The sequence below is a fragment of the Variovorax sp. J31P207 genome (assembly GCF_030316965.1).
Lineage (GTDB): Bacteria > Pseudomonadota > Gammaproteobacteria > Burkholderiales > Burkholderiaceae_C > Variovorax > Variovorax ginsengisoli_B.
In genome coordinates this window covers 165,113-277,326 of the sequence record NZ_JASZYN010000002.1, presented here as the reverse complement: position 1 = coordinate 277,326, position 112,214 = coordinate 165,113, and the positions used below count along the sequence as shown (strand labels likewise).

Below are 112,214 nucleotides of genomic sequence, written 5' to 3'. Positions count from 1 at the left end.
CGGGAGGCATCGATCGCGGCCCGGTAGTTGGGATCGCTCTCGGTGTGGGTGATGATGCTGCTCATCATCTTCACCGCCTCGACCGGGTAGCGGCCGCTGGCCGACTCGGCGGAGAGCATGACGGCATCGGCGCCTTCGTAGATGGCCGTCGCCACGTCGGAGGCCTCGGCCCGCGTGGGCACCGGCGCGGCGACCATCGACTCCAGCATCTGCGTCGCCACGATGACCGGCTTGCCGGCGCGCCGGCAGGCCCGGATGATCCGCTTCTGGATCGCCGGCACCTGCTCCGCCGGCATCTCGACGCCGAGGTCGCCGCGCGCCACCATCACCGCATCGGCCTCGGCCACGATGGCGTCCAGCGATGCGATCGCGGCGGGCTTCTCGAGCTTGGCGACGATGCCGGCGCGGCCGTCGACGATCTGGCGGACCTCGATCACGTCCTCGGGCCGCTGCACGAAGGACAGCGCCACCCAGTCGATGCCCAAGCCGAGGCCGAAGGCCAGGTCGGCCCGGTCCTTGTCGGTCATCGCCGACAGCGGCAGCACCACGCCCGGCACGTTGACGCCCTTGCGGTCCGACAGCGTGCCGCCGTTGACCACGCGGGTGTCGGCGAAGTCCTGGCCGAAGCCCTCGACCCGCAGCCGCAGCCGTCCGTCGTCGAGCAGCAGCTCGGTGCCGGTCTCCAGCGCGGCGAAGATCTCCGGGTGGGGCAGCGCGACCCGCTCGATGTTGCCGGGCGACCGGGTGTCGAGGTCGAGCCGGAACGGCTGGCCTTCGACCAGCTCGACCGGCCCGCCGGGGAAGGTGCCGATGCGCAGCTTCGGTCCCTGCAGGTCGAGCAGCACGCCGACCGGGCGGCCGCTGTCGCGCTCGATCTCTCGGATCAGAGCGAGCCGGCGCTGGTGGTCTTCGTGCGTGCCGTGGCTGAAGTTCAGCCTGAAGACATCGGCGCCGGCATCGAACAGCGCCTGGATCGTCCGGCGGTCGTCGCTGGCCGGCCCGAGGGTGGCCACGATCTTGGCCTGCTTGCTTCTTCTCATCTCAGTTTCTCCTGGATGCGCGGTCGGATGCATCGGCCGCAGGATTGCGCCCAGCGATCACGATCGCGCGAAAGTCGTTCACGTTGGTCAGGGTCGGTCCGGTCACCACCGCGTCGCCGAGCGCTTCGAAGAAGCCGTGCCCGTCGTTGTCGTCGAGCCGTTCACGCGGCTTCATGCCCGCTGCCCAGGCGCGCGCCAGGGTGTCGGGCGCGAGCAGCGCGCCGGCGATCTCCTCCTGGCCGTCGACGCCGTCGGTGTCGCCCGCGATGGCATGGATGCCGGCTTCGCCGTCGAGCGCGATGCCCAGGGCCAGCAGGAACTCGACGTTGCGCCCGCCGCGGCCCCGGCCGCGCACGGTCACGGTGGTCTCGCCGCCGGACAGCAGCACGCAGGGCGCGGCCACCGGCTGCCCGCGGCGCGCGACCTGCAGCGCGATGCCGGCCAGGGTCCGGGCGACGTCGCGCGCCTCCCCCTCGATCGCGTCGCCGAGGATGAAGGGCCGCAGGCCGGCCGCGCGCGCCACCTCGGCGGCGGCTTCGAGCGCCATCTGCGGCGTCGCGACGAAGCGCGTCTCGATCTCCGGCAGGCGCGGATCGCCGGGCTTGAGCGTCTCGCCTTCGCCGCTCTCCAGCAGCGCGAGCGCCCGCGGCGGAATGTCGATGCCATGTCTGCGCAGGATCTCGAGCGCGTCGCCGCAGGTGCTCGGGTCGGCCACCGTGGGGCCCGAGGCGATGTCGACCGGATCGTCGCCGGGCACGTCCGACAGCAGCAGGTTCACGACCCGCGCCGGCCGGCAGGCCGCGGCCAGCCGGCCGCCCTTGATCGCCGACAGGTGGCGGCGCACGCAGTTCATCTCCGAGATCGGGGCGCCGCTGGCGAGCAGCGCGCGGTTCAGCGCCTGCTTGTCGGCCAGCGTGAGGCCGGGCAGCGCCAGCGGCATCAGCGAGGAGCCGCCGCCGGAGATCAGGCACAGCACCAGGTCGTCGGCCGTGAGCCCTTCGACCTGCCGCAGCATGCGGCGTGCGGCCAGCTCGCCCGCCGCGTCCGGCACCGGATGCGCGGCTTCGACGATCTCGATGCGGCGGCAGGGCACCGCGTAGCCGTAGCGTGTCACCACGAGACCGGACAGCGGTCCCTGCCAATGGTCCTCGACCGCGCGGGCCATCGCCGCCGACGCCTTGCCGGCGCCGATCACCACCAGCCGGCCCTTGGGGGGCGCGGGCAGATGGCGCGGCACGCACAGCGCGGGCTGCGCGGCCGCCACCGCGGCGTCGAACATGGCGCGCATCAGCTGGCGGGTCGCGGTGTCGTTCATGGCGGGGCTCCGTGCCGGGGCATCAGGCGGCGATGCGGACATCGGCGGGCGCGCGCAGCGGCTTGACGTTGGAGTCGTCCGGCTCCTCGTACAGGTCTTCGAGCCGTTCGGGCTCCGCCCGGCCGTCGAGCACCTGCGCCAGCCGCGGGCGGTCGACCGCGCCGACCCAGCGCGCGATGGCCACCGTGCCCACGGCATTGCCGATCGTGTTGGTGATCGCGCGGGCCTCCGACATGAAGCGGTCCACGCCGAGCAGCAGCACCATGCCGGCGACCGGGATCTTGCCCATCGAGGCCAGCGTGGCGGCCAGCGTGATGAACCCCGACCCGGTGACGCCGGCCGAACCCTTGGAGGTCAGCAGCAGCACGCCGAGGATCACGAACTGGTCGGTCATCGACAGCGGCGTGTTGGTCGCCTGGGCGATGAAGATCGCCGCCATCGTGTAGTAGATGCACTGGCCGTCGGGGTTGAAGGTCAGGCCGGCAGGCACGACCAGGCCGACCACCGGCTTCGACACGCCCGCGTGCTCCAGCTTGCGCATCAACTGCGGCACCACCGATTCGGACGAACTGGTGCCGAGCACCGTGAACAGCTCGTCCTTGATGTATTTCAGGAACTTCCACAGGCTGAAGCCCGAAAGGCGTGCGATGCCGCCGAGCACCAGCGTCACGAACAGGAAGCAGGTGAGGTACATCGTGCCCATCAGCTTGCCGAGCGAGAGCACCGAGCCGAGGCCGTACTTGCCGACCGTGAACGCCATGGCGCCGAAGGCGGCCAGCGGCGCCAGCCGCATGATCATCCCGACCACCGAGAAGATGCCGTGCGTGAACGAGTCGAGGAAGTCCACCACGGGCTTGGCGCGCGGCCCGATGTGCGAGAGGGCGACACCGAACATCGTTGCGAAGACCAGGATCTGCAGGATGTCGTTCTTCGCCAGGGCATCGACGATGCTGATCGGCACCAGGTGCATGACGAACTCGATGAAGCCTTCCGGCTTCGCGGCCGCCGCCGTGTAGCTGGCGATGGCCTTGGCGTCGAGCTGGGAGGCGTCGATGTTCATGCCCCGGCCCGGACCGACCACGTTCACGACCACCAGCCCGAGCAGCAGGGCGAAGGTCGACAGCAGCTCGAAATAGATCAGCGCCCGGACGCCGACCCGGCCGAGCTCCTTCATGTTCTCCATGCGGGCGATGCCCAGGACCACGGTGGCGAAGATGATCGGCGCGAACACCATCTTGATCAGCTTGATGAAGATGTCGCCGAGCGGCTTGAAGTCGCTGGCGAGGTTCGGTTGGAAGAAGCCAAGCGCGACGCCGGCAAACACGCCGATCAGCACTTGCACGTAGAGTTTTCCCAAGAAGCGGCGCATGGTTTGTCTCCTGGCGTTGGGTGGGCGCGAGCGGGCCCCGGCAGCTCTGGCGGCTGCTTCGGAACCTGGGTCGGCGCGCGGCGCCGGACCCGGATCAATGAAGGGGAGGAGCGAGCCCGGCGCCTGCCGGGGCCCGGTGGGGCCTCAGGCCGCCTTGCGCTGCGACGCCGCGAGCACCTGGCCGCAGACCGCCTGGGTCACGTCGGCGGTGGTGGCCTTGCCGCCGAGGTCGCGGGTGTGCAGGCTCTTGTCGGCGGTGACCGTCTCGATCGCCGCCATGACGCGCTTGGCGGCGTCGAATTCGCCCAGGTGCTCGAGCAGCATCACGACCGACCAGAAGGTGCCGACCGGGTTCGCCAGGCCCTTGCCCATGATGTCGAAGGCCGAGCCGTGGATCGGCTCGAACATCGACGGGTAGCGGCGCTCCGGGTCGATGTTGCCGGTCGGCGCGATGCCCAGGCTGCCGGCCAGCGCGGCCGCGAGGTCGCTCAGGATGTCGGCATGCAGGTTGGTGGCGACGATGGTGTCGAGCGAAGCGGGGTTGTTGACCATGCGGGCGGTCGATGCGTCGACCAGTTCCTTGTCCCACTTCACATCGGGGAACTCCTTCGAGACCTGCAAGGCGATCTCATCCCACATCACCATCGCGTGGCGCTGGGCGTTGCTCTTGGTGATCACGGTGAGCTGCTTGCGGGGGCGCGACTGGGCCAGCTTGAAGGCGAAGCGCATGATGCGCTCGACGCCGGCGCGGGTCATCATCGAGACGTCGGTGGCGGCCTCGATCGGATGGCCCTGGTGGACCCGGCCGCCGACGCCGGCGTACTCGCCTTCGGAGTTCTCGCGGACGATGACCCAGTTGAGGTCGTCGGGCCCGCAGCGCTTGAGCGGGCCGTCGATGCCGGGCAGGATGCGGGTCGGGCGCACGTTGGCGTACTGGTCGAAGCCCTGGCAGATCTTCAGGCGCAGGCCCCACAGCGTGATGTGGTCGGGGATGTGCGGGTCGCCGGCCGAGCCGAACAGGATGGCGTCCTTGTCGCGCAGTGCGTTCAGGCCGTCGTCCGGCATCATCACGCCGTGCTCGCGGAAGTAGTCGCCGCCCCAGTCGAAGTTCTCGAACTCGAACTGGAACTTGTCGCTGGCCGAGGCCAGTGCGGCCAGCACCTGCTGGCCGGCGGGAACGACTTCCTTGCCGATGCCGTCGCCGGGGATGGTCGCGATCTTGTACGTCTTCATGGCTTGTCTCCTGGAGGGTTGGGTAGGGGGTAGGCGTACTGTAGGAACTCGACGGGGCATTGGATCGGGGCTAAAGTGAATCCATCATTTACCTGAATTCAACAATCAGCGGCCCATGACACCCGGCATCCAACCTGCAGACCTCGGCTTCTTCTCGACCCTTGCCGGCGCGGGGAGCCTCAGCGCGGCGGCACGCGAGCTCGGCATCACCACGCCCGCGGTGAGCAAGCACCTGGCGCTGATGGAGTCCCGCCTGGGCGTGGCGCTGGTCAACCGGACCACGCGCCGGATGAGCCTGACCCCCGAAGGCGAGCTGTACCTGGAGCACGCCCGGCGCATCCTCGGCGAGATCGATGGCATGGCGGAGATCCTCGGGGTGGCCAAGGCCACGCCGAAGGGCCTGCTGCGGGTCAACGCGACGCTGGGCTTCGGCCGCAGCCATGTGGCGCCGATCATCTCGAAGTTCGTGCGCAAGCACCCCGAGGTCCAGGTGCAGCTGCAGCTGTCGGTGAATCCACCGGCCCTGACCGAAGACTTGTTCGACATCTGCATCCGCTTCGGCGCGCCGCCGGATTCGCGGGTGATCGCCCGGCAGCTGGCGCCCAACCGGAGGCTGCTGTGCGCTGCGCCGGCCTACCTCGCGAAGCATGGCATTCCGAAGGTGCCGAACGACCTCGCCAAGCACAACTGCATCGGGATCCGGCAGGGCGAAGAGGCCTACGGCGTCTGGCGGCTGGCGAGCGGCCGGGGCCGCAGCGCGACCACCGAGTCGGTCAGGACCCGGGGCAACCTGACCACCAACGACGGCGAGATCGCGGTCAGCTGGGCGCTCGATGGCCACGGCATCCTGATGCGGGCCGAATGGGACATCGAACGCTACCTGCGCAACGGCCGGCTGGTGCAGGTGCTGCCCCATTGCTACACGCCGGACGCGGACATCTACGCCGTGTATCCGCAGCGCCACCAGCTGGCGGCGCGGGTGCGGGCCTTCGTGGATTTCGCGGCGCTCGTGCTTCAGCAGCCCAGGGCGTCGGCGTCGCCGGCGGCTGCCTGAGCACGACGCCGGCCTTCCAACTCGGCGAGCCTTGACACCCGCCCCTGTTGCCATCGACACTTTTTTGCCGACAGCTGTCGCGAGGAGATGCAACCATGAGGCTCAAGCTCGTTTATGGCGACCAAGGCCCCGATGTCGTCGCGCTTCAGCAGGCCCTGCTGGCCGCGGGCTTCAACCCCGGCGTCATCGATGGCGACTTCGGTACCGGCACTTTCAACGCGGTGTCCGCGTTCCAGCAAGCCAAGGGACTGCTCGCCGACGGCATCGCAGGGCCCCGAACCCTCCATGCCCTGGGCCTGGCCGAGTCCGCGGACCTGCCCGACGCCACCGGCGACATGAGCGTCCAGGTCGCCTCGCTGATGCTGCCCGGTGCGCCGCTCGCGAACATCAAGACCCATCTGCCGGTCATCCTGGCTTCGCTCCGCGCCTTCGAGATCCCGGACCGGACCATGGTGCTCATGGCCATCGCCACCATCCGTGCCGAGACGGCGGGCTGCGCGCCGATCAGCGAAGGCATCAGCGCATTCAACACCTCCCCCACCGGGCATCCCTTCGATCTCTACGACCACCGCAGCGACCTCGGCAACCAGGGCCCGCCCGATGGCGCGCTGTTCAAGGGGCGCGGCTTCGTGCAGCTCACGGGCCGCTCGAACTACCTGCGCTACGGGCCACGGCTGCCCACCCCCGTGGACCTGGCGAACAAACCCGAACTGGCGAACACGGCCACCGTCGCGGCCGACTTGCTGAGCCTGTTCCTGGCCGACCGGGAGCTGCAGATCAAGGATGCGATCCTGCACGGAAACTTCCAGGCGGCGCGGCGCCTGGTCAACGGTGGCCTGCACGGTTGGGAGCAGTTCGAGACCTCCTTCAAGAAGGGCGACATGGCCATGCCCCGCTGAGAGACGAGCCCGCCATGCGAACTTCCTGCCTGGTTGCCGCTCTCGCCCTGGCGACCTGCGTCTGCGCCCATGCGGACCGGACCGAGTACGCGTTCCGCTGGGACCCGGCGCAGGGCGGGCCGGCGACGGCGCAGCAGGCGGCCAGGCAACTCGGTATTTACGACGACAAACCCAAGCAGTTCGTGGTCCGCTACCTCGACGTCCGGCGACCCGCGGGGCTGCCCGACGACAGCTACGGCGCGGTGGCGCGCGAGCGGACCGACGATGACGGGCCGGAGTCGATGTACAAGGTGCGAGCCCCTGGGTCCAAGGCGGCCAGGAAGCTGCTGTCGACATGGTCCTGCCCCCTGGCCGGCCCGAAGCGCGAGAGCAAGCTGGAGGTGGATGTGAACTGGGCGGTCGACGAAGAGGCGGACGCCGCGCCGACGCCGCACGAAGCCATCTCCTTCAGCTGTTCCGTCGAGGCCGCCGCCGATGCGGCCTTCCCGCCGGCCACCGGCATGGTGCCCAAGCCCTGCGTCAACCACGTTCGCCGGTTCAAATCGCAGGACGACTGGAAAGTCGAGGAGTGGCTGCTTCCGACCGGCAAGCGGGTCGTCGAGCTTTCGTTCACCGCGAAGAAGGGAAGCCCCGCGCACCGCAGCGCCTTCCAGCAACGGGTGGACGCGCTGCGCGAGGCCGGCGCGCGTCCGCTGGCGGACTCGAAGACCTTGCTCGGCAGTACCTGCCCGGCCTGACCGTCAGCGCCGGCCGGCCCCTGGCTCAAGTGGCGTAGGCATCCTTGCCCGACGCCTTCCTGGCCCGCAACTCGCGCAGCATCTCGCGCTCCGACATGCCTTGCGACCAATCGGGACGCAGCTGGTAGTGCGGCATGTCGACGAAGCTTTCCCACTGGCCGCCCCATTCGAGGCCGATGTCCATGCCGATCGCACCCACCGTGGCGTAGAGCGGGCTGTCGCCAAGGTAGTCCTTGCCGCGGAACACCCCGACGTCGAAGGCGATGCCGAAGTTGTGGTTGGACTCGCCGCCCTTCGCATTGGTCACGGGCCGCCTGTTCTTTTCCTTGGTGCGGCCGATCGCGAACAGGGCGTCCTGCTCGGCATAGGTCCGCGTGCCGCTGAGGATCTTGATCTCGATGTTGGCGGCCGCCGCGCGCTCGACCAGCATCCTCGCGTAGGGCGCGACTTGCGGGTGCAGCGTGGCGATGGTCTTCTCGCTGCGCTCGTCCGCCTTGCCCGCGAAGGCGGCCGATTTCGGCACCGGCTTGCCGACGATCTTCTCGTGGATGGCCCGCCATGTCTCGGGACCCGGATTGCCATCGACCGAAACCCCCAGCGCCGCCTGGACGCTTCGGACCACCGCATTGATGTTCATGCACGACCTCCTGGGCAGAGAGGGCGAGCTTAGGCAGAACGGCGCGATGCGCAATACCGCGTTCGCCAGATGTCCGTTGTCTTATCCGGCTGCGGCCTCCCGCAGCGTCGACATGTCGATCACGAAGCGGTACTTGACGTCGCTCACGAGCATGCGCTCGTAGGCGTCGTTGATCTGCGCCATGCGGATCGTCTCGATGTCCGAGACGATGCCGTGCTCGGCGCAGAAGTCGAGCATCTCCTGGGTCTCGGCGATACCGCCGATCAGCGAGCCCGCCAGCCGGCGCCGCTTGGTGATGAGCGCGAAGACGCCGGGCGAGGGATGCGGCGTGCCGGGGGCGCCGACCAAGGTCATGGTGCCGTCGAGCTTGAGCAGCGCGAGGAACGGGTCGAGGTCGTGCGACACCGCGACGGTGTTGAGGATGAAATCGAAACTGTTGCCGTGCGCGGCCATCTCGTCGGCGTTGCGCGAGACCACGACCTCGCTGGCGCCGAGCCGGCGGCCATCGTCGGCCTTGCCGGGCGAGGTGGTGAACAGCACCACTTGGGCCCCGAGCGCCGCCGCGATCTTCACGCCCATGTGGCCGAGCCCGCCGAGGCCGACGATGCCGACCTTCTGGCCCGGCCCGACCTTCCACTGGCGCAGCGGCGAGTAGGTGGTGATGCCGGCGCACAGCAGCGGCGCCACGGCCGCGAGGTCCTTTTCGTCGTGCTTCACGTGCAGCACGAACTTCTCGAAGACCACGATATGGTCGGAATAGCCGCCCAGCGTGTTGGCCCGCGACACCTGCTCCTGGCTGTCGTAGGTGCCGGTCATGCCGTTGTCGCAATACTGCTCCAGGCCGTCGGCGCAGGGCTGGCAATGCTGGCAGCTGTCGACCATGCAGCCGACGCCGACCAGGTCGCCGACCTTGAACCTGGAGACCTCGTTGCCGATGGCGCGCACGCGGCCGACGATCTCGTGGCCGGGCACGCAGGGGTAGGCTGCAGGCCCCCATTCGCTGCGTGCCGTGTGCAGATCGGAGTGGCAGACACCGCAATACAGGATGTCGATCGCGACGTCCCGGGCCGTCGGGGTCCGGCGCTCGAAGGTGAAGGGGGCGAGCGGGCTGGTGGCGGACCGGGCCGCGTAGGCATGGGCGAGTGTCATGGCGTGTCGGGGAGGCGGAGTGGCCGGGAGCCGAAGCATGGGCCGCCGGCACGCACTTGTCGAGATGGCCGATCTCGCAGGGAGCAGCCTAAGCTGTCGCAGAATGCGGATGCAGGAAATTGGGGCATTTGGACTAACTTTGTGATGAATCTAGTTTTCCTGGCCTAGGCCCTTGCGAAGAACATCAGGCTGTCGCATCCCGCGAATCGTCAGTCACAACCAAGGAAAACCTCATGTCCGCGCAAAACCTCTCTTCCGTCGCCGTCCACGTCGTGGGCCAATACCACGAAGCCGGCAAGACCCTCGTCGGCGCCTGGCGCAGCGGCGCACGCCGCCTGCTCGATGGCGCCGCGTCGCGCTACGGCCAGATGCAGAAGGTGACCGATTTCCTCGCCAACCGCCTCGACGTCGACACCGGCCGCGTGGTGCAGGTGCTCGACCGCATGGCCGAAGCCGGCACCAAGGGCATCGAGACCGTGGCCGACCGCGCGGCCCGGATCGAGTCGCCGATCGCGACCTCCCTGTTGAGCACGTTCAGCGCCATCAACCTGCCGATCGCCAACGTGCATGCGCAGATCGCCGACAAGATTGCCGAGGGCGCCAAGAAGCTCGAGACGCGCGTGGCCGACGCCGAAGAAGCCGCAGCCGAGCAAGCCCCGGCAGCGAAGGGCGGGGCCGTGGCCGTCGCCAAGACCTCCCGCCGCGCCAGCCGCAAGGCCGCCTGATCCCCGGGGACCGAAGGATGGCGACCCGCAAGGACTCGGCGCTGCCGAAGAAGCCGGCGCCGGCCAGGAAGCCAGCCGCGCCTCGCAGGAAGGCGAGCGCGGCGGCGCCCCCCACCGAAACCACCGGCAAGCCCGCCGGCGCCGAAGGCCTGCTGCGCGCGGGCCTGAAGGCGCTGGGCAACGTCGGCACCGACGTCGTCAAGCGCCACACCCACGTGATCGAGGGCCTGCTCGGCATCCAGAAGACCGATGCCGGCGGCGCCCGGCCCGCGGCCGGGTTCCCGGGCCTGGACAGCTTCGGCATCCGCAAGTTCGAGGACGTGTTCGACCAGCGCGTGGCGAGCGCACTGCAGCGCCTGGGCATGCCGAGCGCCGAAGAACTCCAGGCCTTGCGCGACGAGGTGAGGCAGCTGCGCGAGCAGCTCGATGCGGCGAAGCCGGCCACCCGGCGCAAGCGCTGACCCCCGATCCCGAGCGCCGTCCTTCATCGCCCGTGGCCAGTCCCAACACCCGCGACCGCATCCTGCTGACCAGCCTCGCGCTGTTCAATGCGGAAGGCCTGGCGGCCGTGTCGACGCACAAGATCGCGGCCGAAATGGGCATCAGCCCCGGCAACCTGCACTACCACTTCAAGGCCAAGCAGCTGATCGTCGAACGGCTGTTCATGCGCTTCGAGCAGCGGCTCGGGCTGCTGAACGGGTCGACCGCCGCCGTCGCCGCGATCGACGACCTGTGGCTGGCGCTGCACCTGCGCTTCGAAGCCATCGACGAATACCGCTTCGTCTACCGCGACATGGCCTTCCTGGCCGCCGAATACCCCGCCCTGGGACAGCGGGCCCAGGACCTCACGGCGCAGAACCTGCTTGCCGCACAGTCCCTGTGCGAGGGGCTGGTGGCCTCGGGCGTGATCCAGACCAGCGCCGAGCAGGCGCGCATCCTCGCCCTGCAGATCGTCTTCACCACCACCTGCTGGCTGTCGTTCGAGCGCCTGGTGCCGGGGCGGGAGGCAGCGGCGCAGGCCGACCCCGGATTGGCGGCCTTCTACACGCTCACGCTGATCTCGCCCTACGTGTCCAGTGACTCGCGGGCCTACCTCGACTACCTGCGGGGCAAGTACCTCGGCTAGCACCGATGTGAGGACCCGCTCTTCCGGCGTACGCCGTACGGGGGACGATAAATATCGCCAGACAGGCTATACCTGCCATCACTGCAATCGGCATGTGATGGTGCGAGGTGGTCTATGGTCCAGCTGTTCGTCAGCCACATCTCCGAAGAAAAAGACGTCGCGATCCTCCTCAAGGACATGATGGAGGAGGACTTCCTCGGCATGGTCGAGTTCTTCGCGTCCTCGGACGTGGGCACCATCGAACTCGGCGTGCAATGGCTCGAGGCCGTCGAGGGCGCGATCGCGAAGGCGGACGCCGTGATCGTGCTGTGCAGCAAGGCATCGGTCCAGCGGCCCTGGGTCCAGTTCGAAATCGGTGCGGCATGGATGAAAGGCCTGCCGATCATCCCGGTCTGCCATTCGGGCATGAATCCCACCGACCTCGCAACGCCATTGAAGGACTACGAGGGCGCGGACCTCGGCACCGGCGACGGGCTGCTGGCCCTCTACCAGATGATCGGCCGCCGCTTGAAGCTGCAGAGGACGCCGGTCCCGGGGGCTGCCTGGCTGGCCCGGCTGGCCGAACTCCTGAGCCTGCCGCAGGACGACTGCGTCCAGTTCGAGTACTACATGGACATCGTCCTGCCTGCCCCCGGGCGCCTTGGCGGGCCCTCCCTGCCGGACAACGCCGTCGTCGAGATGGGCGCCGACACCAAGAGGCTCTTCGGCCTCATTTCCCGGGGCAGCCTGACCTGGAAGAGCGTCGTGGAGGCGGTGGCGCCCTCGCTCGACAAGCGATGGCTGACCGAGCTGCAGAAGAGCGTCTATCTGGCGAGCAACGACCGCGAGTTCGTGCCGATCCAGGCCGTCTTCCATGCGGGCGGCACCAAGGGGTCGTTCCAGCCGCAGCTGGCCAAGCTCGAAGTGTTCAGGCGGGGCGCGCGTCGCTTTCACGTCCATCTCGTGCCCACCGTCGTCGCGCCCCTGTTCGACGTGCCGGGCGACCTCGGCCTGCTCGTGACCTTGCTGCGCCTGGGTCTTCGCTTCCGCTACGAGGCGATCGAAAACTACTGGAAGATGTCGAGGGGCTTCAAGCCGGACAAGGGAAGGCTCGACGCGCTGCGCTGCGCCATCGAAGTCATCGAGACCGACGCCCGGTCGCGCGGCGCCCAGAATTTCGAGCCGGGGGAAGTCGTCGCGCTGTTCGAACCCGGCGCCGACCAGGACGAGATGAGGGCGATCCAGGCAACCTGGGAAACCGTCCGGGCCACGCTGTTCCAGGAGCCGCCTCCGACCGCAGCCGACATGGACGATGCCATCGAGGCGCTGGCGACGATGAATCTGCGCTTCATGCATCTCGGAACGAAGCGCTTCCATGAAATGGTGAATGTGCTGTGGGCGCGGCAGGCCCGGCCGGCCCGGCCGGTCCCGCTCGCCGCCTAGGCCGCTTCCGGCGCAGGCAGCACGGCGGTCAACGCGAAATCGACCAGGTGGAGCCAGGTGGTCTCGAAGCTCATGATGTCGTGGTGGTTGGAGCCGGCGATGGTCTGCACGCTGACGGGCGTCGGCCAGGCCGCGATCAGCTTCTGCGAACGCTCATGCAGGACGACGTCGTCGCTTTCGGCCAGCAGCACCTGGGTCTTCGCCGCGACCTCCCTGGAGTGCGCCAGGGAGTTGAACTGGTGGCGCAGCAGCAGGGACAGGGGCACCAGCGGATAGCGCCGCTTTGCCACTTCCAGCATCGAGTCGTAGGGCGTGACCAGCTGCAGGCTCGAGAAATCCTGCCGCGCCACGAGCTGGATCGCCACGCCCGTCCCCAGGCTGCGCCCGACCACGTGCAGGCGGGTCTGCGGGAAGGCCCGGCGCAAGTGGCCGGCGAACTGGCGCGCGTCTTGAACGGACGCCACCTCGGAGGGGTCGCCCTGCGAATCCGCCACGCCCCGGTAGTTGAGCGCCGCGAACCCGAAGCCCGCCGGAAGCCAGTGCAGCGCCTGCGCCGTGGCGCGGACGTCTTCGCCGCGGCCGGCGAAGTAGATGAACAGGTCCTGCATGGCAGGCTCGCCCTCGGGGTGGTAGACATAGCCCCGAACCATCCCGCCCGGCACCGCGTGGGAGTAGGCGGAGAAGTCGTCGGTCAGGTGGACCACCGGATGCTTGCGGGCGTCGAACATGATGTGTCCCTGGCGTGTCGCCAGCAGGCCCCAGTAGGCGGCGATGCTCCCCAGGGCGGCGGCCGAGGCCGACAATGCGATGCGGGCGGCTCTGGATGCCAAGTGTCGACCTGGCTAGAAGGCGCTCTTGGTGCAGCCGCCGTCGACGCGCAGCGCCGCGCCCGTGGTCCCGGAAGACAGCGGGCTGGCGATGTAGGCCACCAGCGAGGCGATCTCCTGCGGCGTTTCGAAGCGCCGGATGAGCGAGGTGGGCCGCACCTTCTCGAAGAACTCCCGCTCGTAGGCCTCGAAGGACTTGCCGTCGGCCTTGGCCAGCGCCTCGACGAACTCGCCCACGCCGCGCGACCGGGTCGGCCCCGGCAGGACGCTGTTGACGGTGATGCCGGTGCCCGCGACCGCCTCGGCCAAGCCGCGCGAGACGGCCAGCTGCGCCGTCTTCGTCATGCCGTAGTGAATCATCTCGGCCGGAATCTGGACCGCGCTCTCGCTGGAGATGAAGATGATGCGGCCCCAGTCCGCGCGCCGCATCGCGGGCAGCACCAGGCGCGCCAGGCGGACGCCGCTCAGCACGTTGACGTCGAAGAAGCGCGTCCAGTCCTCGTCCGGGATCTCCTCGAAGGGCTTGGGCTCGAAGATGCCGAGGTTGTTGACCAGGATCTCGATGCCGGGGTGCCGGGCCACCAGGGCCTCCGCGGCGGCGGCCGTGCCCAGGTCGCCGGCGAAGCCGATGACCTCGCCGCCGTCCGCCGCCTCGATCTGGGCGACCGCCGCGTCCACCGAGGCCTGCGAACGCCCGTTGACGATCACCCGGGCGCCCTCGGCCGCCAGGGCCTGCGCGATGGCGTGCCCGATGCCGGCCGTGCTGCCGGAGACCAGGGCCAGCCGGCCCGTGAGTTGGAGATTCATGCCTTGTGCCTTTCAGGAATTCGACCAGCGCCGCCGGATGGTGCGGCAGCGCCGGCTCTGGGCGCAGAGCGTAGGCGAATCGGAGGCCGGCGTCGAGCGACGGGCAGGCCCGTCGTCGCGTCGGCGCCGGCAGCGAGCGGATGCTTCGATGCCAGCAGGCCGAACAGATCCTTGGGGTCGGCGGCATTCGCCACCAGCTCGATCGCCTCGCCGAAGCCGAGTTCCGCGGCCTTCTCGCCCATGAACGCCAGGGCGGCGAAATCCTCGAGCGCGAAGCCGACCGAGTCGAACACCGTGACCTCCGAGGGGCCGCGCCGGCCGGGCCGGTGCCCGGCCAGCACCTGCCAGAACTCGGTCACGGCGAAATCGGCCGGCAGCTGCTGGATCTCGCCTTCGATCCGCGACTGCGGCTCGAACTCCACGAACACCGAGCCCATCTCGAGCACGCCGCGGTGCAGCTCGATCTTGCCGGGGCAGTCGCCGCCGACGGCGTTGAGGTGCATGCCGGGCTCGATCATGTCGGGCGTGAGGATGGCCGCGCGGGTCTTGTCGGCGGTGGCCGTGGTCACGATGTCGGCACCGCGCACCGCTTCGGCGGTGCTCGCGCAGACCTCGAGCCGCAGGCCCTGGCCGGCCAGGTTGGCCACCAGCTTGGCGGTGGCGGCGGGGTCGGTGTCGTAGAGGCTCAGCACCTCGATGCCGACCAGGTCGCGGAACGCCAGCGCCTGGAATTCGGCCTGTGCGCCATTGCCGATCAGGGCCATCCGGCGGCTGCCGGGCCGCGCCAGGCTGCGCGCGGCGAGCGCCGACATCGCCGCGGTCCGGATCGCCGTGGTCAGCGTCAGCTCGGACAACAGCCGGGGCATGCCGGTGCGGACGTCGGCGAGCACGCCGAAGGCCATCACCGTGGGCAGCCCGAGGCGGTGGTTGCCCGGGTGCCCGTTCACGTACTTGAAGGCGAACTGCGACGTGTCGGCGATCGGCATCAGTTCGATGACGCCGAGTTCGGAATGGCAGGCGAGCCGCGCGCTCTTGTCGAATTCGTTCCAGCGCAGGAACTCGCGGCGGATGCGCTCGGCCACGCCGGCGATGCACGCCGGCAGGCCCAGGCGCCGGACCAGCCGGATCATCTCCGGGGCGCTGAGGTAGAGGGTGGTGGGATGGGATGGGCGGGTCATGGCAAGGTCCCGGGTGAATGCACACCCAGTGTCCCCGGCCCGCATGTCAACCGATAGCTTCGAGGATGTCGCGTTCGCCTTGCGTTGTTGCCGAAGTGGCACTGTGGATTGACGTTTTGCTGGTTGCCGGCACCCGGTTGCAGGCGATATGGACCTTAATGTCGTCCGATGACTTGGCGAAATATTGATAAGTTGTACGACAACAGATAACCTCTGCAGCGAACAACCACCCACCAGGAGACGATCCATGCCATCGCGCACCACGCGGCCCCGCGCCATCACCCTGCTGGCGGGCGCCGCCCTTCTGTGGCTGGCGGCCGCTGGCCAGGCCGCCACCTTCGTCTATGTGGCGAACGCCGATAGCCAGGACATTTCGGTGCTCGAACTCGACCGGGCCCAGGGGCTGCTCAAGCCGGTGGACACCGTCGCGGTGGCCGGGACCGTGATGCCGATGGCGGTCAGCCCGGACAAGCGTTTCCTGTACGCGGCCCTGCGCTCCCAGCCGTTCAGGGTCGCCAGCTTCGCCATCGACGGCGCCAGCGGCCGGCTGCGCAAGCTGGGCGAGGCGCCCCTGGCCGACAGCATGGCCAACATCGACGTCGATGCCACCGGCCGCTGGCTGTTCGCCGCGTCCTACCCGGGTCACAAGATCACGGTCAATTCGATCGGCCAGGACGGTGCGGTCGGCGCCGTGCAGCAACTGATCCCGACGGCGCCCAATGCCCATGCGATCCATGCCGACGCCACCAACCGCTTCGTGCTGGCGACCAGCCTGGGTGGCGACAACCTTTCGGTCTGGCGCCTCGATGCCGAGAAGGGGGTGCTTACATCAAGCGATCCGGCGCTGGTCCCGGCGGGGCCGAAGTCGGGGCCGCGGCATTTCGTCTGGGACCAGGGGCAGCGCTTCCTCTACCTGGTGAACGAAGTCGACGCTTCGCTGTACGTCTATGCCTGGGACGGCGCGCGCGGGACGCTGCGCGAACTGCAGCGGACCACGACCCTGCCGGCCGGCTTCACCGGCAAGCCCTGGGCGGCGGACCTGCACCTGACGCCCGACGGCAAGCTCCTCTATGCGTCCGAGCGCACCAGCAGCACGCTGTCGGCGTTCCGGGTCGATCCCGCCAGCGGCCTGCTGCAGCCGCTCGGCCAGACGCCGACCGAGAAGACGCCGCGCGGGTTCGCCATCGATTCGAGCGGCCGCTGGCTGGTGGCCGCCGGGCAGGACTCCCACAGCGTGTCGGTGCACGCGATCGATGCGGCGAGCGGCGCGCTGGGCGCCCCGAAGCGCCTTGCCGTCGGCAAGAACCCGAACTGGATCCAGATCGTCGACCTGCCCTGATTCGCAGCGGCGGGCCCGCTGCGCCCGCCCTCAGATGTGAAGCGCAGCCAGGGCGCCGACGACCACACCGATGCCGGCGACCGCCAGCATGCCCCACTCCAGCCACTTCTTGCGCGTCAGCAGTGCCATCGCGGCGAGCGCGATCGACACCTGGAGCGCGGTGGTGGCCTGGGCCCAGCGGTGGTGCTGGTGCATCTGCTGCTCGGACTGCCGGTCCCAGTCGAGGGCGTCCTTCTCGAGCTGCTGGGCGACCAGCAGGATTTCCGCCTTCTCCTGCTCGTAGCGGCCGACCTTGGTTTGCAGCGCCGGCTTGCGCTCGTCCGGGGCCAGGTCGCGCGCGAACTCGGCCAGCGCCTGCTTGGTGCTCTTGGCCTGGTAGAAATTCCACTGGTTCGACGCCTCGGTCTTCTTGATGCCGGCGTTGTTCTTGTAGAGCCCCGCGTTGGCCTGGGTGTGGCCGCCCATGTAGGCGAAGATCGCGCCCACGGTGGCGATGACCGCGGTGCACACCGCGATCTGGCTGGTCATGCTCTTGCCCCCGCCGCCATGCGCCGGGTCCGGGGCGTGCCCGCCTTGCGAGCTCGCGTGTTCCAACTCGTGGTCGTGCGGGCCGTGCACGTGAAAGCCGTTGCCTGACATAAGGTCTCCAGATGGGGAATAGAAAATTGGCGCGCCGCGAGTATGCCGAAGTGGCGGGCTCACTTGGGGCCGGGCCGCTCCGGCGCCTCGGCATCGTCTTCCCAGTCTTCCCACGCCACCGGATGGCTGCGCAGGTAGGTCCGCACCGCCTCGCCGATCGTCGGGTAGAAAGTCTCGGCGCCCAGTCGCGCGAAAAGACCGAAGCGCTTGAGCTTGTCCTTGACCGGGTCCTTCATCTCCGCGAAGCAGAGCTCGATGTTCTCGGCCAGCAGGCTGTCGTCGAGTTCCGCCACGATGTCGGCGGCCGTCACGTCGACGCTGGTGACTGGTTCGGCGGCGACCACGACCCAGCGCACCGGTGTCGGCGAGCTCGCCACCGCGGCGAGCACCTGGTCGCGAAACAGCTCGGCGTTGGCGAAGAACAGCGGTGCATCCCAGCGGAACAGCACCAGGCCCGGGATGCGGGCCGCCTCCGGATAGCGGGTGATGTCGTGGTAGCCCTTGATGCGGTCGACCCGCCCGAGCACCGCCGAATGAGGCCGCCAGCCATCCCAGAGGAATTCGATCACCGCGATGGCGACCGCGATGCCGATGCCGGGAATCGCGCCGAACAGCGCGACACCGGCGAAGCAGACCATCGACAGCCAGAACTCCCACTGCTGGATGCGGTAGATGCGCCGCAGGTCGGTGACCTCGAAGAGGCCGATGGCCGCCGCGATGACCACGGCGGCGAGCGCCGCGCTCGGCAGGTGGTGCAGCAGGTTGGGCGCCCACATCAGCAGCGCCGCGATGGCGAGGGCGCCGACCACGCCGGTGAGTTGCGTGCGCGCCCCGGCGGCCTCGGCCACCGGCGTGCGCGACGCACTGCTGCTGATCGGCATGCCCTGGAAGAAGCCGGTCGCGAGGTTGGCGACGCCGAGGCCGATCATTTCCTGGTTCGGGGCTGGCGGCATGTGCATCCGGGCCGCATACACGCGCGAGAGCACGCTGGTGTCGGCGAAGGACACCAGTGCCACGGCGAGGCCGCCGAGCAGCACCGGGCCCACGTCGGCCATGCCGATGATCGGCAGCGCCGGCCTGGGCAGGCCCTGGGGCAGGTCGCCGAGCACCGAGATGCCGGCCCGTGCCGCCAGGTCGAACACCGCCGCCGCCGCCGTGGCGGCCACCACCGCCAGCAGCACGGAGGGAAAGCGTGGCAGGCGCTGCAGCAGCAGGATGCCCACCAGCGTGCCCGCGCCGATGGCCAGGGCGGTGCCGTTCCACTGCCCGGACAGCAGGCCCTGCGCAAAGGCCCAGAGCTGGCGATGCGGTCCTTCGGCCTCGACCGAGAAGCCGAACAGCTTCGGCAGCTGGCTCACGATCACCGTGAGCGCGATCCCGTTCATGTAGCCGTAGCGGATCGGCTTCGAGAGCAGTTCGGTGACGAAGCCGAGTCTGGCGATGCCGGCACCGATGCAGACCACGCCGGAGACGACCGCCATCGCGCTGGCCAGCGCGACCGCGCGCATCGGGTCGCCCGCGGCAAGCGGCGCCACGACCGCGAGGATCAGGGCTGCGAGGGCCGAGTCCGGGCCCAGCACGAGGATCCGGCTGGGTCCGAACAGGGCGTAGGCGAGCAGCGGGACGATGGTCGCGTAGAGCCCGTAGATGCCGCCGATGCCCGAGGCCTCGGCATAGGCGATGCCGACCGGAACCAGCATGGTGGTGAGCACCAGGCCGGCCGTGAGGTCGTGGCGCAGCCAGGCGAACTCGTAGGCGCGCAGCGTGCGCCAGCCTGGAAGCCAGCGCAGCGGTGCTGCGGCGTCGGTGGGCTTGGGAACGGGCGTCACGACGGTTCTCCCGGTCTGGCGGCGATCCGATTGTCGGGCACGGCGCCATGGTTCCACTGGAAACGCATCGCCTCGATGAAGCGCTTGAGCTTCGGCGGCTGGAGCCGCGATTGCGGATACACCAGGTGCACCGGCAGCGTGGCCGCCTGCCATTGCGGCACCAGCTGGACCAGCCGGCCCTCGGCCAGGTCCTCGGCCAGCAGCCAGGTCGACCCCACGCACACGCCCAGCCCCATCACGGCGGCGCTGCGCAAGGCGTAGAGGCTGTCGGTGCTCAGGCGCGGGCGCATGGCGACGCGGCAGGCCTCGCCGGTTCCGACGTGCGACAGCAGGATCTCGGTGCGGTAGAAGGTGCGCAGCGCGAGCCATGGCAGCGCCGCGAGTTCGCGCGCGTGGGTGGGTGCGGGCGCGCCTTGGAGCACCGAGGGGGCGGCCACGACGATGCGCGGCACCTCGGTGAGCTTGATGGCGACGACGCCCAGGTCGCTCACTTCCCCGACCTGGATCGCGCAGTCGACGCCCTCGGCGATGAAGTCCGGCCGCCGGTCGTGCAGCAGCCATTCGACGCTGACGCGGGGATGCTTGCGCAGGTAGTCGGCCAGGGGCCCGACCAGCAGCTGCTGGCCGAAGGCGTGCGGTGCCACCACGCGCAGCATGCCCTCCGGCTCGTCGTCGTCGCCGCGCAGGTCCGACTCGAAGGCCTGCCAGCTCTCGATCAGCTCCCGGGCGCGCTCGACGCAGCGCTCGCCGTCTTCGGTCAGTTTCATGGCATGGGTCGAGCGGCGCAGCAGGCGCACGCCCAGCAGGCGCTCCAGCGCCTGCAGCCGGCGGCTGACCGTCGGCTGCGTGGTCCGCATCTGGGCCGCGGCGGCCGACAGGCTGCCCGCCTCGACGATCTGCACGAAGGTCTTCATCAGCTCGATGCGGTCGGACGAGGCGGCCGCGGGCGCTGGCAGCGGGGCAAAGGCTTGCATACGCGAATCGTATAACTATTGTGCGTTCGCTACGGCTACCAAAGCGGTCTCGATGCCTTCAAACTTCGATGCATTCAAGAAATCAAGGGTTTTCACCATGTCTTCCATTCAAACAGTGCATGCGAACGCAGCGCCCCGCCCGGCGGCGCCAGCCGACCGGCTGCCCGCGTCGCTGGTGCTGCTGCTGGCCACCGGCGCCGGGCTGGCGGCGGCGTCGATCTACTACAGCCAGCCGATGCTCGGCGTGCTGGGTGCCGACATCGGCGCCTCGACCCGCGCCGTCGGCTTCATGCCAACCTTGACGCAGCTGGGCTATGCGCTGGGCATCCTGCTGCTGGCGCCGCTCGGCGACCGCTTCGATCGCCGCCGCATCATCCTCGCCAAGGCGGCCGTGCTGTGTGCGGCCCTGCTGCTGGCCGGCGCCGCGCCGGGCATCGGCTGGCTGCTGGTCGCCAGCCTCGCGATCGGCCTGTCGGCCTCGATGGCGCAGGACATCGTCCCGGCCGCCGCCACGCTGGCGCCCGAATCGCACCGCGGCAAGGTGGTCGGCATGGTGATGACCGGGCTGCTGCTGGGCATCCTGCTGTCGCGGGTGGTGAGCGGATTCGTGGCCGAGCATTTCGGCTGGCGCTCGATGTTCGTGGTGGCCGCGGCCAGCATCGCGCTGGTCGGCGGCGCTGCCTGGCGCGGGCTGCCGCGCTTCCGGCCGACGACCCAGCTGGCCTATGGCGCGCTGCTGGGTTCGCTGGCCGCGCTGTGGCGGCGCCACGGCGCCCTGCGCCGCGCCACTGTGGCACAGGGCCTGCTGGCGATCGGCTTCAGTGCCTTCTGGTCGACCCTGGCCGTGATGCTGCATGGCGCGCCCTTCCACCTCGGCAGCGCCGCCGCCGGCGCCTTCGGCCTGGCCGGTGCCGCCGGCGCGCTGGCGGCGCCGCTCGCCGGCCGGCTGGCCGACCGCCGCGGGCCCGAACTGGTGACCCGCCTCGGCGCCGGCTTGGTGGTGCTGTCGTTCGCGGCCATGGCGCTGATGCCGCTGCTGTCGACACCGGCGCGGCTCTGGCTGCTGGCGGCCAGCGCGGTCGGCTTCGACCTGGGCGTGCAGGCCGCGCTGATCGCGCACCAGACCATCGTCTACGGCATCGACCCGGCGGCGCGCAGCCGGCTCAACGCGGTGCTGTTCACCGGCATGTTCATCGGCATGGCGATCGGCTCGGCGCTGGCTGCGCTGGTGCTGCCGACCTGGGGCTGGCTGGGCGTGACCGTGCTGGCGACCGTCTCCGCCCTGGCGGCGCTCGGCGTGCGGCTCAGCGCACCCGCGCACCTGGCGCGATCGTCGGCGGCGCCGCGTTGAGGGTCTCGATCGCAAAGCCGGCGGCCGCCTTGTAGCGGGCCATGAAGGCCTCCCGCTCGGCCGCCGGAATGACCTGGTCGATGTCGTCGAAGACCCCGCCGCAGCGTTCGTCGACCAGGCCCAGGATGCCGAAGGGACCGGCGCCGCGGTTGCGCAGCACCAGCGCCGAGATGTCGGCGCAGAGCTTCTCGTCGTAGGCCTGCAGCGCGGCGGGGGTCACGCCGTGGGCCAGCAGCGCCGCACCGAGCACCCGTGCATCGACGATCGCCTGGCTGGCGCCGTTGGAGCCCACCGGGTACATCACGTGGGCGGCATCGCCGAGCAGCGCCACGCTGCCGTCGACCCAGCTGGGCACCGGGTCGCGGTCGATCATCGGGTACTCGAAGACCTCCGAGGCGCCGCGCAGCATGGCGGGCACGTCGAGCCAGTCGTAGTTCCAGCCCTCGAAGTGATGGATGAAATCGTCGACCGCAACCCGGCGGTTCCAGTCGCCCTGGGTCCAGCCCTTGGCGTTGTCGACCGTGATCTCGGCGATCCAGTTGATGGTGGCCAGGCCGGTGGCCGGGTCGGGCGCAGAGATCGGGTAGAGCACCACCCGGTGCCGCAGCGAGCCGACGCCGACGAAGGACGCGCCGCTGCGGATCGGCACGCCTTGCGTGGTGCCGCGCCAGAGGATCGCGCCGCCCCACTGGATGGGCGGCTGCGCGGGGTGCATCTGCGCCCGCACCGCCGAGTGCAGGCCGTCGGCGCCCACCAGCAGGCGCCCTTCGACTTCGAGCCGACGGCCATCGCGGGTGTCGACGAAGGCGGTGACGCCGGCGGCGTCGTTGCGGTATCCGCTGACCTTGTGGCCCAGGCGGATCGCATCGGCGCCGAGCCGTTCGAGCGCCGCCCGGTACAGCAGCATCTGCAGCTGGCCGCGGTGCACCGAGTACTGCGGCCAGCGGTAGCCCGCCAGCAGGCCGCGCGGCTCGGCATAGATGTCATTGCCGTTGCGGCCGACCAGGGCCCACTCGCGGGCCTGGATGCCGATGGTGTCGAGCAGCCTGGCGTCCAGTCCGAGGTCGTACAGCTCGCGCACGGCATTGGGCTGCAGGTTGATGCCGACGCCCAGCGGCTGCAGCTCGGGCACGGCCTCGAAGACGATGCAAGGCACGCCGATCTGGTGCAGCGTGAGGGCGAGCGCGATGCCGCCGATGCCGCCGCCGGCGATCAGCACGGGGCGGGTGTCCGTATCCGGTGAATCAGTCATGGCGCGGATTGTCGGGGAGGCCGGGGGGCTGACGCTTTTCAATCCAGTCCCGTGCAGCCTCCGGCGTGGGGATCGGCCAGCTTCCCGGCATCCACGATCCGGTCGTAGGTCGCCGCGTCGATGACGCCCAGCGACAGGGCCGCGGCGCGCGGCGTGATCCGCTGCTCGAGCGCCAGGGCGGTGATCCGCGCCACCTGGTCGTAGCCCAGGTGCGGGTTCAGCGCCGTCACCGACAGCAAGGCGTTCTCGACGTTGGCGGCCAGGCGCGCGGGCTCCGCCTCGATGCCCTGGACCAGCCGCCGGGCGAACACGCTCGACGCATCGGCGAGCACGCGGATCGACTGCAGCAGGTTGGCGATCAGCACCGGCTTGGCGACGTTCAGTTCGAAGTTGCCCGACGCGTTGGCCAGGGTGATCGTCGCGTGGTTGCCCACGGCCTGCATGCAGGCCTGCGCCAGCACCTCGGCGATGGTCGGGTTGCGCTTGCCCGGCATGATCGAACTCGTGAGGCCGTCGTCCGGGATCTTCAGCTCCCCCAGGCCGCAGCGCGGGCCGGAGCCGAGCCAGCGCAGGTCGTTGGCGATCTTCTGCAGCGAGGTCGCCAGCACGTTCAATGCGCCCGAGACCTCGACCAGGGCGTCGTGCGCGGCCATGCCCTCGAATTTCGATGCATTGGGCGAGAAGCCGAAGCCGGTGAGTGCGCCGACCTCCTCGCAGAAGAACACATCGAAATCCGGCGGTGCGTTCAAGCCCGTGCCGGCCGCCGTGCCGCCCTGCGGCAGCGACAGCAGGCGCGGCATGGTGGCGTCGATCCGGTCGATCCCGTGCCCGACCTGGCGGGCGAAGGTGTCGAAGCTCTGGCCCATCGTCATCGGCACCGCGTCCATCAGGTGCGTGCGCGCGATCTTCACGACATCGGCGAAGGCCTCGGCACGCTCGCGCAGGCTGTCGCGCAGCAAGGCGAGCGACGGCTTCAGCCGCTGCTCGAGCTCCAGCACCGTCGCCAGGTGCATGACGGTCGGGAAGCTGTCGTTCGAAGACTGCGAGGCATTGACGTGATCGTTCGGATGCACCGGCGACCTGGTGCCCAGTGGCTGCCCCAGCAATTCGTTGGCCCGATTCGCGATCACCTCGTTCGCGTTCATGTTCGTCTGCGTGCCCGAACCGGTCTGCCAGATCGTGAGCGGGAAGTGCGCATCGAAGCGGCCATCGCGCAACTCGCCCGCAGCCGTCTGAATCGCTTCGGCCAGCGCCGCCGGCAGCGCGCCGCAACGCCGGTTGGCACGCGCGGCCGCCATCTTCTGCAGCCCGAAGGCCCGGATCAGGCAAGCGGGGAAGCGCTCCTCGCCGATCTCGAAGACGCCGAGCGCGCGCTGGGTCTGCGCGCCCCAGTAGCGCTCGGCAGGAATCTCGACCGGACCGAAGGCGTCGCGCTCGATGCGCGGGCTGTCGCTGCGTGGGGCGCCCATGCTCAATCCAGCGAGATGTTGGTCTTGGCCGCGACCGACTTCCAGCGCGCGACCTCGCTCTCGGTGTGCTTGCCCAGTGCCGCGCCGGTGTATTGGTCGGCCGGCAGCATCTGGATCGCCTGCTCGGCCATCTTGTCGGTGAAGGCGCGGTCGGCCATGACCTTCTGGTAGGCCGCCTGCACCTTGTCGAGCACCGGCTGGGGCGTGCCCTTGGGGGCATAGATGCCGTACCAGGTCGAGGCCTCGAAGTTCGGCAGCACGGTTTCCGCGAGCGTCGGGACGTCCTTGAGCTGGGGCAGCCTGACCTTGGAGGTCACCGCCAGCGGGCGCACCTTGGCCTCCCTGATCTGCGGCAGCGCCGTGTTGGTCTGGTCGAAGATGCCGTCCACCTGTCCGCCGATGACATCGATCAGCGCCGGCCCGGCGCCCTTGTAAGGCACCTGGGAGACCTTGATGCCCGCCGACGAAGCGAACAGCGCGGCGATCAGGTGCGAGCTGGAGCCGACGCCCGCATTGCTGATGAACAGCTTGTCCGGGTTGGCGCGGCCGAAGTCGACCAGCGCCTTGATGTCCTTGGCCGGATGGTCCTTGCGGACCATCAGCACCAGAGGCGTGTCCGGGAAACGGAACACCGGCGCGAAGTCCTTGACCGGGTCGTAGCTGAGCTTCTTGTACAGGGCCGGCGCGGCGCCCATGTAGCCCATGTGGCCGACCAGCATGGTGTAGCCGTCGGGCGCGGCGCGCGCCGCCTTGGCCGCGCCGACCGTGCCGCCTGCGCCGGGCGTGTTGTCGATGATGATCGGCTGCCCCAGTTCGCGGGCCACGCGTTCGGCGATGTGGCGCGCCAGCGCATCGGTCGGCCCGCCGGCCGCGAACGGGACGATCCAGGTGACGGGCTTGGCCGGGTAGCCCTGAGCCAGCGCGCTGCCTGCAACGAAGCTCAGGGCAAGCGCGGCGAGTTTCCAGTTCGACTTCATGACGAATTCCTTCAGGGTGAATGAGTTCAGCGGGCGGGGATCGGCGCCTGCATGTCGATGCCGGTGGGATGGGGATTGGTGTCCTTCATGTCTTCCGGCAGCAGGTTGCCGTCGGCCAGTTGCGCATCTGCTGCGGCGATGTCCGGATGGCGCTCGGGATACAGGTGTCGCTCGGCGACCTTCGGGTCGAAGGTGCCCGACCATTTCGCAACCACCACGACCGCCACGCTGTTGCCGATCGTGTTGCAGGTGGCGATCGCCATCGACAGGAAGCGGTAGACGCCGAAGATCACCGCCAGGCCCTCGACCGGAAGGATCCCCGTCGAGGTCACGGTGGCCGCGAAGACCACGAACGAGCCGCCCGACACCGTGGCCGCGCCCTTGGAGGTCAGCAGCATCAGCAGCAGGATGCCGATCTGGTGGTCGATCGAGAGCGGAACGCCGTAGGCGTGCGAGATGAACATCACGCCCATCGCCATGAAGAGCGAGGTGCCGTCGAGATTGAAGGCGTAGCCGGTCGGCAGCACCAGGCCGACCGTCTGCTTGGCGCAGCCCAGGCGCTCGAGCTTGATCAGCAGGCGCGGCAGCGCGCTTTCGGACGAGGCCGTGCCGAGCACGATCAGGATCTCGTCCTTGATGTAGCGCAGGAAGCGCCACAGGCTGAAGCCCGCGAGCTTCGCGATGAGCCCCATCACGACCGCGATGAACAGGAACACCACCGCGTAGAAGCTCAGCACGAGTTGCGCGAGTGCGATCAGCACGGCCGAGCCGTTGCTGCCGACCGAGTACGCGACCGCGCCGAAGGTGCCGATCGGCGCCAGCTTCATCACGAGGTTGATGAACGAGAACAGCACCTCGGAGATGTAGTCCAGGCCACCGTTGATTCTTTCGCGTCGACCTTCGGGGATCGCGAGGATGCCGATGCCGACCATGACGGCCAGCACCACGACCTGCAGCAGCTCGCCCTTGGCGAAGGCGCCGACGAAGTTGTCGGGAACGATGTGCGCCATGAACTCCAGGAAGCCCTGGGGTGCGGCGGCCTTCGCCGCCGGCGCGGCAGCGCCCGCAGCGACGGTGGTCATGCCCTTGCCGATGCCGAGCAGGTTGCCCGCCAGCAGCCCGACCACCAGCGCGATCGTGGAGATGACCTCGAAATACAGGATGGCGCGCCAGCCGACGCGGCCGGCGCTCTTCACGTCGCCGGCCGAGGCGATGCCATGCACGATGGTGAGGAACACCAGCGGCGCAACGCCTGCCTTGATCAGCGACAGGAACATGTCGCCGAGCAGCTTGAGCTGCGATGCGAAGCTGGGGAAGGCGAAGCCGACCACGATGCCGAGGATCAGCGAGATCAGCACCTGGGTTCCGAGCTTTCGATACCAGGGCAGCTTCCGGGGCAGGGCGAGGGCGCCCGCGTCGGCGGTGGATGCGTGTGTCATGTTGTCTCTCTCCCCTCGCCTCAGGCGCTGACTTCGGCCGACAGCGCCAGCGCGCGGTCCACCATCTGCGGCGCGAGGCCGAGGTAGTTGGCCGGATCGGTGAGGCGGTCGATGGTGGCGCGGTCGAAGTGCTGCGTGACTTCGGGCAGTGCCGCGAGCGCCTCCGACAAGGTGCCGCCCTTCTCGTTCACGGTGCGGCAGGCGTCGTAGACCACGTCGTGCGCCTGCTGCCGGCCGATGTGCGGCGCCATGCCCATCATCACGGCCTCGGCCACGATCAGGCCCCTGGTGATGCCCAGGTTGTGCGCCATGCGGGCCTCGTCCACGATCAGCCCGCCGAGCGCGAACTTGGCCTGGTGCAGGGCGCCCGAGCTGAGGATGAAGCTTTCGGGGATCGCAATCCATTCGGCGTGCCACGGACCGGTGGCGCGCTCGAAGTCCTGCACCATCGCATCGACCATCAGCCCGGCGTGCTGGCGCACCGCCTTGGAGGCCGCCAGCATCAGCTCGCTGGAGATCGGATTGCGCTTTTGCGGCATCGTGCTCGACGCGCCGCGACCCTTGACGAAGGGCTCGTAGACCTCGGCGAACTCGGTCGACGCCATGATCATGATGTCGAGCGCGATCTTGCCGAGCGAGCCGGTGACCAGCGCCAGCAGGTTCACCGCTTCGGCGAAGCCGTCGCGCGCCACGTGCCAAGTCGTCGCCGGCACGCCCAGCTTCAGTTCCTCGGCCATCGCCTTCTGGACCTCGAAGCCCTTGTCGCCGAGCGAGGCCAGCGTGCCGGCGGCACCCGCGAACTCGACCACCGCCACGCGCGGGCGCAGTTCGGCCAGGCGCTGCTGGTGGCGGTCGAACATCGCGAGCCAGATCGCGACCTTGTAGCCGAAGGTCACGGGCAGCGCCTGCTGCAGATGGGTGCGGCCGGCCATCGGCGTGTCGCGGTGCTTCTTCGCCAGCGAGGCGAGGATGGCGCGCAGCTCGCGGATGTCGCCCTCGATGCTGTCGAGCGCGTCGCGCACCTGCAGCGCCACGGCCGTGTCCATGATGTCCTGCGTGGTCGCGCCCCAGTGCACGTAGCGGCCGGCGTCGCCGCACATCTCGACCAGCTGGTGCACCAGCGGCAGGATCGGATAGCCGACGATGTCCGTCTCTTCGCGCATGTGGTCGAAGTCGATGCGCTCGAGTTTCGATTCGCGTGCGATCACCTCGGCCGCAGCGGCCGGAATCACGCCGACGCGCGCCTCGGCCTTCGCCAGCGCCACTTCGACGTCGATGTAGCGCTGGATGAGCGCGCCATCGGAGAAAATCTGCCGCATCTTCCGGGTGCCGAAGGCATCTCGGAACAGGATGGAATCAACGACGGTGCTGGCCATGGGAAACGAAGGAGTCGACATGCATGCCTCTTGAAGTGGGGAGAGATGAACATTAATATGTTCGGACATATGCAACTCTAATATGTTCGGACATAACTTCAATTCGGGGTTTACCCTTAAGCCATGAACGCCACTCTTGAACCGGCTCCGCAGAAGGCCAACTTCGCGAACATCGCCCGCCACCTGACCGAGGCGATCTCCTCGGGGCACTTCAGCGTGGGCGCACTGCTGCCCACGGAACTCGAGTTGTGCAAGCACTACGGCACGAGCCGGCACACCGTGCGGGCGGCGCTGGCCGAATTGCAGCAGCTCGGCCTTGTCTCGCGGCGCAAGAACGTGGGCACGCGGGTCATCTCGGCGAAGCCGCGGGCCGGCTTTCGTCCGTCGCTGGCATCGGTCGACGATCTGGTCCAGTTCGGCGAAGAGCACCTGCGCGTGGTGCAGTCGATCGCGCCCGAGACGGTGTCAGGCGACCTGGCGAAGGAATTGGGCTGTGGTGAGGGGAGCGCCTGGCTGCGGATCTCGACCTTGCGCATGGTCGGCGACGAGACGGCGATGCCGATCGGCTGGACCGACGTCTACATCGACCCCAGCTACGCCGAGATCGGGGACCTCGTGCAGGCATCGCCCGACGCCCTGATCAGCTCATTGATCGCGGAGCGCTATGACCGGCAGATCGCCGAGATCCGCCAGGACATCCGGGCCTTCGCGATCACCGACGGCGCCATGGCCCGCAAGCTCCAGGTCGAGGTGGGCGCATCCGCGCTGAAGATCCTGCGGCAATACTTCGATGCGGAGGGCGAGGTGTTCGAGATCTCGGTCTCGGTGCATCCGGCGGACCGGTTCTCGGTGTCGATGCGGTTGACCAGGTAGAGCAGGGCGCCGCTTGGCCCTGCAAGTCCTGGCCGGGTCGAGCGGATCGCGCGAGCAGGAGGTGGGCTACGGCCGCGCCAGGCGGGTCAGCGCACGAACGTCCGCCGCCTGGCCCAGCGACCAGCACGCCGCCAGCAGTTCGGAAGTCCGCCCGGCGCCGAGGATGCCGTCCGACAGGCCGTGGAACTTGCGCTCCAGGTCGGCGTCGCTCATCGGGCGCTGCAGCGAGCCGATCGCGTGTTCGACGAACACGTGCTCGCGGCGGCCGTCTGTCAGCACGGCGGTCACGTCGGCGCTGGCTTCGTCGATGCTGTCGTCCACCGTGGCCACGACCTTGCGGCGCAATGCGACGACGTCGGGGCGGTTCACGATGTCGTCGGCGAATTCCTCTTCTGCCGCGCGGCCGAACACCAGCCCGGCCGCACAGCCGTGGTAGACGCTGAACTTGCCCTGCAGGCCATCGGCCGGCTCCTTCTTGCCGGTGAGTTCGAGCACCAGCGAGTGCACCTTGAGCTCGATGCGCTCGATCTGCTCGGGCTTGACGCCGCGCTCGCGCAGCTGCACGCAGGCATCGATGCTCGGGTGGATCACGATGCCGCACGCAAAGGGCTTGTAGCTGTTGAAGGAGATTTCGAAGCGCTCGCCGAGTTCATCGGTCACTTCGTTCCATGCGTACTTGGTGGACACCACCTGGGCCCAGCCGCGCGGTGCCTCGATCGCCTTCGGGCTCGCGGTGTAGCCATGCCTGGCCATCAGCGCGGCCATCAGGCCGGCGCGTGCCGCGCCGCCGGGATGGAAGGGCTTGGTCATGGTGCCGAACTGCTCGCGGAGGCCGACCGGCTGCGACGCGGCGATGCCCAGCGCCATCGCCGTGCGGTCGGCGTCCAGGCCGAGCAGGCGCGCGCAGGCCGCGGCCGCGCCCAGCATGCCGGTGGTGCCGGTGATGTGCCAGCCGCGGTCGTAGTGATCTGGATAGACGGTGTTGCCCAGGCGGCAGGCGACGTCGATGCCGAGCACCAGCGCGTCGAGCACGGCACGGCCGCTGGCGCCGCTGCGCTCGGCCAGTGCCAGCACCGCCGAAGCCACCGGGCCGGCCGGATGGATGATGGTCTTGAGGTGCGTGTCGTCGAAGTCGAAGGTGTGCGAGCTGATGCCGTTGAGCATCGCCGCGTTCGCGATGTCGACCTGTTCGGCGCGGCCCAGCACGCTGGCTTGCGGCGCGGGCTGCAGTTCCTGCACCGCGGCCAGCGCCGCTTCGACGGCCTCGTGGCGCGCGGCGCCGACGGCGCAGCCCAGCCAGTTGAGGAAGGTGCGGTGGGCCTCGTGGTCCACCGCGTCGCTCCAGCCGCGCGAGGCGTGGCCGGCCACGTACTCGGCCAGGATGCGGGTGACGGGAGGGGCGTTGTGGTCGGCTGCGACCTGGGTGTTGCGTGCCATGTGAAAGTTCTTGCTGGAAGGTTGGAGAGAAAACGGAAGGTGCGGCGCGCCAGGCCCTAGCTGTCGAGTTCGATGTTGCGGTCGCGGGCCAGCTTGGTCCAGCGCGCGATGTCGGCCCGGATGTAGTCGGCGAATTGCTGAGGGCTCATCGGCATCGGCTCGACGGCCTCGACCGACAGCTTCTCGCGGAGGTCCGGCGCCTTGAGCACCGTGTTCAATGATTCGTTGAGCTGGCGCACCACCTCGGCCGGCATGCCGGCCGGGCCGACCACGCCGTACCACTGCATGGCGTCGAAGCCCTTGAGGCCCAGTTCCTCGAGCGTCGGCACGTCCGGCACCGCGGGATGGCGCTTCGCGCCCGTGACGGCCAGAGCGCGCACCCGCCCCGACTTGAGGTGCGGCATCGCCGCGGCGAGGCCCGGGAACATGGCCTGGGTCTGCCCGCCCATGAGGTCGGTGAAGGCGGGCGCGATGCCGCGATAGGGCACATGCACCATGAACACCCCGACCTGCTGCTTGAACAGTTCCATCGTCAGGTGGGTGAGCGAGCCGGCGCCGGAAGAGCCGTAGCTGACCTTGCTCGGATTGGCCTTCACGTAGGCGACGAACTGCTTGAAGTCCTTGGCCGGCACGTCGGCGTTGACGACCAGCACATTGGGTGTGCCGCCGATCATGCCGATCGGGGTGAAGTCCTTGACCGCGTCGTAGGGCAGGCGCCGGGTGGCCGGGGCCGTGCCGTGGGTCGCGACGTAGCCCTGCATCAGCGTGTAGCCGTCGGCGGGCGCGCGCGCCGTGTTCTGCGACGCGATCACGCCGCCGCCGCCGGCCTGGTTGTCCACCACGAAGGTCTGGTTCAGCACCTTGCCCCAGCGTTCGGTCACGGTGCGCCCGATCATGTCGCTGCCGCCGCCGGCGGACACCGGGACGATGTAGCGGATCGGCTTGTTCGGATAGCCCTGGGCGTGGGCCAGGCCATGCACCCCGATCAGGGTCGGGGGCAGCGCGAGGACGAAGGTGCGTCGTTTCATTTGTCTTGTCTCCTGGTTGTCTTGAAGGGCGAGCTCAGCCGGTCAGGCCCGAAAGCCGGATGTAGGCATCGCCGACGTGGCGCGCCATCAGCCTTTCGCAGCGGGCGACATCGCCATCGCGCAGCGCCCTGGCGATCGCCACGTGCTCGGCGATGGAGGCGCGCATGCCCATGTCCTGCGAAAGATTCTTCAGGCGCGAGAGGTGCAGCTTCTGCACCACGCCGCGATAGGTGTCGGCCAGCGCGTGGTTGCCGGCGGCCTCGACGATGGCCCAGTGGAAGTTCAGGTTCTCGCGGTAGTAGCACTGCACGTCGCGGGCCGCGAAGGCGGCGTTCATGTCGGCGATCGAGGCATCGAGCGCATCGGCGAGCGCGATGCGGGCCGCGTCGCCCAGCCGCGCGGCGCGGCGGCCGGCGAAGCCGTCGAGCAGCCCGCGCATCTCGTACAAGTCCCGCAGCTCAGCCGCATCCGGCTCGCGCACGAACACGCCGGCGTGCTTGCGGGCCACGACCAGGCCCGTGCTCTCGAGTTCGCGCAGCGCCTCGCGCACCGGCACCCGGGAAACGCCCAGGCGCGCCGCGATGTCGGGCTCGTTGATGCGTTGGCCGGCCGGCAGCTCGCCGCTCAGGATCATGGCCAGCATGTCATCGCGGACCAGCTTGGCGAGGGGAATGTCGCGCACGGCCGACAGCGGGTCGGTAGGGAGTTCGGAGAGCCAGGGCAGCATGCGAAAGTCCGTTGTGATGTGGATATCGTATACGAACCAATTCTAAAATGTCCACCACTTTATAAAAAGTGTTGACACTTCGTCGAGGGATATCAACAATCCAGCGCATCCAAAGGCCCTCCAGGTTCATTCCGAATGCCCCATCTGCCTGCCTCATCCGCCCTGCAACGCTTCCGCGTGATCGACCTGACCCAGGTTCGTGCCGGTCCCACCGCCTGCCGCCAATTGGCCGACTGGGGGGCCGACGTCATCCAGGTCCAGATGCCCGAGCACATGCGCGGCGACGACACCCTGGGCGGGCAGGACGGCTCCGACTACCAGTACACGCACCGCAACAAGCGCTCCATCACGCTCGATCTCAAGCAGGCCGATGGCATCGCGACCCTCCAGCGCCTGATCGCGAAAGCCGACGTGGTGGTCGAGAACTTCCGCCCGGACGTGAAATTCCGCCTGGGCATCGACTACGAGACGCTGGCGGCGGACAACCCGCGCCTGGTCTACGCCAGCATCTCCGGCTTCGGCCAGTCGGGCCCGCTGGCGACGCGTCCGGGCTTCGACCAGATCGCGCAGGGCATGGGCGGCCTGATGTCGGTCACGGGCCTGCCGGGCGACGGCCCCATGCGCGTCGGCATTCCGATCGCCGACCTGTGCGCCGGCATCTTCGCGGCGCAGGGCATCCTGGTCGCCCTGCTGGAGCGCGAGACCTCCGGCAAGGGGCAGTGGCTGCACACCTCGCTGCTGGAGTCGATGGTCTACATGATGGATTTCCAGACCTCGCGCTACCTGATCGACGGTGAAGTCGGCCACCAGGCGGGCAATTTCCATCCGACCAGCATTCCGACCGGCGTCTACAAGGCCCGCGACGGCTACCTGAACATTGCCGTGTTCGGCTCCAAGATCTGGGAGCGCTTCTGCCACATCCTCGGCGCGCCCGAATGGATCACCGACGAGCGCTACCACGACAAGCCCTCGCGCTCGGTCCACCGCGACGCGCTCAACGCCGAGATCGACCGGCGTCTCGCGGCGCACGACCGCAGCCACTGGATCGCGCAGTTCAATGCCGGCGGCGTCGCCTGCGGCCTCATCAGCGACATGCGCGAGGTCTTCGCCGAGCCGCAGATCGAACACCTGGGCATGGTGAAGGAGGTGGTGTCGGCGCGGCTCGGCCGGCAGCGGCTGGTCGGCCAGCCGATGCAGCTGGAGCGCACCCCCAGCACCATCGCCCGCGCGGCCCCGCGCCGTGGCGAACACACCGAGGAAGTCCTGCGCGAACTGGGCATCGGCGCGGACGACCTGGTCCGCATGCAAGCGAACGGAGTTTTCTGACATGACCCATCCCACCTACGCATCCGCCACCGAGCGGGTCCAGACCTGGCTCGACGGCAGCACGCTGCACATCCGCTTCAACAACCCGGCACGGCACAACGCGCTGTCGGTCGACATGTGGGAGGCCGTGCCGCCGCTGCTGCGCCTGGCGCAGGACGACGACCGGGTGCGCCTGGTCGTCTTCTCGGGCGCCGGCGAGAAGGCCTTCGTGTCGGGCGCCGACATCTCGCAGTTCGAGGACATGCGCGCCGCGCGCGAGGCCGTGACCCGCTACGAGGCGATGGCCGAGGAAGCGCTGATGAGCATCCACGACTTCCCGAAGCCGACGCTGGCCTGCATCCGCGGCTGGTGCATCGGCGGCGGCGTGAACGTGGCGATCAGCTGCGACATCCGCATCGCGGCGGACGACGCGGTGTTCTCGATCCCGGCCGCGCGGCTGGGGCTGGGCTACCGCTATTCGGCGATGAAGAACCTGGTCGACCTGATCGGCCCCGGCGCGGCCAAGGACCTCTTCTTCACCGCGCGCCGGATCGACGCCGCGGAAGCGAAGGCGCTCGGCCTCGTGACCCGCGTCGCCACGGTGGCGGGGCTAGCCGCGCTGCTGGCCGAGTACACGCAGGCGCTGGCCGACAACGCCCCGCTGACCGTGGCGGCCGGCAAGGCCATCACCCGCGAGATCCTGAAGCCCTCGCCGGATCTGGACCAGGCCCTGTGCGCGGCCCTGATCCGCGGCTGCTTCGAGAGCGCCGACTACACCGAGGGCCGCACCGCCTTCATGCAGAAGCGCAAGCCGGTCTTCACGGGCCGCTAGCACCGAACAAAAAACCAGGAGATCCAACGATGCAGTCCTACTGGATGCAGATGACCGACGCGGCGACCGTGCTGGAAATGCGCGAGACGGCGCCGCCGAAACCCGGCCCGCAGCAGCTGCTGCTGCGGATGCACGCGGCGTCGCTCAATCGCGGCGAGTTCGTGGCCGGCCACGGCCTGCACGGCCAGCCCGGCAGCTGGAAGGCGATCGGCGGCGAGGGCGCCGGCGAGGTCGTCGCCGTCGGGGCCGGCGTCACGCGCTTCAGGCCGGGCGATGCCGTCATGGGCCGCTGTTCCGGCGCGTTCTCGGAGTACGCGCTGATGGAAGAGATCGAGGCGATGGCCAAGCCGGCCAGCCTGTCGTGGGAAGAAGCCGCCTGCGTCGCGCTGACCTTCCTGGTGTCCTACGACATGCTGGTGCTGCAGGGGCGCCTCCAGTCCGGCGAGTGGGTGCTGATCAATGGCGTGTCGTCCGGCGTCGGGGTGGCTTCCCTGCAGCTGGCCAAGCTGCTGGGTGCGAAGGTGATCGGCACCTCGGGCTCGGAGGACAAGCTGGCGCGGCTGAAGCCGCTGGGCCTGGATCTCGCCCTCTGCACGCGCGCCCCCGACTTCGGCGCCGCGGTGATGCAGGCGACCGAACAACACGGCGCCGACCTGGTCATCAACACGGTCGGCGGCACGGTCTTCGCGGAGAACATCCGGGCGATGGCCTTCGAGGGCCGGCTGGCCACGGTCGGCTATGTCGATGGCGTGGTGCAGGCCGAGCTCGACCTCGCGGCGCTGCACGCGAAGCGGCTCACGCTGTTCGGCGTCTCGAACAAGCTGCGCAGCAAGGCGCAGCGCGCGGCGGCGATCCCCGCCTTCGTGCGGGAGGTGCTGCCGCACATCGCCGCCGGCCGCATCCGGCCGCAGATCGACCGGGTCTGCGACTTCGCGCAGCTGAAGGAAGCCAAGGCGACGATGGAGAGCGGCGGCCATGTCGGGAAGATCGTGCTGCGCATGCCGGCCGCGGCCTGAGCCCAAGAACGACAAAAGGAGACAAGACATGGACATCAAGAAGATCGCCCTGGCGCTTGGCCTGTGCGCCGTGGGCAGCGTCGCCTGGTCGCAGCCCGGGGACTACCCGAGCAAGCCGATCCGCCTGGTCATCGGCTTCGCCCCCGGCGGCGCCGCCGACTACGTGGCCCGGGCCATGAGCGTGGCCTTCGGCAAGGCGCTCGGCCAGCCGGTGGTGGTCGATAACAAGCCGGGCAACGGATCGAGCATCGCGGCGGAACTGGTGGCCAAGTCGCCGGCCGACGGCTACACCTTGCTGATCGCCAGCCCGAGCAGCATCTCGGTCAACCCGGCGCTCAATCCCAAGCTGGCCTACACGGCGCGCGACCTCGCGGCCGTGACGAAGATGACCACCTCGCCGCTGGTGCTCGCGGTCAATCCCGCCACCGGCATCCGCTCGGTCACCGACCTGATCGCGGCGGCGAAGAAGGAGCCGGGCAAGCTCAACTACTCGACCTCGGGCAACGGTTCGGCGCCGCACCTGGGGGCCGCGCTGTTCAGCCAGATCACCGGCGCGGAGATGACCCACGTCCCCTACCGCGGCGGCAGCCTGGCGATCCAGTCGGTGATGGCGGGCGACACCCAGCTCACCTTCGGCACCTCGCCCTCGGTGCTGCCGATGGCCAACGCCGGTCGGCTGCTGGCGCTGGCCGTGAGCACCCGCGAGCGCTCACCGCTGGTGCCCGGGCTGCCGGGCATGAAGGAGGCGGGCCTGCCCGACTACAACCTCGAGTTCTGGTATGGCATGTTCGTGCCCGCCGGCACCCCGCCGGCCATCGTGCAGAAGATCTTCAAGGCGACCATCGCCGCGATGGAGGACCCGGCGGTCAAGGCATCGCTGGCGCGCGACGGCACCGAGGTGTCGCTGTCGGCCTCGCCGGAGCAGTTCAACAGCTTCCTGGCCGAGGACGGCAAGTTCTGGGTCAAGCTGGTCAAAACCGCCAACGTCAAGGTGGAGTAATAGTGCCCCCACGCTCCCCACTGCGTGTGGTCGCTGCCCCCCAGGGGGGCCGCAGTCCGCCTTGGGGCGGCCCGGCGGCGGACTCGCATTGGCCGTGCAGGTAGGATTTGCCCATGCCAACTCCTTCCTCCAGCCCCCGCGGCGCCGGCCTGTCGCATGCCATCGTGAGCGAGCTCAAGCAGCTGATCTACAGCGGCGAGTTCAAGCCCGGCGAGCGCCTCAACGAGGCGGCGCTGGCGCTGCGCATGGGCACCAGCCGCGGTCCGATCCGCGAGGCGATCAAGGTGCTGGCCGGACTGGGCCTGGTGACCGCGGTCGCCAACCGCGGCGTGTTCGTGCGGCAACTCTCGCTGCGCGAGATGCTCGAGATCTACGAATTGCGCGCGCTGGTGTTCGGCTACGCGGCCGACCGGGCCTGCGAGCATTTCACCGAAGAGCACAGGAAGCAGATGGAGGCGCTGCTCGACGCCATGGATGCCGCCTGCGACGCGGAGGACGGCACGCTCTACTACGAGCTCAACCTGCAGTTCCATTCGCTGATCCTCGAGATCTCGAACAACCGGCGCGCCCACCAGGCCTACGACGACTACGTGAAGGAACTGCACCTGGTGCGCCGCAAGTACTTCAACGCGCCGGGCAACATGCGGCGCTCGAATGCCGAGCACCGGGCGATCTTCGAAGCCATCGTGGCATCGAACAAGGCCCGCGCCCGCGCCGCCGCGGAGCGCCATGTGCATGCCGGCAGGGCGCGGCTGCTGGCGAATTTCGAAGAGCCGCTGCAGGGCGCCTGAGCCTGCGCAGCGCATCGACCATCCGGAGCCGATCATGAAAACAATCACCCGTCGACTCGTCCTGGCCCAGGCCGGCCTGCTCGCCATCGGGGGCCTGAAACCCGCGGGCGCCGCCGAGGCCTTCCCCTCCAGGCCCCTGAAGATCTACGTCGGCTACAGCGCTGGCGGCGCGGTCGACGCGATCGCGCGCTCGGTCGGCCAGCGGATGGCGGCCATCCTCGGCCAGCCCGTGGTGGTCGAGAACAAGCCGGGCGCCGGCACCAACATCGCGGTGAAGTCGCTGATCGGCAGTCCGCCCGACGGCTACACCCTGCTGCTGGCGGCGAATGCGCTGGCGGTCAACCCGTCGCTGTTCCAGCCGCCGCCCTACGACCTGGAGCGCGACCTGACGCCGGTGGCCCTGGTCGGCCGGGTGCCGGTGGTGTTCGCGGTGCGCGAGGGCTCGGAGTTCAAGACCCTGCAGCAGATGGTGACCGCCGCCAGGGCGAAGCCGGGCGCGGTCACCGTGGCGACGCCGGGCAACGGCTCGACGCCGCACCTGGCCATGGAGCTGTTCCAGCACACGGCCGGCCTGTCGCTGCGCCATGTGCCCTACAAGGGCGGTGCGCCCGCGCTGACCGACCTGCTTGGCGGCCATGTCGACGTGGTGGCGGTCAACGCGCTCGAGGCCCTGCCCCTGGCCAAGGGCGGCAAGCTGCGAGTGCTGGCCGTGATGAGCGCCGAGCATTCCGCGGTGCTGCCGGGCGTGCCGACGGTCGCGGAGTCCGGCTTTCCGGGCTTCGAGGCCAGCGTCTGGTATGGCTTCGTCGCGCCGGCCGGGCTGCCGAAGCCGGTGCTGGCGCAGCTGCACGCCGCGGTGCAGAAGGCGATCGAGTCGCCCGAAGTGCGCGAGCAGCTGGCGGCCGCCGGCGGCCTTCCGCTGCCGGGGCCGACCGCGCAGTTCGACCAGCTGCTCAAGAGCGATGCGGCCCGCTACGGCAAGCTGATCCGCGAAGCCGGCATCAAGCCCGAATGAAGACGGGGCAACAGATGACGACAGGCTTCACCCGCCGCCAGGCCTGCCTCGCCGCGGCCGGCGGCGCGCTGTGGAGCGCGAGCCGCGCGGCCATGGCGCAGCAGGGTTATCCGAGCCGGCCGCCGCACCTCATCGTCCCGTTCACGCCGGGCGGATCTTCCGACGTGCTGGGCCGGGCCATCGGGCAGGAGCTCGGCCGCGCGTTGGGCCAGCCCGTCGTGATCGAGAACGTGCCCGGCGCGGGCGGATCGGTCGGCGCCGAGAAGGTCGCGCGCGCGCCCGCTGACGGCTACACCCTGCTCATGGGGCACATCGGAACGCTGGCCGTCAACCCCTCGCTCTATCCCAAGCTCGGCTATGACCCGCTGCGCAGCTTCGCGCCGGTGGCCTGGGTGGCGCGGGTGCCGAACGTGCTCGTGGTCCATGCCTCGGTGCCGGCCCGCACGCTGGCCGAGCTGATCGCGCTGGCCAAGGCGCGTCCCGGCCAGCTGGCGTACGGCTCCGGCGGCAACGGCAGCGCCGCGCACATGACGATGGAATACCTCAAGCTGCAGACCGGCGCCTCGTTCCTGCACATTCCCTACAAGGGCACGGCGCCGTCGGTCAACGACCTGCTGGCCGGCCAGGTGCAGCTGCTGTTCACGGGTGCGCCGGCGCTGCTGCCGCACATCAAGGCCGGCAAGATGCGTGCGCTGGCGGTGTCGAGCCCGCGCCGCATCGCGCTCCTGCCGGAGGTGCCGACCGTGGCCGAGAGCGGCGTCGCGGGCACCCAGGGCTTCGAGGCCGACCAGTGGTACGGCGTGGTCGCGCCGGCCGGCACGCCGGCGGAGATCGTCGCGATGCTCAACCAGCAGATCAACCGGTCGCTGGGCTCGGCGGAGGTCGGCGCCCGGCTGGCCGCCGAGGGCGCCGAGGCCACGCCCGCCACGCCGCAGGTCTTCGGCCAGCTCATCGCGGGCGAGATCCGGCGCTGGGAGCGCGTGATCAAGGCCACCCACATCACCGTCGACTGACCGGCGCCGCGGGTGCCGGCGCCGAAGCCGGTGTAGAGTCGCCCTCCGATCCGACACAGGGGAACTCATGGCAAGAACAAGCGACTGGGCGGCCAAGGTGCTGACGCTCCTCAAGGGCGGCAACACCGACGCGGCGATCGCGCAGATCAGGGTCGCGCCGAGCGTCAAGGACATCCAGGCGCTCCAGGCGGCGCTGGTCCTGGCCCGGCTGACCGGGCGCTGGCGCGACGTCGACGAGACCATCCGCCAGAGCGTCGACGCCTTGTCGGCGCCGCGCCTGCACCGCTCGCCCTGAGCGTCACGCGCCGCGCCGGGGCTCGGCTACGATGGCGCCTTCCGTACAGAGGTGACGCCCCATGACAGACACGCGCCCGGACCTTGCCAAGATCACGTTCAGCGTGTTGACCATCTTCCTGCTGATCGCCTCTTCCCTCTGGATTTTGCGGCCCTTCCTCGGTGCCACCATCTGGGCCGTGATGGTGGTGGTGGCGAGCTGGCCGGCGCTGCTCTGGTTCGAGGCCCGGCTGTGGGGACGGCGCAGCCTGGCGGTGCTGGTGATGGTGCTGATCCTGCTGCTGCTCTTCGTGCTGCCGCTGACGATGGCCATCTCCACCATCGCGGCCAACGCCGACGAAGTCATCGCCTGGTTCAAGCTCCAGATCAGCAAGGGCCCTCCGCAGCTGCCCGACTGGGTCGGCGGCGTGCCCTTCGTCGGGCCCAAGGTGGTGCTGGCCTGGGACGAGCTGGTGGCTTCGGGCGTGGCGGGCATCGAGGCCAAGGTCACGCCCTATGCCTCGCGCGTCACCGGCTGGCTGTTCTCGCAGGCCGGGGTGGTGGGGGCGCTCACTTTGCAGTTCCTGCTGACCGTGGTGATCGCGGGCCTGATGTATGCCCAGGGCGAATCGGCGGCCAACGAGGTCCGGCGCTTCGGCCGCCGGCTGGGCGGCGCGCGCGGCGAGGATGCGGTGGTGCTGGCCGGCAAGGCGATCCGGGGCGTGGCCCTCGGCGTCGGCGTGACGGCGATCGTCCAGGCCGTGGTGGGCGGCATCGGCCTCGCGATCGCCGGCGTGCCCTTCGCGGCCCTGCTCACTGCCGTGATGTTCATGCTGTGCATCGTGCAGCTCGGGCCGACGCTGGTGCTGGCGCCGGCGACGATCTGGGTCTTCTGGAACGGCTCGACCGGCTGGGGCGTCTTCCTGCTGGTGTGGACCGTGATCGTCGGCACCATGGACAACTTCCTGCGCCCGTGGCTCATCAAGCGCGGCGCCGACCTGCCGCTGTTGCTGATCTTCGCTGGCGTGATCGGCGGCCTGCTCGGCTTCGGGCTGGTCGGGATCTTCGTCGGTCCGGTGCTGCTGGCGGTTTCCTATACGCTGATCAACGCCTGGCTCGACAGCGCCGACCCCTCGGCCGGCGAGGCCGGGCCGGATTCGCACGCGTAGCGGTCAGGGCGCGGTGGTGCCGGCGCTGGTCGCCCCGTGCAGTGCCCGCGCGGCCTGCGCCTCGGCGTCCGGCATGAGCAGCAGCTCCCGGGTCAGCAGCGCGTTGATCTGGATGATGCGCGCGACGCAGCCGGTCCAGCCGGTCTGGTGACTGGCGCCGATGCCGGCGCCGGAATCGCCGTGGAAGTATTCGTAGAACAGCACCAGGTCGCGCCAGTGGGGGTCGTCTCGGAACTTCGGCGCCGGGCCGTGTGCCGGCCGTTGGCCTTCCTGGCCGCGCAGGAAGAGGCGGCACAGGCGCTCGCCCAGTTCCTTCGCCACTTCGAGGAGGGTCATCATCTGCCCCGATCCCGTCGGGCATTCGACCTTGAAGTCGTCGCCGAAGTAGGCGTACAGGCGCAGCAGCGAGGTGTAGAGCAGGAAGTTGATCGGCATCCAGACCGGCCCGCGCCAATTGGAATTGCCGCCGAACATGCCTGAATCGGAATCGCCCGGCACATAGGCCACCCGGTACGACTGGCCGGCGTGCTCGAAGACGTAGGGGTGTTCGAGGTGGACGCGCGACAGCGCGCGGATGCCGTGCGGTCCGAAGAACTCGTCCTCGTCCAGCATGCGCGCGAGGATGCGGCGCAGCTTGTCCTTGCCGACGATCGCCAGCATGCGTCGCCCGGCGACGCCGGGCTCGTTCGGCAGATGCGCGTTCGCCACGAGTTCCGGGTGCCGCGCCATGAACTGTCGCGCACGATCGCGAAACCGCGGCAGCCTGTCGATGGTGTCCTGCTCGAACACGGCCGCCGCGGCCAGCGGCAGCAGTCCGACGATCGAGCGGACCTTCAGGCGCGTGGCGCTGCCGTCCGGCAGGCGCAGCACGTCGTAGAAGAAGCCGTCCTCCTCGTCCCACATCTCGTCCTGGCGCTCGCCGACCCGGTCCATCGCGCCGGCGATGAACATCGTGTGCTGGAAGAACTTCTCGACGAATTCCTCGTACAGCGGCTCGTTCACCGCCAGCTCGACCGCGATCCGCAGCATCTGCTGGCTGAAGAACACCATCCAGGCCGTGCCGTCGGCCTGGTCCAGGTAGCCGCCCGTGGGCAGGGGCGCGGAGCGGTCGAACACGCCGATGTTGTCGAGTCCGAGGAAGCCGCCCTCGAACACGTTGGCGCCGGTGCGGTCCTTCCGGTTGACCCACCAGGTGAAGTTGACCAGCAGCTTGGAGAACGCGTACTTGAGGAACTCGATGTCGCCGTTGTCGCCGCGGCGCTCCTTGTCGATCAGGAACAGCTGCATCGTGGCCCAGGCGTGCACCGGCGGATTGACGTCGCCGAAGTTCCACTCGTAGGCGGGCAGCTGGCCGTTCGGATGCAGGTAGTCGTTGCGCAGCATCAGGTCGAGTTGCTGCTTGGCGAAATCGGGGTCGACCATGCCCAGCGGGATCATGTGGAAGGCCAGGTCCCAGGCGGCGTACCACGGGTACTCCCACTTGTCGGGCATCGAGATGATGTCGTCGTTGAACATGTGGCCCCAGTCGATGTTCCGCACCCGGCGCCGCTCCGACGGTGGCAGCTGGCCGCCGGCGCCGTGCTCGTCGAGCCAGAGATCGAGGTCGTAGTAGAAGTACTGCTTGGTCCACAGCATGCCGGCCAGCGCCTGGCGCAGGACGCGCGCACGGTCGGGGTCATCCCGGACCGCCGGCGGCGTCACCGCGGCGTAGAACGCGTCGGCCTCCTCGAGCCGGCTGGCGAAGACAGCGTCGAAGTCGTCGAACGGCGCGGGCGACGCAGCGGGCTCGCGGGTCGTCAGCCGCAGCCGCACGACCTGCGACTGCCCCGGGGCGACGAGCAGCCGATGGTGCGCCGCCACCTTGGTGCCCTGGCCCGCGGGATTGACCGCGCCCGCATCGCCCTGCACGACGAAGGCGTGGATGCCGTCCTTCACGAACGGGGAGGCGTTGGTGCCGCCGAACAGGCGCGCGTTGTTGGTCTCGTTCTCGGTGAAGAGCAGCGGCACGTCGGCATCGCAGAAGAGGTGGTAGTCGGCCAGCGATTCGAGGAACAGCGGATCGGTGTGGCGTGCCCGCACGGCCGCACCCCCGGTGGCGGCCACGCGCTCGATGACCGGCTTGGAGCCGCCGCCCGGCTGCGACCAGGTGTTGCGGAACCATAGGGTCGGCAGCAGGTGCAGGGGCGCCGCGTCGGCGCCGCGATTGAAGGCGGTGATCCGCACCAGCAGGTCGTCGGGCGCCGCCTTGGCGTATTCGACGAAGACGTCGAAATAGCGGTCGTCGTCGAACACGCCGGTGTCGAGCAGTTCGTATTCGGGCTGGTCCCTGCCGCGGCCGCGGTTGGTGGCGACGAGGTCGTTGTACGGGTAGGCCGCCTGCGGGTACTTGTACAGGTACTTCATGTACGAGTGCGTCGGCGTCGAATCGAGATAGAAGTAGCACTCCTTGACGTCCTCGCCGTGATTGCCCTCGCTGTTGGCCAGGCCGAAGGCGCGCTCCTTCAGGATCGGGTCGCGGCCGTTCCACAACGCCAGGGCGAAACAAAGGACCTGGTGGTCGTCGCTGATGCCGGCCAGCCCGTCTTCGCCCCAGCGGTAGGCGCGCGACCGGGCCTGGTCGTGGGTGAAGTAGTTCCAGGCATCGCCGTTGTCGCTGTAGTCCTCGCGCACCGTCCCCCATTGCCGCTCGCTCAGATACGGCCCCCACTTCTTCCAGGCCGCGAGGCCCGCATGCGTGTCGTCGAGCCGGCGCCGTTCTGCTGTTTCGCTGCTCATGGGAGGCTCTCCTTGAGAAGACAAGATCGGGAGGCACCGATCGCGTTCCCGAGTGTAGGGTCTCTATACAGCCCCTGCCAGGCCGTCGAATGGATGGCACCCATCTTGCATACAAGGCGGGCTCCCGCCCCTTCGAGCCACACGATGACCCACCCGACCCGCTTCCTTTCCCTCGCTTCGATCGGCCTCGCCGCCGCGCTCGTCCTCGCAGCCGCTGGCACCGCCTCGGCGCAGACGGCCCTCGACGACGTGCTCAAGGCCAGGACCATCCGGATCGCCATCCCGACCGACTTCCCGCCCTACGGTTCGGTCGGCACCGACCTTGCGCCGCAAGGCCTGGACATCGACATGGCGCGCCTCATCGCGGCCAAGCTCGGCGTGAAGGCCGAGCTGCTGCCGGTGACGACCGCCAACCGCATTCCGTACCTGCAGACCCGGAAGGCGGACCTGGTGATCTCGACCCTCGGCAAGAATCCCGAGCGCGAGAAGGTCATCGACTTCACGATCGCCTATTCGCCCTTCTTCATCGGCGTGTTCGGGCCGAAGACCATCGCGCTCAAGTCGCCGGCCGATCTCGCGGGCAAGTCGATCGCCGTCACGCGCGGCTCGGTCGACGACGCCGAGCTGACCAAGGTGGCGCCGCCATCGACCGAACTGCGCCGCTTCGAGGACAACAACACGACGATCTCCGCCTTCGTCGCCGGCCAGACCCAACTGGTCGCCACCAGCGCGCAGGTGGCCTCGGCCATGATGAGCAAGAACCCGCAGCTGGGCGCCGAATACAAGTTCGTGCTCAAGGACTCGCCCAACTTCGTCGGTGTCGCCAAGGGCGAGGACAAGCTGCGCGCGCGCGTCGACGAGATCCTGGCGGACGCCAGGAAGAGCGGCGAGCTCGACCGGCTGTCGGTCAAGTGGCTGGGCCGCCCCACCGGCGACCTGCCCCAGTGACGGTCCGGCCGATCGCCTCGGCAATGTCGACATCGGTGTAAACACTGTGTTTGACAACCTGGTTGTGCCCGACCATCGACCCCCGGATCGCGCGCCATGCGGCCGGGCCGATGGCGCGCAAATTGCATAAGGCACGCCATGACAGCCAGCTCGCCGCGCCCGTCCAGCAAGACCACGAAGGTCACCCGCATCGACCGCGACAGCGACAGCACCGTGCAGTCGCTCACCCGCGCCATGCAGCTGTTGGAGCTGCTCGCCGATGACGACGAAGGCTATCGGCTGGTCGATATCGCGGCGCACAGCGGGCTTTCCTCTTCCACCGCGCACCGGCTGCTCACCACGCTCGAGCAGCGGCAGTTCGTCCAGTTCGACCGTGAGACCAACCTCTGGTATGTGGGCGTGCGCTGTTTCTCGGTGGGCTCGGCTTTCGCGCGCCGGCGTCGCATCGCGCACCTCGCGCTGCCCGTGATGCGCCGCCTGCGCGACAGCACGGGCGAGAGCATCAACCTGGGCATCGCCGATCTCGGCGACATCGTCTTCGTGACCCAGGTCGAAAGCCGCGAGACCATGCGCGCCATCGGCAAGCCCGGCTTTCGTGCACCGCTGCATGGCACCGCCATGGGGCAGTCGATCCTGGCGGCGATGGCCGAGGAAGACGTGCTGCAGTACCTGCGCACCTACGGCCTGCCGAAGCTCACCAACAACACGATCGCGCGCGCATCGCGGCTGCACGAGACGCTCGGCGAAGTGCGCCGCGCGGGCCACGCGATCGACGACGAGCAGAACGCGGTCGGGCTGCGCTGCATCGCCGCCGCGATCCGCGACGAGCATGGCCAGCCCTTCGGCGCGATCTCGCTGGTCGGCCCGACGCAGCGCATCCGGAGTTCCGATTTCGCACAGCTCGGCGCCATGGTGCGCGCGGCTGCCGACGAGATCACCGCCGCCTACGGCGGAAGGGCCCGCTAGGCCCCCTCGGCCCCTGGCCTTCCACTGGCGCAAGGCGCCAAGTGATTGATTTCCAAAGGCTTTTGCTGGTCGTCCCGCGCAGCGGAATTGTCCGCAGCGCGCGCCCGTTGCACGCTCCAATGCATGCACTTCAACCGCATCTCCTTGCAAACAAAACCATGAAAACATTGCTTCCACCGCACGGCGTGAGCCGGACGCTGACGCGGGTTTGCGACTGGACCGTGATCGCCTGCGGCTGGTGGCTGATCGCTCTGTCGGTGATGACCTGCGCCGAGATGCTCGGCCGCAAGGTCTTCTCGTTCAGCCTCCAGGGCATCGACGAGATCGGCTCCTACACCTACGGCATCGTCGGCGCCTTCGGCTTCGCCTACACGCTGATCACGCGCAGCCACACGCGGGTCGACTTCCTGCTGTCGCGCTTCTCGGTCGGCACGCGGGCCCTGCTCAACATGCTCGCGATGCTGAGCCTGGCGGCGCTGTCGCTGCTGTGCCTCTGGCGCGGCTACAACGTGGTGCTCGAGAGCATCGAGTTGCGCAGCACCGCAGCGACGCCGCTGGCCACGCCGATGTGGATCCCGCAATCGATCTGGCTCGGCGGCTACCTGATGTTCGCCCTGGTCGCGGCCTGGGCGGCCTTCGATGCGCTGCGCCTGTTCGTGCAGCGGCGCACGGGCGAGCTGAACGAGCGCTTCGGGCCGCAGACGATCGAGGAGGAGATCGAGGCCGAGACCGAGGTGCAGCTCAAGACACCGGCGCAGCCGGTGCCCGCGCACGCCGTCGCAACCGGAGCCGCATCATGATCGGGCCGCTGGAGATCCTGGCCGGCCTGGCGATCATGCTGGGCCTCATGTTCCTCGGCTTCCACGTCGCGACGACGATGCTGGTGGTCGGGCTGCTCGGCGCGCTGGTGCACTTCGGCATGCCGGCCATCAACGCGGTCGGCGAGCAGCTCTGGGCGGCCGGCGAGGACTACCTGCTGCTGTCGATCCCGCTGTACATCCTGCTCGGCGAGATCCTGATGCGGGGTGGCGCCACCGACAAGATGTACCAGTCGCTCGGCCAGTGGCTCAACCGCATGCCGGGCGGGCTGCTGCACACCAACATCGGCGCCTCGGCGCTGTTCTCCGCCGTGTCGGGCTCCTCGGTCGCGACCGCGGCGACGATCTCGACGGTCGCGCTGCCGGCCTTCAAGAACCGCAAGTACGACCAGCGCATGGTGCTCGGCACCATCGCCGCCGGCGCCAGCCTGGGCAACCTGATTCCGCCCGGCGTGGCCTTCATCATCTACGGCTCGATGACCAACACCTCGGCCGCGCGGCTGTACATGGCCGGCATCCTGCCCGGCGCGATCATGACGGTGCTGTTCCTGCTCACCATCCTGGCGATCTGCGTCTGGCGTCCCTCGGTCGCGGGCACCCGCGAGGGCCGCACCCCGCTGGGGGAGAAGCTGCGCCACTCGGTGCACCTGCTCGGCCCGCTGGCGGTGTTCGCGGTCGTGATGGGCGGCATCTACACGGGCTGGGCCACCGTCACCGAAAGCGCCGCGCTGGGCGTGATCGTCTGCCTGCCCATCGCGGCGGGCTATCGCAAGCTCGACATCCCGATGCTGCACGAGTGCTTCCGCTCGACCATGCGTCTCACCGCGATGACGGCGCTGATCCTGGTGGCGGCGCTGTACCTCAACTTCGTGCTCTCGATGCTGGGCGTGCCGCAGGCGCTGGCGACCCTCATCAAGTCGGCCGACGTCTCGCCGATCATGCTGCTGTGGATGCTGGCGGTGCTGTACCTGGTGCTCGGCATCGCGCTCGAGACGATGCCGATGCTGGTCGGCACGCTGCCGGTGGTGTTTCCGATCATCCAGGCCGCGGGCATCGATCCCGTCTTCTTCGGCGTCTTCATGGTGCTGATGTGCGAGATCTCGCTCATCAGCCCGCCCATCGGCATGACGCTCTACGTGATCCAGGGCGTGCGCGGCGAAGGCTCCATCAACGACGTGTTCCAGGGCACCTTGCCCTTCTTCGCCGCCATGATCGTGATGACCGCGATCCTGATCCACAACCCTTCGATCGCCACCTACCTGCCGAACCTGATGTTCGGCAAGTGACGGCATCCCTTTCGAGTCTTTAACTTTTTCTTCCAAGGAGTCAGGCATGAAACTGAAATTCGTTCTCCCGCTGGTCGCGGCATTCCTCGCGCTGGCGCTGCCGGCGCAGGCCGACAATGCCAAGCTGCGCGTCGCCGGCAACCTGGTCGCCACCGGGCTGATCCAGCAGACCAGGGAGCAGCCCTTCTTCGAGAACTTCGCGAAGAACACCGGGCTGCCCATCGACGCCGACTACAAGCCGATGGACGTGCTGGGCATCAAGGATGCCGACGGCCTGCGGGTGCTGAAGTCGGGCCTGTTCGATGTCGTCACCCTGCGCCTGGCCCAGGTGTCTCGCGACGAGCCTTTTTTCCTCGGGCCCGACATCGTCGGACTGTCGACCGACTTCGAGGTCGCGCGCAAGGTCGTCGACGCCTACCGCGACGCTTTCGACAAGCGGCTCCAGGAGCGCCACGGCGGCAAGCTGCTGGGCATCTATCCCTTCGGCCCGCAGGTGGTGTTCTGCAAGGTGCCGATCAGCGGCCTGGCCGACCTGAAGGGGCGCAAGGTGCGGGTGTACGACCAGTCGCTCGCCAAGTTCATCGAGAAGCTCGGCGGCATCCCGGTCACGATTCCCTTCGGCGAAACGCAGCAGGCCCTGGAGCGCGGCGTGACCGACTGCGCCATCACCGGACCCAGCTCCGCCAACTCCGCGGGCTGGCCCGAGGTGACGACGCATTTCATGCCGATCGGCTTCCAGATCGCGCTCAATGCCTATGCGATCAACCTGTCCAGGTGGAACGCGATGACGCCCGACCAGCAGGCCAAGCTGACGGCTGCCTTCAAAGGCTTCGAGAACGATGTCTGGGCCTACTCCAAGGAGCTCTTCGATGACGCCTCGCGATGCAACGTCGGCAAGGAGCCTTGCAAGACGGTCAAGAAGTTCACCATGAAGGACGTGCCCGTGAAGGCGGCCGACCAGCAGCTGGTTCGCGACGCACTCACCACCGTGTCGTTCCCGACGTGGAGCGAACTGTGCGACAAGTCCTACGACAAGTGTTCGGCGATCTGGAAGCAGGTCGTGGGCCCGGTGGTCGGCTTCAAGTAGCCCGGCATGCAATCGCTCTGGCAACTCACCGCGACCGAGCTCGCCGCGGGCTACCGCATCGCCGCATTCACGCCGGGCGACGCGCTCCGGGCGTGCCTGGCGCGCAGCGATGCGGTCAACCCCCGGCTGAATGCGCTGGTGGCCCTGGATGTCGAGGGAGCGCTGCATGCCGCCGAGCAGAGCACGGTCCGCTGGCGCGAAGGGCGTTCGCTGGGTGCGCTCGACGGCGTGCCCGTCACGATCAAGGACAACCTGCAGGTGCGCGGCCTGCCGACCCATTGGGGCAGCCGGGCGCTGGCCGGCTTCGTGGCGGAGCGCGACGAGATCCCGGTGGCACGCTTGCGCGACGCTGGCGCAGTGATCTTCGGCAAGACCAACGTGCCCGAGTTCACGATGCAGGGCTACACCGACAACCCGGTGTTCGGCCCGACTGGCAATCCGTGGAACCCGTCGCTGACGCCGGGCGGCTCGTCCGGCGGCGCGGTGGCACTGGTGGCCGCCGGGGGGTGCCCGATCGCGCTGGCCACCGATGGCGGCGGGTCGATCCGCAGGCCCGCTTCGCACACCAACCTGGTGGGCTTCAAGCCTTCGCGCGGACGCGTGCCGCGCGGCGGCGGCCTGCCGCCGATCTTTCTGGACTTCGAGGTGGCGGGGCCGATCGCGCGCAGCGTCGCCGACGTGGCCGCGGTGATGCAGGTGATCGGCCGCGGCCCGGTGGAGGCGCCAGGTCCCGCGCGCGCGCGCATCCTCTTCATCCCGCGCTTCGGCGATCACCCGGTCGATCCGCAGATCGCGGCATTGACCGAAGCGGCCGCGCGCCGGTTCGCCGATCGAGGGCATGAGGTCGCGACGGCGCAGGACTTCGACATGGCCGAGGCGGTCAACGCGCGCTGGCCGCTGCTCGCGCAGGTGGGCCTGGCCTGGCTGGTCGGGCAGCCGCAGGAACTGTCGGGGCGGCCCTTCGATCCGGCTCTGTTCGGGCCAGCGATGCAGGCGAACGCCGAGGCGGGCCGCAAGGCCAGCGCAGCGGACCTGTTCGACCTGCTGTTCGAGGCCGAACGGCTGCGCACCGGCCTGGCGGGCCTGTTCGAGCGGTACGACTTCCTGTTGACGCCGGCGGCGGCCGCGCTGCCGTGGCCGGCCGGCGAAACGCACCCGACGCTCATCGACGGGCGCGATGTCGGACCGCGAGGCCATGCGGTGTTCGCGGGCTTCGCGAATGCCGTGGGCCTGCCGGCCATCGCGCTGCCCTGCGGCTTCGCGGCCGGTATGCCGGTCGGCATGCAGCTGGTCGCCCGCGAAGGCGGGGACGACGCGCTGCTGGCACTCGCCCGCTCGATCGAGCAAGCCCATCCATGGCAGCGCTTCCCCGACCTATGACGCCTTGCGCGCCCGCGGCGGCGCAGGTCACGCCGGAGGCGGCCGCGCAGGCCTTGGGTCGTGCGCGGCGCGACGGGCGGCGTGTGCCGTCGACGCTGCTGCAGGCGCGCGGCCGCGACGAGGCCTACGCGATCCAGGACGCGACCCTGGCTGCGATCGGCCCGATCGGCGGATGGAAGGTCGGCGCGACCGGCCCCGGCCAGGAGCCGGTCTGCGCGCCGCTGCCGGCCGCGGGGCTGGCGCCCGGCGGATCGACGCTCGACGGCGGCGCATGGCACTTGCGCGGAGCCGAAGTCGAGGTCGCATTCCGGCTCGGGTCCGACCTGCCGCCGCGCGCCTGGCCGTACACGCGCGCCGAGGTGGCGCTGGCGGTCGAGTCCGTGCTGCCGGTGATCGAGGTGGCCGAGACCCGTCTGACCGACTGGCTCGATGCCGAGCCCGCGGCGCTCCTGGCTGACCTGCTCAGCCATGGCGGGCTGGCGGTGGGCGAGCCCGCGGCCTTCGACATCGCCTGGTTCGACCTGGAGCGGATCGAGGCCGTGATGCGTTTCGACGACCAGGTCGTCGCGCACACCATCGGCGAGCATGCGCACCCCGATGTCGGCGCGCTGCTGGCCTGGCTTGCCAACCACTGCATGGCGCGAGGCGCGGGCCTCCAGGCCGGCCAGATCGTCACCACCGGCTCGTGCACCGGCATGCTGTTCGCCTCGCAAGGGACGGCGGTGCGCGCGGAAGTGTCGGGCCTCGCGCCGCTGAGCATCTTCTTCTGAGCTTTTCGAAGCCGTCACAGGAAATCCATATGTCCCCATCGAAGATCGAGGTCGTCGTCCAGGCACTGACCCTTGCCCGCCGCGACGACACCCTGGCACTCGCCGCGTCGCTGGCCGACGCGCTGGGCGACGCTGGCGATGCCTATGCGGTGCAGCAACGGGTGGCCGAAGAACTCGGCTGGTTCGCGACCTCGCCGCCGCGCCACTGGAAGGCCGGCGGCGCGTCTCGCGAAGCGGAACTGACCTGCGCGCCACTGCCGCCCGAAGGCGTGTGGCCGAGTCCGGCCCGGGCCGGCGAGCGGCCGTTCCATCTTCGCGGGATCGAGGCCGAAATCGCCCTGCGGCTCGGGCGCGAGGTCGACCAGGCGCTGGCATCGACGCTGGATGCGCGAAGCGCGCCGGCCCTGGTCGACGCGATGGCCGTCTCGATAGAAATCGTCGATTCGCGTTGGCGGGAGGCCCTCGATGCGCCGGCGCTTTTCAAGCTGGCCGACCTGCAGTCGCACGGTGCGCTGGTGCTCGGCGACTGGGTCCCGTTCGTCGCGCGCGACTGGGCTGCCCAGCCTTGCACGGTCCGCATCGGCTCGCAAGCGACGGTCGAGCGCCGCGGCACCCACTCGCTTGGCGACCCCGCATACCTGCTGCCCGCGTGGCTGCGTCATGCCACCCGCAACGGTGATCGCGTGGCGGCCGGCACGGTGGTCACCACCGGCACCTGGGTCGGCATCCTGAACGCGGCCGAGGGCGACCTCGTCAGCGCTGAATTCCCGGGCATCGGCCGTGCGTCGGTGCAGTTGTAGACCCCTGAAGAAGTCAAAGGACAGAGACACCCATGATCGCTCTAGACAACCATGCCAGCGGCCGGCATTTCCTGCAGATCCCCGGGCCCAGCCCGGTGCCCGATCGCATCCTGCGCGCCATCAGCCTGCCGACCATCGACCATCGGGGGCCCGAGTTCGCGACCCTCGGCAAGAAGGTGATCGGCGGGCTGCAGCAGGTCTTCCAGACCGGGCACCCGGTGGTGATCTATCCGGCGTCGGGCACCGGCGCCTGGGAGGCCGCACTGGTCAACGTGGCCAGTCCCGGCGACAGCCTGCTGATGTTCGAGACCGGCCATTTCGCGAGCTTGTGGCGCAAGATGGCCCAGAGGCTGGGCCTGGAGCCCGAGTTTCTCGCCCTGCCGGGCATCGACGAGACCGGGCTGCCGCGCAGCTGGCGCCATGGCGTGCAGGCCGACCTGATCGAGGAGCGCCTGCGCCAGGACAGCGGGCATCGCATCAAGGCCGTGTGCGTGGTGCACAACGAGACTTCCACGGGCGTCACTTCCGACATCGCGTCGGTTCGCCGAGCGATCGACGCGGCGGGCCATCCGGCCCTGCTGATGGTCGACACCATCTCCGGCCTCGCGAGTGCCGACTACCGCCATGACGCCTGGGGCGTCGATGTCACCGTCAGCGGCTCGCAGAAGGGGCTGATGCTGCCGCCGGGCATCAGCTTCAACGCGTTGTCGCCCAAGGCCATCGAGGCCGCCAGGACCGCGCGGCTGCCCAAGGCCTTTTGGGCCTGGGACGAGATCGTCGAGATGAACAAGGGCGGCTACTGGCCCTGTACACCGAGCACGAATCTTCTCTACGGACTCAGCGAGGCGCTCGACATGCTGCTCGCGCAGGGCCTGCCCGCGGTGTTTGCGCGCCACCGGCGCTGGGGCGAGGGCGTTCGCACCGCCGTGCGCGCCTGGGGCCTGCCCACGCAATGCGCGGACGAGCGCGTGCATTCACCGGTGCTGACCGGCGTCATCACGCCGCAGGGCGTCGACGCCGATGCGCTGCGCAAGCTCATCCACGAGCGCTTCGATCTGTCGCTCGGCGCCGGGCTGGGCAAGCTCAAGGGCCGCATGTTCCGCATCGGCCACCTGGGCGACTGCAACGACCTGACACTGATGGCGGCGCTGACCGGCGTCGAGATGGGGCTCAAGCTGGCGGGCGTTCCGCTGGCCGGCAGCGGCGTGCTGGCCGCCATGGCTTTCTTTGCTGAAACACCCCTCGCCGATGTCGCAAGTCGGCCGATCGAGTAGGTGTTTTCACTAGAGTCGACATTCATTGTCAACAACGATGTTGACATCATTTCCGGCCGATTCTAAAGTCCGCCCCACAGCCTCGGTGGTGCATGGGCCAGACCCGCCCCGACTCGCGGCTGCAAGCTCGCCAGCGTGCCGGGTGCTCCCCTGCAGGCTGGCATCCGTGCCACGCAAGGAGACAGAACCGATGCCACCCACCATGACGGCCGGCGCCACGGCGACCGCCGCAGCACCCGACACCGCCCTCCAGCCCTCCAAGGTCCGCTGGAAGATCTTCCTGATGATGTTGTTCCTCATCTCGATCAACTACATCGACCGGGCTTCGCTGTCCGTGGCGATGCCGCTGATCGCGAAGGAGTTCGACATCGGGCCGGCCGTGCAGGGCCTGCTGCTCAGCTCCTTCTTCTGGACCTATGCGCTCATGCAGATTCCGGGCGGCATGCTGGCCGACCGCTTCGGCCCGCGCGTCGTCATCGCCGGCGCAACGCTCGGCTGGGGCTTCTTCCAGGCCATCGCCGCTTTCTGCACCGGCTGGGTTCCGTTGCTGCTGACGCGCCTGGGCCTGGGCGCGGCGGAAGCCCCGATCTACCCGGCGGGCGGCAAGCTCAACGGCATCTGGATGACGCAGAACGAGCGCGGCCGCGGCGCGACCCTGCTCGACGGCGGCGCGCCGCTCGGTGCCGCGCTCGGCGCGATCCTGATCTCGGGCCTGATCGCGGTGCTCGGCTCGTGGCGGCTGGCCTTCGTGATCGCCGGTGTCGGCACCGTCGTCGCCGGCCTGTTCGCCTGGAGCTACATCCGCAACCACCCGCGCGAACATCCCGGCGTCAACGAGGCCGAGGCGAAGTACATCGAGGCCAGCCACGCCCAGGACGCCGCCAGCGAGCCGCCAGGCGCCAGCGGCCGCCTGCTCGACTTCCTGCGCTTCCGTTCGGTCTGGGGCATGTTCTTCGGCTGGATGTGCTTCAACGCGCTCTTCTACGGCCTGCTCACCTGGATGCCGAACTACCTCTCCAAGGTCCACGGCTTCGACATCAAGCAGATGGGCGGGGCGGTGTTCATCATGTTCTTCTCGGGCTTCGTCGGCGAAATGTTCGGCGGCTGGCTGGCGGACAAATGGAAGGCCGCCGGCGCCTCGAACGCGAAGGTCCTGCGCACGCTGTTCGGCATCTCCTCGGTCATCGCGACCCTCGCGATCTACATGGTCTCGCAGATCACGGACCCGGTGGTGGTCGTCATCCTGCTGTCGGTCACGCTGTTCTTCCTGCGCTGGTGCGGTCTGTTCTGGTGCGTGCCGTCGATCCTCGGCCGCCGGGCGCATGTCGGCTTCCTCGGCGGCACGATGAACCTGGGCGGCAACGTCGCGGGCATCGGCGTGCCGATCGTGGTCGGCCTGATCGTGCAGGCGACCGGGTCCTACTTCCTGGCGCTGATGCTCTTCGCCGCGGCCGGCGCAGGCCTCTTCGTCTGCTCCACGCTGCTGATCGACTACAGCAAGAAGCTGCCCGTCTAGTTCACTTTTCGAGATCCGCGAGATGTCCCTGCAAAAACGCATCGGCGTGTTGACGCCGTCCTCCAACACGGCGCTCGAGCCGCTGACCAGCGCGATGGTCGCCGGCGTGCCGGGCGTCTCGGCCCACTTCTCGCGATTCCGCGTGACCGAGATCTCGATGGGCGACAAGTCGCAGAACCAGTTCGACGAGCGCACGATCCTCGACGCCGCGCAGCTGCTGGCCGATGCCAAGGTCGACGTGATCTGCTGGAGCGGCACCTCCGCCAGCTGGCTCGGCTTCGACCGCGACCGTGCGCTGTGCGCCCGCATCACCGAGCTGACCGGCATCCCGGCGACCACGTCGGTGCTGGCGCTCAACGAGCTGCTCGCGGCCCAGGGCGCACGCACGCTCGGCCTGGTGTCGCCCTACGTCGAGGACGTGCAGCGGCGCATCGTCGCCAACTACGCGGCGCTCGACATCGAATGCGTCGCCGAACGCCACCTGGACCTGACGGTGAACTTCTCGTTCGCCGAGGTCGCGCCCGATACCTTGCGCACGATGATCCGCGAGGTCGCGCAGCACAAGCCCGACGCCATCACGGTGATGTGCACCAACCTCCACGGCGCCCCCCTGGCCGCCGAGATGGAGCGCGAGCTCGGCATCCCGATCTACGACTCGGTGGCGACCGTGGTCTGGAAGGCACTGAAGCTCGCCGGCGCCGATCCGCGCGCGGTCAAGGGCTGGGGAGGGCTGTTCGCATGAGCGCAAGCCAATTCGACCTGGTCGTGCGCAACGCGCGCGTGGCCACCGCCAGCGACACCTTCGATGCCGATATCGGCATCGTGGGCGGCCGTATCGTGCAACTGGGACTGGGCCTGCCGCCGGGGCGCCGCGAGATCGACGCCGCCGGGGCCTTCGTCACGCCCGGCGGCGTCGATGCCCACTGCCATCTGGACCAGCCCATGGAAGCGCCCGTGCGCATGGCGGACGACTTCGACACCGGCACGCGCGCGGCCGCCTGCGGCGGCACGACCACGGTGATTCCCTTCGCGGCGCAGCAAAAAGGCCAGTCGCTGCGCGCCGCGGTGCGCGACTACCACGAGCGGGCCGAAGGCCGCGCGCACGTCGACCATGCCTTCCACCTGATCGTCAGCGACCCCACCGAGGAAGTGCTGAAGAACGAGCTGCCGCAGCTGATCGCCGAGGGCTACACCTCGTTCAAGATCTACATGACCTACGACGACCTCAAGCTGAACGACGGCCAGATCCTGGACGTGCTGGACGTCGCGCGCAGCCACGACGCGATGGCGATGATCCACGCCGAGAACGCCGACTGCATCGAGTGGTTGACCCGGCGGCTGGAGGCCAGCGGCCGCACCGCGCCGCGCTTTCATGCGCATTCGCGGCCGATGCTGGTCGAGCGCGAGGCGACCCATCGCGCGATCGCGCTGTCGGAACTCGTCGACGTGCCGATCATGATCGTCCACGTCTCGGGCAAAGAGGCCGTCGAGCAGATCCGCTGGGCGCGCTCGCACGGCCTGCACGTGTTCGCCGAGACCTGCCCGCAGTACCTCTTCCTCACGGCCGAGGACCTCGGCATCGACGACAGCTACGGTGGCGCACGCTGCGTCTGCAGCCCGCCGCCGCGCAACAAGGACAACCAGCAGGTCATCTGGAACGGCCTGGCCGACGGCTTGTTCACGATCTTCTCGTCCGACCATGCGCCGTTCCGCTACGACGCGCCCGAAGGCAAGAAGCCGGGCGGCAAGGAGGTCGAGTTCCGCCACATCCCCAACGGCATTCCGGGCATCGAGACGCGCCTGCCGCTGCTGTTCTCGCACGGCGTGCTCGATGGGCGGATCACGATCAACCGGTTCGTCGAACTCACGTCGACGAATCCCGCCAAGGCCTACGGCCTGCATCCGCGCAAGGGCACCATCGCGATCGGCGCCGATGCCGACCTGGTGGTCTGGGGCGCGACACCCCGGCAGGTCCGCAACGCCGACCTGCACCATGCCGTGGACTACACGCCCTACGAAGGCATCGACGTGAAGGCCTGGCCCGCCCTCACGCTGGCGCGCGGCGAGGTCGTGTGGGACGGACAGACATTCCATCCGCGCGCCGGCCGCGGAGAGTTCCTGCGCCGCGGCCGGCCCACGCTGCTGCCGCAGTCGCCACAGCGAGGCACGCCATGAAGATCCTGCTGATCAACCCCAACACCTCCCAGAGCGTCTCCGACCTGATCGAGGCCGAGGCCCGCCGCGCCGCCGCGCCGGGCACGCAGGTGAGCGTGCTCACGGCGCCCTTCGGCGTCGCCTACATCGAGACCCGCTTCGAGTCGCTGATCGGCGCCTACGCGGCCGCCACGCTCGCGGCCGAACACTGCGACCGGCACGATGCGATCGTGGTCGCGGCCTTCGGCGACCCGGGCATCGACGGCCTGCGCGAAGTGCTGGACATCCCCGTGGTCGGCCTCACCGAGGCGGCGCTGATGAGCGCCTGCCTGCTCGGCAAGCGCTTCTCGATCGTGGCGATCTCGCACCGCATCACCGCCTGGTACCGCGAATGCGTCGCCGCCAACGGCCTGAGCGGCCGGTTGGCCAGCATCCGGAACCTGGACGACCCGCTGAAGGACATCGGCCGCGTGCAGGAAGACCACACCGCGCGCCTGGAGGCCCTGTGCCTGTCGGCCGTGCAGGACGACGGCGCCGACGTGATCATCATTGCCGGCGCCCCGCTGGCGGGCCTGGCGCGATCCATCCGGGAGCGCATTCCCGTGCCCGTGGTCGATGGCGTGTCGAGCGCCGTGTGCCATGCGCAGACCCTGGTTTCGCTGGGCACGCTGCCGGCGCGGCAGGGCAGCTTCGCGCCGCCGCCGATCAAGCCGAACCACGGCCTTCCGGAGGGCATCGCGCGCTTGCTCGCCCGCGACCGCACGCAGCGATGAGGCCTCGCCGATGCGGCGGTGGCACGGGGTCCGTGCGTCGTCGCTAAGATCGAACGCCATGCCAAAGAAACAGAGTTCACCCAAGGAAGCCAGCGGCGCCGCCCGCGAGCAGAGCGTCGACGCCATTGCCGAGAAGATCTCCACGGCGATCCTCGAGCACCGGCTCGCGCCGGGCACCAAGCTCGGCGAAGACCGGCTGGCCAACATCTTCGGCACCAGCCGCGCCAAGGTGCGCGAGGTGCTGGCCCGCCTGGCGCACGAACAGATCGTCGAGCTGGTGCCGCAGCGCGGCGCGCATGTCGCCAAGCCCACCATCGAGCAGGCGCGCGATGTCTTCGAGGCGCGCCGCCTGATCGAGCCCGGCGTGCTGCGCCGGCTGGTCGGCACCATCGACGACTTCAAGATGCAGCGCCTGCGCCGGCACCTCGAGCTGGAAGCCGACGCGCGCCAGCGCAACGACGCGCGCGCGGTGGTTCGGTTGTCGGGCGAGTTCCATTTGCTGCTGGCCGAGCTCGCCGGCAATTCGGCGCTGGCACGCACGATGCGCGAGCTGTCGACGCTGACCTGCCTGATCATCTCGCTGTACGACGCGCCCACCGCGACCAGCTGCCGCGCCGACGAGCACGAGGAGATCGTGGAAGCGATCAAGCGCAACGATGCGAAGCGGGCCGAGACACTGATGCTCCATCACCTGGATCACATCCAGGAAAGCCTCAAGCTCGATGCGGGAAGCGACGAGGCCGACCTCGAGAGCATCCTCGGCGCGTAGTCCGCCTTCAGAACCTGTAGGACGCGAAGACGCCGTAGGTGGTTTGCGTCCTGTCTTCGGTGATCGGGCTGCGTTCGGCGTCGCCTTGCAGCCAGGCGACGGCGACGCTGGCGCCAAGGCCCCACTGGGCGGTCAATTGGTACTGGGCACCGACGGAAAAGCGCACCGTATTGAGGCCGCCTCCCGCCTGGTACGGCGCAACGCCGGCAATCAGGCTTTGCGGGACGCTGATGCCGTAGAAGGTCTGGGTGTACTTGCCATTGGCCCAGGTGACACCGGGCCCGGCCGTCAGGACCAGCCTGTCGTTGACCAGATACCGCCCCTCGAGGTCGACGGCGATCCGGGTGCCTTGGTCGTTGCCCCCGATGTCGGAAAGCAGGAAGCCCCGGACCGTCAGCCAGTCGTAGGTGTAGGAGGCGAACACGCTGCCGAGTGCGGTCTCGGGGATGTCGCCCCAGCCGCGGAGGATCGGCGCGTCGGACTCCTTGCGCGGCTTGGTCAGTTCGCCGCCCAAGGCGAACCCGAAGCGCCAGGCGTCATCCTGGATGATGTTGAAGCCGACACCGAATGGAAAGCCGGCCCCCGGCGTGCCGCCGATGAAGTAGCGTCCGTAGTTGGCGGTGACCAGCGGCACAGCCACCGTCTGCGTGTCGCCGCTGCCGGGATACCTGGGGCGGTTGAAGACGCCGAGCCCGGCCGAAAACCGCCAGCTGTCATCGGCCGCCTGGTCCAGCCGGGCCTGGGCCTTCGCGTCGTGGGTCGTGAGCAAGGCGGCGAGCGTTGCACCGACAAGAATGAAGTGAGCGCCGATTTTGTGGCTGAGGAACATTGAGCGTTTCTGGAGCATGACGAAGAAGTGTGGAGCTGGCTTGGCAAAGCGTAGGGGGCATTCCGGTTTTTGTCACGCTGCGCGAAGCACGAATCCTGAACCCGGGGATGCGTTGCGCCGCCCCTTGCGGAGCCTGGATCAAGTGACGAAGATGCGTCGAATCCCCCCGCCGGCACGGGGCTCGAGGAGACCATCCCATGGGCATCGATGCAGCAGAAAAGCAACGGCTCGATGACGCGCAGGCGAACCGGGGCATCGGCGCGAGTCACCAGACCGGCTGGACCGGCTGCCTCGGATTCGAGACCCAACGGTGACCGCCATGCCCGATCCACGCTATCCGGTGCTCTACCAGATCAACACGCGGGTCTGGCTGACCGCGTTGTCGTCCTCGCTCGGGCGTCGGGCCACGTTGGACGACATCGTCGACGCCGAACTGGATCGTCTGGTGGACACGGGGTTCGACTGGATCTGGCTGCTGAGCGTCTGGCAGACCGGGGAGGCCGCGCAACGCATCTCGCGCAGCCATCCGGCGTGGCGCCGCGAGTTCGAGCACACGCTGCCCGACCTGCGCGAAGCGGACATCGCGGGCTCGGGCTTCGCGATCACCGGCTACCGCGTGCACGACGGCCTGGGCGGCGACGCGGCACTGGCGCGGCTGCGCGCGCGCATGCGCGAACGAGGGTTGCGCCTGATGCTCGACTTCGTGCCGAACCACATGGCGCCCGACCATCCGTGGACGGACGCGCACCCTGACTATTTCGTCCACGGCACGGAAGCCGACCTGGCGCGTTCGCCCCAGAACTTCGCCCGGGTGGAGACGAAAAATGGACCGCTGCTGCTCGCCTACGGCCGGGATCCCTACTTCGACGGCTGGCCCGACACGCTGCAGCTCGACTACGGCAACCCGGCGCTGCAGGCGGCCATGATCGGCGAGCTGGAACGCATCGCCGGCCAGTGCGACGGCCTGCGCTGCGACATGGCCATGCTCGTGCTGCCCGAGGTGTTCGAGCGCACCTGGGGCATCGGGGCCGAACCCTTCTGGCCGAAGGCGACCGACGCGGTGCGGCGCACGCATCCGGCGTTCCTGTTCATGGCCGAGGTCTACTGGGACATGGAATGGACCCTGCAGCAGCAAGGCTTCGACTACACCTACGACAAGCGCCTGTACGACCGCCTGCGCGACCAGCACGCCCGCCCCGTGCGCGAGCATTTCCGGGCGGACATGGCCTATCAGGACAGGCTGGCCCGCTTTCTGGAAAACCATGACGAGCCGCGCGCGGCATCGACCTTCGCGCCGGATGTCCATGCCGCCGCCGCGGTGCTGACTTTTCTCTCACCCGGCCTGCGCTTCTTCCACCAGGGGCAGCTCGACGGGCGGCGAATCCGGATCTCGCCGCATCTGGTCCGCGCGCCGGATGAAGCCGCGGATGCCGCGCTCCAGCAGTTCTACGAGCGGCTGCTCGCCGTGCTGCGCCTGCCGATCGTGCGCGAGGGCAACTGGTCCCTGCTGGACTGCGTTCCGGCATGGGCCGGCAACCCGACGGCGGACAACTTCATCGCCTTCCGTTGGGCAGACGCCGCACAGCAACCGGTGCTCGTGGCCGTGAACTGTTCGCCGCAGCAATCCCAGTGCTTCGTGCACTTGCCCTTCCCGCAGATGGCGGGCCGCCGCTTGCGGCTGCGGGATCTGCTTGGCCCGGCCGTCTACGACCGGGCGGGTGACGATTTGCTGGCCCGTGGCCTGTTCCTGGACATGCCGCCGTGGGGCCACCACGTGTTCGACCTGCAATGGGTGGCCTGATCGCGACTCAGGCGCCGGCCGTGTGCTCCATCGCTTCGAAATCCCGCGTTTCCAGCAGCACGGGGTGATGCGGCGCCGCGTGATGGCGCTCCAGGGCGCAGGCGTCGATGACCGCGGCGTTCGCCTTGTAGGCCTCCACCAGGGTGTCGCCGCCGCCGCTGGCGCCGAACAGGTCGCGCAGAGGGTCTTCCGCGATCTCGGCGATGACTCGCTCGCCGGCAAGGCCTTCGGGGTAGATCGCGAACCGCACCGTCGCCGTGTCGAAACAGTAGATGGCTTCGTTCATTTCATTGCCTCCACAATCAGCGCGGGCATGCCAGGCGGACGCACTGCCATGCCCCCGCACGCCTTTCGATGATCCGCGCCGGCGCGTCGAACGTCCAATGAAAGAGTTTCTCCTCTTCGTGAGTGCGGGCAATCTTCGCTTCAATTAATTCACTGATCGAACAAATTTGGCAACCTCGGGCGAGCCCTTCAAGCAGAGGACGGCTTCGCGACGTACTGCGACTGAAGGGCTTGCTGGTGAGGATTGAGAATCGCGTGCAGGACGTACGCTGCGCCACCGACGGCAGTCGCCAGGTCGGAGTACCGCGCTGCCTTCACCACTGGCGGCGTCAGGCCGGCCCTCTGCGCGTACTGGGCAAGTACTTGGGTTGCCGCATCGAGGAGGGTGTCGCCGCCGAGGGTCACAGTCTCTCCGCCCAGCACGATCACCTGCGGGTTGAAGGTCGTCCAGGCATTCTGGAGCAGCACGCCAAGCACCGCGCCGGCCCGCGCGAAGGCGCTCCGGGTCGCCGGATCGCGAGCGCTCATGCGCGCTCGCAGCGCCCGCCGGTCGATGACGTCGTCCTGGAAGCAGCCTGCCGCGGCTGCGATGGCCTTGAGCCCGATGTAGGCCTCGGCGCAACCGAGGCGCCCGCACGAGCAGGGCTGTCCGTCGATCACGAGGGTCGTATGGCCGATTTCACCTGCTGAGCCGCTGGCGCCGGTGAACAGCGCGTGGTTGAGGATGATCCCTGCGCCGACGCCGACGCCGCAGCTGACGTAGACCAGGGGATCGTCGACCGGTCGCTCGCAGAACTCGGTCTCGCCGACCGCGGCCAGGTCGGCTTCGTTGTGATAGTAGACGGGGACGTCCGCCAGACCCGCCTGTGCGAGTTCGGCGCCGAATCGCCGGCCGATCTCGACGTGGCGCCAGCCGATGTTCGGCGCAAATTCCAGCATGCCCGAACGCTTGTCGACCGGGCCATGCAGTCCGACGCCGATGCCCAGGAGGCGCGAGCCGCCGCGTGTCATCTTCGCGGAGAGCGCGGTGGCCATCTCGACGAGCTGGTGGCACGCTTCATCCGGATCCTTCGAGCGCAGGGCGGCCTGGCTCGACTCCAGGATCTCTCCGTCGATCGAGGTCGCCACGACCTGGACGACATCGGGTCCGAGATCGACGCCGAGCAGGACCATGTTCTTGCCGACCAGCCGGAGCGGCGTGGGCCGGCGTCCGACCGTACCGGTCACGAACGCATCCGACTCGACCAGCCACCCTTCATCGATGAGTTCCTTGATGAGCAGGCTGACCGTCGATCGCGTCAGGCCGCTGCGCTCGGACAGGCCGGCGCGCGAGATGCCGGCGTGTTCGCGCAGGAGGCGAAGCATGGCGATGCGATTGATGTTCTTGACGAGAGCCTGATCTCCCGTGACTGGCGCTGGCGTGTGCATTGGCTCTTTCGGCGCGTTCGATCGTTTTATGGCTGCTGGTCGAACTAATGGTCTCACGTTTCGATTTTTCAGATGTGTCATGGCGATCTTCGAAGCCGTCGGGGGGACGAAACACGTGGAAAGCGTAGCGTCAAGTTCGAAATTTAGCACCATCAGAGTATTCCCTAGTGACCGCATCAGCGCTCGGTGGCACATTTGTTTGGCCATCAAACAAATTGGAGACAGTATGAGAAGCATCAAGTTGGTTTCTTCTGCGGCGCTCGCCGCGGGGATGTGGCTGTCCGCGGCCGGTGTCCTCGCTGCCGACGCGACCGTCCGTCTGATGCACGTGGATCAGAACCCCGAGACCGGCGCCTTCTACAACGACGTTGCCCGCCGGTTCGAATCGACGCACCCTGGCGTCAAGGTCGAGATCCAGTACCTCGAGAACGAGTCGTACAAGAAGAAGCTGACAACGCTGCTGCAATCGCCCGATCGGCCGAACATCCTGTACAGCTGGGGTGGCGGAACCATGCGCGACCAGATCAAGGCCGGCGTCCTCGAGGACATCTCGGCGCCCATGGACGCGAAGTGGCGCGAGAGCTTCATGCCGGCTGCGCTGCAGGCCTTTACCGTCAACGGCAAGGTCTACGGTGTGCCGCTGCAGCTGGGCCAGGTCGGGTTCTTCTACAACAAGGAATTGTTTGCAAAGGCCGGCGTCGACGCAGGGTCGATCAAGACCTGGGACGACCTGCTCGGCGCAGTGAAGAAGATCAAGGACTCGGGAACCACGCCGATCATCGTCGGCGGCGGGGACAAGTGGCCGCTGCACTTCTACTGGTCGCATCTGGCCTTGCGCCTCGGTGGCAAGGCGGCCTTCGACGCTGCCATGCAAGGCGAGGGCAAGGGCTTCGCGAGCGACACCTTCGTCCAGGCGGGCACCTTGTTCCAGCAGCTCACCGACCTGAAGCCGTTCCAGCCGGGCTACCTCGGCGCCACCTTTCCCCAGTCGTCGGGCCAGTTCGGCGACGGCAAGGGCGCCATGGTCCTCCAGCTGAACTCGATGCTCGGCTCGATGAAGGCGAACTCCGCCAACAAGCTCGGCATCCCCGAGGACAAGCTGGGATGGTTCCCCTTCCCGGTCGTCGCGGGCGGCAAGGGCGACCCGACCGACACCCTGGGCGGCATGAATGGCTGGCTGGTCACCAAGGGCTCGCCGAAGGAGGCTGCCGAATTCCTGCGCTTCTTCTCGGAAGCGAAGAATCAGCGCATTCCGGCTGAACGCGGGTCGTACATCCCCGTGGTCAACGGCACGCAGGAGGCCATCGCCAATCCGATCCTTCGCCAGCTGGCGGAGAACGTCTCGAAGTCCCACTACCACCAGATCTACTACGACCAGATGCTTGGCCCGTCGGTCGGTGCGGTCGTCAACGACGTGTCGGTCGAGCTCGCCTCGGGGAAGATGAAGCCCGCAGATGCAGCCGCCGCCGTGCAGGCAGCCTGGCAGCGCGTCAACAGTACCAACTGAACGACTCGCACGATCTCGAATCAGACGCCGGCACTCGAAGCGCGCAGACAGGGAAGGGACCATCGTGACGACGATCGATCACAGTGCAGGGGCCGTGGCGCCTGCCCCGACGGGCAGGTCGCGGGCCTGGCGACGCAAGCCATCCAGGCGAGTCGGCGGAACGACGGCAGTGGTGCTGTTCTTTCTGCCGCCGGCGATCCTGCTGTTTACGTTGTTCGTTGCCTTGCCGATGGGCGCGGCCGGCTGGTACAGCTTCTTCAACTGGAACGGCTATGGCGTTCCCACGAATTTCGTCGGCTTCCGGAACTTCGTGGACCTGTTCCAGAACCCTGCGTTCCACACGGCCCTCGGCAACAACCTGCTGATCATCGTGGGGTCGCTGGCCGTGCAGCTGCCCTTGGCGCTGGCCATGGCGGTATTGCTCGCCGACCGCGTGATCGGCACGACCAGCTTCAGGCTGATCTTCTTCCTGCCCTACATCCTGGCGGAGATCGCGGCCGGCCTGATCTGGCGTTTCGTCTACGACGGCGACTACGGCCTGCTGGCCAAGATCTGGGAGTCGTTCGGAGCGACCGCACCCTACGTGCTGTCCGAACCCGAGCTCGCGATGTACGCCATCCTGATCGTCGTGATCTGGAAGTACTTCGGATTCCACATGATCCTGTACATCGCCGGATTGCAGCAGATCGATCGCAGCCTGTACGAGGCCGCCCGCATCGACGGCGCATCGCGCTGGCAGATCTTCAGCCGCATCACGGTGCCGTTGCTGGGCTCGACGATCAGGCTGTCGGTGTTCTTCGCGATCCTCGGGTCGATCCAGCTCTTCGATCTCATCATGCCGCTGACCAAGGGCGGTCCGTCCGACAGCACGCAGACCATGGTGACCTTCCTCTACAACTACGGTGTCACGCGCATGGAGATCGGCTTCGGCAGTGCCGTCGGCGTTGTCCTGTTCCTCATCTGCGTGGTCTTCGCCTTCGGCTACAAGCGGGTCCTGATGCGCCATGACTAGTCACGATTCATCCGCGCCGAAGTCCGCGTCCATGTCGCCGGTCGTCCGCTACGCGGCGCTGTTCCTCGTCGCCGGGCTGGTGCTGATCCCGCTGGTCGCCACCGTGCTGGGCGGCTTCAAGACCCTCGGCGACCTGCGCGTCAATCCCTTCGGATTCCCGGCGCAGTGGGAATGGCGAAACTACTGGGACATCCTGGGCGGCAGCCGCTACTGGCAACTGATGGGGAACTCCGCGGTGATCGCGGTGCTGACGGTCATCCTGACGGTGATGGTCTCGGCGATGGCGGCGTTCGTGTTCGTGCACATCCAGTTCTTCGGCTCGGCCTTCCTCGTCAACTACCTGCTTCTCGGATTGATGTTCCCGGCGGCGACCGCGATTCTGCCGCTCTTCATCCAGATCCGGGACCTGGGCCTGCTCGACAACTACTGGGGCGTCGTCCTGCCGCAGGTCGCCTTCGGCCTGGCGTCGAGCATCCTGCTGTTCCGCAACTACTTCAAGCAACTGCCGGCGGAGCTGTTCGAGGCGGCACTCATCGACGGCTGCGGCTACTTCAGGTTCTTCTGGCACATCGTGCTGCCCCTGTCGAGGCCCATCCTGGCGACGGTGGCGGTGATCGTCTTCGTGCACAGCTGGAATTCGTACCTGCTGCCCCTGGTGGTCTTCAACCGCGAGACGCTCTACACCTGGCCGCTCGGAATCATGGCGTACCAGGGCGAGTTCTCGACCGACTGGAACCTCGTGCTGGCATTCATCACGCTCACGATCCTTCCGGCCGTGATCATGTTCTTTGCGGCGCAAAAGCATATCGTCGCCGGCCTGACCTCCGGCTCTGTCAAAGGCTGAGAAGGATCAATCCATGTCTTCGGTGAGTATCAGAAGAGTCCAGAAGGACTATGGCCCGGTGCCCGTCATTCGCGGCGTCGATGTCGAAATCGACGACGGCGAGTTCGTGATCCTCGTCGGCCCCTCCGGCTGCGGCAAGTCGACGCTGCTGCGGATGATCGCCGGGCTGGAGGATATTTCGGGGGGCGAGATCCGCATCGGCGAGCGGGTGGTCAACGACCTCGCGCCGAAGGAGCGCGACATCGCGATGGTGTTCCAGAGCTATGCGCTCTATCCGCACATGACGGTCGAGCAGAACATGGCTTTCTCGCTCAAGATGGGCGGCGCCAAGAAGAGCGAGATCGACCCGAAGGTCGCGCGGGCGGCAAAGATCCTGAGTCTCGAACCGCTGCTGGGCCGCCTGCCGAAGGAACTCTCGGGTGGCCAGCGCCAGCGCGTCGCGATGGGCCGGGCGATCGTTCGCGACCCCAAGGTCTTCTTGTTCGACGAGCCGCTGTCCAACCTCGACGCCAAGCTCCGGGTGCAGATGCGCACCGAGATCAAGGCGCTGCACCAGCGCCTCGGAACCACCATCGTCTACGTGACCCACGACCAGGTCGAGGCCATGACGATGGCCGACAAGATCGTGGTCCTGCATGACGGCGTCGTCGAGCAGGTCGGCGCCCCGCTCGACCTCTACGACCGTCCGACCAACCTCTTCGTTGCCGGCTTCATCGGCAGCCCCGCGATGAACCTGCTCAAGGGCAAGGTCGAGCGCGAAGGCTTCGTGGTCGATGGATCGGGTGGCCTCACGCTGCCCTTTGCCAATGCACCGACCGCAACGCCGGGACTGCCGGCGGTCTATGGCATCCGGCCCGAGCACTTCGTGCTCGACGACGCGGGCTTCCCGATCACGGTGGAGGTGGTCGAGCCGACCGGCTCCGAGACGCAGGTGATGGCGCAGATCGGCGGACAGGCGATCTGCGCGGTGTTCCGCGAACGCATCACCGCCGGGCCCGGCGAAGTCATCCGGATCGCCGCACAGATCGAGCACGCGCATCTGTTCGATGCGGCGACCGAGCAACGAATCAACTGATGCAACAGGAGCAGAACAAATGGATTTTCTGAGCGTAAAGGCCAACCAGATCGTCGACGCCCGAGGCAAGAGCGTGCGCCTCCGGGGCACCTGTGTCGGCGGCTGGATGAACATGGAGGACTTCATCAACGGGTTCTCCGGCGCGGAGCACACGCTGCGCTTCGAGATGGCCGAGGTCCTGGGCAAGTCGAAGGCCGAATTCTTCTTCGAACGATTCCACGATCACTTCTTCAACGAGTCCGACATCGAGTACCTCAAGAGCCTCGGCACCACGGTGGTCAGGCTCCCGCTGAACTACCGGCACTTCGAGGACGACAACAAGCCCTTCGTCTACAAGGAAGCCGGCTTCCAGCGGCTGACGCAGGTGCTCCGGTGGTGCGAGAAGCACGGCCTCTACGCCATCCTCGACCTGCACGCCGTCCAGGGCTGGCAGAACGTGCATTGGCATTCGGACAATGCCAACAGGCACAGCCTGTTCTGGAACCACGCGCACTACCAGGACCGGTTCATCGCCTTGTGGAAGGAGATTGCCCGGCGCTACAAGGACGAGGCCGTCGTCGCGGGATTCAACCTGATGAACGAGCCCTGCGTGAACAACCAGTTCGGCGACCTGCCGTGGAACATCCACAAGAACTATCGGCCGGACTGGGACCTGATGAACACCGTCTACCGGCGGGCCGTCGACGCGGTGCGGGAGATCGATCCCCGGCACATCATCTTTCTGGAGGGCGATCGCTACTCCTACCTCTTCGATGGCCTGGAAGCCCCCTTCGCGGACAACCTCGTCTATAGCAGCCACAACTACACCATCGCGGGCTTCGGCCCGGGCCAGTACCCCGGCACGATCGATGCGGGTCAGCCCCGCAGCGACGGCCCCGAGCACTGGGACCTGGCACGGCAAGAGCTCGAGTTCACGAACCACGAAGGCACCGTGTTCACGAAGAAGCACGGCGCTCCCTTGTGGGTCGGCGAGTTCGGATCGGTCTACAACGGAGGCGACGCAGAGGTGCCCGACCGCGTGCGCGCGATGGACGACCAGATCGGCATCTTCGAGCGCCATGGCGCGCACTGGACCACCTGGACCTACAAGGATGTCGGCGTGATGGGTCTCGTGACCCTCGACCCCGAATCGGAGTACCAGCAGCGGGTCGGGGACTTCATCCGGAAGAAGGTTCAACTGGGCGCCGACGACTGGATGGTGTGGATGCCTCCGACGGCGGTCAAGCAGGAAACCGGAAAGCTGGCGCAGCAGATCTACGACGTCATCGGCGACGACAGCATCACCCAGGTCTACAACCGCAAGTGCTTCAGCTCGGCGGTGCTCTGCTTCTACACCAGCGCGTTGATGCAGCAGACCTACGCCCGCCTGTTCAAGGACTTGTCCGAATCGCAGATCGATCGGGTCCTCTCGTCGTTCTCGCTGAAGCAGTGCAAGGTGAACAACGAGCTCGCCGGCATCGTGAAGAAGTATTCCGCCTTCCCGGTGCAGGAGCACTGATGGACAAGGTCGGAATCGGCTTCATCGGCTGTGGGAACATCAGCGAGGCCTACCTGAAGGCCGTGGCGAAGTTCCCCATCCTTGACATCCGCGGCGTCGCCGACCTGAAGCCGGAGGCGGCGCAGGCGCGTGCCTCGCAGTTCGGGCTCGAGGCTGTGTCGGTCGATGCGCTGCTGCGCGATCCGGCGATCGAGATCATCGTGAACCTGACGATCCCGGCGGCGCACGTGGAGGTCGGGCTGATGGCGATCGCCGCCGGCAAGCACGTGCATTCCGAGAAGCCGTTGGGCCTCACGACGGCCCACGCAAGAACGCTGCTCGAAGCCGCCGACAAGCGTGGCCTTCGCGTCGGCTGTGCGCCCGACACCTTCCTCGGTGGCGCGCACCAGACCTGTCGCAAGCTCGTCGACGAAGGCGCCATCGGCAAACCGGTGGCGGGCACGGCAACTTTCATGTGTCCGGGCCACGAGCGCTGGCATCCGAATCCTGCCTTCTACTATGCCGAGGGCGGCGGGCCGATGCTCGACATGGGGCCGTACTACATCACGGCACTGGTCAACCTCATCGGACCCGTCGCGCGTGTTTCGGGCTCGACCTCGCGTGTGCGCAGCGAGCGGGTCATCACCAGCGAGCCGCTCAAGGGCACGAAGATCGACGTCGAAGTGGCCACCCATGTCGCCGGCACGATGGAGTTCGCGTCGGGCGCCATCGTGTCGATCGCCACCAGCTTCGACGTGCCGAAGCACCGGCATGTGCCGATCGAGCTCTACGGCACCGAGGCCAGCATGATCGTGCCCGACCCGAACTACTTCGGCGGCACGATCCAGCTCGCGCAGGCCGGGCAGGAGTGGGTCGACCAGCCCATCGGGCATGCCTACGGAGACGGCAACTACCGAAGCATCGGCGTGGCCGACATGGCGCATGCCATCCGCGCCGACCGCCCGCACCGCGCGTCCGGCGAACTGGCCCTTCATGTGCTCGAAGTGATGGAGGCGTTCGAGACCTCGTCGCGACTGGGCCGACACGTGAGCATCGAGACCCGGCCGGAGCGGCCGCAGATCTTGCCGACCGCCTTCTCGGCAGGCGGCCTCGGCTGAACCGAACCCGTCAACGAATTGAACAGAGGCAACTCAATGCGCGAAGCCATGATCGTGTGGGGCGGCTGGATGGGGCACGAGCCCGACCAGGCGGCGAAGATCGTCTCGGACATGTTGACCGAGCACGGCTTCAAGGTCCGTGTCGAAACCTCGACAAAGGCATTCGAGGACCCGGCCATCGCGGACCTGAGCCTGATCGTCCCGATCATCACGATGTCGAAGATCGAAAAGGACGAACTGGCCAACCTGACGGCTGCAGTGCGCGAAGGCGTCGGGCTGGCAGGGTTTCATGGCGGGATGTGCGATGCCTTTCGCGACGCGGTCGACTACCAGTTCATGACGGGCGGCCAGTGGGTCGCGCATCCCGGCAACGTCATCGACTTCCGCGTCAACATCGCTAAACCGGACGATCCCGTGATGCAGGGCATCGGCGACTTCGACTATCGCTCGGAGCAGTACTACATGCACGTCGACCCCTCGAACGAAGTGCTGGCGACGACGACCTTCACTGGCGAACACGCGCCGTGGATCGATGGCGTGGTGATGCCGGTGGCATGGAAGCGCCGGCACGGAAAGGGACGGGTGTTCTACAGCGCGCTCGGCCATGTCGCCAGCGAGTTCCAGGTGCCCCAGATGCGCACGCTGCTGGAGCGCGGCATGCTTTGGGCGGCACGCTGACACCCCCCGACGGCCCGCTCCCATGACTTCTTCCACGCCCCTCTACAAGGACCCCGCGCAGCCGCTGCCCGCGCGCGTGGACGACCTGCTCGGACGCATGACGCTCGAGGAAAAGATCGCCCAGATGCACGCCTTCTGGCTGATCCTGTCCGAGAGCGGCGAACACCGGGTGCGCCCCGGAGAGGCTTTCGTCGTCGCCAGCGACGCCGATTCCGTGCTGCGGCGCCTGGCCAACGGCATCGGACAGATCACCCGGCCCTTGGGCACGCGCAGCGTCGAGGCAGGCAGTGGATTGCGCGCGCTCAACAAGTTGCAGCGCTATCTGCGAAACGAGACACGCCTGGGCATTCCCGCGATTTCGCATGAAGAGTGCCTCGCCGGCATGATGACCCGCGACGGCACGCTGTTCCCGTCTCCGCTGGCCCTCGGCGCGACCTGGAATCCGGCGCTGGTCGAAGAGGTGGCCGCGAAGATCGGCTTCGAATGCCGCGAGTTGGGATGCCAGCAAGGGCTGGCGCCGGTGCTCGACGTTTCGCGCGATGTACGGTGGGGCCGAACCGAGGAGACATTCGGCGAGGACCCCTATCTCGTCGGCGTCATGGCGACGCGCTACGTTCGCGGCGTCCAGGGCCCCCGGCGGGACGTGCTCGCGACGCTGAAGCACTACGTGGGTCATTCGTTCAGCGAGGGCGCACGCAACCATGCGCCGGTGCACGTCGGCTGGCGCGAGCTGAACGACACCTTCCTGCTTCCCTTCGAGATGGCCGTGAAGCAGGCCAACGCCGGCTCTGTGATGCCGGCGTACCACGACATCGACGGCGAGCCGGCGCATTGCTCGCACCACCTGCTGACAGAAGTGTTGCGCGAGCAATGGGGCTTCGACGGCCTGGTGGTGGCCGACTACGTCGGCGTGAGCCTGCTCTACCAGCACCACGCGGTGGCGGCGGATGCGACCGAGGCCGCGGCCCTGGCCTTCAATGCGGGGCTGGATGTCGAGTTGCCCGCGGATGATTGCGCGCAGCACCTCGTCGCGGCGATCGAGCGCGGCCTGATCACGTTGGCGACCGTCGATCGCATCGTCTCCCGGGTCCTCACCGAGAAGTTCCGGCTGGGACTGTTCGAGAAGACCTTCGAGGACGCCGCAGCGGCGCCCGCGCTGCGCACGCCCGAAGTCGTCGCGACGGCCCTCGAAGCGGCGCGCCAGGCGATCGTGGTGCTGGACAACCGGGGTGGCGTGCTGCCGCTCGGTACGGCCGGCGGTCCCCGCGTCGCCGTCATCGGCCCCACGGCCGACGATCCATTGGCCATGCTCAGCGGCTACAGCTACCCCGCGCATGTCGTGCTGCACAACCAGGTCGAAGACACCCGGCACATCGTGACGCCGCTGCAGGGTCTGCAGGCGATCTACGGCGCAGACAACGTGCGCTACGCAAAAGGCTGTTCGATCATCGAGGTCCGCAGGAAGGGGACGCCGGTCTTCCCGGGCGACGTGCGCGCGGAGGGCATCAAGCCAACCTCGCCGGTTTCGCTTCGCACCGATCAGATCCCCGAAGCAGTCGATGCCGCCCGCAATGCCGACGTCGCCTTCGTCTGCGTTGGCGACCTCGCGGGCCTTTTCCAGGCGGGCACGATCGGCGAAGGCTCCGATGCCGATTCGCTCGACCTGCCCGGCGTGCAGCAGCAGCTGCTCGAAGCCGTCGTCGCTACTGGCACGCCGACCGTGGTCGTGCTGACCAGCGGGCGCCCCTACAACCTTGGCGGACTGGAAGATCGCATCGCAGCCTTCGTGATGGCCTTTGCCGGCGGCCAGCAGGGCGGCACCGCCATCGCCGAGGTCCTGTCGGGCCGCGCCGAGGCCACGGGCAGGCTGACCGTCTCGGTGCCGCACAGCGTCGGCGCCATGCCCTACTACTACAACCACAAGTTCAAGAGTGGGGGCACGCCGATTGCCCTGCACTTCGGCAGCCGGTATCCCTTCGGCCATGGCCTGAGCTACACGCGCTTCGAGTACCGCAATCTGGACGTGCCCCTTTCGGCGGTCCCCATCGAGGACGGCGAGATCGTTCTGAGCTTCGACGTCGCCAATACCGGATCCCGAAAGGGCGTGGAGATCCCGCAGCTGTACGTGCGCGATCGCCTGGCTAGCGTCGTGCGGCCCGTGCGGGAACTGAAGGCCTTCGGCCGGGTGGAACTGGGCGCGGGCGACGTGGCCCGGGTGACCTTCCGCGTCCCGGTGGACATGCTGGCCTTCACCGGCATGGCGGGCGTGCGAATCATCGAGCCGGGCATCTTCGAGCTGGGGATCGGCGCATCGAGCGCCGACATCCGGCTGCGTGCCGAAATCGATGTAGGCGGCAGCACGCGCACGCTCGAACGGAACTGGCGCATGGAAAGCAGCTGCGAGATCCATCCGCTGTCCCCGGCAACCCTCCTTTAGTTCTCCCAATGCAAACCAACCTCCATTCATCCTTTCTTCCCACCGACGCTTCCGGCGCCTTGCTCGTTGGCCGGGTCTGGCGTGCGAGCCCCGTCAACGGGCCCTGCGTCGTGGTGGTTCGAACGGGCCAGGTGGTGGACATCACTGCCTCGGCGCCCACCGTGTCCGACCTTCTCGAGCGGGATGACCTCCTGGATTTCATCCGCAGCTGCCCAGGGGAGCCCCTGGGTGAGGTCGCCGGGTGGCTCGACAAGACCATGACGGCGTCGGGAAAGCCTGGCGCCGAGAAGCTCCTGGCACCGTGCGACCTGCAAGCCATCAAGGCATGCGGCGTCACCTTCGCCGTCAGCCTGCTGGAACGCGTCATCGAGGAGCAGGCCGGCGGCGACGCCACCAAGGCCGTGCAGATCCGGCACGAGCTTCAACGCACCATCGGGTCGGACTTGTCGGCCATTCGCCCCGGTTCGCCCGAGGCGGAAGCGCTCAAGCACGAACTCATCCGCCAGGGCACATGGTCTCAATACATGGAAGTCGGGATCGGTCCCGATGCCGAAGTGTTCTCCAAGGCGCAGCCCATGTCCGCGGTCGGATTCGGCGATGACGTCGGGTTGCACCCCGGCTCGTCATGGAACAACCCCGAGCCCGAGATCGTGCTGGCGGTCAACAGCCGCGCGCAGATCGTCGGCGCCACGCTGGGCAATGACGTCAATCTCCGCGACGTCGAAGGCCGCAGTGCCCTGCTGCTGGGCAAGGCCAAGGACAACAACGGCTCCTGCGCGATCGGACCGTTCCTGCGCCTGTTCGACGATGACTTCACGCTGGACACGATCCGCGCAGCCACGGTGAGCCTGGTCATCGAAGGGCAGGACGACGGCTTCCGGCTCGAAGGATCCAGCCGCATGGCCGAGATCAGCCGCGACCCCACCGACCTGGTGCGCCAGACCTGCGGCGCGCACCACCAGTATCCGGACGGCTTCTTCCTGTTCCTCGGCACGATGTTCTCCCCTATCCAGGACCGGGGGGACGAAGGCAAAGGGTTCACCCACCGCCTCGGCGATCGCGTGACGATCTCGACGCCGTCGCTGGGGGCCCTGGTCAATCGCGTGCAGCGCTCCGATGCCATCGCACCCTGGACCTTCGGCGTCCGGGCGCTCTACCGGAACCTGTCCTCCCGCGGCATCGCCGCTTCCTGAGGCACGACCCGATCAACAAAAGGACCCATCCATGTCTGCCATCTATCCGAGCCTCGCCGGCAAGCGAGTCGTCATCACCGGCGGGGGCTCCGGCATCGGCGCGGCCATGGTCGAGGCTTTCGCTCGACAAGGTGCCCAGGTGTTCTTTCTCGACATCGCCGACGCCGATGGCCGGGCGCTTCAAGCGAAGCTCGCAGATGCTGCGCAGCCGCCTGTCTTTCACCGCTGCGATCTGACCGAGTTGCAGGGGGTCCGGGCGACCTTCGCGGCGATCGAGGCATCGGGCGGGCCCATCGACGTCCTCGTCAACAACGCGGCAAACGACGACCGGCATGAGATCGGTACGGTGACGACGGACTACTGGGACCAGCGGATCGCGGTCAACCTGAGGCACCAGTTCTTCTGCGCGCAGGCTGTTTCGGGCGGCATGCGCGCGGCCGGGGGCGGCGTGATCCTGAACCTCGGCTCCATCTCCTGGCATCTCGCGCTGCCCAGCTTGTCGATCTACATGACTGCCAAGGCCGGCATCGAGGGCCTCACGAAAGGGTTGGCACGCGACCTGGGCGGATTCAACATCCGCGTCAACTGCATCGTCCCGGGCGCGGTGCGGACGCCCCGCCAGATGAAGCTCTGGCAATCCCCTGAAAGCGAGGCGCAGGTCGTGGCGGCGCAGTGCCTGCCGCAGCGAATCGATCCTGCGCATGTCGCGGCGATGGCGCTCTTTCTGGCATCGGACGATGCCGCGCGATGCTCCGGACGCGAGTACTACGTGGACGCTGGATGGCACGGCGCATGACCGAAGGCAACCGCACCGCTCGCCGGTTCCGATCGCAGGACTGGTTCGCCAACCCCGATCACATCGACATGACGGCGCTCTATCTCGAGCGCTTCATGAACTACGGCATCACGCCCGCGGAGCTGCGCTCCGGCCGACCCATCATCGGGATCGCGCAATCCGGAAGCGACCTGAATCCGTGCAATCGCGTTCATCTCGAATTGGCCAAGCGAGTGCGCGACGGCATCCGCGACGCCGGGGGCATCCCGATGGAATTCCCGGTGCACCCGACCTTCGAGAACTGCCGGCGGCCGACGGCGGCCATCGACCGCAACCTGGCCTACATGGCGCTGGTCGAGATCCTGCACGGCTACCCGATCGACGCCGTCGTGCTGACCACGGGCTGCGACAAGTCGACGCCGTCGCAGGTCATGGCCGCGGCGACCGTGGACATTCCCACGATCGCGCTGTCCGGCGGTCCGATGCTGGACGGCTGGTTCGAAGGCGAACTCGTGGGCTCCGGGGCGGCGATCTGGAAGAGCCGGAAGCTGCTGGCGGCCGGCCAGATCGACGAAGCGAAGTTCATGGACATCGCCACGGCGTCGGCGCCTTCGGTGGGGCACTGCAACACCATGGGAACCGCGTCGACCATGAATGCGCTGGCGGAGGCGCTGGGGCTGTCATTGACCGGCTGTGCCGCGATTCCGGCGCCCTACCGCGAACGAGGGCAGATCGCCTACGAGACCGGTCGCCGCATCGTCGAACTGGCCTTCGAGGACCGGCGGCCCTCTTCGATCCTCACGCGGGATGCGTTTCTCGACGCGATCGTCGTCAACGCCGCGATCGGCGGGTCCACCAATGCGCAGCCGCACCTCATGGCCATGGCGCGCCATGCGGGCGTGGACCTGCGTCCGAGCGACTGGACCGAGTTCGGCTTCGACGTGCCGCTGCTGCTGAACATGCAGCCGGCGGGCAAGTACCTGGGCGAGGCCTTTCACCGCGCGGGCGGTGTGCCGGCCGTGATGTGGGAGCTCCAGCAGGCGGGCATGCTGCGCAGCGCGCGCCCCACTGTGACCGGCGTGACGATGCAACAGAATCTCGAAGGCCGGCAAAGCGTGAATCGGGAGGTGATCCGCGAGTTCGCACGTCCTCTCAAGAGCCAGGCCGGTTTTCTCGTTCTCAGCGGCAATCTGTTCGACTTCGCGATCATGAAGACGAGCGTGATCTCCGCCGAATTCAGGGCGCGCTACCTGAGCCATCCGGGCGCCGAGGGACAGTTCGAATGCCGGGCCATCGTCTTCGAGGACTCGGACGACTATCACGCACGAATCAACGACCCCGTGCTCGCCGTCGACGAGAACTGCATCCTCGTGATACGCGGCGCGGGGCCTGTCGGCTGGCCCGGCTCGGCCGAGGTCGTGAACATGCAGCCGCCGGATGCGCTGCTCAAGCGTGGCATCACGAGCCTTCCCACGTTGGGAGACGGCCGGCAGTCGGGGACGTCGGACAGTCCGTCGATTCTCAACGCGTCACCCGAGAGTGCCGTCGGCGGCGGGCTGGCGTACCTGCGCACGGGTGACGTCGTCCGCATCGACCTCTCCGCCGGTCAATGCAACATGCTGGTGTCCGACGAGGAGATCGCGCGCCGCAAGGACGAAGGGACGCCGTCGATCCGGCCGAGCCAGACGCCCTGGCAGGAGATCTATCGCGCGACGGTCGGACAACTCGAGTCGGGCGCCTGCATGGAGTTGGCGATCAAGTATCGCGGCGTGGCCGACACCCAGCCTCGTCACAATCATTGAGGCGGCTTGGGGCTGTCGTCGGTGGCGCCCACGTTCTTCGCGGCTTCGCCTTCGAAGCGGCCGATGATGTCGGTCACGAAGTGCTCCGAGAACCCGGCGACGAAGGACCAGACGACGAGCTTGGCGTATTCCCCGAAATCCGCGCCGTGGTGGCACAGGAGAATCCGGAAGTGCGGCGCCTCGCAGCCTTCGCGGGTCGACGGGTCGGCCGCGAAATGCGGGAACAGCGGGCTCGAGATCATTCCGGACAGGAGGATCACGTAGAGCAGCATCGCGAGCACGCCGCCGATCAGCGGCGGCAGGCAGATCTGGACCCACGAATTCGCGAGCACCCGCAGGTCCTCCACCGTCAACTCCTTCAGCCTGCGCTGGAGGCCGATGAAGCCGCCGATCGTGCCCGAGAGGATGACGGCCGCCGAGGTGGCCCAGTTCGTGCTGATCAGGACGACCACGGCGACGACCACGATGGCCGCCAGCCCCATGACCGCAAAGAAGAGCCGTCGCGATACGACGACGATCAGCGCACCGGTCTCGGAGAGGGGGGTGGCCGTCGGGGTGGGTACTTCGGCAGGCATGGCATCTCTCTCCTTGCGTGGCGACCGCGGAACCAATATAGCGCGAGGGAGGTGCCACCGGAGTCTGGCAATTTTTACGTAGACAGTCGTTGGTGCGCTGCCTAGACTTCCTTTCGATCTCTGCCAATGAACACTCTCATCATGTCCCCGCATCTGTCGATCCCGAGTCTTCGCACCTTCGTTGCCTTCGAGCAGCGCGGTCGAATCAAGCGGGGCGGATAGCCCTCCTTCAGTTCGACAGGCGCCCTCCCTCAAAGGCAACGAGTTCAGCTCGTTGCCTTTTTTCATTTCCGGACCTGGATCATGTTCAAACTCGATTCCTTGAAATGGTGGTTGGACCCCGTCTTCGCAGCAGTGGTGTGCGGCACCTGTCTGGCCGGCTGCGACCTCGCGCCCAGCGTCTTGTTCGTGGCCGATGGAAGTCCGGTCCGCCTGCTGCAATTGACCGACGCCCACGACGGCTGCCCGGCACCGAGCCGGGTCTGCTTCCTGGCCACCTGGGACGGCGAGACGACCCGTGGCTGCTGGGTGCGGGAAGCGGGCAGTGTCCGGGTCTCCCTGCCTCATGAAGAGCAGAGCGTGCCGGTGGCCAGCTTCCGGCCGACCGCGTACGCCGAGTTCCGCCGCGTGTCGTTGGACTAGGCGAGCGGGCTTGACATGCAGGTATTTACCTGCATATCATCGCCCCACGCACTCACACGACGAATGGACGCTGACAAGGTTTTCAAGGCACTGGGCGACCCGACTCGCAGAAAGCTGCTCGACCTGCTGTACGAGAGGAACGGGCAGACGCTGGGCGAGCTCTGCGAGCACCTCGACATGGCGCGGCAATCCGCCGCGCAGCACATCGGGCTTCTCGAGGAGGCCAATCTGGTCAGTACCGTGCGGCGGGGCCGGGAGAAGCTGCATTTCATCAACCCGGTGCCGCTGCACGAGGTCTACGAGCGGTGGGTGCGGAAATTCGAACGCCAGCGGCTCAGCCTGCTGCAAGACCTGAAGAAGGAACTCGAAGGAGACTGACCATGCGCAAAGAGAAGACCAGCTTCGTCTACGTGACCTACATCCGTTCGACGCCCGAAAAGGTGTTCGAGGCCATCACCCAGCCGGAGATCACGCGGCGCTACTGGGGCCACGAGAACGTGTCCGACTGGAAGCCCGGTTCGACCTGGGAGCACGTGCGCGCCAACGAGCAGCGCACGGTCAACGTGCTGGGCAAGGTGGTCGAGGTCGCGCCGCCGACGCGGCTGGTCATCACCTGGGCGAGCCCCGCGCAAGCAGACGATCCGGCCAGCTACAGCCGCGTGCGCTTCGACGTCGAGGCGTACCAGGACATGGTGCGGCTGACCGTCACCCACGACGAACTCGAAGCCGGCAGCGGGATGGCCAAGGGCATCCAGCAGGGCTGGCCGATCGTTCTTTCCAGCCTCAAGTCGCTGTTGGAGACGGGGCAGGGCATCGATGTCTTCGCCAAGCCGCTGGCGGCCTGAACCGGGAGTCGACCATGACCCAGCCCTACACCGGCGGCTGCGCGTGCGGCGCGATCCGCTACGCCACCGCGCACGCGCCGATCTTCCAGAACCACTGCCAATGCCGCGACTGCCAGCGGCGCAGCGGCACCGGGCACGGCTCCTACCTGACCTTTCCGGCGCGGGCCGAGATGTCGATCACCGGCGAGGCGACGCTGTGGGAGGTCGCGGGCGACAGCGGCAACATGAAGCTCCACGCGTTCTGCCCGGTCTGCGGCACGCCGGTCTACCTGCGCTTCGCCGCCATGCCGGACCTGATCGCGGTCCCCGCGGCCAGCCTGGACGAACCGTCCCGCTTCGCGCCGCAGGTGCTCACCTATGGCGTGCGCGGGCTGGCGTGGGATGCCATCGACCCTGCACTCCAGGCTTTCGAGCGGATGCCGACAAGCTAGCCGGGCTGCCTTGCTACATTTGGCGGGCTCCACTCTTCCAACAGCCCCCATGTCCGAATTCCCATCCGATATCTACACCGAGCCTTCCGACCTGGACGGCCACACGCTTGCCAACCTCGGGCCCTTGCGCCGGATGGCGGGGCTGTGGCGCGGCGAGAAGGGCGTCGACGTCAAGCCCAAGGCCCAGGGCCCGAAGACCCAGGTCTATGTCGAGCACTACGAACTGCAGCCGATCGACCCCCAGACCAACGGCCCGCAGGTGCTCTACGGACTGCGCTACCACACCTACATCCACAAGCCCGGCCTGACCAAGATGTACCACGACCAGGTCGGCTACTGGCTGTGGGAGCCCGCCACCAGCACCGTGATGCTCACGCTGGCGATTCCGCGCGGGCAGATCGCCATGGCCAGCGGCAAGGTGGCCGCCGACGCGGACCGCTTCGAACTCGTGGCCACGCACGGCAGCCTGGTGAACGGCATCGTGTCGAATCCGTTCATCGAGCATGCCTTCACCACGCTCGAGTGGCGCATCGAGGTCGCCTTCCATCCCGACGGCACCTGGTCGTACGACCAGGACACCGTGATGCAGATCCAGGGGCTGTCCGAACCCTTCCACCACACGGACCGCAACACGCTCACGAAGACCGGCGAGCCTTCGCCGAATCCCCTGGCCGTGCAGGCGTGAAGACCGCGGCGGGCGACCCCGGGTAAGCGAGGCTGCCCCGGGCCGTGCGTCGACGCAAAATCGTCGGCTCAAGCCACAAGGACGCCATGACATGACCGACGAGTTCGTCGACGTGCTGGTGGTCGGCGCCGGCATCTCGGGCATCGGCGCCGGCTGCCACCTGCAGAAGCTCTGCCCGGAGCGCAGCTTCGCCATCGTCGAGGCCCGCCCTTCGCTGGGCGGCACCTGGGACCTGTTCCGCTACCCCGGCGTGCGTTCGGATTCCGACATGCACACGCTGGGCTATTCGTTCCGTCCCTGGACCGACCCCAAGGCCATCGCCGATGGGCCGACGATCCTGAACTACCTGCGCGAGACGGCGCGCGAACACGGGCTCGAGCCGAAGATCCGCTTCGGCCAGCGGGTCGTGCGGGCCGACTGGTCCTCGCCGGATGCGCAATGGACGGTCGAGCTCCGCCGCGCCGACGGTACCGGCAGCGCGCGCATCCGCTGCGGCTTCCTGTTCATGTGCAGCGGCTACTACGACTACGCGGCCGGCCACCAGCCCGACTTCCCGGGGCGCGAGCGCTTCGGCGGGCGGCTGGTGCATCCGCAGCACTGGCCCGCCGACCTCGACTGCGCGGGCAAGAAGATCGTCGTCATCGGCAGCGGCGCCACCGCCGTGACGCTGGTGCCGGCGCTGGCCGACAAGGCGGCGCACGTGACGATGCTGCAGCGCTCGCCGACCTGGATGGTGGCCCGTCCGTCGGTCGATCCGGTCGGCATGCGGTTGCGGCGGCGCTTGCCGCTGCGGCTGGCGCTGCAACTCACGCGCTGGAAAAACGTGCTGCTGGGCATGTACGTGTTCCGCCTCAGCCGACGCAACCCGCAGCGCATGCGCCAGCTGCTGCTGGGCGGCGTCCGCCATGCGCTCGGCCCGGAGGCCGACATCGCGACCCATTTCACGCCGCGCTACAACCCCTGGGAACAGCGCCTGTGCCTGGTGCCGGACGGCGATTTCTTCCGGGCCATCAACGCCGGTCGGGCCTCGGTCGTGACCGACCACATCGCGTCGTTGACCGAAACCGGGATCGCGCTGCGCTCGGGCGCCACGCTCGACGCCGACGTCATCGTCAGCGCCACCGGCCTCCAGCTCGCCATGCTCGGCCACGCGGCGCTGCACGTCGACGGCGAGCGGGTGGAGCCTTCGCGCACGGTCAACTACAAGGGCCTGATGTACAGCGGTGTGCCGAACATGGCCAATACCTTCGGCTACACCAATGCCTCGTGGACGCTCAAGGCCGACCTGACCGCGCAGTATGTGTGCCGGCTGCTCAACCACATGCGCAAGACCGGCGCGCGCATCTGCCGGCCCCCGGCCGACCCGGACACGGAACTGCAGCCGTGGGTGGATTTTTCATCGGGCTACTTCGAGCGGGCCGCCGACCAGCTGCCCAAGCAAGGCTCGGCCAAGCCCTGGAAGCTCAACCAGAACTACCTGAGCGACCTGGTCGCCATGCGCTTCGGCGCGGTCGACGACGGGGTGCTGCAGTTCACGTACGGGTCGCGCTGAGCGCAACGACGCTTCAGGCGTTCGAGCGCTCGGCCGCGCGGCGCAGCTGGTCCAGCCGCGCCGCCTCCTCGGCGTCGCGCAGGCTCTTCGCCGCCCTGGCCGCCGCGTACTGCACGTACAGCACCTCGATGGCTTCGGTCCAGCGCTGCAGGCGCGCCTTGTGCTCGGCTTCGGCGTCGTGGTCTTTCGGATGCGTGTCCGGATGCCGCTCGGGGAACGCGGGAACGGTCACGCCTGCCCTGCGAAGGATGGCTTCTTTTTGGTCGATGGTCAGCATGTCTGTCTCCAGCAAACATTGTTCCAACCCCCGCGCGTCATAACTGGCGATAACGGCTATTTCACGGGGTCGTTGTTCGACTCAGATGGGGGCGCGCGGGCGAATCCGCAAGGCCGTGACAGGCGCCGGCGCAGGTGAAAATGACCCGGATGGATCGACACCCTCTCCCCCTGCCGCGCCTTCGAAGCCTTGCCGCCATGGCGCTGGCCGCTGCCGTCCTGGCGGGTTGCGCCTCCGCGCCGCCGACCGCCGCGCCAGCGCCCGCCCAGCCGGCACCGGCCGCCCGTCCCCCTGCGCCGGTTCCCTCGGCCCAGCCATCGGGCACCGGCGCGGACGAGCTGGCGCTCCAGCAGGGCTTCGCGCGCTGGGTCGCGGATTTCCGCAGCAGCGCGCGCGCCGCCGGCATCGGCGATGCGACCTTGCAGGCCGCCTTCGGCGACGTGCAGTACCTGCCGCGCGTCGTCGAGCTGGACCGCGCCCAGCCCGAGTTCACGCGCACGGTCTGGGACTACCTCGACAACACCGTGACGGCCCAGCGCGTCGCGCTCGGCAAGGACAAGCTGATGCAGGTCCGCGTCGAAGCCGACGCGGCGGCGGCGCGCTACGGCGTCCCGTCCGCGGTCGTCGTCGCGATCTGGGGCATGGAGAGCAATTTCGGCGGCAACTACGGCAGCACGCCGACCATCGATGCCCTGGCGACCCTGGGCTTCGAGGGCCGCCGCGAGGACTGGGCCCGCCGCGAACTGCTGGCGGCGCTGAAGATCCTCGAGCGCGGCGACATCGACCGCGAGCACATGATCGGCTCCTGGGCCGGCGCCATGGGGCAGACGCAATTCCTGCCGTCGAACTTCCTGGCCTACGCGGTGGACGCCGACGGCGACGGCCGGCGCGACATCTGGGGCAGCATGGCCGACGTCACGGCCTCGACCGCCAACTTCCTGGCCCGTTCGGGCTGGCAGGCGGGCCAGCCGTGGGGCGTCGAGGTCCAGCTCCCGCCCGGCTTCGACTTCGGCCGCGCCGACAGCAGCGTGCGCCAGTCCAGCGCCCAGTGGGCTGCCGAGGGCGTGCGCAGCATCGACGGCCGGCCGTTGCCGGCGTTCGCCGACGGCATGGTCCTGCTGCCCGCGGGTGCGCGCGGGCCGGCCTTCCTGGTGGGGCCGAATTTCCGCGCCATCCTGCGCTACAACAACTCGACCAGCTACGCGCTGGCGGTCGGCCTGCTGTCGCAGCGCCTGACCGACGGGCCCGGCGTGCAGGCGCCCTGGCCGCGCGACCTGGCGGCGCTGTCGCGCAGCCAGCTGCTCGAACTCCAGACCGCGCTGAACCAGCGCGGCTTCGCCAGCGGCACGCCCGACGGCATGATGGGGCCGGCCACCCGCGAAGGCATTCGCCAGTACCAGCGCAGCATCGGCCAGCCCGCCGACGGCTACCCCAGCGCGGCCTTGCTGGAACGTCTGCGGACGCCTTAGCGGGTCCTCACGGCGCATTGAGCACCGGCACGTAGGCCAGCCGGCGGTCGCGCAGCACCAGCAGCGCGACCATCCGGCCCGGCGTGGTGGCGGCCAGCTTGATCCTGAAGTCCTCGACCCGGTCGAGCCGGGTGTCGTTGACGGCGACGATGATGTCGCCCGCGCGGATGCCCTCGCTGCGCGCCAGCCCGGTGGCCTCGCGCACCAACAGGCCACCGTCGCTGCCCAGCTGGAGCCGCTGCGCCGCCGACAACTCGCCCAGGCTCAGGCCGAGGCCATCATTCCAGTCGGGCGGGGATCCGGCCGGCGCGGCGAACCGCGGTCCGGCATCCTCGGACAGCGTCACCGAGACCGTCCGTTTCGCGCCGTGCCGCCAGAGTTCGACCCGGACGCGACGGCCCGGCGGGGCGTCGGAGATCTGTTGCAGCAGTTCGGTGAAGTGCGAGATCGTGCGGCCATCGAAGGCGGTGAGGACATCGCCGCGAACCAGCCCGGCGGCCCGGGCGGGCCCCTCGGCATCGACCTGCACCACCAGCGCGCCGATCGACTCCTTCAGCCCGAAGGACTGGGCCAGCGCTGGTGTCATCTCCTGCAACTCGGCGCCCAGGTGCGCGCGCCGCACCCGACCGGTGTCCTTCAACTGCGTCGCTATCTTCATCGCCAGGTTGATCGGCACTGCGAACGAGAGGCCCATGTAGCCGCCGCTGCCGCTGTAGATCATCGAGTTGATCCCGACCACTTCGCCGCGGCCGTTGAACAGCGGGCTGCCCGAGCTGCCCGGGTTGATCGCGACGTCGGTCTGGATGAAGGGCACTTCCCCGGCGCCGCCGATGTAGCGGTCGACCGCGCTCACCACGCCCGCCGTGACGCTGCCATGGAATCCGAACGGCGCCCCGATGGCTGCGACCCAGTCGCCCGGTGCCAGCCGCGACGAGTCGCCGATGGCCGCGGTCGCGAGACCCTTGGCATCGATCTTCAGCAGGCCGACGTCGGTCCGCCTGTCGGTGCCGACCACCCGCGCCTGGAAGCGGCGGCCATCGTCCAGCCGGACCTGCGCCTCGTCGATGGCGGCCAGGACATGCGCGCTGGTGAGGATCAGGCCGTCGCTGGTGAGGATCACGCCCGAGGCGAGGTCGCGGATCTGGCTGATGCGCACGGTGGCCGGCAATGGCCGGGCCAGCCGGTCGGCGAAATCGTTCTCGGGCGCGAACTCCAGCTCGGCCCCCTCGGGCCGTGCGTCGCGGCCGATCCGCAAGGTGCTCACGTCGACCACGCTGGCGCTGCGGCTGGCGACCAGCGAGGAGAAGGCGGGCGCGGCCGGTGCGGCGATGTCGGAGGCCGGCGCTGGCGGCGGTGCAGCCGGGCGCTCGGGTGCCGACGCACAGGCGCCGATCAAGCCGATGACGCCGACCGCGACGGCGGTACGAAGCCGCCGGCCGACCGGTCGCGCCAGAACCTCGCGCATCGCTGCCTCCGCATCGTGGAAGAAACCAAATGTAGGCGCATCGCGCCGACATGGCTTTGCGCCGGATCAAGGCCCTGTCGGCAACGTCAGTCGATGGCCCGGCGGCGGGTGGCTTTTCGGCACCCTCCGAGCACGCCCTGCAAGGAACTAGGGTTTACCCTATAATCGACTCAACGCACTCATCCTGGAGTCCCGAATGTTGAACGTATTGATCTGCCTGGTGGCCGTCGCTGCCGTCGTTGTTTCCGGTTATGTGACCTCGAAGAAACTCGACGAAATCTGCTGACCTGAAGATCCCTGGTTGTCTCCTCCATCGTCCCTTCGATGGATTGGCCCCCGCGCAGCAATGCGCGGGGGCTTTTTTACGTCTCGTGTCTTTGGAACGGCGTCCGGACCACCGCGCCGTGCGTGTCACACTCGGGTGCACGGCCTCCTCGGGGAGGCTGTCTTGATTGCCTGGTGATTTCCTATGCCTGACCCGACCCCTGCCTCACGACCCCTCGACAGCGCCGAATCAAGCGGCGTCGCGGTCCTCGACAGGGCCTTCTCGCTGCTTGCCGCCTTTGGCCCGACGGATGGGCGACTGACGTTGACGGAGCTGTCCAGACGCACGGGCTTGTACAAGAGCACGGTGCTGCGACTGCTGGCCGCACTCGAGCACGGAGGCTTCATCCGGAAACTGTCCGACGGGCAGTACGCCATCGGGCCCCAGCCGCTGCGCCTGGCCTCGATCTACCAAGGCTCGTTTCAGGTCGGCCACGTCATCGAGCCCATCCTCGAACGGCTGAGCGCCGCCACCGGGGAGACCGCTTCCTTCTACGTGAGGCACGGCGACAAGCGCATTGCGCTGTTCCGCGTCGAACCGTCCAGAGCCGTTCGCGCATCGGTGCAAGTGGGTCAGGAATACGCCATCGCGCAAGGCGCGTCAGGCAAGGTCCTGCTCGCGTTTTCGTCGCCGGCGATGCCCGAGTACGAGGCCATTCGAGAACAGTTCTGGGCGGTCTCCCACGGAGAGCGCGACCCGGAGACCGCTTCGGCTTCGGCGCCGGTCTTCGGTGCGACCGGAGAGCTGCAGGGGGCCCTGGCCATCTCGGGGCCAAGGGAGCGGCTTGCCCGGCCCGATGCCCTGCACGCGGCCTGTCGCCAACTGCTCGAGGCCGCCCGCGAGGCGACCAAGGCACTGGGCGGAAGCACCACCCGCCATGCGCTGACGCTTGAACGCCTGGGTCAGTCGTGAACTATTTCACGACCGAGATTAGTACTTAGCGACTACATGTGCCGATTTGTAAGTACCTTGGTACTACTATTCAGCCATCGCACAGGCAAATGAAAAACATGAACACCTATCCCACCGCAAGCCAGGCCAACGGCGTCGCCCGCACCCTGAGCAAGCACCTGTCGTGCACCATCGTCGTCTACCGTACGCCGCAGGCGAAGTTCGTGACCGCGCGCACCAGCGACCCGGTGGCCGGCAACATCGAAGGCATCTATCGCAACGGCTACTGCACGCCGACGCTCCTCAGCAGCGTGCACTGAAAGAACTCGACTCCCTCGGCTCCACGCAGCCGAAAGGATTTATGCCTCCTTCGGGAGGCTTTTTTTGCCTGGGGAGGGTGACCGCGACTCGAGCGGCCCGCCGAGGTGGCGAACCGAAAGTCACTCCGGCCGCAAGGACCAGCGCAGGCGGGAGTCGAGCGCCACCGCGCGATCGCCCCGCACCGCCAGCGGGTTGATGTCCATCTCCGGCATGCGCGCGCCCAACTGGGCCGCCAGCAGCGATACGCGGTGCGCGATCCGGACCAGCTTGTCCAGGTCGGCCGGCGCACGGCCCCGGTAGCCGTCGAGCAGCGGGAAACAGCGCAGTCCGCGGATCGCGCACTCGATGGCCTGCGGGCTGGCCGGTGCGGGCAGCAGCTGCGTGTCCTTCATCAGTTCGACCAGCGTGCCGCCGGCACCGATCAGCAGGAAGGGTCCGAACTCGGCGTCGTACAAGGTGCCGATCATGAGCTCGGACTCGGCCTGGATCATGGGCTGGACCAGGCAACCCCGGAACGTCGCGCCGGGCAGGTCTTCAGCGGCGCGCCGGATGCGCCCGAAGGCGGCGCGCACGGCTTCGGTATTGCGCAGGTCGAGCTGCACGCCGCCCATGTCGCTCTTGTGCGTCACGCCGTCGGCCACGATCTTCAGCACCACGGGGTAGCCCAGCGCGCCGGCAATGCTCACGGCGGCATCGGCGTCGACCGCCAGTTCGCCCGCCGCCACGTCGATGCCCGCCAGGGCCAGCAGGCCCTTGCTCGTGTCTTCATCCTGGATGCCCTCCGACAGCGCCTCCGTGAAGCCCTGCAGCTGGGCCGACAGCGCGGGAATCTCCTGCGCCGGATCGGGACCGTCGTGGCTGCGCAGCCATTGAAGGTCGCGCAGGGTCAGGAAGGCTTCGTGCTGGCTGGGGAAGAAAGGCGCGCCCAGACCAAGCAGCGCCTGGCGCATGTGCTCGGTGATGCCGCTGGCGCAGTTCGCCAGCAGCGCCGGCTTGCCGTACTTGCGGCCCAGTTCGGTGAACAGCTTGGCAATGCCGTCCATTCCGCCTTGCGGCGTCATGAGGTAGACGCAGGCGCCGACGGACGGGTCGGCGAAGATGGGTTCCATCGAGCCCGGCAGCAGGTCGGGCCGGCCCTTGCCGGGGCCGGAAGCCGCTGCGCCCAGGTCGTAAGGCAACTGCTGGTTGCTTTCGGTGAAGAAGGGCGCCAGCGCCGTGCGCGTGGCCGGGCTCAGCTCGCCGGGGACCAGGCCATAGTCCGAAAGCGCGTCGCTGCCCAGTGCGCCCTGTCCGCCCGAGCCGCTGAAGAGCGCCACGCCAGGCACAGGCGGCAACGGGAAGGCCTGCAGCGCTTGCGCGGTCAGCAGCATCTGCAGCGCGTCGGTCTGCACCAGGATGCCTTCGTTGCGGCAGCGCGCCAGGAAGGTGTCGTAGGTCCCGGCCATGCTGGCGGTGTGCGAAGCCACCGCCTTCTGGCCGTGCGGCGTACGGCCGGCCTTGGTGATCAGCACCGGCTTGCCCGCCGCCCGTGCCCGGCGGGCGATGGCCAGCATGCGCTCCACCGAGCGGGCGCTTTCCATGTAGAGGCAGATCACGTCGGTCGCCGGGTCGTCGACCAGGTAGTCGAAGAAATCGCAGATCTCCAGGTCGGCCTGGTTGCCCAGCGACACGCAGCTGCTGAAGCCCGCGCCCACGAAGCCGGCTCGGGCGATCATCGCGCCCACCACCGCGCCGCTCTGGCTCACCACGCCGATGCGGCCGCGCGGGATGTCGTCGAAGTACTCCACCAGCGCGGTGGAGTTGAGCAGCGCCATGCTTTCATTGGCATTGAGCACGCCCATGCAGTTGGGTCCGATCATGGCGATGCCCGCCTGCCGCGCCACTGCCAGCACGCGCTCCTGCTTGGCCGCGCCTTCGGCACCCGATTCGGCGAACTGCGACGTGACCACCATCGCGGCGCGCACGCCGGCGGCGGCGCACTCGTGCATCGCCTGCTCCACGCCATCCACGCCGATCGAGATCACGGCCAGGTCGATGGGTTGCCCGATCTCGCCTACGCTGCGGTACGCGCGCAGGCCCTGGATGGTCTCGGCTTTCGGGTTGACGGGGTAGATCGCGCCCGGGTAGTTGAACTTGCGCAGCACATGCAGCAGCACGCCGCCCCACTTGACGATGTCGTCCGAGGCACCGATGAAAGCGATGGAGCGCGGATCGAGGATGGCGCGGATGCCCGCGTTGGTGTGTTCCGTATTGCGTGTCATGGGTTACTTCTTGGCGTAGCTCACCGACATGCCGGCACGCACGTCCGATTGCACCTCGTACGGCGGGATGGGGTAGCGCAGGCCGTTGCGCGCCAGGGCGGCCAGCCCTTCCAGCGCCTTGGCCAGATCCGCGGGCTTGAGGGCCATGAGCATCTCGTCGTCGGGCACGCCGCCGTAGCGCCGTTCCGGAAAGCAGGGCAGCGACAGGCTCGGCTCGCCGGTGGCCAGCGCGCGGCCCCAGGAGTCGGCGCAGGCCGACTCGCCGACCGCGCCCCATTCGAGCTTGCGGTAGCCCGACCATTGCAGGCCGTTGATGAGCAGGATCATCTGCGCGGGGTTGGCGTAGACGAGGCAGATGTCGGGGTCGAGCCGCCCGCTGGCCAGCGGCGAAACCGCCATCGCCCGATAGCGGCCGTAGGGTACGCAGTGCATGGCGCGCTGGTGCGCGGCGGCGTCGTCCTCGGTGGCGAACCACACGCCCGAGAAGGGCTTGCCGGCCTGCCATTCCTCGTTCTGCGGCGCCAGGCCGATCACGGTGGCGCACTGCGGCCCCACCAGGTCGGCCGCGGTGATGCCCACGGTGAAGCCCAGCCGCGCGGCCTGGCCCACGATCTGGTCGGTGGTGTAGATGGCGCCGTTGGGACGGCGGATCTTGGGCACTGCCTCCATGTCTTCCACCCGTTCGAACATCTGGATGCCCACGGGCGTGGTCTTCAGGCGCAGCAGGCGAAAGAGCTGGTCGGTGAGGGCGGACCCGTCGGTCGTGGGTGGGGTGTTTTCAGGCATGGCGGACTTCCGATAGAAAAGCCTTCGCGCGGGGGCTGCGCGTGGCGGTGAAGAATTGCTCGGGCGAGGCGTCCTCGATGATCTGGCCGTCGGCCATGAAGACGATGCGATCGGCCACCTCGCGCGCGAAGCCCATCTCGTGCGTCACGCACAGCATCGTCATGCCCTCGCCGGCCAACTGGCGCATCACGGCCAGCACCTCGCCCACCATCTCGGGGTCGAGCGCGCTGGTGGGCTCATCGAACAGGATGATGGGCGGCTGCATGGCCAGCGTGCGCGCGATGGCAACGCGCTGCTGCTGGCCGCCCGAGAGCTGGTTGGGCGACGCATCGGCCTTGGACGCCAGCCCTACGCGCGTGAGCAGCGCCATGGCGCGCTCCCGGGCTTCCTTGTCCGACAGCTTGAGCAGGTGGCGCGGCGCCAGGCAGATGTTGTCCATCACCGTCAGGTGCGGGAACAGGTTGAAGCTCTGGAACACGAAGCCCACGCGCTGGCGCATCGCATTCACTTCCCTGGCCGAGTGGCCGGGCTCGCGGCCTTCGACGAGGATGCGGCCGGAATCGATGGTCTCCAGCCGCGTGATGGTGCGCAGCAAGGTCGACTTGCCCGAGCCCGAGGGGCCGCAGATCACCACCACCTCGCCCTGGCGAAAGTCGATGGAGATGTCCTTCAGGACCGGGTTGTCGCCAAAGCGTTTGCTGACGCCCTGGAATTCGATGGATTTGGCTTGTTCTGGCATCTTCGGCTCGTCGATGGGTCAGGCCTGGGCGGCGGGGGCGGAGGCGCTGCGGGACGGGCCGGCGAAGCGGCGTTCCATGTAGCGGCCCAGCAGGGTGAGCGGATAGCACAGCACGAAGTAGGAGATGCCGAGCAGCGTGAAGATCGGGATGGCCTTGTCGCCCAGCGTGTCGTTGAGCCCCATGAACTCCAGCGTCATCTCGTGCAGGCCGATGACCGAGCCGAGCGCCGTTTCCTTGATCAGCAGCACGAACTGGCTGACGATGCTGGGCAGCATGTTGCGCAGCGCCTGCGGCAGGATCACGTGCCGCATCGCCCGGCCATGCGGCAGGCCCAGCGAACGCGCGGCCTCGTACTGCCCCTTGGGCAAGGCTTCGATGCCGGCGCGGATGGTCTGCGAGAGGTAGGCGCCGTTGAAGAGCGTCATCACCACCAGCACCACCAGCCACAGCGGCGCGCCCTTGACCACCAGAGGCAGCAGGAAGTAGACCCACAGCAGATGCACGATCAGCGGCACGCTGCGCATGTAGAACACGAAGAGGCTCACCGTCCGCGCCAGCGGCCGCCAGGGGCTGATGAGCCCCAGGCACACCGCGAGCCCCGCCGGCATCGCCAGCACCAGGCCCACGAGGGCCAGCATCAGCGTCATCGCCAGTCCGCCCAGCGGGCCGTCGGGGTAGTAGCCGATCAGCAGCTGCACCCAATAGGTTTCAAGGATGTCCCACATCGCGTCCTACCTCGCGGGATAACGATGCTGATACCACTTGCCCAGCGCGGTGAGCACGATGGCGATCAGCAGGAAGAAGACCGTGGTGAAGGCATACACGCCCACGCTCAGGAAGGAGGCGTCGTTCACTGCGCGGGTGACGAAGGCCAGCTCGCCCACGCCCACCATCAACGCCACGGTGGTGTTCTTCGTGATGTTCATGGCCTGGCCCAGCAGCGGCGGCACGGTGGCGCGCAGCGCCTGCGGCAGCACGACCAGGCGGAAGGTGTCGAAGAAACCGAAGCCTAGCGAGTTGGCCGCCTCGGCCTGTCCGTGCGGGATGCCGCGGATGCCGCTGCGGATGTCCTCGGAGATGAAGGCGGCCGAATACAGGATCAGGGCCGCCAGGGAGGCATAGAAGCCGACGTCGTGCTTGTACAGCGCGCGCTTGAGTTCCTCGGGCAGCATCTCCGGCACGGCGAAATACCAGAACATCACATGCGCCAGCAGCGGAATGGTGCGCACCAGTTCGACGTAGGCGGTGGCTGGCAGCCGAATCCAGCGTGAGGACGCCAGCCGGCCGAAGGCCACCACCATGCCCAGCAGCAATCCGCCTGCGATGGCCCCGGCCGTGAGCGCCAGCGTGTACTCGATGCCCTTGAGGAGCATGCTCCGGTACTCGGGCCGGAGCATGACGCCCCAGTCGATGGATGCCAAGGCGTCCACGGGTTCAGGGCTGCATGTAGGGCGCGAAGCTGAAGCTGCGCTTCATCTTCAGCTCGGAATCCTTGCCGAACCAGCGGTCGAAGATCTGCGTGGCCTTGCCGCTTTTTTCCAGGTCGCTGAGCGTGTCGTTGACGGCCGCGACCATGCGCGCCTCGCCCTTGCGCACGCCGATGCCGATCTGCTGGGTGTCCACCGGCTGGTCGAGGATGCGCCACTTGTCTTGCTGACCGCCGATCAGGCCGATGAGCGTGGTCTCGTCACCGACCATCGACTCCACCTTGCCCTGCTCCAGCGCCAGGTAGGCGTTGGCCGGCGAGGGGAAGACTTTCAGGTCCGCGCCCGTGATGACCTTGGGCACCTTCACCTCGTGGTTGGAACCGCTGATGCCCGCGAGGCGCTTGCCCGTCAGGTCGGCGAAGCTCTTGATGGACGAGGAGGCCGGCACCATCACTTTCACCTGGCTGGCGAAATAGTTGTCGCTGAAGTCGACTAGCTGGGCGCGTTCGGGCGTGTGCGTCAGGTTGGCCAGCGCAATGTCGGTGCGGCCCGACTGAAGGTCGGTGACGCGGGTGGCACCGGTGATGAAGACCAGCTCGGGCTTCACGCCGATCTTCGTCGCGACGGCCTCGCAGATGTCGACGTCGTAGCCGACGAACTTGCGCGTCTTGGGGTCCTGCACGAAGGAGAAGGGCTTGTACTGCGAACCGACGCCGCACTTGAGCGAGCCGGCCGCCTTGATGCTGTCGAGCTGGTCCGCGAGTGCGGCGCCGCCTGCCAGGGCGAGCAGCGCGGCGGCCGCGCCCATGGAGATCGCGTGGGTCATTGTCTTCATCTGTTGTCTCGGGAGTTGTTGTTGAAAAAATCGTCTGTGCGCGACGTCGGTGCGTCAGCCGGGGTGCGCTGACAGCCGCTGCAGGCCGGCGCCGAGGTCGGCGATCAGATCTTCCGGATGCTCCAGGCCCACGTGGATCCGCAGGCCCACCTCGTCCGCGGCGATCGGGCCGCTTAAGCGGTAGCTGCCCGGCTTGACCGGGATCACCAGGCTCTCGAAGCCGCCCCAGCTGAAGCCCATCTTGAACAGCTGCATGCCGTCGAGCATGGCGATCACGGCGGCCTCGGAGGCCGGTCGCAGCACGACGCCGAACAGGCCGCTGGCACCGTTGAAGTCGCGCTTCCAGAGCGCGTGGCCCGGTGCGCCCGGCAGTGCGGGGTACAGCACCTCCCGCACCTGGGGCTGTTCGCGCAGCCACCGGGCCACTTGCAGCGCGCTCTCCTGGTGCTGCCGCAGTCGCACGGCCAGAGTGCGCAGGCCGCGCAGCCCCAGGAAGGCGTCGTCGGGCGAGACCGTCAACCCCAGCGCGCCGTGGAATGCGCGCACGTCCAGGTAGAGCTCGCGGGTGCGTGCCACGATCACGCCGAGCAGCGCGTCGGAATGGCCCACCACATACTTGGTCAGCGAATGGATGGACAGGTCCACCCCGTGCTGCAGCGCCGGGAAGAGCAGCGCCGTGCCCCAGGTGTTGTCCATCAGCACGCGGGCGCCGGCCGCATGGGCCGCCGAGCAGATGGCGGGGATGTCCTGCACCTCGAAGGTGCCGGAGCCGGGCGATTCGGTGTAGACGACCGTGGTGTTCGGCTGGATCAGTTCGGAGATGCCGGCGCCGACCAGGGGTGGGTAGTAGGTGGTTTCCACCTTCATCTTCTTCAGCACCGTCGCGCAGAAGTTGCGCACCGGCGGGTAGACGCTGTCGACCATCAGGATGTGGTCGCCGGGCTTCACGCTGGCCAGCAGGGCCGTGGTGATGGCCGACAGGCCCGATGGCGTGAGCATCGCGTTGGCGCCGCCTTCGAGTTGCGCCAGCGCCGATTCCAGCGCACGGCCCGTGGGCGTGCCCCAGCGGCCGTAGGCGCGATGCCCGCTGCTGTTCTTGAGCTGCTCCACCTTGTCGAACAGCACTGTCGAGCCACGGTACGGCGGGATGCTCACCAGGCCGTTGGACAGCTTGGCATCGCGGCCCACGTGGGTCACGCGCGTCTCGGGATGCAAAAAGGTGGCTGCGGAAGCTTCGCTCATCAAACGCTTTCTCTGGAGGGGGCTGGCGGCAGTATATTGATGCATCGAACGAGCACAACACCGAAAAATTCAAATCATTATTTCCTTAATGCAACAATAGATTATGGATACGGACAGCCTGGCTCTGATCTCGGTGTTTGTGCGGGTAGCGCGCTGCATGAGCTTTTCCGGCGCGGCGGCCGAGCTGCACATCTCCACAGGCACCGTGAGCCGCCAGATCGCCCGACTGGAGAAGAAGATGGGCGTGCAGCTGCTGGAGCGCAGCACTCGCAGGGTGGCGCTGACCGAGATCGGCAAGACCTTCTACGACTCGACCAGTCACATCCTGCTGCTGGCGGAGGAGTCGATGTCGCGCGTGCAGGACCTGCAGGTCGAGCCGCGCGGCACGCTGCGCCTCACGGCACCGATGCTGTTCAGCATCAAGCATCTGGGTCCGCTGATTTCGCGCTTTACCGAGCGCTACCCGCATGTGGAGGTGCAGCTGAAGATCTCCGACCAGCTCGAAAGCCTGTCGGGAGGCGACTTCGACATCGCTGTGCGCATCACCAACCACCTGGACGACGGCGTGATCGCCAAGCGCCTGACCAGCGTCCACTGGGCGGTGTGCGCCAGCCCTGGCTACCTGGCCCTCCACGGCACGCCGACCACCCCCGCCGAACTGGCGGACCACCAGTGCTACCACTACCCTAGCGTCATCAAGCACGGTCGCTGGAGCTTCACGAGGGGTGAGGCACAGCACAACGTGCCGACCCACGCGCGCTTTCACGTCAACAGCAGCCAGATCATCGCGGACCACGCCCTGGCCGGCCTGGGCGTCGCCTTGCTGCCGACCTACCTGGTCGGCGAGCACCTGCAGTCCGGCCGGCTCGTGCCGCTGCTCGCGGGCTACCAGCCCACCGTCAACAGCGCGCTGTATGCCTTGTACCTGCCCAATCGCTACATGACGGCCAAGGTGCACTGCTTCCTGGAAATGCTCCAGACGGCCTTCAGCGACCCGCCGTATTGGGATGCGCCTTTCCAGAAGAGCAGGGCGTCGGCATAGAAAGCTACCGCCGAGCCAGGGCGGCCAATCGCTTTCTAGCGCTTTGCAGCAGGCCCTCGCGTTCCGCTTCCGGCTTTGCCTTGGTCTCGCCCTGGCCGACGATTTCGATCGCAGAGGGGCCAGCCAGCCTTGCACCGAGGTTGTCCCCTGGCGTGAGGGCCGCGTACCTGGCGCTCGAGATCACGTGCACCTCGAGATGCCGGCCGATAGACATGGACAGCCTCCGGCACGCGATGGACATTTCCGATTCATCCGGCACCAGTCGGCCGTGAACCACGACAAGCTGCACTGTCGCGTCCTCGTCTTCCCCGAGCACGAAGGCGCGCAAGACTGAATCCTTGAATTTTGAGCGCAGCATCGCGCGGATGGGTTCGGCGGCCGCGAAGGACTTGAGAGCGATGGACCGCAGCTCGTTGTAGAAAACGAACGACGTGTTCGCCTCGACCGTCTCGGGTTCGTCGGCTTCCGACTTGCGCCTGGTCAGGATGCCGCACTTGACCAGGTGCTCCTGTGTCCGCTCGACTTCGTCCGCATTCAACTTGGTCTTCCTGGCGAGTTCCGCAACGGAAAACTTGTTCGTCGGTGCTGCGAGAACGACCTTCAACAACTTCTGGACTTCTGGCGCGAGGAGGAAATCTGCGGCACTCATTCTGGCTGGGGCAACTGCGACTGCATCATGGCGACCGTTCCCCGAACGCGGGGAGGTCGACATCGGTTTTAACATGAAGCGCGCGACGAGCGGCCTGCGGCCGAGGGGCGGATCTTCAGCATGCGTCGTCGCTTGCCTGAGAATCTCCGCATGCCACACGCCGTCTCCCACCTGCGCGCCGCGCGTCTCGCGCGCAGCGCCAAACCATTTCTCGCCCGTGGTGGATTCAAGCGCGAGCGCTGCGCGGACTGCCGGCTGGTACCCAGCCACTGCATGTGTGCCTTGCGCCCTTCACTGACGACACGGGCAGGGGTGTGCCTGCTCATGGCGGATATAGAGCCGCTCAAGCCGAGCAATACGGGCTGGCTGGTCGCCGATGTGGTGCCCGATACCTTTGCCTTCGGCTGGAAGCGCACCGAAACCGACCCCGCCCTTCTGGCCCTGCTGCGCGACCCGCAATGGCATCCGTACGTGGTGTTTCCCGGCCGATATGCAGCGCCCGAGCGGGTCGTGCGCACCGTTCAACCCTCCGACAGCCTTCGGGATGATGCCCAGAAGAAGCGACCGCTTTTCATTCTCCTGGACGGGACCTGGTCCGAGGCTCGCAAGATGTTCCGAAGAAGCCCCTACCTGGACCGACTGCCGGTCTTGAGCCTGGAGCCCGACCAGACATCGCAATACAAATTGCGCAACTCGGGCCGCAACGACCATTTCTGCACCAGCGAAGTGGCCGCCCTGTGCATGAGCCTGGCGGGCGAGCGCGTTGCCGAGCAAGCTCTGGAGGCCTACCTGGCGGTATTCACCCAACACTATCTGCATGCGAAAAACCAGCAGCCCATCGCGATGGATGGCGCTGCCCACCAGCGGTTGCGCGAGGTGTCTGTCCCGCAGCCTTGTTGCCCAGGACGAGCATGACTATTCCTTCAAACATCGCGGCCTTCTGGGACGCTTTCTCCGCCGACGTCGGGCAAAGAGATTGCTCCGAGCGATTCTTCGAGGCGTTCCACTTCGATGACAACGAGGCCAGCGCCGACGAACTTGCCGACCTCGTGCTTGCAGGCGTCAAACGGGCCACTGCCGGGCTTCTCTGGTCATTCGAGAGCGCTTGCGGCGGGGCGCCACCCAAGCCGGGCGCCCTCAGTGTTGTCACCTACTGGGATGGACGGCCTGTCTGTGTCATCGAGACCCTGGAGGTCGAGGTGGTGCCCTTCGAGAAAGTCTCCGCCGAATTCGCGGCACTCGAGGGCGAAGGTGATGGCTCCCTGGCGTACTGGCGCCGAGTGCACTGGGCCTACTTCGGCCGAGAATGCGCGCGTCTGGGTCGAGAACCAAGCCTGACCATGCCGGTCGCCTGCGAGCGCTTCAAGGTCATCTACCGAGCCAATGCTTGAACCGAGCTGGTTCGACGCAGTTGGTCGCCATCCGACTTCTCACCGAGACGTCGCATGACCCACCGGGTTCTATCGGCAGCGGGTGACATCGCTCCGAGATCGATGGCCACTCGCCGCTCGTCGACATAGCTGATGGCCGCTGAACCGAGCAGGGTGGGGACAAGGTCGGCATGCATCACCTTGACACCATGGTTGGCGCGGAGCCGTTCCCAACGCGCGGCGTTGCTGCCGCGCCATTCATCGCTCGCCCACACGACGGCCGGGACTGTGGTGTCCCAGCGCGTCGGATCTTTCAGTGCGTGCTGAAAAAGCTTCCGTCCGTCGTCAAGCAGGTTCTCGCCGTGGTCAGCCGTGTACATCACGAAGGACGAGCCTTTCGCCTGCGCTGCCTCCGAGATCACGGCATCGACGAATCGGAGGGATTCGGCGACGGCGTTGTCGTAGGCGCGGATGAACTCCGGCAGCGTTGAATCATCCGGGATTTCAGAAAGCTTCGAGCAGTCGGCCGGGAAAGCAGCTGTCGCGGGGTCATAGCGATCGCAGTAAGAAAAGTGTGCGCCGTAGGCATGCAACACGATCAACTTCTTGGGCGCATCCTGCGCGAGCACCTCTCTGAGTGACGGCAAAAGGATTTCTCGATCGGTCCTCTTTATCGCCAGGAACATGTCAGTGTTGGCGTCGGGCCAGGCAATGCCTCTCTCCTGGAGGGCGAGCCAATAGGTGTGAAATCCAGCTTCCTCGAAAGCCCTCATGAATGTTGCGTCCTTGCTGACCCGGAATGCACCGCCAGGCATTTCGCGCGAGACGAGCAAAGGGACCGACGTGTGCGTGCTGCTGGACCCGGACATCACATCGCAATAGATGATCGCGTCTTCATGGCTGATGCCGACCTGCCGCTGGCCGCCGCATGCGCCGAGCCGGTCGGCACGCACCGTCTCCCCGATGATGAGGATGTAGGTCTCGCTCGGCGGGTGCAGTCCCGGCAACCGCGAGGCGCCCCAGCTCGCGGACGCCGACCGAGGGTTCGCGGCCGCATAGGGCGACGCCGTCGAGATGAAGTCGTCACGGCCGATCGCTGAAGCCGCGGCCACGGAAATCACATTCAGCGGCCAAGCGCGCAGCACGGTATCGTGAAAGACGGCGCCGCATGTGGCTGCGGCGACAGTGAGTGTCGCAAGGGCAGCCGAAGGCATCCTCCAGCGCGCCGTCGCGGTCGACCGAGTGCGAAACGACACCCAGATCGGCGCCGCGAGCAGGGCCGCGGTCAGGGCTATCCACTGGACATGAGGCTGAATGACCGGCCACGCTTCGTGGGGGTCCGGCCGAATCAAGGCCGCCTCGAACAGGTTGACATCGCGCAGAAGATCGGCTCCCACGGCGAGAACGCCGAACAGCGCCGGGACGTAGGTGAGCACCAGGAATACGCGAAGCCCCAGGATCGCCCGAAGCAAGCCGAAGAACACCACGGTTGCGGCAAGGAGGGAAGCGGCCCCAAGATCCCGGACCTGCGTGGATGAAAAGATCGCCAGGGCCGGGATCAGCAGGATGGCGCCCCAGACACAGTCGATCAGGCCGACGATGCCGTGCCGTCCGCTTGCCATTGGCGCGGATGCTACGCGCGCACCCTGTGGATCGTTGTGCTGCTCCATGACTTTCCACGCAGATGAGGGCATTCTCCGCGGCGCCGGGCTGTCAGTAAACTAGCTGGATGACCGCCCAGGCCCCCTCCATCGTGCTCGGCTGCATCGCCGACGACTTCACTGGCGCTACCGACCTCGCCAACAACCTGGTGCGCGCGGGCATGCGCGTGGTCCAGACCATCGGCGTGCCGCAGGCGCCGCTCGCGGCCGACGTCGACGCCGTGGTGGTGGCGCTGAAGTCGCGCACCATCCCGCCGGCGGAAGCTGTGGCGCAATCGCTGGACGCGCTGCGTTGGCTGCAGGCGCAGGGCGCGCGGCAGATCTACTTCAAGTACTGCTCCACCTTCGACAGCACGCCCGCCGGCAACATCGGGCCGGTCACCGAGGCGCTGATGGATGCGCTTCATTGCGACTTCACGATCGCCACGCCGGCCTTCCCGGACAACAAGCGCACCGTCTTCAAGGGCTATCTGTTCGTGGGCGACGTGCTGCTCGACGAGAGCGGCATGCAGAACCACCCGCTGACGCCGATGACCGATGCCAACCTGGTGCGGGTGCTGCAGGCCCAGACCCGGCGCAAGGTCGGCCTGATCGATCACGTGGCGGTCGCGCAGGGTGCTGAGGCCGTCGGTGCGCGCATCGCGCAGCTGCGCAGCGAGGGTGTCGCCATCGCGATCGTCGACGCGGTCTCCAACGACGACCTGCTGCGCCTCGGCCCCGCCTTGGCCGCGATGCCGCTGGTGACCGCGGGCTCGGGCGTGGCGATCGGCTTGCCGGCCAACTTCGGCATCGCGCCGTCGTCGACCGCCAGTGCGCTGCCGGCGGCCGGCGGCCTGCGGGCCGTGGTGTCCGGCAGCTGTTCGTTGGCGACCCAGCGGCAGGTGGCCGACTTCCTGTCCACCGGCCGGCCGGCGCTGGCGCTCGATCCGCTGCAGCTCGCGGCCGGCGGCGACGCGGTCGGCCAGGCGCTGGCCTGGGCCGGGCCGCTGCTGCCGGAGGGGCCGGTGCTGATCTATTCCACCGCCGAGCCCTCGGCCGTGAAGTCGGTCCAGGGTCGCCTGGGTGTCGAGGAGGCCGGCGCCATGGTCGAACGCGCGCTCGCCGCGATCGCGCGTGGCCTGGTCGAGCGCGGCGTGCGGCAGCTGGTGGTGGCGGGCGGCGAGACCTCCGGCGCCTGCGTGCAGGCGCTCGGCATCGCACAGCTCCAGATCGGCGGCCAGATCGACCCCGGCGTGCCCTGGTGCCACGCGGCGAGCAAGGCCGCCGGCGGGGCGGGCCTGCACATCGCGCTGAAGTCGGGCAACTTCGGCAGCGACGATTTCTTTTCCAAGGCCTTCGGCGCGCTGCGATGAACGAACACCGCGCCCGCGACGAAATCTGCCGTGTCGGCCGCAGCCTGTTCGAGCGCGGCTACGTCCACGCCACGGCCGGCAACATCAGCGTGCGGCTCGACGATGGCTTCCTGATCACGCCGACCGATGCCTGCCTCGGCTTCCTCGATCCGGCCCGGCTGGCGCGGCTCGACGGCAGCCTGCGCCAGACCCACGGCGACCGGGCCAGCAAGACCATGGCGCTGCACGCCCGCATCTATGGCGCCGCCAGCGCCTTCGATGCCGGCACGCGCTGCGTGATCCATACCCACAGCACCCATTGCGTGGCGCTCACGCTGCGCGAGACCGGTGGCGAGCTGCTGCCGGCGCTGACGCCCTATTTCGTGATGAAGGTCGGCCGCGTGCCGGTGATCCGCTACCACCGTCCCGGCGCGCCCGAGGCGGCGGCACAAGTGGCCGAGGCGATCGAGCGCTACGGCGCCGCGGGCACGCCGATCCGTGCCGTGATGCTCGAGCGGCTGGGCCCCAACGTCTGGCACGACACGCCGGCCGCGGCGATGGCGGTGCTCGAGGAACTCGAGGAGACGGCGCGGCTCTGGGCGCTTGCGCGCGCGGGGGGCGACCCGCCGAAACCGCTCGGCGAGGCCGAGATCAACGAACTGCGGCGCAGTTTCGGTGCCCGCTGGTAGCCGGCCGCGCAGGCGTCCCTAGTGGACGAACATCTTCCGATGAAGGCGCCGCAACGACCACCAGATGCTCAGCGCCACGACGGGAATCGCCAGCGCGGCCGTGGTTTCGGGTGACAGCGGCCATCCGATCTTCTGGGCGCCCTTGGCCAGGTAGCTGACCAGGCCGACGATGTAGTAGGTGATGGCGGCCACCGAGAGTCCTTCCACGGTGGCCTGCAACTTCAGTTGAAGGTCCTGCCGGCGGTTCAGGGCTTCGAGCAGGGCCTGGCTGCTTTGCTGCTGCTCGATCTCGACCCGGGTGCGCAACAGATTGCTCATCCTGGAGACGCGCTGGGACAGCGAGTCCTGCCGCCGGACCGCCCATTCGCAGGTCTTGCGCGCCGGCGTCAGGCGCCGCTCCATGAACTCGGCGATGCTCTGGAGTCCGTCCAGCCTGGCTTCGGCAATCTGCCCGATGCGCTGGTCCAGCAACTCGAAATAGGCGCTGCTGGCGGAAAGTCTCGAATGCGTGGCCGCATGCTGGCTCTCGACCTCGCCGGCCAGGCGCGTGAGCCGGTCCAGCAGGGCCGGTTCCGCGTCACGTTCGGCGCTGCGGATGGCTTGCGCGAGCGCCGCCAGCTCGCCCTCCGCGCTGCCCAGCGCCTCGCCCGCTTGCCGCGCCGCCGGCAAGCCGAGCAGGGCTGCCATCCGGTAGGTCTCGATCTCGAGGATCCGCTGCACCAGCCGTCCGAGCCGGCGCGACTGGAGCGCATCGGCGAAAAGCAGGATGCGGGACGCGCCGTCCGCGTGGATGGCGAAGTCCGTGAACACCTGCGCCTGCTCGCCCGCCACGCTGGAACCCACCAGCGTCTGCTCGTTGAGCAACTCCGCGACGCGGGCGTCGCCAGCGCTTCCGCGTCCCGGGAATACCCAGAGATCGAGGCTGCAGAGGCACTGCCCGGGAAGCCCGTGGAGCCAGTCCTGCGGCACGGCACCGATCGCACTGGCCGGCTGGCGAGGATGCTGCGCCTCGGCGGGTCCGGGCACCGTGAAGGTCCAGGTGACGAACTCCGTGTGCAGCTCCCAGCGCAGACGGACCGATCCGAACTCGACCCGCAGGTGCGTGGTGTTGACGTCAGGGGGCGCCAGGTGATGGTCGCGCAGAAGGCTCGCAAGATGGGCGCGGCTCTGCGCCCGCTGCTGTGCATCCGCCAGCATCACGATATGGGCGATGCCCAGGGCGCCGGTCAGCGCTTCAGGCGGTCGGGCGTGGACTTCGTTGTGAAGCTCCACGCGTTGCGGGTGCTGAATGACGCGGCTGTTGGATGGCATGGGCGACGAGCTCGAGACCTGGTGATGCGCAGTGCTGCGAGCTTAATGCCTGTGCGCCATGCCGGGGCGCGCTGCTCTGCCCTCGAAATCAGGAAGAGGTCCGGCGCAGTGCCTTGTAGACGGCATCCAGCAACTTGTTCTCGGGATAGGGCTTCTGCAGGAAATCCACGGCGCCATCTCGGATGGCCTGGACCGCCGTCGTGATGTCGACGCTGCCGCTGACGAACACGATCGGCATATGAATGCCCAACTGGCGCAGCCGCTCCTGCAGCGCGCGACCATCCATCTGGCGCATGTGCAGGTCGAGGATCAGGCAACCATGCCAGGTGGGTTCGAAGGCGGCCAGGAATTCGACCGCTGAACTGAAGGCCACGACCGCGAGTCCGGCCGCGCTGACGAGTTCGCGAACGGAGTCGCGACAAGCCGCATCGTCGTCGATGACAAACACTGTGGGCTGGCTCACCTCTTCCCCTCGAAGGCGTGCTGGGGCGCCCGGCTGCTCAGACCGGGCGAATTCTTGTTGTTCGAAGCGCCGTCAAGTTAGCCGAAATCCGAATGCGGCGACATTGCTCCTTGGTGCATCGCAGCCCGAGCCTGACGTGTCTCCTCCACAGTCTTGATGAGATTCCGTCCGCGGCACGCGGCCCGGCTCGTGCCAGCGGCAGGTGACTGTGGCAGCACGGCCACAACCGGACCTTCCGGCGCACGGCCGGTGAATATGATCGGGTCCCATGGCAATAACCGCTTTTGCTGTCAAAGTGCCGTCGCAGGGCCTTGCATGTCTTTCGCCTCTCGCCGTCGACGCCGACCGTGAAAGATTCCTCAGAATGACCCGCCGCGCCTGGCTCCGGCGTTCTCGGCCAGCGCCGCAGACGGGCATGCTACGGCTTCAACACTTCCTCATCGTTCACCATTGAGCTTCCTTCTGTCGTTGCCGGCGTGACTCAATTCAACATCAGTGGCGTCAATCCATGATCAGCTTGCGGCAGCTCATTTTCCTCTGCTTGCTGTTCATGTTTCAGGTCGCGGTGTTCGGTTGGATCGAGTGGCGCTGGGGTGCGCGGCGGATCGAATGGCGCAAGGTCCTGCTCGCGGACTTGATTGCGGTTCTCTTCTTCGCCCTCGTCGTGCGGCGGGCAGCAGGCTACCTGAATGGCTGGACCGGCATCTATGGCCCTTGGCCCGCAGCAATAGGCTCCTGGCCGCTCCCGGTGCGTCTGGTGCTTTACCTGTTGGTCGCTGATTTTGGCGCCTACTGGATGCACCGACTGGTGCACCTCAAGCCTCTCTGGCGGGTGCACCGCTGGCACCATTCGCCGACCCACATGTACTGGCTGGCCGGCAGCAGAACCTCCATCCTCCAGCAGGCGATATTCAATCTTCCCTACATTTTTGCCAGTCCGATTCTCGGCGTGTCCCCATTCTGGCTGGCCAATGCGCTGTTCTTCTTCTATGCGACGACCAACGGCTGGATGCACCTGAATGTGAACTGGCGCCTGCGCGGCCTCGACTGGATACTGGTCACGCCGCAAAGCCATCACATCCACCACAGCGACGACCCGCTGCACTACGGAAGCAACTTCGGCGTTCTGCTTTCGGTATGGGACAGGATGTTCCGAACATTCACCAGCCCGAAAGACCTGTCTCCCGACACGCTGAGGTTCGGCATCGGTGAGAAGGTCCCCGTCGCGCGGCTTGCTATCGGTCTCTAGGAAGCGTTGCCGACCGGGCACACCCTCACGAAGCTCGAAACCGCGAAAGCGCGTACAGGTAGGATGCACGCATGGAATCCGCTGATGCCGCCACCTTCGATGAGTCCTATTACGCGCGCTACTATTTCGACAAGAAGACCAAGGTAGCCGACCCGCAGCACGTCGAACGCTTGGGTGCCTTCGTGAGCGCCTACCTGAAGTACCTGCGCGTCCCTGTCCAACGCGTGCTGGACGTCGGTTGCGGCGTTGGGCTGTGGCGGGACATCGTGGCCCATCACTTTCCGCAGGCGAGCTATCAAGGCGTCGAGATCAGCGAATACCTGTGCGCTCGCTACGGCTGGGAACGCGGCTCGGTCGTGGACTACCAGGCTCAGGCGCCATTTGACTTCGTCATCTGCCAGGGCGTTCTGGCCTATCTGAGTCCTGTCGACCTCAAGCGTGCCCTGCGCAATCTCGGGACATTGAGCCATGGCGCGCTCTACGTTGAGGCGGTGACGCTGGAGGACTACGAAAATGACATCGTCGACGAAGACCTCACAGACCCGCTCCTCTTTCGGCACCGCGCAGGGCTTTACCGGCAGGGCCTGTCGAGGAAGTTCAAGGGCTTGGGCGGTGGCCTGTGGCTCAGCCGACGGGCCGATGTGCCGCTCTTTTCGCTGGAATGTGCGGTGGAATGACCGGTCATTGGGCAGCGGCCTACATGGGAAGCCGGCGCGCGCCGTCTTGAAGCCCCGCTGCGAGGGCCGCCCAATACCATGAACCATGACGCAGGCCTCGTGCTCCCGAACTCCCTGACCGCCGTTTTCGAGTCGCGCTGTACCGAGCACTCAGACCGTCTCGCCTACGTCTTCCTGAAGGATGACCTGTCGCCCGCTGAACAGTCGAGCTATGGGGACCTGTCGATCGACTGCCACCGCCTGGCCGCCCGTCTGGGTGCGCTCGCCCGGCCGGGAGAGCGCGTGCTGCTGGCCCTGCCGCCGGGTCTGGATTTCGTGCGTGCGTTCTGGGCCTGCGTGCTCTGTGGCTGCGTCGCGGTGCCGGTTCCGGCACCCGACCCGGTGCGGCTGCTGCGATCGGCGCCGAGACTGCGCGGCATCCTCGAGGACACCGGCGCCGCGCTGGTATGGACCGCAGCCGACCTGCTCGACAGCGCGCGCCAGGCGCTCGAGCCCTCCCTGTTCACTGTGGCGCGATGGATCTCGTCGGCCGAACTCGAGACGGTCGAACCCGGCATGCCTGGCCAGTTGCCGTTCGTCGACGCCGACGCATTGGCCTACCTCCAGTACACCTCGGGGTCGACGCTTGCACCACGTGGCGTGCGCATCAGCCATGCGCAGGCGCTGGCCAACGTGCAGGCGCTCGACGCGGCGGGCCGGCTCGACACCCATTCCCGCACGCTGACCTGGCTGCCGCACTTCCACGACTATGGCCTGGTCTGCGGGCTGCTGGTGCCCTTCCATGCCGGCGCCACCAGCTGGCTGATGTCGCCGCTGACCTTCCTGCGCCGACCGCTCAGGTGGCTCGAAGCCGTCGATGCCCTGCGCATCACGCACACCGGGGCGCCGATGTCGGCGTACGTGGCCTGTCTGCGGGCGCTCGCCGGTGCGCCGCTGGCCAGTGATCTTTCGTCGCTGGTGTCGCTCAGCTGCGGCGCCGAGCCGCTGCGTGCCGATGCGATCGAGCGTGTTCTCGACGTGTTCGGTGCCGCCGGCCTGCGTCCCGAAGCCTTCATGCCCGCCTACGGCATGGCCGAGACGGTGCTGGGCGTCACCTTGTCGACGGCCCACCGGCCGCCGCGCATGATGGCGCTCGACGCCCATGCGCTCCAGCAGGATCGCGTCCTGCCGGCGCGGTGCGACGGCGCGGGGGCTGTCCGCATCGTGGGCTGCGGCCTGCCGCTCATGCATACCACGCTGAGCATCGTCGATCCGGCGACCGGCGTCGTGGCAGCGCCCGACGCGGTGGGCGAGATCTGGGTGCAGTCGTCCAGCGTCGGCCAGGGCTATTGGCGCCAGCCGGAGCTGACCGAAGCCGGCTTCGGCGCGCGCCTGGCCGATGTCGACGGACCCTTCCTGCGCACCGGCGACCTCGGCTTCGTGGCCGACGGCGAGCTCTTCGTCACGGGCCGGCTGAAGGACCTGGTGATCGTCCACGGCGGCAACCACTACCCGCAAGACATCGAGTGGACTGCCGAGCATGCACACCCGGCGCTGCGGCCCGGCTACGGTGCCGCCTTCTCGGTCGAGACGCCCGACGGCGAGGCGCTGGTGCTGGCGCTCGAGACCGAGCGCCGTACCGGCGACGATGCCGCGCAGGCCGCAGCGGCTGCAGTGCGCCGTGCCATCGGCGAGGCGCACGGCCTGCCGGTCGAGGCGGTGGTGCTGGTGCGCTCCGGCTCGCTGCAGCGCAGCTCCAGCGGCAAGATCCAGCGGCGCGCCATTCGGCAGCGCTACCTTGACGGGACGCTCGACGTCCAGGCCGTCTTCGCACGGGAAGCGACGCCGCCAGGCGCCGACGACGCGGCCGACGAGGGACTCGCGACGACGATGCACTCGATGCCGCGCGCCGCCGCCGAACAGGAGGTCTGGGAGATCTGGCGCGAGGTGCTCGACACCACCGCCTTCGGCGTGCATGAGAACTTCTTCGAGCTGGGTGGCACGTCGCTGCTGATGGCGCAGGTGGCCTCGCGCGTGAGCCAGCAGCTCGGGGTCGAGCTGCCGCTCGCCGCGTTGTTCGACCACACCAGCGTGGCGGCGCTCGCCGACCATGTCACACGCCTGCAGGCCGAGCTTGGCGGCGTCGCGCCGGTCGTGCCTGTGGCCATTGCGCGCATGCCGCGTGGCGCGCCGCTGCCGGTGTCGCTGTCGCAGCGGCGCATGTGGGTCATCCAGCAGTTCGATCCGGCTTCCACGGCCTACAACGTCGCGGTCTCGCTGCGCATCCGCGGTGCGCTCGATGTGGCGCTGCTGCAGCGCGCGTTCGACTTCATGGTCGAGCGCCACGAAAGCCTGCGCACGCGCCTCGTGCTCGACGGTGTCGAGCCGATGCAGCTCATCGAACCGACGGCGCATGCGCCGATCGAACGGATCGACCTGGCTGCATGCCCCGACCGGCTGGCACGCGCCCGCGCGCTGCTGGCCGAGCGGCTGGACAGGCCCTTCGCACTCGACCGCGCACCGCTGCACCATGCCACGGTACTGCAGCTGGGCGCGAACGACCATGTGCTGCTGTGGGTGATGCACCATGCCATCGCCGACAACTGGTCCTTCGCCGTGCTGATGCGCGAGGCGCTTGGCGCCTATGCGGCGTGGAAGGAAGGCCGAGCGCACGCGCTGGATCCGATCCCGATCGAGTACGCCGACTACGCCGCGTGGCAGCGCAGCCCCGCGTCGGTGGCGCAGCGCCGGCCGCAGATGGACTACTGGCGCGAGCGGCTCGCGCACCTGGCGCCGCTCGACCTGCCGACCGATTTCGTGCGGCCGCTGCGCCCCAGCTTCCACGGCGCACGGGTTTCCGCCATGGTGCCGGTCGGCCTGCGCACCGCCATCCGCAGGTACGGCGCCCGGGTTTCGGCCACGCCCTTCGTCGTACTTCTCGCGGCCTTCAAGCTGATGCTCGCGCGCCAGGCGCGCAGCACCGACATCGCCGTGGGAACGCCGGTCGCCAACCGCCACCGCTTCGCTGCCGAGCACCTGGTCGGCACGCTGGTCAATACGCTGGTGATGCGCACCGACCTCGGTGGCGACCCGAGCTTCGACACGCTCGTGCAGCGCGTGCGCGCCACCGCCATCGAAGCCTATGCGCACCAGGAAGCGCCCTTCGACGAACTGGTCGAGTCGCTCGGCCACGATCGCGCCGTGCACGCCGAGGGACTGGTGCGCGTGCTCTTCAACGTGCTGAACGCGCCGCTCGGCCGGCTCGACCATGCCGGCCTGGAGGTGGAGGAATTCCCCTTCGACCGCGCCACAGCGCAGTTCGACCTGTCGGTCCACATCGACACCGAGTTCACGCACCGCGTGCACTTCGAGTACTCCACCGACCTCTACGCGCATGCCACCGTCGAGCGCATGCTCGAGAACTACCTCGCGCTGGTCGAGCGGCTGCTCGCCACGCCGTCGCTGCCGCTGTCGCAGATCCCGATCGTCTCGCCGGCCCAGCAGGCCGTCCTGCGCAACGGCTGGAACGCCACGCAGCGTCCGTTGCCTGCGGACCAGGTGGTGCATCGGTACCTGAGCGTTGCCCGCGCGGTCACCGACGACGCGGTGGCGGTGGTCGACGCGCAGGGCGCCGTGCTCTCGTTCGGCGAACTCGAAGCCCGCGGCAATGCCCTCGCGCGCTCGCTGCGCGCCCACGGCATCGGCCGGGGCCACCGCGTGGGCCTGGGTGTCGCCCGCGACGCCGGCCTGCTGGTGGCGCTGCTGGGCGTGCTCAAGTCGGGCGCGGCCTACGTGCCGCTCGACCCGGGGTTTCCGGAGGAGCGCCTGCGTTTCATGGCCGCAGACGCCGGCCTGTCGGCACTCGTCACGCGCGGCGTGCCGGCAGACTGGCTCGCCTCCGCCGGCGTGCCGGTGCTGGCGCTCGACATCGACCGCGACCTGGCGCCAGAGCAGGGCGAGGCGCTCGCGCCCGATGCGTCGCAGGATGCCGGTCCGCTGGACCCGGCCTACCTGATCTACACCTCGGGCTCGACCGGCCAGCCCAAGGGCGTGGCGGTGCCGCACCGTGCGGTCGTGAACTTCCTGGCGAGCATGGCCCGGGAGCCGGGACTCGACGCGGACGATCGCCTCGTCGCGGTCACGACGCTTTCCTTCGACATCGCGGTCCTCGAGTTGCTGCTGCCGCTGGCCGTCGGCGCGCGCGTCGTGCTGGCCGGCGCGGCGCAGGTGCAAGACCCGCATTCGCTGCGGGCCCTGATCGCGCGCGAGCGCGCCACCGTCATGCAGGCCACGCCGACACTCTGGCGCATGCTGCTCGGTGCCGGCTGGCATCGCCCTGGCGGGGTGCCGCACTTCAAGGCGCTGATCGGCGGCGAGGCGCTGCCGGCCGCGCTGGCCGTACAGTTGCTCGACAGCGGCGTCCAACTCTGGAACATGTACGGGCCGACGGAGACCACCGTGTGGTCGAGCGTGTGGCGCGTGACGGCGCCGCGCGAGGGCATTTCCATCGGCCGGCCCATCGACAACACCGACATCCAGGTGCGCGACGCCGGCGGTCAGCTGTGCCCGATCGGCGTACCCGGCGAGCTTTGCATCGGCGGCGCGGGCGTGTCGCTGGGCTACCACCGTCGCGATGAACTCACTGCCGACCGATTCCCGCCCGACCTCGACAGCCAGGAGCCGGGCGCGCGCTACTACCGCACCGGCGACCTGGGTCGCTGGCGTCATGACGGCTGGCTGGAGCACCTTGGACGGCTCGACCGGCAGGTGAAGCTGCGCGGCCTGCGCATCGAGCTGGGCGAGATCGAGGCTGCACTGCACGACCATGCGGCAGTGGCCGAAGCCGTTGTCGCAACCCATTCGCAGAGCGAGGACGACGTGCGCCTGGTGGCCTACATCGTCCCGCGCGGCGAGGCGCCCGACCCGACCGTGCTGCGCGACCATCTGCGCACACACCTGCCCGAGTACATGCTGCCGCAGCACTTCGTGACGCTCGACGGCCTGCCGCTGCTGCCCAATGGCAAGATCGACCGGAATGCCTTGCCGCCGCCTCGGGTCGACCCGAGGCCGGCCAACCACCCCCAGCGTGCGGCGCCGAGCACGCCTGCCGAGTGCGCCATCGCCGAGGTCTGGTGCGAACTGCTCGGGGTCGACACCGTCGACCTGCGCGACAACTTCTTCGACCTGGGAGGTCATTCGCTGCTGGCGATGCGCGCGGTGATGGCGATCCGCGAGCGCCATGGCTGGCGGATCCAGCCGCCACGCTTCGTCTACGAGACGCTGGGGCAGCTGGCTCGCGAGGAGAACCTCGATGCTGGCGAGGCCGCCCGGCGCGGCTTCGAACAGACGGCGAAGTAGCGCAGACCTTGGGCCATGGGCGCTACAGTGCCCCCATGACTGATGCGACCACTCTCCCTTCCGACCTTCGAGCTGCCATGCGCGCACGCGACGAAGCCTTCTATGCCGTGGATGCGGCGCAGTGGGGCAGGTACACCGCGAACGACTTCACGACTGTCCAGCAGAACGGCCAATTCATGTCTCGGTCCGAACGGATCGGCAACCTTCATTCGCAGGAGCAGCGGCCCTATGTTCCGCGCGAACGCGAGCAGCACGAACAGCAGGGCGACCTTGTGGTCACTCGCTTTTTCAGCGGCGGGCTGTGGGTCGTGGAGGTCTGGAAGCGCATCGACGGTGCATGGGCCACCGTCATGACGCAAGCCACGACGGCGACCGCCACCATGCCCTGACCCAGCGTCGGCGGCTCAGGCGGCCTGCCGCTTCTGCCGTGCCGACCTTGGCGCTTCGCTTCGCGCCAGCCACAGTCCGCTCGCGATGATCAGCGCGCCGCCGCACAGCGTCCATGCATCGGGCGCGGCACGCCAGAACAGCCAGTCCAGCGCGAGCGCCCAGGCGAGGGCGCTGTATTCGAAGGGCGCGATGGCGGCGGCCTGGCCGTGGCGGAAGGCCTCGGCGATGGCCATCTGGCCCAGAAAGCCGCTGATGGCCAGACCCGCAAGCACCCCCAGGTGCTGGGCCTGGATCGGCACCCATTGCGGCGCCGCCAACAGGCTGCCGCCCACCGCCATGCCGGCCGTCGTCCAGAACACCAGCGCGGCGCTCGATTCGGTGCGGCTGATGAGCCGGCCCAGCATGTTCGACAGCGCATAGCAGACTGCGGCCACCAGCACCGCCAGCGCACCCATCGAGAGGAAGGCACCCTGCTCGGGCCGCAGTGCGATGAGGACACCGACGAAGCCCAGCCCGATCGCGATCCAGTGCCGCGGCTGGACCGACTCGCCCAGCATCGGCACGGCGATCAGCACCATCAGCAGCGGAGCGATGAAACTCAGCGTGTAGGCTTCGGCCAGGCCCAGGGTCTTCAGGCCATAGACGAAGAGCACGAGCATCGTCATGTTCAGCGTGGTGCGCAGCAGGTGCAGGCGCCAACGCAGCCGGCGGCTGAAAACGCCGGCGGCCTCGCGCCGCCAGGCGATGTACAGGCACACCAGGGGCAGGGCCGTGAGACCGCGCAGTGCCATCACCTGCACCGGCGGGTAGTGCCCGGCCAGGTTCTTGAGCAGCGCGTCCATGCCGGCGAAGAAGGCGCAAGCCAGCAGCATCGCGGCGATGCCGCGCAGGGTTCCAGTCGAGTGCATGGGCAGGTTGTCTCGCGGCGGTGGCCGGGGAAAGGCCGTGTCCTTGGCGCCTGTCTCAGGCGCTGCGAACGTCGGGGTCTGGCCGACTGTAGCCTGTGCGGTCGTCGGGCACTTCCGCGTCGATGAGCTGGCGCATCCGCGCCGTGATGGCCGCGCCGAGCGCCTGCGCCTCGTCCGCTCCTGCGCTCGCCGGATGGCCGAAGCTGACCCTGGCGACCAGACCCCGGTAGCGCGGCAGTGCCACCTGCAGTGCCGCGGCGAGCTTCTCCTTGTCGTGCGCCGTGCGGCGCAGCCGCGTGAGCGGATGCCGCTGCGCATCCGGCGAGATGACATGGCTCACCAGCGCGGGCACGAAGCGCGTGGCCGGCGCCAGCCGGGCGAACAAGGCATAGCTGCCGGACCAGTTCCGCAACGACGCCGTGGCCCGCTGCGCACCGAAGGTGGCGGGGTCGGGCTCGATCTCTCCGGCCGGGAAGGTCAGCAGGGCGCCGCCTTCGTGCAAATGCCGGGCGGCGGCCCGAACGACGGCCATCCGCCCGCCATCTTCATCATCCGGCAGGAAGATCAGCTGCCGCGCGACGTTCGGCAGGGCGCGAAGAAATGGCCGATCCGCAGCGATCACCCGCAGGTCGGGACGGGACGCGAGACTGGTGAAGAGTGCGACCGTGTCGGTCATTCCCGGGTGGTTCGCCAGGATGACCACGGGGCCTTGCGTCGGAACATGTTCCAGCCCCGAGGTGACGAGGCCGGCGGTCATCCGGTCCATCAGCCAGGCGCTGCCCTGCGCGAGGCCATGGTCGCCGACCCGGGTGTCGAACTCGTGCGCAGTCCGGGCGAAGCGGCGGGCCGCGGGCCGCAACAGGTGGCGCAACGGCGTGCCGCGCAGGCGCGACAGGCCGATCGCATCCAGCAGGTCGAGGATGTTGAGTTCGGTCAGGGTCTCGACCCATGGCGACGAGGCGGCGGTCATCTGCCGACATCGTACGCACATGCCGGACCGATCGGCGGCTGCGCCCGGCGGGTCAGGACTTCGCCGCCAGTTCACCGGCGCCGCCGAGCGCCTTCGACACCGCCACCAGACCCAGCGCCAGCCGGCTCGTGCTCTCGGTGTACTCGCGCTGCGCCTGCAGCCAGGTGCGCTGGGCGTCGAGCTGCACCAGGAAGTCGGTCAGGCCGTGGTCGTAGCGCACCCGGGCCAGCTGCAGCGCGTCGCGGCTGCTGCGTTCGCGCTCGGCGAGCTGCACGTTGCGCAGCCGCTCGGCCGTGTAGGCGCTCAGGGCATCGTCGATCTCGTGCCAGGCCTTCAGCACGGTCTGCTGATAGCTCACCGCCGCTTCCTGCTGCTGCAGTTCGCGCAGGGTCACGGTGGCGCGGCGGCGGCCGCCGTCGAAGATCGGCACCTGCAGGCTGGGACCGATGGACCATTGCCGACTGCCCCAGTCGGCAAAGCTGTCGCCATCCACCGACTGGAAGCCGAAGCCCGCGCCGATGGTGATGCGCGGGTACAGGTCGGCCACCGCCACGCCGATGTTGGCGGTGGCGGCGTGCAGCTGCGCCTGGGCGACCTGGATGTCGGGCCGGCGCAGTGCCATGTCCGAAGGCAGGCCCAGCGAAAGGTCGGGCAGGGCGGCGGCAGCGGCCGCATCGGACGGGGCCGCGAGCTGCGACTGCAGCGCACCGGGCCGGTCGCCGAGCAGCAGCGTGATCTGGTTGATGGCCAGCGCTTCCTGGGCCAGCAGCTGCGGCAGGCGCGCCCGCAGATCGGCCGCCTGCGCGCTCTGGCGCGTCACGTCGAGGTCGGTCGTCAGGCCGCCGTCGGCGCGGGCCTTGATCAGTTCCAGGGTCTCCTCGGCGGCGGCGATGTCTTCGCGGGCGATCTTGATCTGGCGCTGCGCCGCACGCAACTCGAAGTAACGGCGCGCGACCTCGGCCTGCACGCTGAGCTGCGCCTGGGCGAGCAGGGCCTGCGAGGCGCTGACGTTGGCGTCCGCGGATTCGACCGCGCGCCGAATGCGGCCCCAGAGGTCGAGTTCCCACGAGGCATCGAAGCCGGCCTGGTAGAAGTAGTGCGGCTCGCTCAGCACCTGGATCAGTTGTTCCTGGTTGGGCGGATTGATGGCGTCGAGCAGCCGCCTTGTCTCGCCGTTCT

The 112,214-nt window shown here is 68.2% G+C and carries 104 protein-coding genes (2 of these 104 running past the window's edge); 63 read left to right on the top strand and 41 right to left on the bottom strand.

Annotation, left to right across the window (positions count from 1 at the left end; translation table 11 throughout):
• The 4 genes from pyk to QTI68_RS06910 form a co-directional block, all read right to left on the bottom strand.
• Positions 1–1,040, bottom strand: partial view of a pyruvate kinase gene (gene pyk / locus QTI68_RS06925; protein WP_286520550.1) — the 5' portion only. Its footprint begins 376 nt before the window's first position; only the first 1,040 of its 1,416 coding nucleotides appear in the window; it begins with the start codon at positions 1,038–1,040; its stop codon lies off the left edge, out of view.
• A 1-nt stretch (position 1,041) separates the two neighbouring features.
• Positions 1,042–2,355: a glycerate kinase type-2 family protein gene (locus tag QTI68_RS06920; RefSeq protein WP_286520549.1), complete on the bottom strand. Its 1,314-nt coding sequence runs from the start codon at positions 2,353–2,355 to the stop codon at positions 1,042–1,044.
• 22 nt (positions 2,356–2,377) lie between these two features.
• On the bottom strand, positions 2,378–3,724 hold the full coding sequence (gene dctA / locus QTI68_RS06915; protein WP_286520548.1) for a C4-dicarboxylate transporter DctA: 1,347 nt from the start codon (positions 3,722–3,724) through the stop codon (positions 2,378–2,380).
• Between the two features lie 144 nt (positions 3,725–3,868).
• Entirely contained in the window at positions 3,869–4,957 is a 1,089-nt protein-coding gene (locus QTI68_RS06910) for a tartrate dehydrogenase (RefSeq protein ID WP_286520547.1), read from the bottom strand.
• A gap of 115 nt (positions 4,958–5,072) precedes the next feature.
• Between QTI68_RS06910 and QTI68_RS06905 the strand changes: the two genes are divergently transcribed.
• The 3 genes from QTI68_RS06905 (at position 5,073) to QTI68_RS06895 (ending at position 7,647) form a co-directional block, all read left to right on the top strand.
• Complete coding sequence (locus QTI68_RS06905) at positions 5,073–6,011, top strand: LysR family transcriptional regulator (protein WP_286520546.1); 939 nt, start codon at positions 5,073–5,075, stop codon at positions 6,009–6,011.
• Between the two features lie 95 nt (positions 6,012–6,106).
• Positions 6,107–6,910, top strand: a complete 804-nt coding sequence (locus QTI68_RS06900; protein WP_286520545.1) for a peptidoglycan-binding protein — start codon at positions 6,107–6,109, stop codon at positions 6,908–6,910.
• Between the two features lie 14 nt (positions 6,911–6,924).
• A complete protein-coding gene (locus tag QTI68_RS06895) occupies positions 6,925–7,647 on the top strand; it encodes a hypothetical protein (protein WP_286520544.1) in 723 nt (240 codons plus the stop codon).
• Positions 7,648–7,672: 25 nt separating this feature from the next.
• Here the strand turns inward: QTI68_RS06895 and QTI68_RS06890 are convergent, their stop codons facing one another.
• Positions 7,673–8,284 carry a M15 family metallopeptidase gene (locus QTI68_RS06890; protein ID WP_286520543.1) on the bottom strand — a complete coding sequence of 204 codons (612 nt, stop codon included), beginning with the start codon at positions 8,282–8,284 and terminating at the stop codon, positions 7,673–7,675.
• 81 nt (positions 8,285–8,365) lie between these two features.
• Positions 8,366–9,433 carry an NAD(P)-dependent alcohol dehydrogenase gene (locus QTI68_RS06885; RefSeq protein ID WP_286520542.1) on the bottom strand — a complete coding sequence of 356 codons (1,068 nt, stop codon included), beginning with the start codon at positions 9,431–9,433 and terminating at the stop codon, positions 8,366–8,368.
• Between the two features lie 233 nt (positions 9,434–9,666).
• On the opposite strand from QTI68_RS06885, the gene QTI68_RS06880 reads away from it, so the two are divergent.
• The 4 genes from QTI68_RS06880 (at position 9,667) to QTI68_RS06865 (ending at position 12,706) form a co-directional block, all read left to right on the top strand.
• Positions 9,667–10,158, top strand: coding sequence for a hypothetical protein (locus tag QTI68_RS06880; RefSeq protein ID WP_286520541.1), 492 nt, complete (start codon positions 9,667–9,669; stop codon positions 10,156–10,158).
• 17 nt (positions 10,159–10,175) lie between these two features.
• Positions 10,176–10,619, top strand: coding sequence for a phasin family protein (locus QTI68_RS06875; protein ID WP_286520540.1), 444 nt, complete (start codon positions 10,176–10,178; stop codon positions 10,617–10,619).
• Positions 10,620–10,651: 32 nt separating this feature from the next.
• Positions 10,652–11,284, top strand: a complete 633-nt coding sequence (locus QTI68_RS06870; protein ID WP_286520539.1) for a TetR/AcrR family transcriptional regulator — start codon at positions 10,652–10,654, stop codon at positions 11,282–11,284.
• Between the two features lie 114 nt (positions 11,285–11,398).
• Positions 11,399–12,706 (top strand): toll/interleukin-1 receptor domain-containing protein, encoded by a 1,308-nt coding sequence (locus QTI68_RS06865; RefSeq protein ID WP_286520538.1) that lies wholly within the window; start codon positions 11,399–11,401, stop codon positions 12,704–12,706.
• On the opposite strand, the gene QTI68_RS06860 is transcribed toward QTI68_RS06865, so the two are convergent.
• Genes QTI68_RS06860 through ocd form a run of 3 tightly spaced genes read right to left on the bottom strand, consistent with a single transcriptional unit; the run spans position 12,703 to position 15,518 of the window.
• Positions 12,703–13,536: an alpha/beta hydrolase gene (locus tag QTI68_RS06860; RefSeq protein ID WP_286520537.1), complete on the bottom strand. Its 834-nt coding sequence runs from the start codon at positions 13,534–13,536 to the stop codon at positions 12,703–12,705. The genes QTI68_RS06865 and QTI68_RS06860 overlap by 4 nt on opposite strands.
• Positions 13,537–13,548: 12 nt before the next feature.
• Positions 13,549–14,340 (bottom strand): SDR family NAD(P)-dependent oxidoreductase, encoded by a 792-nt coding sequence (locus tag QTI68_RS06855; protein ID WP_286520536.1) that lies wholly within the window; start codon positions 14,338–14,340, stop codon positions 13,549–13,551.
• Positions 14,337–15,518: an ornithine cyclodeaminase gene (gene ocd, locus QTI68_RS06850; protein ID WP_286520535.1), complete on the bottom strand. Its 1,182-nt coding sequence runs from the start codon at positions 15,516–15,518 to the stop codon at positions 14,337–14,339. The genes QTI68_RS06855 and ocd overlap by 4 nt, the downstream gene beginning before the upstream one ends.
• 247 nt (positions 15,519–15,765) lie before the next feature.
• Between ocd and QTI68_RS06845 the strand changes: the two genes are divergently transcribed.
• Positions 15,766–16,857, top strand: coding sequence for a lactonase family protein (locus tag QTI68_RS06845; protein WP_286520533.1), 1,092 nt, complete (start codon positions 15,766–15,768; stop codon positions 16,855–16,857).
• A 30-nt stretch (positions 16,858–16,887) separates the two neighbouring features.
• On the opposite strand, the gene QTI68_RS06840 is transcribed toward QTI68_RS06845, so the two are convergent.
• Genes QTI68_RS06840 through QTI68_RS06830 form a run of 3 tightly spaced genes read right to left on the bottom strand, consistent with a single transcriptional unit; the run spans position 16,888 to position 20,299 of the window.
• Positions 16,888–17,496, bottom strand: coding sequence for a DUF4337 domain-containing protein (locus QTI68_RS06840; protein ID WP_286520532.1), 609 nt, complete (start codon positions 17,494–17,496; stop codon positions 16,888–16,890).
• Positions 17,497–17,555: 59 nt separating this feature from the next.
• The gene (locus tag QTI68_RS06835; RefSeq protein ID WP_286520531.1) at positions 17,556–19,325 is read right to left on the bottom strand and encodes a SulP family inorganic anion transporter; all 1,770 of its coding nucleotides are present in this window, start codon (positions 19,323–19,325) and stop codon (positions 17,556–17,558) included.
• Positions 19,322–20,299, bottom strand: coding sequence for a LysR family transcriptional regulator (locus QTI68_RS06830; protein ID WP_286520529.1), 978 nt, complete (start codon positions 20,297–20,299; stop codon positions 19,322–19,324). Before QTI68_RS06830 ends, QTI68_RS06835 begins: the two co-directional genes overlap by 4 nt.
• A 97-nt stretch (positions 20,300–20,396) precedes the next feature.
• Between QTI68_RS06830 and QTI68_RS06825 the strand changes: the two genes are divergently transcribed.
• Positions 20,397–21,650, top strand: coding sequence for an MFS transporter (locus QTI68_RS06825; protein WP_286520528.1), 1,254 nt, complete (start codon positions 20,397–20,399; stop codon positions 21,648–21,650).
• Here the strand turns inward: QTI68_RS06825 and QTI68_RS06820 are convergent.
• From QTI68_RS06820 to QTI68_RS06800, 5 genes are read right to left on the bottom strand one after another with little or no spacing between them, the layout of a single operon-like run.
• Positions 21,604–22,902, bottom strand: coding sequence for a flavin-dependent oxidoreductase (locus QTI68_RS06820; protein ID WP_286520526.1), 1,299 nt, complete (start codon positions 22,900–22,902; stop codon positions 21,604–21,606). The genes QTI68_RS06825 and QTI68_RS06820 overlap by 47 nt on opposite strands.
• A 38-nt stretch (positions 22,903–22,940) precedes the next feature.
• Positions 22,941–24,371, bottom strand: coding sequence for a class II fumarate hydratase (locus QTI68_RS06815; RefSeq protein WP_286520525.1), 1,431 nt, complete (start codon positions 24,369–24,371; stop codon positions 22,941–22,943).
• Positions 24,372–24,373: 2 nt separating this feature from the next.
• Positions 24,374–25,348, bottom strand: coding sequence for a tripartite tricarboxylate transporter substrate binding protein BugD (locus QTI68_RS06810; protein ID WP_286520524.1), 975 nt, complete (start codon positions 25,346–25,348; stop codon positions 24,374–24,376).
• Between the two features lie 26 nt (positions 25,349–25,374).
• Positions 25,375–26,787, bottom strand: coding sequence for a cation:dicarboxylate symporter family transporter (locus QTI68_RS06805; protein WP_286520523.1), 1,413 nt, complete (start codon positions 26,785–26,787; stop codon positions 25,375–25,377).
• Between the two features lie 20 nt (positions 26,788–26,807).
• Complete coding sequence (locus QTI68_RS06800; protein WP_286520522.1) at positions 26,808–28,184, bottom strand: class-II fumarase/aspartase family protein; 1,377 nt, start codon at positions 28,182–28,184, stop codon at positions 26,808–26,810.
• Between the two features lie 102 nt (positions 28,185–28,286).
• Here QTI68_RS06800 and QTI68_RS06795 point away from each other — a divergent pair, with 102 nt between their 5' ends.
• On the top strand, positions 28,287–29,036 hold the full coding sequence (locus QTI68_RS06795) for a GntR family transcriptional regulator (protein WP_286520521.1): 750 nt from the start codon (positions 28,287–28,289) through the stop codon (positions 29,034–29,036).
• A 66-nt stretch (positions 29,037–29,102) separates the two neighbouring features.
• Here the strand turns inward: QTI68_RS06795 and QTI68_RS06790 are convergent, their stop codons facing one another.
• From QTI68_RS06790 to QTI68_RS06780, 3 genes are read right to left on the bottom strand one after another with little or no spacing between them, the layout of a single operon-like run.
• Positions 29,103–30,473: an MmgE/PrpD family protein gene (locus QTI68_RS06790; RefSeq protein ID WP_286520520.1), complete on the bottom strand. Its 1,371-nt coding sequence runs from the start codon at positions 30,471–30,473 to the stop codon at positions 29,103–29,105.
• Positions 30,474–30,529: 56 nt separating this feature from the next.
• A complete protein-coding gene (locus QTI68_RS06785) occupies positions 30,530–31,501 on the bottom strand; it encodes a Bug family tripartite tricarboxylate transporter substrate binding protein (protein WP_286520519.1) in 972 nt (323 codons plus the stop codon).
• Positions 31,502–31,535: 34 nt separating this feature from the next.
• Positions 31,536–32,228 (bottom strand): GntR family transcriptional regulator, encoded by a 693-nt coding sequence (locus tag QTI68_RS06780; protein ID WP_286520518.1) that lies wholly within the window; start codon positions 32,226–32,228, stop codon positions 31,536–31,538.
• A 135-nt stretch (positions 32,229–32,363) separates the two neighbouring features.
• Between QTI68_RS06780 and QTI68_RS06775 the strand changes: the two genes are divergently transcribed.
• The 9 genes from QTI68_RS06775 to ydiK all read left to right on the top strand — a co-directional run bounded on the left by QTI68_RS06775 (position 32,364) and on the right by ydiK (position 40,642).
• Positions 32,364–33,554, top strand: a complete 1,191-nt coding sequence (locus QTI68_RS06775) for a CaiB/BaiF CoA transferase family protein (protein WP_286520516.1) — start codon at positions 32,364–32,366, stop codon at positions 33,552–33,554.
• A 1-nt stretch (position 33,555) separates the two neighbouring features.
• A complete protein-coding gene (locus QTI68_RS06770) occupies positions 33,556–34,365 on the top strand; it encodes an enoyl-CoA hydratase (protein WP_286520514.1) in 810 nt (269 codons plus the stop codon).
• 29 nt (positions 34,366–34,394) lie between these two features.
• A complete protein-coding gene (locus QTI68_RS06765; RefSeq protein ID WP_286520512.1) occupies positions 34,395–35,381 on the top strand; it encodes a quinone oxidoreductase family protein in 987 nt (328 codons plus the stop codon).
• Positions 35,382–35,409: 28 nt separating this feature from the next.
• Positions 35,410–36,381 carry a tripartite tricarboxylate transporter substrate binding protein gene (locus QTI68_RS06760; RefSeq protein ID WP_286520511.1) on the top strand — a complete coding sequence of 324 codons (972 nt, stop codon included), beginning with the start codon at positions 35,410–35,412 and terminating at the stop codon, positions 36,379–36,381.
• A gap of 113 nt (positions 36,382–36,494) precedes the next feature.
• The gene (locus tag QTI68_RS06755) at positions 36,495–37,172 is read left to right on the top strand and encodes a GntR family transcriptional regulator (protein ID WP_286520510.1); all 678 of its coding nucleotides are present in this window, start codon (positions 36,495–36,497) and stop codon (positions 37,170–37,172) included.
• A 34-nt stretch (positions 37,173–37,206) separates the two neighbouring features.
• Positions 37,207–38,187, top strand: coding sequence for a Bug family tripartite tricarboxylate transporter substrate binding protein (locus QTI68_RS06750; protein WP_286520509.1), 981 nt, complete (start codon positions 37,207–37,209; stop codon positions 38,185–38,187).
• Positions 38,188–38,201: 14 nt separating this feature from the next.
• Positions 38,202–39,200 (top strand): Bug family tripartite tricarboxylate transporter substrate binding protein, encoded by a 999-nt coding sequence (locus QTI68_RS06745; protein ID WP_286520508.1) that lies wholly within the window; start codon positions 38,202–38,204, stop codon positions 39,198–39,200.
• Between the two features lie 67 nt (positions 39,201–39,267).
• Positions 39,268–39,495 carry a hypothetical protein gene (locus QTI68_RS06740; RefSeq protein WP_286520507.1) on the top strand — a complete coding sequence of 76 codons (228 nt, stop codon included), beginning with the start codon at positions 39,268–39,270 and terminating at the stop codon, positions 39,493–39,495.
• A 61-nt stretch (positions 39,496–39,556) separates the two neighbouring features.
• Positions 39,557–40,642, top strand: a complete 1,086-nt coding sequence (gene ydiK, locus QTI68_RS06735; RefSeq protein ID WP_286520506.1) for an AI-2E family transporter YdiK — start codon at positions 39,557–39,559, stop codon at positions 40,640–40,642.
• Between the two features lie 3 nt (positions 40,643–40,645).
• Here ydiK and QTI68_RS06730 read toward each other — a convergent pair whose 3' ends face one another.
• Positions 40,646–43,417 carry an MGH1-like glycoside hydrolase domain-containing protein gene (locus QTI68_RS06730; RefSeq protein ID WP_286520505.1) on the bottom strand — a complete coding sequence of 924 codons (2,772 nt, stop codon included), beginning with the start codon at positions 43,415–43,417 and terminating at the stop codon, positions 40,646–40,648.
• Positions 43,418–43,561: 144 nt separating this feature from the next.
• On the opposite strand from QTI68_RS06730, the gene QTI68_RS06725 reads away from it, so the two are divergent.
• The 14 genes from QTI68_RS06725 to QTI68_RS06660 all read left to right on the top strand — a co-directional run bounded on the left by QTI68_RS06725 (position 43,562) and on the right by QTI68_RS06660 (position 57,958).
• Complete coding sequence (locus QTI68_RS06725; protein WP_286520504.1) at positions 43,562–44,365, top strand: transporter substrate-binding domain-containing protein; 804 nt, start codon at positions 43,562–43,564, stop codon at positions 44,363–44,365.
• A 138-nt stretch (positions 44,366–44,503) separates the two neighbouring features.
• Positions 44,504–45,331, top strand: coding sequence for an IclR family transcriptional regulator (locus tag QTI68_RS06720; RefSeq protein ID WP_286520503.1), 828 nt, complete (start codon positions 44,504–44,506; stop codon positions 45,329–45,331).
• A gap of 158 nt (positions 45,332–45,489) precedes the next feature.
• Complete coding sequence (locus tag QTI68_RS06715) at positions 45,490–46,131, top strand: TRAP transporter small permease subunit (RefSeq protein ID WP_286520502.1); 642 nt, start codon at positions 45,490–45,492, stop codon at positions 46,129–46,131.
• A complete protein-coding gene (locus QTI68_RS06710; RefSeq protein ID WP_286520501.1) occupies positions 46,128–47,435 on the top strand; it encodes a TRAP transporter large permease in 1,308 nt (435 codons plus the stop codon). The genes QTI68_RS06715 and QTI68_RS06710 overlap by 4 nt, the downstream gene beginning before the upstream one ends.
• Before the next feature lie 46 nt (positions 47,436–47,481).
• Positions 47,482–48,522 carry a TRAP transporter substrate-binding protein gene (locus tag QTI68_RS06705; RefSeq protein ID WP_286520500.1) on the top strand — a complete coding sequence of 347 codons (1,041 nt, stop codon included), beginning with the start codon at positions 47,482–47,484 and terminating at the stop codon, positions 48,520–48,522.
• 6 nt (positions 48,523–48,528) lie between these two features.
• Complete coding sequence (locus tag QTI68_RS06700) at positions 48,529–49,902, top strand: amidase (protein ID WP_286520499.1); 1,374 nt, start codon at positions 48,529–48,531, stop codon at positions 49,900–49,902.
• Positions 49,878–50,672 carry a 2-keto-4-pentenoate hydratase gene (locus tag QTI68_RS06695; RefSeq protein ID WP_286520497.1) on the top strand — a complete coding sequence of 265 codons (795 nt, stop codon included), beginning with the start codon at positions 49,878–49,880 and terminating at the stop codon, positions 50,670–50,672. Before QTI68_RS06700 ends, QTI68_RS06695 begins: the two co-directional genes overlap by 25 nt.
• 29 nt (positions 50,673–50,701) lie before the next feature.
• Complete coding sequence (locus QTI68_RS06690) at positions 50,702–51,472, top strand: fumarylacetoacetate hydrolase family protein (RefSeq protein ID WP_286520496.1); 771 nt, start codon at positions 50,702–50,704, stop codon at positions 51,470–51,472.
• A 32-nt stretch (positions 51,473–51,504) separates the two neighbouring features.
• Entirely contained in the window at positions 51,505–52,746 is a 1,242-nt protein-coding gene (locus QTI68_RS06685) for a pyridoxal-phosphate-dependent aminotransferase family protein (RefSeq protein ID WP_286520494.1), read from the top strand.
• Between the two features lie 202 nt (positions 52,747–52,948).
• Complete coding sequence (locus tag QTI68_RS06680; RefSeq protein ID WP_286521536.1) at positions 52,949–54,262, top strand: MFS transporter; 1,314 nt, start codon at positions 52,949–52,951, stop codon at positions 54,260–54,262.
• Between the two features lie 22 nt (positions 54,263–54,284).
• Positions 54,285–55,004, top strand: a complete 720-nt coding sequence (locus QTI68_RS06675; protein ID WP_286520492.1) for a maleate cis-trans isomerase family protein — start codon at positions 54,285–54,287, stop codon at positions 55,002–55,004.
• On the top strand, positions 55,001–56,437 hold the full coding sequence (gene hydA, locus QTI68_RS06670; RefSeq protein ID WP_286520491.1) for a dihydropyrimidinase: 1,437 nt from the start codon (positions 55,001–55,003) through the stop codon (positions 56,435–56,437). Before QTI68_RS06675 ends, hydA begins: the two co-directional genes overlap by 4 nt.
• Positions 56,434–57,189 (top strand): aspartate/glutamate racemase family protein, encoded by a 756-nt coding sequence (locus QTI68_RS06665; protein ID WP_286520489.1) that lies wholly within the window; start codon positions 56,434–56,436, stop codon positions 57,187–57,189. The genes hydA and QTI68_RS06665 overlap by 4 nt, the downstream gene beginning before the upstream one ends.
• Before the next feature lie 58 nt (positions 57,190–57,247).
• The gene (locus QTI68_RS06660; protein WP_286520488.1) at positions 57,248–57,958 is read left to right on the top strand and encodes a GntR family transcriptional regulator; all 711 of its coding nucleotides are present in this window, start codon (positions 57,248–57,250) and stop codon (positions 57,956–57,958) included.
• A gap of 7 nt (positions 57,959–57,965) precedes the next feature.
• Here QTI68_RS06660 and QTI68_RS06655 read toward each other — a convergent pair whose 3' ends face one another.
• Positions 57,966–58,787, bottom strand: coding sequence for a MipA/OmpV family protein (locus tag QTI68_RS06655; protein WP_286520487.1), 822 nt, complete (start codon positions 58,785–58,787; stop codon positions 57,966–57,968).
• Positions 58,788–59,106: 319 nt separating this feature from the next.
• On the opposite strand from QTI68_RS06655, the gene QTI68_RS06650 reads away from it, so the two are divergent.
• Positions 59,107–60,588 (top strand): alpha-amylase family glycosyl hydrolase, encoded by a 1,482-nt coding sequence (locus QTI68_RS06650; protein ID WP_286520486.1) that lies wholly within the window; start codon positions 59,107–59,109, stop codon positions 60,586–60,588.
• Positions 60,589–60,595: 7 nt separating this feature from the next.
• On the opposite strand, the gene QTI68_RS06645 is transcribed toward QTI68_RS06650, so the two are convergent.
• Both QTI68_RS06645 and QTI68_RS06640 read right to left on the bottom strand, forming a co-directional pair.
• Positions 60,596–60,874 carry a hypothetical protein gene (locus QTI68_RS06645; RefSeq protein ID WP_286520485.1) on the bottom strand — a complete coding sequence of 93 codons (279 nt, stop codon included), beginning with the start codon at positions 60,872–60,874 and terminating at the stop codon, positions 60,596–60,598.
• A 188-nt stretch (positions 60,875–61,062) separates the two neighbouring features.
• The gene (locus QTI68_RS06640; protein ID WP_286520483.1) at positions 61,063–62,301 is read right to left on the bottom strand and encodes an ROK family transcriptional regulator; all 1,239 of its coding nucleotides are present in this window, start codon (positions 62,299–62,301) and stop codon (positions 61,063–61,065) included.
• A gap of 226 nt (positions 62,302–62,527) precedes the next feature.
• Here QTI68_RS06640 and QTI68_RS06635 point away from each other — a divergent pair, with 226 nt between their 5' ends.
• From QTI68_RS06635 to QTI68_RS06585, 11 genes are all read left to right on the top strand, one after another.
• Complete coding sequence (locus QTI68_RS06635) at positions 62,528–63,808, top strand: ABC transporter substrate-binding protein (RefSeq protein ID WP_286520481.1); 1,281 nt, start codon at positions 62,528–62,530, stop codon at positions 63,806–63,808.
• A 169-nt stretch (positions 63,809–63,977) separates the two neighbouring features.
• Positions 63,978–64,820: a carbohydrate ABC transporter permease gene (locus QTI68_RS06630; RefSeq protein ID WP_286520479.1), complete on the top strand. Its 843-nt coding sequence runs from the start codon at positions 63,978–63,980 to the stop codon at positions 64,818–64,820.
• A gap of 31 nt (positions 64,821–64,851) precedes the next feature.
• A complete protein-coding gene (locus tag QTI68_RS06625; protein ID WP_286520478.1) occupies positions 64,852–65,664 on the top strand; it encodes a carbohydrate ABC transporter permease in 813 nt (270 codons plus the stop codon).
• A gap of 13 nt (positions 65,665–65,677) precedes the next feature.
• Positions 65,678–66,739 (top strand): ABC transporter ATP-binding protein, encoded by a 1,062-nt coding sequence (locus QTI68_RS06620; protein WP_286520477.1) that lies wholly within the window; start codon positions 65,678–65,680, stop codon positions 66,737–66,739.
• A 19-nt stretch (positions 66,740–66,758) separates the two neighbouring features.
• A complete protein-coding gene (locus tag QTI68_RS06615; RefSeq protein WP_286520476.1) occupies positions 66,759–68,237 on the top strand; it encodes a glycoside hydrolase family 5 protein in 1,479 nt (492 codons plus the stop codon).
• The gene (locus QTI68_RS06610; RefSeq protein ID WP_286520475.1) at positions 68,237–69,334 is read left to right on the top strand and encodes a Gfo/Idh/MocA family protein; all 1,098 of its coding nucleotides are present in this window, start codon (positions 68,237–68,239) and stop codon (positions 69,332–69,334) included. Before QTI68_RS06615 ends, QTI68_RS06610 begins: the two co-directional genes overlap by 1 nt.
• Positions 69,335–69,370: 36 nt before the next feature.
• The gene (locus tag QTI68_RS06605) at positions 69,371–70,012 is read left to right on the top strand and encodes a ThuA domain-containing protein (protein ID WP_286520474.1); all 642 of its coding nucleotides are present in this window, start codon (positions 69,371–69,373) and stop codon (positions 70,010–70,012) included.
• A 22-nt stretch (positions 70,013–70,034) separates the two neighbouring features.
• A complete protein-coding gene (locus QTI68_RS06600) occupies positions 70,035–72,449 on the top strand; it encodes a glycoside hydrolase family 3 protein (protein ID WP_286520472.1) in 2,415 nt (804 codons plus the stop codon).
• Between the two features lie 8 nt (positions 72,450–72,457).
• Positions 72,458–73,642, top strand: coding sequence for a fumarylacetoacetate hydrolase family protein (locus QTI68_RS06595; protein WP_286520470.1), 1,185 nt, complete (start codon positions 72,458–72,460; stop codon positions 73,640–73,642).
• 31 nt (positions 73,643–73,673) lie between these two features.
• Positions 73,674–74,438, top strand: a complete 765-nt coding sequence (gene xylB, locus QTI68_RS06590; RefSeq protein WP_286520469.1) for a D-xylose 1-dehydrogenase — start codon at positions 73,674–73,676, stop codon at positions 74,436–74,438.
• Entirely contained in the window at positions 74,435–76,219 is a 1,785-nt protein-coding gene (locus QTI68_RS06585) for an IlvD/Edd family dehydratase (protein ID WP_286520468.1), read from the top strand. Before xylB ends, QTI68_RS06585 begins: the two co-directional genes overlap by 4 nt.
• Here the strand turns inward: QTI68_RS06585 and QTI68_RS06580 are convergent.
• Complete coding sequence (locus QTI68_RS06580) at positions 76,213–76,794, bottom strand: hypothetical protein (protein WP_286520467.1); 582 nt, start codon at positions 76,792–76,794, stop codon at positions 76,213–76,215. The genes QTI68_RS06585 and QTI68_RS06580 overlap by 7 nt on opposite strands.
• 303 nt (positions 76,795–77,097) lie before the next feature.
• Between QTI68_RS06580 and QTI68_RS06575 the strand changes: the two genes are divergently transcribed.
• The 6 genes from QTI68_RS06575 to QTI68_RS06550 all read left to right on the top strand — a co-directional run bounded on the left by QTI68_RS06575 (position 77,098) and on the right by QTI68_RS06550 (position 80,949).
• The gene (locus QTI68_RS06575; protein ID WP_286520466.1) at positions 77,098–77,436 is read left to right on the top strand and encodes a hypothetical protein; all 339 of its coding nucleotides are present in this window, start codon (positions 77,098–77,100) and stop codon (positions 77,434–77,436) included.
• A gap of 63 nt (positions 77,437–77,499) precedes the next feature.
• Positions 77,500–77,814, top strand: coding sequence for an ArsR/SmtB family transcription factor (locus tag QTI68_RS06570; RefSeq protein WP_286520465.1), 315 nt, complete (start codon positions 77,500–77,502; stop codon positions 77,812–77,814).
• Positions 77,815–77,816: 2 nt separating this feature from the next.
• Positions 77,817–78,281: an SRPBCC family protein gene (locus QTI68_RS06565; RefSeq protein WP_286520464.1), complete on the top strand. Its 465-nt coding sequence runs from the start codon at positions 77,817–77,819 to the stop codon at positions 78,279–78,281.
• Positions 78,282–78,295: 14 nt separating this feature from the next.
• On the top strand, positions 78,296–78,712 hold the full coding sequence (locus tag QTI68_RS06560; protein WP_286520463.1) for a GFA family protein: 417 nt from the start codon (positions 78,296–78,298) through the stop codon (positions 78,710–78,712).
• Positions 78,713–78,761: 49 nt separating this feature from the next.
• The gene (locus QTI68_RS06555) at positions 78,762–79,397 is read left to right on the top strand and encodes an FABP family protein (protein ID WP_286520462.1); all 636 of its coding nucleotides are present in this window, start codon (positions 78,762–78,764) and stop codon (positions 79,395–79,397) included.
• Positions 79,398–79,488: 91 nt separating this feature from the next.
• Positions 79,489–80,949 (top strand): flavin-containing monooxygenase, encoded by a 1,461-nt coding sequence (locus QTI68_RS06550; protein WP_286520461.1) that lies wholly within the window; start codon positions 79,489–79,491, stop codon positions 80,947–80,949.
• 13 nt (positions 80,950–80,962) lie between these two features.
• Here QTI68_RS06550 and QTI68_RS06545 read toward each other — a convergent pair whose 3' ends face one another.
• The gene (locus QTI68_RS06545) at positions 80,963–81,226 is read right to left on the bottom strand and encodes a hypothetical protein (RefSeq protein WP_286520460.1); all 264 of its coding nucleotides are present in this window, start codon (positions 81,224–81,226) and stop codon (positions 80,963–80,965) included.
• A gap of 149 nt (positions 81,227–81,375) precedes the next feature.
• On the opposite strand from QTI68_RS06545, the gene QTI68_RS06540 reads away from it, so the two are divergent.
• On the top strand, positions 81,376–82,695 hold the full coding sequence (locus QTI68_RS06540) for a lytic murein transglycosylase (RefSeq protein WP_286520459.1): 1,320 nt from the start codon (positions 81,376–81,378) through the stop codon (positions 82,693–82,695).
• 7 nt (positions 82,696–82,702) lie between these two features.
• Here the strand turns inward: QTI68_RS06540 and QTI68_RS06535 are convergent, their stop codons facing one another.
• Entirely contained in the window at positions 82,703–84,160 is a 1,458-nt protein-coding gene (locus tag QTI68_RS06535) for a trypsin-like peptidase domain-containing protein (RefSeq protein ID WP_286520458.1), read from the bottom strand.
• Between the two features lie 469 nt (positions 84,161–84,629).
• Between QTI68_RS06535 and QTI68_RS06530 the strand changes: the two genes are divergently transcribed.
• Together QTI68_RS06530 and QTI68_RS06525 are read left to right on the top strand one after the other, a co-directional pair.
• The gene (locus tag QTI68_RS06530) at positions 84,630–85,397 is read left to right on the top strand and encodes an IclR family transcriptional regulator (RefSeq protein WP_286520457.1); all 768 of its coding nucleotides are present in this window, start codon (positions 84,630–84,632) and stop codon (positions 85,395–85,397) included.
• 98 nt (positions 85,398–85,495) lie between these two features.
• Positions 85,496–85,696, top strand: a complete 201-nt coding sequence (locus QTI68_RS06525; RefSeq protein WP_286520456.1) for a hypothetical protein — start codon at positions 85,496–85,498, stop codon at positions 85,694–85,696.
• Positions 85,697–85,816: 120 nt separating this feature from the next.
• Here QTI68_RS06525 and QTI68_RS06520 read toward each other — a convergent pair whose 3' ends face one another.
• Genes QTI68_RS06520 through metC form a run of 7 tightly spaced genes read right to left on the bottom strand, consistent with a single transcriptional unit; the run spans position 85,817 to position 92,988 of the window.
• Complete coding sequence (locus QTI68_RS06520; RefSeq protein ID WP_286520455.1) at positions 85,817–87,958, bottom strand: acetate--CoA ligase family protein; 2,142 nt, start codon at positions 87,956–87,958, stop codon at positions 85,817–85,819.
• A gap of 3 nt (positions 87,959–87,961) precedes the next feature.
• Positions 87,962–88,744, bottom strand: a complete 783-nt coding sequence (locus tag QTI68_RS06515; RefSeq protein WP_286520454.1) for a DUF169 domain-containing protein — start codon at positions 88,742–88,744, stop codon at positions 87,962–87,964.
• Positions 88,737–89,483, bottom strand: a complete 747-nt coding sequence (locus QTI68_RS06510; protein ID WP_286520453.1) for an amino acid ABC transporter ATP-binding protein — start codon at positions 89,481–89,483, stop codon at positions 88,737–88,739. Before QTI68_RS06510 ends, QTI68_RS06515 begins: the two co-directional genes overlap by 8 nt.
• An 18-nt stretch (positions 89,484–89,501) precedes the next feature.
• The gene (locus tag QTI68_RS06505; protein WP_286520451.1) at positions 89,502–90,209 is read right to left on the bottom strand and encodes an amino acid ABC transporter permease; all 708 of its coding nucleotides are present in this window, start codon (positions 90,207–90,209) and stop codon (positions 89,502–89,504) included.
• 6 nt (positions 90,210–90,215) lie between these two features.
• Positions 90,216–90,914, bottom strand: a complete 699-nt coding sequence (locus tag QTI68_RS06500; RefSeq protein WP_286520450.1) for an amino acid ABC transporter permease — start codon at positions 90,912–90,914, stop codon at positions 90,216–90,218.
• A 4-nt stretch (positions 90,915–90,918) separates the two neighbouring features.
• Complete coding sequence (locus QTI68_RS06495; protein ID WP_286520449.1) at positions 90,919–91,746, bottom strand: transporter substrate-binding domain-containing protein; 828 nt, start codon at positions 91,744–91,746, stop codon at positions 90,919–90,921.
• A gap of 54 nt (positions 91,747–91,800) precedes the next feature.
• Positions 91,801–92,988 (bottom strand): cystathionine beta-lyase, encoded by a 1,188-nt coding sequence (gene metC, locus QTI68_RS06490; RefSeq protein ID WP_286520447.1) that lies wholly within the window; start codon positions 92,986–92,988, stop codon positions 91,801–91,803.
• Between the two features lie 103 nt (positions 92,989–93,091).
• Between metC and QTI68_RS06485 the strand changes: the two genes are divergently transcribed.
• Positions 93,092–94,030: a LysR family transcriptional regulator gene (locus QTI68_RS06485; protein ID WP_286520446.1), complete on the top strand. Its 939-nt coding sequence runs from the start codon at positions 93,092–93,094 to the stop codon at positions 94,028–94,030.
• A 4-nt stretch (positions 94,031–94,034) separates the two neighbouring features.
• Here QTI68_RS06485 and QTI68_RS06480 read toward each other — a convergent pair whose 3' ends face one another.
• Positions 94,035–94,679 (bottom strand): hypothetical protein, encoded by a 645-nt coding sequence (locus tag QTI68_RS06480; RefSeq protein ID WP_286520444.1) that lies wholly within the window; start codon positions 94,677–94,679, stop codon positions 94,035–94,037.
• 150 nt (positions 94,680–94,829) lie between these two features.
• On the opposite strand from QTI68_RS06480, the gene QTI68_RS06475 reads away from it, so the two are divergent.
• Entirely contained in the window at positions 94,830–95,594 is a 765-nt protein-coding gene (locus QTI68_RS06475; protein ID WP_286520443.1) for a tRNA-uridine aminocarboxypropyltransferase, read from the top strand.
• On the top strand, positions 95,576–96,070 hold the full coding sequence (locus QTI68_RS06470) for an ASCH domain-containing protein (protein ID WP_286520442.1): 495 nt from the start codon (positions 95,576–95,578) through the stop codon (positions 96,068–96,070). Before QTI68_RS06475 ends, QTI68_RS06470 begins: the two co-directional genes overlap by 19 nt.
• Here QTI68_RS06470 and QTI68_RS06465 read toward each other — a convergent pair.
• On the bottom strand, positions 96,052–97,719 hold the full coding sequence (locus QTI68_RS06465; RefSeq protein ID WP_286520440.1) for a phosphoethanolamine transferase: 1,668 nt from the start codon (positions 97,717–97,719) through the stop codon (positions 96,052–96,054). The two genes, QTI68_RS06470 and QTI68_RS06465, sit on opposite strands and share 19 nt — an antisense overlap.
• 59 nt (positions 97,720–97,778) lie before the next feature.
• On the opposite strand from QTI68_RS06465, the gene otnK reads away from it, so the two are divergent.
• Together otnK and QTI68_RS06455 are read left to right on the top strand one after the other, a co-directional pair.
• Complete coding sequence (otnK, locus tag QTI68_RS06460; protein WP_286520439.1) at positions 97,779–99,062, top strand: 3-oxo-tetronate kinase; 1,284 nt, start codon at positions 97,779–97,781, stop codon at positions 99,060–99,062.
• Entirely contained in the window at positions 99,059–99,730 is a 672-nt protein-coding gene (locus QTI68_RS06455) for a class II aldolase/adducin family protein (RefSeq protein ID WP_286520438.1), read from the top strand. Before otnK ends, QTI68_RS06455 begins: the two co-directional genes overlap by 4 nt.
• 18 nt (positions 99,731–99,748) lie before the next feature.
• Here the strand turns inward: QTI68_RS06455 and QTI68_RS06450 are convergent, their stop codons facing one another.
• The gene (locus tag QTI68_RS06450) at positions 99,749–101,041 is read right to left on the bottom strand and encodes a DUF3422 family protein (RefSeq protein WP_286520437.1); all 1,293 of its coding nucleotides are present in this window, start codon (positions 101,039–101,041) and stop codon (positions 99,749–99,751) included.
• A gap of 88 nt (positions 101,042–101,129) precedes the next feature.
• Positions 101,130–101,504 carry a response regulator transcription factor gene (locus tag QTI68_RS06445; protein ID WP_286520435.1) on the bottom strand — a complete coding sequence of 125 codons (375 nt, stop codon included), beginning with the start codon at positions 101,502–101,504 and terminating at the stop codon, positions 101,130–101,132.
• Positions 101,505–102,012: 508 nt separating this feature from the next.
• Between QTI68_RS06445 and QTI68_RS06440 the strand changes: the two genes are divergently transcribed.
• The 4 genes from QTI68_RS06440 (at position 102,013) to QTI68_RS06425 (ending at position 109,156) form a co-directional block, all read left to right on the top strand.
• Positions 102,013–102,753, top strand: coding sequence for a sterol desaturase family protein (locus QTI68_RS06440; protein WP_286520434.1), 741 nt, complete (start codon positions 102,013–102,015; stop codon positions 102,751–102,753).
• 71 nt (positions 102,754–102,824) lie between these two features.
• Positions 102,825–103,430 carry a class I SAM-dependent methyltransferase gene (locus tag QTI68_RS06435; RefSeq protein ID WP_286520431.1) on the top strand — a complete coding sequence of 202 codons (606 nt, stop codon included), beginning with the start codon at positions 102,825–102,827 and terminating at the stop codon, positions 103,428–103,430.
• A gap of 78 nt (positions 103,431–103,508) precedes the next feature.
• Complete coding sequence (locus QTI68_RS06430) at positions 103,509–108,767, top strand: non-ribosomal peptide synthetase (RefSeq protein ID WP_286520430.1); 5,259 nt, start codon at positions 103,509–103,511, stop codon at positions 108,765–108,767.
• 77 nt (positions 108,768–108,844) lie between these two features.
• Entirely contained in the window at positions 108,845–109,156 is a 312-nt protein-coding gene (locus QTI68_RS06425; protein WP_286520429.1) for a nuclear transport factor 2 family protein, read from the top strand.
• A gap of 15 nt (positions 109,157–109,171) precedes the next feature.
• Here the strand turns inward: QTI68_RS06425 and QTI68_RS06420 are convergent, their stop codons facing one another.
• The 3 genes in view from QTI68_RS06420 to QTI68_RS06410 are tightly spaced (at most 55 nt apart) and all read right to left on the bottom strand, a layout consistent with a single transcriptional unit that may run on beyond the window.
• A complete protein-coding gene (locus QTI68_RS06420) occupies positions 109,172–110,065 on the bottom strand; it encodes a DMT family transporter (RefSeq protein WP_286520428.1) in 894 nt (297 codons plus the stop codon).
• A 55-nt stretch (positions 110,066–110,120) separates the two neighbouring features.
• The gene (locus tag QTI68_RS06415) at positions 110,121–111,035 is read right to left on the bottom strand and encodes a 1-acyl-sn-glycerol-3-phosphate acyltransferase (RefSeq protein WP_286520427.1); all 915 of its coding nucleotides are present in this window, start codon (positions 111,033–111,035) and stop codon (positions 110,121–110,123) included.
• A gap of 52 nt (positions 111,036–111,087) precedes the next feature.
• A protein-coding gene (locus QTI68_RS06410) for an efflux transporter outer membrane subunit (RefSeq protein WP_286520426.1) crosses the window boundary here: on the bottom strand, positions 111,088–112,214 show its 3' portion. It continues 370 nt past the right edge of the window; only the last 1,127 of its 1,497 coding nucleotides appear in the window; its start codon lies off the right edge, out of view — the gene reads right to left on this strand; the stop codon is at positions 111,088–111,090.

What these genes read in the sequence shown, in the direction of transcription:
- QTI68_RS06920 (WP_286520549.1), bottom strand. Translation starts at nt 2,355, where the DNA reads ATGAACGACACCGCGACCCGCCAGCTGATGCGCGCCATGTTCGACGCC.
- dctA (WP_286520548.1), bottom strand. Translation starts at nt 3,724, where the DNA reads ATGCGCCGCTTCTTGGGAAAACTCTACGTGCAAGTGCTGATCGGCGTG.
- QTI68_RS06910 (WP_286520547.1), bottom strand. Translation starts at nt 4,957, where the DNA reads ATGAAGACGTACAAGATCGCGACCATCCCCGGCGACGGCATCGGCAAG.
- QTI68_RS06905 (WP_286520546.1), top strand. Translation starts at nt 5,073, where the DNA reads ATGACACCCGGCATCCAACCTGCAGACCTCGGCTTCTTCTCGACCCTT.
- QTI68_RS06900 (WP_286520545.1), top strand. Translation starts at nt 6,107, where the DNA reads ATGAGGCTCAAGCTCGTTTATGGCGACCAAGGCCCCGATGTCGTCGCG.
- QTI68_RS06895 (WP_286520544.1), top strand. Translation starts at nt 6,925, where the DNA reads ATGCGAACTTCCTGCCTGGTTGCCGCTCTCGCCCTGGCGACCTGCGTC.
- QTI68_RS06890 (WP_286520543.1), bottom strand. Translation starts at nt 8,284, where the DNA reads ATGAACATCAATGCGGTGGTCCGAAGCGTCCAGGCGGCGCTGGGGGTT.
- QTI68_RS06885 (WP_286520542.1), bottom strand. Translation starts at nt 9,433, where the DNA reads ATGACACTCGCCCATGCCTACGCGGCCCGGTCCGCCACCAGCCCGCTC.
- QTI68_RS06880 (WP_286520541.1), top strand. Translation starts at nt 9,667, where the DNA reads ATGTCCGCGCAAAACCTCTCTTCCGTCGCCGTCCACGTCGTGGGCCAA.
- QTI68_RS06875 (WP_286520540.1), top strand. Translation starts at nt 10,176, where the DNA reads ATGGCGACCCGCAAGGACTCGGCGCTGCCGAAGAAGCCGGCGCCGGCC.
- QTI68_RS06865 (WP_286520538.1), top strand. Translation starts at nt 11,399, where the DNA reads ATGGTCCAGCTGTTCGTCAGCCACATCTCCGAAGAAAAAGACGTCGCG.
- QTI68_RS06855 (WP_286520536.1), bottom strand. Translation starts at nt 14,340, where the DNA reads ATGAATCTCCAACTCACGGGCCGGCTGGCCCTGGTCTCCGGCAGCACG.
- ocd (WP_286520535.1), bottom strand. Translation starts at nt 15,518, where the DNA reads ATGACCCGCCCATCCCATCCCACCACCCTCTACCTCAGCGCCCCGGAG.
- QTI68_RS06845 (WP_286520533.1), top strand. Translation starts at nt 15,766, where the DNA reads ATGCCATCGCGCACCACGCGGCCCCGCGCCATCACCCTGCTGGCGGGC.
- QTI68_RS06840 (WP_286520532.1), bottom strand. Translation starts at nt 17,496, where the DNA reads ATGTCAGGCAACGGCTTTCACGTGCACGGCCCGCACGACCACGAGTTG.
- QTI68_RS06830 (WP_286520529.1), bottom strand. Translation starts at nt 20,299, where the DNA reads ATGCAAGCCTTTGCCCCGCTGCCAGCGCCCGCGGCCGCCTCGTCCGAC.
- QTI68_RS06825 (WP_286520528.1), top strand. Translation starts at nt 20,397, where the DNA reads ATGTCTTCCATTCAAACAGTGCATGCGAACGCAGCGCCCCGCCCGGCG.
- QTI68_RS06820 (WP_286520526.1), bottom strand. Translation starts at nt 22,902, where the DNA reads ATGACTGATTCACCGGATACGGACACCCGCCCCGTGCTGATCGCCGGC.
- QTI68_RS06815 (WP_286520525.1), bottom strand. Translation starts at nt 24,371, where the DNA reads ATGGGCGCCCCACGCAGCGACAGCCCGCGCATCGAGCGCGACGCCTTC.
- QTI68_RS06810 (WP_286520524.1), bottom strand. Translation starts at nt 25,348, where the DNA reads ATGAAGTCGAACTGGAAACTCGCCGCGCTTGCCCTGAGCTTCGTTGCA.
- QTI68_RS06805 (WP_286520523.1), bottom strand. Translation starts at nt 26,787, where the DNA reads ATGACACACGCATCCACCGCCGACGCGGGCGCCCTCGCCCTGCCCCGG.
- QTI68_RS06800 (WP_286520522.1), bottom strand. Translation starts at nt 28,184, where the DNA reads ATGTCGACTCCTTCGTTTCCCATGGCCAGCACCGTCGTTGATTCCATC.
- QTI68_RS06795 (WP_286520521.1), top strand. Translation starts at nt 28,287, where the DNA reads ATGAACGCCACTCTTGAACCGGCTCCGCAGAAGGCCAACTTCGCGAAC.
- QTI68_RS06790 (WP_286520520.1), bottom strand. Translation starts at nt 30,473, where the DNA reads ATGGCACGCAACACCCAGGTCGCAGCCGACCACAACGCCCCTCCCGTC.
- QTI68_RS06785 (WP_286520519.1), bottom strand. Translation starts at nt 31,501, where the DNA reads ATGAAACGACGCACCTTCGTCCTCGCGCTGCCCCCGACCCTGATCGGG.
- QTI68_RS06780 (WP_286520518.1), bottom strand. Translation starts at nt 32,228, where the DNA reads ATGCTGCCCTGGCTCTCCGAACTCCCTACCGACCCGCTGTCGGCCGTG.
- QTI68_RS06775 (WP_286520516.1), top strand. Translation starts at nt 32,364, where the DNA reads ATGCCCCATCTGCCTGCCTCATCCGCCCTGCAACGCTTCCGCGTGATC.
- QTI68_RS06770 (WP_286520514.1), top strand. Translation starts at nt 33,556, where the DNA reads ATGACCCATCCCACCTACGCATCCGCCACCGAGCGGGTCCAGACCTGG.
- QTI68_RS06765 (WP_286520512.1), top strand. Translation starts at nt 34,395, where the DNA reads ATGCAGTCCTACTGGATGCAGATGACCGACGCGGCGACCGTGCTGGAA.
- QTI68_RS06760 (WP_286520511.1), top strand. Translation starts at nt 35,410, where the DNA reads ATGGACATCAAGAAGATCGCCCTGGCGCTTGGCCTGTGCGCCGTGGGC.
- QTI68_RS06755 (WP_286520510.1), top strand. Translation starts at nt 36,495, where the DNA reads ATGCCAACTCCTTCCTCCAGCCCCCGCGGCGCCGGCCTGTCGCATGCC.
- QTI68_RS06750 (WP_286520509.1), top strand. Translation starts at nt 37,207, where the DNA reads ATGAAAACAATCACCCGTCGACTCGTCCTGGCCCAGGCCGGCCTGCTC.
- QTI68_RS06745 (WP_286520508.1), top strand. Translation starts at nt 38,202, where the DNA reads ATGACGACAGGCTTCACCCGCCGCCAGGCCTGCCTCGCCGCGGCCGGC.
- QTI68_RS06740 (WP_286520507.1), top strand. Translation starts at nt 39,268, where the DNA reads ATGGCAAGAACAAGCGACTGGGCGGCCAAGGTGCTGACGCTCCTCAAG.
- ydiK (WP_286520506.1), top strand. Translation starts at nt 39,557, where the DNA reads ATGACAGACACGCGCCCGGACCTTGCCAAGATCACGTTCAGCGTGTTG.
- QTI68_RS06730 (WP_286520505.1), bottom strand. Translation starts at nt 43,417, where the DNA reads ATGAGCAGCGAAACAGCAGAACGGCGCCGGCTCGACGACACGCATGCG.
- QTI68_RS06725 (WP_286520504.1), top strand. Translation starts at nt 43,562, where the DNA reads ATGACCCACCCGACCCGCTTCCTTTCCCTCGCTTCGATCGGCCTCGCC.
- QTI68_RS06720 (WP_286520503.1), top strand. Translation starts at nt 44,504, where the DNA reads ATGACAGCCAGCTCGCCGCGCCCGTCCAGCAAGACCACGAAGGTCACC.
- QTI68_RS06715 (WP_286520502.1), top strand. Translation starts at nt 45,490, where the DNA reads ATGAAAACATTGCTTCCACCGCACGGCGTGAGCCGGACGCTGACGCGG.
- QTI68_RS06710 (WP_286520501.1), top strand. Translation starts at nt 46,128, where the DNA reads ATGATCGGGCCGCTGGAGATCCTGGCCGGCCTGGCGATCATGCTGGGC.
- QTI68_RS06705 (WP_286520500.1), top strand. Translation starts at nt 47,482, where the DNA reads ATGAAACTGAAATTCGTTCTCCCGCTGGTCGCGGCATTCCTCGCGCTG.
- QTI68_RS06700 (WP_286520499.1), top strand. Translation starts at nt 48,529, where the DNA reads ATGCAATCGCTCTGGCAACTCACCGCGACCGAGCTCGCCGCGGGCTAC.
- QTI68_RS06695 (WP_286520497.1), top strand. Translation starts at nt 49,878, where the DNA reads ATGGCAGCGCTTCCCCGACCTATGACGCCTTGCGCGCCCGCGGCGGCG.
- QTI68_RS06690 (WP_286520496.1), top strand. Translation starts at nt 50,702, where the DNA reads ATGTCCCCATCGAAGATCGAGGTCGTCGTCCAGGCACTGACCCTTGCC.
- QTI68_RS06685 (WP_286520494.1), top strand. Translation starts at nt 51,505, where the DNA reads ATGATCGCTCTAGACAACCATGCCAGCGGCCGGCATTTCCTGCAGATC.
- QTI68_RS06680 (WP_286521536.1), top strand. Translation starts at nt 52,949, where the DNA reads ATGACGGCCGGCGCCACGGCGACCGCCGCAGCACCCGACACCGCCCTC.
- QTI68_RS06675 (WP_286520492.1), top strand. Translation starts at nt 54,285, where the DNA reads ATGTCCCTGCAAAAACGCATCGGCGTGTTGACGCCGTCCTCCAACACG.
- hydA (WP_286520491.1), top strand. Translation starts at nt 55,001, where the DNA reads ATGAGCGCAAGCCAATTCGACCTGGTCGTGCGCAACGCGCGCGTGGCC.
- QTI68_RS06665 (WP_286520489.1), top strand. Translation starts at nt 56,434, where the DNA reads ATGAAGATCCTGCTGATCAACCCCAACACCTCCCAGAGCGTCTCCGAC.
- QTI68_RS06660 (WP_286520488.1), top strand. Translation starts at nt 57,248, where the DNA reads ATGCCAAAGAAACAGAGTTCACCCAAGGAAGCCAGCGGCGCCGCCCGC.
- QTI68_RS06655 (WP_286520487.1), bottom strand. Translation starts at nt 58,787, where the DNA reads ATGTTCCTCAGCCACAAAATCGGCGCTCACTTCATTCTTGTCGGTGCA.
- QTI68_RS06650 (WP_286520486.1), top strand. Translation starts at nt 59,107, where the DNA reads ATGCCCGATCCACGCTATCCGGTGCTCTACCAGATCAACACGCGGGTC.
- QTI68_RS06645 (WP_286520485.1), bottom strand. Translation starts at nt 60,874, where the DNA reads ATGAACGAAGCCATCTACTGTTTCGACACGGCGACGGTGCGGTTCGCG.
- QTI68_RS06640 (WP_286520483.1), bottom strand. Translation starts at nt 62,301, where the DNA reads ATGCACACGCCAGCGCCAGTCACGGGAGATCAGGCTCTCGTCAAGAAC.
- QTI68_RS06635 (WP_286520481.1), top strand. Translation starts at nt 62,528, where the DNA reads ATGAGAAGCATCAAGTTGGTTTCTTCTGCGGCGCTCGCCGCGGGGATG.
- QTI68_RS06625 (WP_286520478.1), top strand. Translation starts at nt 64,852, where the DNA reads ATGTCGCCGGTCGTCCGCTACGCGGCGCTGTTCCTCGTCGCCGGGCTG.
- QTI68_RS06620 (WP_286520477.1), top strand. Translation starts at nt 65,678, where the DNA reads ATGTCTTCGGTGAGTATCAGAAGAGTCCAGAAGGACTATGGCCCGGTG.
- QTI68_RS06615 (WP_286520476.1), top strand. Translation starts at nt 66,759, where the DNA reads ATGGATTTTCTGAGCGTAAAGGCCAACCAGATCGTCGACGCCCGAGGC.
- QTI68_RS06610 (WP_286520475.1), top strand. Translation starts at nt 68,237, where the DNA reads ATGGACAAGGTCGGAATCGGCTTCATCGGCTGTGGGAACATCAGCGAG.
- QTI68_RS06605 (WP_286520474.1), top strand. Translation starts at nt 69,371, where the DNA reads ATGCGCGAAGCCATGATCGTGTGGGGCGGCTGGATGGGGCACGAGCCC.
- QTI68_RS06600 (WP_286520472.1), top strand. Translation starts at nt 70,035, where the DNA reads ATGACTTCTTCCACGCCCCTCTACAAGGACCCCGCGCAGCCGCTGCCC.
- QTI68_RS06595 (WP_286520470.1), top strand. Translation starts at nt 72,458, where the DNA reads ATGCAAACCAACCTCCATTCATCCTTTCTTCCCACCGACGCTTCCGGC.
- xylB (WP_286520469.1), top strand. Translation starts at nt 73,674, where the DNA reads ATGTCTGCCATCTATCCGAGCCTCGCCGGCAAGCGAGTCGTCATCACC.
- QTI68_RS06585 (WP_286520468.1), top strand. Translation starts at nt 74,435, where the DNA reads ATGACCGAAGGCAACCGCACCGCTCGCCGGTTCCGATCGCAGGACTGG.
- QTI68_RS06580 (WP_286520467.1), bottom strand. Translation starts at nt 76,794, where the DNA reads ATGCCTGCCGAAGTACCCACCCCGACGGCCACCCCCCTCTCCGAGACC.
- QTI68_RS06575 (WP_286520466.1), top strand. Translation starts at nt 77,098, where the DNA reads ATGTTCAAACTCGATTCCTTGAAATGGTGGTTGGACCCCGTCTTCGCA.
- QTI68_RS06570 (WP_286520465.1), top strand. Translation starts at nt 77,500, where the DNA reads ATGGACGCTGACAAGGTTTTCAAGGCACTGGGCGACCCGACTCGCAGA.
- QTI68_RS06565 (WP_286520464.1), top strand. Translation starts at nt 77,817, where the DNA reads ATGCGCAAAGAGAAGACCAGCTTCGTCTACGTGACCTACATCCGTTCG.
- QTI68_RS06560 (WP_286520463.1), top strand. Translation starts at nt 78,296, where the DNA reads ATGACCCAGCCCTACACCGGCGGCTGCGCGTGCGGCGCGATCCGCTAC.
- QTI68_RS06555 (WP_286520462.1), top strand. Translation starts at nt 78,762, where the DNA reads ATGTCCGAATTCCCATCCGATATCTACACCGAGCCTTCCGACCTGGAC.
- QTI68_RS06550 (WP_286520461.1), top strand. Translation starts at nt 79,489, where the DNA reads ATGACCGACGAGTTCGTCGACGTGCTGGTGGTCGGCGCCGGCATCTCG.
- QTI68_RS06545 (WP_286520460.1), bottom strand. Translation starts at nt 81,226, where the DNA reads ATGCTGACCATCGACCAAAAAGAAGCCATCCTTCGCAGGGCAGGCGTG.
- QTI68_RS06540 (WP_286520459.1), top strand. Translation starts at nt 81,376, where the DNA reads ATGGATCGACACCCTCTCCCCCTGCCGCGCCTTCGAAGCCTTGCCGCC.
- QTI68_RS06535 (WP_286520458.1), bottom strand. Translation starts at nt 84,160, where the DNA reads ATGCGCGAGGTTCTGGCGCGACCGGTCGGCCGGCGGCTTCGTACCGCC.
- QTI68_RS06530 (WP_286520457.1), top strand. Translation starts at nt 84,630, where the DNA reads ATGCCTGACCCGACCCCTGCCTCACGACCCCTCGACAGCGCCGAATCA.
- QTI68_RS06525 (WP_286520456.1), top strand. Translation starts at nt 85,496, where the DNA reads ATGAACACCTATCCCACCGCAAGCCAGGCCAACGGCGTCGCCCGCACC.
- QTI68_RS06520 (WP_286520455.1), bottom strand. Translation starts at nt 87,958, where the DNA reads ATGACACGCAATACGGAACACACCAACGCGGGCATCCGCGCCATCCTC.
- QTI68_RS06515 (WP_286520454.1), bottom strand. Translation starts at nt 88,744, where the DNA reads ATGCCTGAAAACACCCCACCCACGACCGACGGGTCCGCCCTCACCGAC.
- QTI68_RS06510 (WP_286520453.1), bottom strand. Translation starts at nt 89,483, where the DNA reads ATGCCAGAACAAGCCAAATCCATCGAATTCCAGGGCGTCAGCAAACGC.
- QTI68_RS06505 (WP_286520451.1), bottom strand. Translation starts at nt 90,209, where the DNA reads ATGTGGGACATCCTTGAAACCTATTGGGTGCAGCTGCTGATCGGCTAC.
- QTI68_RS06495 (WP_286520449.1), bottom strand. Translation starts at nt 91,746, where the DNA reads ATGAAGACAATGACCCACGCGATCTCCATGGGCGCGGCCGCCGCGCTG.
- metC (WP_286520447.1), bottom strand. Translation starts at nt 92,988, where the DNA reads ATGAGCGAAGCTTCCGCAGCCACCTTTTTGCATCCCGAGACGCGCGTG.
- QTI68_RS06485 (WP_286520446.1), top strand. Translation starts at nt 93,092, where the DNA reads ATGGATACGGACAGCCTGGCTCTGATCTCGGTGTTTGTGCGGGTAGCG.
- QTI68_RS06480 (WP_286520444.1), bottom strand. Translation starts at nt 94,679, where the DNA reads ATGAGTGCCGCAGATTTCCTCCTCGCGCCAGAAGTCCAGAAGTTGTTG.
- QTI68_RS06475 (WP_286520443.1), top strand. Translation starts at nt 94,830, where the DNA reads ATGCCACACGCCGTCTCCCACCTGCGCGCCGCGCGTCTCGCGCGCAGC.
- QTI68_RS06465 (WP_286520440.1), bottom strand. Translation starts at nt 97,719, where the DNA reads ATGGAGCAGCACAACGATCCACAGGGTGCGCGCGTAGCATCCGCGCCA.
- otnK (WP_286520439.1), top strand. Translation starts at nt 97,779, where the DNA reads ATGACCGCCCAGGCCCCCTCCATCGTGCTCGGCTGCATCGCCGACGAC.
- QTI68_RS06455 (WP_286520438.1), top strand. Translation starts at nt 99,059, where the DNA reads ATGAACGAACACCGCGCCCGCGACGAAATCTGCCGTGTCGGCCGCAGC.
- QTI68_RS06450 (WP_286520437.1), bottom strand. Translation starts at nt 101,041, where the DNA reads ATGCCATCCAACAGCCGCGTCATTCAGCACCCGCAACGCGTGGAGCTT.
- QTI68_RS06440 (WP_286520434.1), top strand. Translation starts at nt 102,013, where the DNA reads ATGATCAGCTTGCGGCAGCTCATTTTCCTCTGCTTGCTGTTCATGTTT.
- QTI68_RS06435 (WP_286520431.1), top strand. Translation starts at nt 102,825, where the DNA reads ATGGAATCCGCTGATGCCGCCACCTTCGATGAGTCCTATTACGCGCGC.
- QTI68_RS06430 (WP_286520430.1), top strand. Translation starts at nt 103,509, where the DNA reads ATGAACCATGACGCAGGCCTCGTGCTCCCGAACTCCCTGACCGCCGTT.
- QTI68_RS06425 (WP_286520429.1), top strand. Translation starts at nt 108,845, where the DNA reads ATGCGCGCACGCGACGAAGCCTTCTATGCCGTGGATGCGGCGCAGTGG.
- QTI68_RS06420 (WP_286520428.1), bottom strand. Translation starts at nt 110,065, where the DNA reads ATGCACTCGACTGGAACCCTGCGCGGCATCGCCGCGATGCTGCTGGCT.
- QTI68_RS06415 (WP_286520427.1), bottom strand. Translation starts at nt 111,035, where the DNA reads ATGACCGCCGCCTCGTCGCCATGGGTCGAGACCCTGACCGAACTCAAC.